The following is a 115,343-nucleotide window of genomic DNA, read 5'->3' on the forward strand; positions in this document are numbered from 1 at the left end:
CCAAACGAAGATACTATTCTTGCGCTTGGTTTGTATTACAAAAGCTTTGAAGGTGGCTTCTCAAACACGTCTCAAACCGAAATTTTTGAAGTTGATGGTGAAGAATTAGAAACCATCGTTACTGCGCCTCAAACTAGCGACGATACCAGCACTATCTATGGTGCTGAAATTACCGCTACACACTCATTTTCATACCTAGATAGCTGGTTAAGTGGTTTTGGTATAAAGCTTAGCTACAACTACGCAGACTCGAATTTTGAATTTCAAGATGAGAGCTTCGGCGAATCAACAGTAATCGACCCTAGCTCGGGTGATTTAATTTCGCGTACGGGCATTGTTGCACCAGCTAACCTGTTCGGTTTTTCAGAGCACGTTATTTCTACGCAGCTCTATTATCAATGGGAAGACTTAAGCGCATCTATTAACTACAAGTACAGAAGCAACTACTTCCAGCAGTTTGTTAATACGCCTGGCGCTATTCGATTCATAGACGATACGGAAGTATTTGAGGCGCGTGTGTCTTATCGCCTGAATAAGAATTGGAAGTTTAGTCTAGAGGCTATCAATATCTTTGATGAGCCCAGACGCCAGTATCGCCCAACCCAAGACAACTTTGCAGAAATTAATGTGTACGGTCAAAGAGTCTTCGCTGGCGTGCAATTCCGCTATTAACCAAGGTTTCACTGTGAGTAATTGGGGCCCGAACATGGGCCCTTTTTTTCTTCAACGCCAGTAAGGAATGCATATGTTTCGCTTATTGCTTGTTTTACTAACGCTTACTTCGCTAAATGGCTGTGGCTCTTCTTCATCGTCCACAACCTCGCAAACGCCTTTACCAGACGATAGCTCTGCGCCAACACCGTCTCCCACTCCTCCAACAAATGAGACGGAAGCATGTAGCGCGTTACCATTAACAGGGTTAAGCGCATCGGCGACAGAAGAAAAAGCGCCTTTTAATGCATCTAAAGCTATCGACGGCGATACCTCTAACGCCTCTCGCTGGCAATCAACAGGCACTAATTCTGCGCTCGTGCTTTCATTTGATAGCGACCAACAACTAGGTGCGCTTCAAATTAAGTGGTATGACAGCGAAGCTCGCGCTTATCGCTTTTCTATTGAAACCTCACTAGATGGTGAAAGCTGGGATACACAGCGATCAAATATCAACTCAAATACACAGCTTGCGGGTTTCGAGCTTTATTCATTACCAGCGCTTGTAACGTCTCGCTATATACGTGTTACCCCGTTTGGAAACTCTGTTAATGACGATAACGCAATAGTTGAGCTTCAGGTATTCAATTGCACTGAAGGCGACGGTGAAATTTCATCTGCACTTACTTCAACTACGGGTATCGATTTACAAGACTGGTATTTAAGCGTTCCAACAGACAATGATGACTCAGGTACGGCTGATAACATAGGCGAAACTAGGCTTCAGCAGGGGTATACCAACTCCGAATATTTCTATGTAGGTAACGATGGCGCGTTAGTGATGCGCTCTCCTACACGCGGTTTTAAAACCTCTGTAAACACCAATTATGTTCGCGTTGAGTTACGTGAAATGTTGCGACGCGGAGATACCAGTATTAAGACCCAAGGCGTTAATAAAAACAACTGGGTACTCTCCTCTGCCTCTCAGGCAAATCAAGATGCTGCAGGCGGCGTGAATGGTCGTTTACGGGTTGAGATGGCGGTAAACGAAGTTACCACTACAGGCGAGAATTTCCAAATAGGCCGCGTGATCATAGGTCAAATACATGCTAACGATGACGAGCCAATACGCCTGTACTACCGCAAGTTGCCTAGTAATAACTTAGGCGCTATTTACTTTGCCCACGAGCGCAGAGCAGTGGCAACAGCGAATGGTGAGAAAGAAGAAATATGGGTAGAAATGATCGGCTCGCGAGACAGTGATGCAAACAACCCCACTGATGGCATAGCACTTAATGAGCGTTTTACCTACGTTATTGACGCTGAAGGTGACACGCTCACCGCAACGATTTCAAGAGAAGGAAAGTCTGACGTCACCCGTTCTTTAAATATTGGAAATAGTGGTTACGATGAAGATGATCAATATCTGTATTTCAAGGTAGGTGTATATCACGTAAACAATTCTGCAAATGAAGCAGAGAGTGCAGTTGCCAGCTTTTATTCAATTGAGAATGAACATGGTAGCTAGCAACCACTGATATGAGGTGGAACGGAGAAGTCCGTTCCCAAATGGCATATTTTGTACGGTAATGGCTTTGTTCGTACGCTAATGGCTTATTTTGTGCGCTGATGGCTCATTTTGCGTGCTAATGGCTCACTTTGCGTGCTAATGGCTTAGTTAGTACGCAAATGGCTTAATGAATAAAGATCGCGAGTTTGACTGCTTTTCTTTCTCACTTCTTCTAGCGCCTGCGCCTCGCTCGCCGCAAACAGCGCGTCGATTAAGCGATTGAAGTGAGCATGCATAGCAGCTCTCGCGGCCTGTGAATTTCTAGCCTTTAAGCTTTCGAAGATTTCATAGTGCTCTTCCAGTCTATCTTGGTCAGACTGACTACAAACCGTGCTGTAAGCTTGAATGATTTGAGGCTGTGAGTCTCGTAACGACCAGAACTTATTTACTGCCAACAGTATGGCTTTATTGCGCGTGGCACGTGAGATAATGATATGAAAATCACGGTCAGCTTCTTCCGCATTTACCCCGGTTTTCATTGCTTCTAATGTCTTCTCAAGGGCAGAAAGCTCTTCATCAGTAATCGACAATGCAGCTAAAGCAGCCGCTTCACCTTCTACAAGTGCTCTTGCTTGAGTCAGCTCGAATGCACTTATTTGTTCTGTGGTAGCGTCTTCTTTGTCTTTTGGCTTATCGAGTACGTAAACGCCAGACCCCGTCTTCACTTCAACATGCTGAAGTACTTCAAGGGCAATAATAGCCTCTCGGATCGTCGGACGGCTTACATCGAATGTCTCAGCTAACTCACGCTCGGCGGGTAAACGCGTTCCTGGTGGGTAAAGACCTGATGCAATTAACGCCTTTATTTTTTCTGCAATTTGCCAGAACATTCGACGACTTTTCATGTTCGAAACCTTTTCAATTAAACGTAGTGCGCCTTACGCGCCCACTGTGCAACTTTCTCTAGCTCTGGCGGTATATTTATTTTTCTGCCGTTGCAGACTACCCGTCGAACTAAATTGCTATTCTTAACTTTATATAGCGTCAATATACACGCAATTGGTAATATTTCAATTCAAGCTCTAAAGCAAACAAAACCAAAACATTAGCATTTATTATCAACAACTTAATTATAATCGCCTTTTGGCGATTGCACAAAATTAAAACAAAAAATCGAAAAAAAAGTGCATCAAACTACAATTTGGTCATACAAGTAGGTTAGTTAATGAGAACAAAGGGCGGATAAACGCCCCTTCTAAGCAACAAATTATGCGTTTGCCTCTTGGCAAGACTGCGTTATTGCTTCCCAATTTTCTTCGCTTACCCACTCATTTTTCGCGATCCACGTTCCACCCACTGCAAATACGTTTGGTAGCGAAAGGTAATCAGTTTTGTTCAATTGATTCACGCCGCCTGTCGGACAAAACTTAACATCGCGAAATACCGATGACACTGCTTTTAAAAAAGGTGCACCACCTGATAGAGATGCTGGAAAAAGCTTTTGTTCAGTGAAACCAGCTTCAAGCGTCGTAAGTATGTCTGCAGTATTCGACACACCAGGCAATACAGGTATCTGACATGCCTCTAACGCATTTAACAGTGAATTAGATACCGCAGGCGTCACGATAAAGTCACTGCCCACTTCAATAGCGGCAGATAATACCTCTTCGTTTATCACTGTGCCTGCCCCCACAATGAGTGAAGGTACTTCTGACTTAATGGCGCTAAGCGCTTCAAGTGAGGCCTCTGTTCTAAGCACAACCTCTACAAGGTTTAAGCCTGCCTTCGACATTGCTTTCGCAATATTCACACCTTGTTCAGGGGAATCTGCCTGAATAATTGGCAACAGGGTTTGGCCTGACATAAGTTCAGAAAAGCGTGTCATAAAATGGTCTCTCTATTTGTTGAATGTTAATAGGCCTTAACCTGAAAGGTGTTCTGCAAACAGTGTGATGGATGTGCCACCGCTTACATCTAACAAAAAATAAGTGTCAATTGTTCAGTAATTATTTAGCGTTGTTCAGCTAATGCCGTTTCAACGATTCCTCGTGGGATGATTGCTCCGCGATGCTGAATCACAGTGCCTGCTGCTTTTGCTGCAAGTTCAACCGAACGAGAAATAGGCACATCATTAAGCCTGCCGCCTAAATACACACCGTTAAATGCATCGCCGGCCGATGTGGTATCGACTACGTTGGCAACTGGCACAATAGTGTGCTCCAAACGCTCACCGTCTAACACGGTGAGCACTGATAAAGGTCCATTCTTGATAACGATTTCACTGACGCCAAATGATTCGCAAAGGGCTAAGGCATCGTTTGCACTTTCAATATCAAAAAGCTCAATAATGTCTTCCACGCCAACGAGTGCTACATCACAAAGCGAAAGTGCCTGCTTGAAGTTCTTACTTGCTTCATCAGGTGTTTCCCAAAGTCGTGCACGATAGTTAGGGTCGAACACAATTTTTACGCCACTCTCTTTTAACGCCTCAATAAAACGGAAGAACGACGGCCGTTCGTCGCGTGGGATAATGGCAATGGAAATACCAGAGAACATAAACATATCGTTTTCAGACAATGTGCTTAACGCTTCTGGTTTAAGGAATGACATGATGGTTTTAGCGGCAGATTGTGATCGCCAATAGGTAAAGCTGCGCTCTCCCGAAGCATCAGTATCAATTAAATAAAGACCTGCAGAGCGATTTTCATTTGAAAACACGAATGAGGTGTCTAGCCCTTCCACTTCAAAGTTGCCCTTCATGCGAGAGCTAAAGGTGTCGTTTCCGACGACAGTAACAAACCCCACCTGTATATCAGAAAAACATCGCTTTAAGTAAACGGCAGAATTGTACACATCGCCTGCGAACGATTGATGTAGCGATGTATCAGAGCCTTCATTTGAGCGCAGTTCAACCATGCATTCGCCCATAAAGCTTAGCTTTTTCATTTGGTACGCCTTGTTTGGTAATTCATAGAGACTGCGGGCTGATAAAATCGAGCCCACAGTAAAAACACTATTGCTTTATTGGTTCGATTTTAGGAATAAGAAGCCACACCGCAGCAGCGGCAATAATGGCAAGCGATGCGCCAATAATAAAAGCAGGAGTATAGTTTCCATCGGCGGTTAACATGGGTACCAATGAAGTTAACCCCACAGCGCCTAATTTCGCGGCCATTCCGGAAAACCCAGACAAGGTTCCCACCGACTTTTTCCCCAGCAAGTCGCTGGGTAGTGTTTGAACATTTCCGATAGCCGTTTGAAAACCAAATAAAATGACAGCCATAATCAACACCGCTGTAATTGCAGACCCCGGATTTGCCATTGCCAGTAGCGAAGGAAGCATAATCACACAACCCAGCGTGATAACGAGTTTTCGGGTTTTATCGGTATTCCAGCCTGCCTTTATGCGGTTCTGCGCGAGTAAGCCGCCGAACCATGCGCCCAGCATGGCGCCAACATACGGAACCCATCCATACAGACCAATAGACTTAACATCCATCCCATACACTTCGTTAAGGTAAATTGGGATCCAGAATACAAATAGCCACCAAATAGGGTCGATAGCAGCGGAAGCGATAATTACGCCCCAACTTTGCTTTTTCGACAGTAGCTCCTTTGTAGAGGGATTGTATTCGCTCTCACAATCAGCGGCGTCATCACTCGAAACCATGCGCTGGCCAGTGAGTATGTACTGCTTTTCTTCATCAGTTATCCACGGGTGTGAGCCAGGCGGAGCTTTAACAAGAACAAGCCACGGCACCAGCCACAAAAAGCCCAAAGACCCCACAACAATAAAAATAAGCTGCCAACTAAAGTAAATGGTCATCATAGCGATAGCTGGGATAGCAATTATTCCACCTATCGCAGCGCCAGAATTAAAAATACCCTGTGCCAACGCACGCTCTTTAGTTGGAAACCACTCGGCATTGCCTTTCGCTGCGCCTGGCCAGTTACCCGCTTCTGCTACACCAAGAATGGCGCGAAAAATAGCAAAACTCAGAAAGCCTTGTGCAAATGCGTGAAGCACGGTAGCAAGAGACCACACGCCTATTGATAATACAAACCCAATACGGGTACCTATCCAATCGAAGATTTTTCCGAAAATAGCTTGCCCAAAGGCGTAAGCGAAAACGAAGACAATAGAAATATTCGCATAAATTTGTTTGCGCTCTAATGCAGATTCGTCGGGAAATAGATCTTCAACAATGTCTGGCCAAAGCACACTGAGTGCCTGTCTATCGATGTAGTTAATTATGGTTGCTAGCGCGATAAGGGCAATTACCCACCATCGCAAGCCATTAATTTTCATTATTATTCTCCCACAAAATCTTCGCGAGCTGGGCTAAAAGTATCTATTAGAATGCCGCCTGTAGGGCAAACTGCACCATGCTCTACGTGAGGTGGGATAAGACAGCTATCCCCTTTCCTCAAAATCTTCATTTCACCACCAATGCTGAAATGAAACTCACCTTCTTCAACATACGTCACCTGAGAATGGCGATGTGCATGGGTATACCCTTCTGCACCTTTATCAAAAAATACCTTTACTGCCATAAGTTCATGATTAAACCCCAGCATTTGACGCTTTAAGCCATTGCCTAAGTCTTCAATCTCTGTCTCGTTGCCAAATAAAAAATGTTCGCTTTGCTTATTCATAACGTAAATCCTAAAAAATTACAGCGCATACACAGCGAAACGGCTTGAAAGCGTGTAACGGTTTTTATCAAAATCAAAAGAAACAGACTCGGTCGACTCGCTACCGTCTGTGGTATTTATGGCTATTAGAAACTGCTGTTCAGCTGCCTTTATTACAAGTAAAAGCAATGTGTCGTTTTTTACTGTCTGAACTGATGTAATAATGCTTTCTGCACCCAAGGTATATTCCTTACTAGGGTTGTATTCACCGTGAGGCTCTAGAACGGAAACGAATTGGTGATGCGCCTTACCTTCTACCCTGCGTATCACGCTGCTCTCGTTGCGAAGATTGAAATTTGGGTCACCGGCTCCTAGCTGGGTAAATAGAAAGGTTTCGTTGCCTTTTGCAACGCTGTGTTGTGAATAGAAACGGCCGTTACTATTTAGCCAAGTAACTCTAGCCATATCAGCTTTCGGAATACCCTTCGCCCTTAGCCACAAGTGCTGATATCCACTTACGCTTCCTAGTGCAGATAACGTATTGGTATAACCCTGATATTCAAAGTTAGTATCAATTAAATGGCCGCTATAATGCAGTGGTAAATCGTAGGTGTGCGGCTTGTCACTAGATACATCAAACACATCAACAACAATGCGCTTATTTAAGGTGGGTAAAGAAAGCAGCGCTATCGTTCTATCAAGTACAACATCGTCATAGGCAGTTTCGATGCTGGCGCGAGCAACTGTACCGTGCTCGTTATTTTCAAAGAAGTGTAGCGTAGGCGCATTCGCATTCGCCTTTTCCAAGTTAAAAGAGAAATGACTTTGCTCATCAACCACTACCGTATTGTGCGCAACGGTTTGTTTGGCATAGCTATTATTTTCTGGAAGGTAACGACCACCAAATTTGGCTTCTACATTTAAGAATCGTGCCGCACCATAGTCGGTTACAATCTCACTGCCTTTATCGTAAAGCTGCCATGTTAGTTTATCGAAATGCCCATGTCCTAAACCTTTGGCTGCAGGTTTAAATAACACTGTTTCACCCTGAGGTTCTTCAGTGCGCATAATTACTAATGCACCTTCATCGCCATCTTTACCGTCGCCCAAGGCCATCGATTCGAAAATATAAGGCGTTGCTTTGTTCTCATCTAGGGCCTTCGCTACGTCAACACCATCGCCAGTGAGTACAATTCGCCCTTGCTGCTTAGCAATATCTAGTAAGCCTGTATCTTTTGTTTGCTGGTACGCCACAGCAACACCATAAACTAACTCAATAGTATCTATGCCTTTGCTTTTAATTGCGTCATTGATTGGGAAGAACAACCCATTGTAGCTAAGTTGAATGGTGGTATTTATCGCCTTAAGCAAAACCTTATTGCGGTAGTCAAAAATATTGCGTTGAGGCTCATTGTTTTCAATTGCTTTAGCAAACGTAACAAACGGCATTAGCGCGTAACGTTGATAGTACGGCCCTTCGTTGTAATAGCCTTGAGGTGAAAACAAGGTATCAAGCTGTTTTAAAAAACCACCTTTGCCTGACTTTTCAAGGTCGTAAAGTGCTTTTTCAACCCATTCTGGTTCGTTTAACACATACCCTGCCATACCTACGCCAGCGGTAGCCCACGTTCCGTGGTTGTGTACTTTATTAAACGTAGACGGTTGACCCTCTGATAAGAACAACGCGACAGGACGCAACAGTTGGTTCTCAATTACGCTTCGATCTTCTTCATCAAGCGTGTTGTATATCAAGTCGTAAGCTTGAATAGTATTCACAAGCCATACGGCTTCGTTTAGGCTTTGCCAGAAGAAAACACCAGGGTTTTGGGCGTTCACTTTACGCTGTGGGTGTAACCCTAATGTAGGATAAAGTGCGGCATAATCTAACAAGAGACTTTTTACATAATCCGCATACTTTTCGTTATCACTAATTTGGTACACCACGCCAGCGTTATACATAAGCTGATAGTTCTTTTTATGACGTTCGTGAGTGTAACCACCGCCGCCGTCTTTTGGCACAGGAACAACGTTTGGCATTGCTAAATGCAAATCTACCTCTTGCTTAACTTGCAAATAAGCATCTTGGAAACGCCCTTCTTGCATTATGGCGTTGCGCATTTTTACAACGTCGTCTTGCGTGATCACCAAGTTAGGGTGAGCGGCTAGAGAAGAAAAAGAAAGCGAACAAAAAATGAAAAGTAAAAGCGCAGATTTTTGTTGTAGGGAACAGAGGTTTTTAATCATTGCCCATTACCTCTTGTTCGCTTTCGTGGAAACATTGTCATTCAAGACCGCAGTATGCGGACCAGGTGCAAACAGCTCTTTAATCATTGGCATAGGTGTATTTAGGAATGTATTGTTTGTTATTGCGGTAATTGGCTCACCAACGGTGTGATTAACCACAACAGGCTCAGACTCATTAAAGTTGTTATTTTTTAGCGTTGAAACTTGCACGCCATGAAGATAAACACTGGCACTTTGCTTGTTGCGTTTACCACTGCCTACGTTAGTTAGCACGTTGCCCTGCATGTCTAAGTGCGGTCCAAAGGTACTTTCATCGGTACCGCCTCGGTAGAGATTTACAACGCTACCACTTATGTTGCTAAACGTGTTGTTGGTTATGCTGACATACTCAGCGTTATAAATACCGTAGTCCTCTATCTCTTTATCAAGACTTAAAACATGGCCCGTAATGCCGTTGAAACTATTTTTCGAGAGTGATATGTCATCGGCAAACGCGCCTTTGCCAGACGTAAAGAAGTTAAAAGAGTGGTTGATATCGAGACGCTCGATATCACAGTTTTCTACATTCAAAACATAGTTGTGAAGCATGCCCCACTTTTTCGTTCTTACAACGCTATTGCCAAAAGCGTCTGGGCTGCCTTTCCCTGAAAGCACCAAACCTTCAAGCTTCAAATTTCCATTGTCATTTATTTCGAACAAGGCGGAGCGTTCGAACGACAGTGTTGTAGCTTTGGGAGTCTGTGCAGTTACCGTTACTGTCTTATCGATAATAAGAACACTGGGCACAACGATAGTGCCAGGTGCGATTGTAATAACATCTCCGTCACTGGCATTTTCAAGTGCTGTCATAAGTTCAGCAGCATCGGCACTTACGCTAATTGTTTTACCTGCAGCGAAGTTCACTTCAGGTACTATTTTGGGGTACCAGCTTACGCCGACGTCACTTTTTGATACGACGTTCATGTTAGAAGCAACACCAACATCTTTTGTTTCTGCACCTTTTACCTCAGGCTCGTTTAGCTTAGCGACGTTAAGCCCATTCTCACCCTTAACAAGGGGTAGCGATGCATTAGTAAAGCCTTCGCTAAGTTCTTTTATCATTTTGGTATTAGCGACATTGTTAGCGAATGTAATGCCGCTCACATCATCAAATAATGTAAAAGGTTGGTTTAGCGAAGCATTGTAAATAAGGTTATTGGCAAACAATGAATTTATAGGTGTCGCGCTTCTCTCTTCATCGCTTCCAGCACCAAGTTGGATATGTGACACGTTAATGAATGAGTTATTTGTGATTTGCGCGTTATTAACCTGATGATAACGATTGATAGGCGAGTCAGGCACACCATTCATAACCGTAAAACCACTACCAAAGCGATAGCCCGTTAGCCCCTCCAAGTAGTTATTGGTTATCACTTGGCCTTCATTGATAACGCGAATTCCGCCGGTATGGTCCACGCCATTGCCTAAAAACACATTATCTTCAACGCGATTATTATTACCGTGTCTAAGGGTTAGGGTGCCTTTGGCGGATAGAAAAACGTTTCCTTTCAGCAGGTTCTCACCAGACTTAACAGAAATAATTTCAACTTCGCCATTAGTTTGTTCGAATATGTTATTGATAACTTGAGTATTCGAATTACTCAGAGAGTAATGACTTGTACCTATCCTTAACGTCTCTCCACCGTTTGAACCGAATACAGGGCGATAACCGAAGTAGTTATGATCGATACTGTGATGGTTCTCTTGATGTGCCTCGCCGTTAAGCCGAACAGCGACAGTAACCCCCTTGTTACGCTTACCCGTCAGGTGGTTATGGTCAAACCGGTTGTGCTTACCATAAAGCGCAACCCAATAATCTGATTCTTGGCGGTCTGGATTACTGTACTCATCAATGACTACTTCACTTACTCGTGAATAATTAGCTGGCGTTTGTGCATCTTTCCTAAACGCGATAACAGCGCTGCTAGGGGTATATCCGTCTTTGAATACCAAACCCGATACTTCTAAATACTGCCCAGCTAACTTTAAGTTAGAACGACCAGACAGAATAACCTTACCTTTAGTTTGCGCAGTCAGCGTGATGGGCTTTTCAGCGCTACCCTGCCCTACTAGTAAAATTTCAAAGTCTTGATAAACACCGTTTTGTAAAATTACGTCGTCACCCGCCTTAAGAGACGATGCTATTGCGTTGTATTCATCTGGTGAGCTAACGGTATATTGTTTAGCGCCCGCGTTTGACGACATAGCGCTAATAACAATAAACACAACTAACCACTTAATAAATTGCACTTGCATAAAATACCTGCCTTTTGATCACTTTAAGGGCGATGACGACGTAGTCGATACGTTACTTAGTCAGCGTTTTAAAGTACTCGAAAATCTCAGGTACATTACCTTGGCTTAAACCCGCATCAACCGCAGCGTTCAAATTAGCAGACGAGCCTTCCGCTATTTTTGATTCGGTACCTAGGTCTTCAACCATCTTCAAAAAGTAGCCCAGGTCTTTGTTAGCGTTAGCAATTGAAAAGCCTAAATCACTAACGTTATCAACCGCATAATTTTTACAGAATTGCATGAAAGGGGAACTTGAAGGCCCTGTAGACATAATGTCGAACAGCTGCTGCTTATCTACGCCTGCCTTCTCTGCTACAGCGAAGGCTTGTGACATGGCACAGACCGTGGTCATACCCATGAAGTTGTTAATTAGCTTAGTTGTGTGGCCGGAACCTAAAGCGCCTAAATAAAAGACATTTTCACCTTGGTCTTCCAGCACACCTTTTACCTTGTTAAAGGTATCGATATCACCTGCTGCCATAATGTTTAACAGGCCATCTTTTGCGTGTGCAGGTGTTCTTCCAAGAGGCGCGTCAATCATACCTACGCCCTTCTTCGCCAAGTCTGCGCCAATTTTCTTAGTAGATGCTGGGATTGATGTACCAAAATCTACTAATACAGACCCCTCCTGCAAACCTTCTAACACGCCATTTTCAGCATAGATAACTTTTTCTACTATTTCTGAGGTGGTTAGACACAACATCACGATGTCTGAAGCTTCAGCAAGTGCCTTACCAGTTTTCGCTGTTTTTGCGCCGCGTTCTACACATTTATCCACAGCAGCTTTATTTAAGTCCATTACGGTAACGGCGTAGCCTTTGTTCTGAAGGTTTTCTACCATATTGCCGCCCATAAGGCCTAAACCGATAAAACCAATGGTTGGTTTGGACATGACTGTCTCCTAATGACGATATTCGTTGCATTGTCCGAAGTTGCTTTTCGAACCAAAAATAAAATGACTAGTGCTTTGTAATGGCATTTCGCTTTCAGATCTTGCCAATTCAAGCCTACCCTTACGTTATTATTAACTTACCAATTTGTCAACCAATTGGCAAAAATAACGAAAACCTGTAATACCAATAAAGATAAGAGTTAAACCGTATAGATTCAGGAAACTTCGCCCACTAATTTGAGCGGTCTGAATGTGGTACATGTGACGACTGTGGTTTACCCAAATAACTTTCAGATTTGACTTAATATCTTGATTGGCAAAACCAAATTGATTGGCCGTGAGAGCATCTGAAAAATTAACGTCCAGACACCTCACCACCATTTTGCGATGTTAGAAGCGATAGTTCGCACCAAGAGTGATTCTTCGGTCAGTCAGACCTTGGAAGCACAGAAGCGCACCTTCGTTAACACAGTACTGCTCTACCTCAGACTCAGTGATGTTTACGGCCTCTACACCAATATTAAGATTTTCGTTAACATCGTAAGTCACACTTGCATTCAACTGACCACGGTCAGCCTGAACCGCTGGAAAGCCCCACGGGAAACTAGAAGTACTTCCGAAGTCATCTGTACGGTAGGCTTCACGCCACGTGTAGCGCATGCGAGCAGATAGACCAAACTTCTCGTAATAAAGCGTAATGTTGTAGGCATTTTCAGAAAGATTTAACAGACCCTGAACCGCACTAACCTCTTGATCGCTTCCTGTGGTTGCTGCGAAAACTTGGCCAGCTCGGCTTGTCGCGATGTTTTCAGCTTCACCACCGTCGAACTCCTGAATAGTGTAGTTAGCAAGCACGCCAAAACCTGAAGCCCAACCTAGCTCGCTTTCAAAACCAGATAGGTCATATTGAACAGCAAATTCAATACCTTTCTGGGTTGTTTCACCTGTATCGTTAATTTTAGTTTCTGTGCCCACACAAACGCCTGTGCCAAGATTTGGACCAAACACGTTGATATCTGCTATTGGATTGAAGATACCACCTCCTTCACAAGGGTCTGTTAGGTCTCGATACCCTGTTACTGGATCTTCTGCTGCACTCACAATTTGATCTACGAATAGATCTTTTCGAGTTTTGTGGAAAATTCCTACACTAATAACGCTGGCTTCAGCAAAGTACCACTCAGCTGCCAGGTCATAAGAAATTACTTCTTCAGGTGTTAGGTTAGGGTTTCCAATAGCCACATTTGGGTTAGGACTTGTGCTGAAGGTTACCGATGTCGAAAGGTCGTTAAAATTAGGGCGACGAATGTCTTTGCCAGCACCAAACCTTAGTACAATGTCATCCGTAACATCTGCAACTAGATTGAAACGAGGAAGGATAAAGTCGTAATCGCCGTTGTTAGTAACGCGTGAAACAAGCTCATCACCATTTTCATCAACCGTTACTGAGTTGCCTACAGAAGTTACGTCTGTTTGTAAGTAGCGAACACCGAAGTTACCGCGGAACATTTCGTATTCAAAATTTGCTTGTGCGTATAAAGCGTGAGTTTCCTCTTCAATATCAAAGAAGCCCGTTGAACTTGATGTTGGTTCATCTAATGTTTCGCCAGAACCATGAGTTTCTAGCGCTTGTTGAAGTGCAGCTAAAACAGCATCGGGATTAGACGATACTTGTTCGGGGTCTATCAGAAGAAAATCAGCTACATAGAGCTCACGCCCATCAGCATCGTTAAAGTTGTCAGGACCAGCGACTAATAGCTCGCTAAATAAACTACCTCTCGGGCTATCTTCCATAGACCGAAGATTTACATTATTTCCTATCTCTTCACGCTTACTACCTGATTTGTTGTAGCGATAACCAAAATCAACGGACGTAATCATAGTGTCGACGTAATACGTGAAATCGACGCGGAAAGCATCTTCGAAGTTTTCAGTAGTGTCACGACCAATGTTTACATCACGCAGCACAACGTTGTTTGGGTCAAGTAATTGCTCTGCCGTTGGCGCGTATTCTGCCCCATCAGCAATACCGAACGTTAATGCACCACCAGATAAGTCATATGCGAAAGGCACTGCATTATCGTTTGCGCCACCAGCATCTAAAGGCGCATTTGGGTTGATAAAGTTAAGCGTTGTGTTAAAACTCGGTGTGGTAGTATCTGATGATGTTGAGGCAACCTCCGCAAACACGCTCCACTTTTCGCCCTGCCACTCTCCCCCTAAGCGGAAAATTTCGCTTTTCGTTACACGAGAGTTAGTATCACTAGAAAAGCGTAAGTTAGGATCGTCATCGTCATTTTCCAGATCAACTGGAATAACTCCGCGAAGCGCCGCTTGAATTGAGCCCAAGTTTGTACCACCCAATGAACCAAAGTTAATGGTTTCAAATTCATCAGGCACTGACACATCGTTAAGCGCACTCACCCCAGACGCTTGCACCCGCGAACTTTCTTGTAAACGCTCTTGGTCGTTAATGATTGCGTCAAAAAAGAACTTAGTATTATCGTTCGGGGCCCACTCTATAGTGCCCACTAGATTTTTAGTTTCGTACTCGAAGTTGTCGTAGTCTTGAACAAAAAACTGAATTGGCAAAAAGTCAAAAGACTGTGCGCTCGCTACGCCACTATCCGACGTAATGATATTATCTCTATCAGCACGAGGTCGAAACGCGGTTACGTCTTGTTCAGCATAGCTTCCGCTTATAACAATACCAATGGTGCCGTGATCGGTATCCCAGTTATCACCAAACGTACCCGAGATACGAGGTTGAAAGTTGCTATCAGTAGTTAAACTACTGTTCTCTCCTTGCACACGAAACGCTGCTAACTGCTCATTAAGCTGTAAAGGACGAATAGTTTTAAGGTTAATCGTACCGCCTACAGAGCCTTCAATCGTTTTCGCGTCTGGCGATTTAGTCACTTCTAAGCCAGCAATAATAGCCGCTGAAACATCTTCAAAATCGATACCGCTTCGACCTGCGCCTGAACCGACAGTTGAAACCCCGTTTATTTCGGTGCGGTTGGCATCAGTACCACGAATCTGCACGCCTGTCCCCACGCCAGCTTCACGGGTAATCTGGATACCAGTAATATTTTCCAGTACTTCCGCTAAGTTTTGGTCAGGTAGCTTACCAATATCTTCAGCTTCGATAACTTCAACAAGATTATTCTTGAAGCGTTTTTCATTCATCGCGCTAGCGAGTGACGCTCGAATACCAGATACCTCAATTACCTCTACATCTTCATTTAACTCTTGCTGAGATTCCTGCGCGTTTGTAGTTGCGGTAAGGCTTAGTGTCGTAGCCGAAAGTACCGCAAGCGTTATTTTAGATAATTTGTGTGCCATGTGTGTTTTCCTCTTAAGGATTGAGGAATGTCTAATCACTCATTCCTTACCGCTTAATTGATCTGCAACTTACCTGCCTTGTAAATTTACCTCACACCTACTTTACAAGGATGTTACAAACAGTAGATCAATTTCACATATTGGTCAACAGCAAAAATAACAATTGGTCTTAACATCACCACAACAACACCTTACCAATATCAAATTATTTTTTAATAATTTGATATTGGCAAGATTAGAAAAATCAAGCAAATCATTATTTAACAAAGACCTAATGATTTAGTACTTATATGGAAATTGGTAATTAAAATTTTTCACCTTCACCTTTACGCATAAAAAAATTGGTAATATAAATCATCATGAAATGAGTAATCGCTAAAGCCTCACACTTGCTAAAAAAAAAGCAATACCAGCTTTTAAAGCGCCTATATGGCACTTATTACCGTTTCTTGATACGGTTATTCAATAATCAAAAATTTGTGCAGATAAGTGATGACAGCAGAGAAACCTTCTTCTCGATCTCAAGCAGGCTTTTTTAGCGAATCGGGAGAGTTAGGCGGAAGCCACCCTCAATTCAATGAAATATGTACTGCTCTGTATGAAAGAGAAATCGTCTCTCTAGCTCATAGCGAGATAAAAAACCTATCGCTGCTAAAGCGTCGAATGGGCGGGCTTCCTTATCACGTGAAAGCTATTGCTCGATATATGATTAGTAATGGCATCGCAAACAATCCATCCCCGCTAAAAACAGATACCCATAATGGAAGTTGGTATGCCAAGCAATCTGCAAAGTGCCCCGGCATTAATCATTTAGACGATGTAGAAAAGCGAGAAGCGTGGTATAGAAAAAACGCTAGGTATGGTCTTGTTGTACCTGTTTTAATTTTAAATATGGAAGGCTCTCACATTGAGCTTGATTCCATTGATATGGTAAACCAAGACAATACCCAGCTCCATCTGAACAAAAATGGATGGTTTGCCAATACAGGGGAGTGCATTTCTTCAACTCCACTACGCGATGAAATGGAAGCGGCCACGGCACTTTCAGTTCAAAACAAAATACTGCTGCGGCCTTCAAAGTCGATAATGACCGCTGCGTGCTGTGGCCACGCATGGAGCTTTAAATCCAAGCGTTCACCACGTGCCTTATCCCTTCGCGAAATGCGCTTATCGACTCAAATCAACTGGAAGAACTTTACGCTGCTTAATAGGTAACAAAGCCCCAAAAAAGAATAAAAACCCAGCATATTCGCATAAAAAACCACAATCTCTTTTGCATCTCCACAGCCAAATTTAGTACAAACATCCTAACCAACATCATATATAGTAAATTAATCCCCTCATAAATGGCTGTAGTTACTGGTCACGTTGCTCTCAGGACAAGATCGTTAGGACAAGTATCCTAAATAATTAAAAGAAAGTATTTATACACGAAAAATATACTCATTATTGTAAACAATGGTTGACCTCTTCATGCCACATGGGTACATTGTCGCTATCAACTTGGTCAGCAAAGAAACAACAACAAATGCGTATTCGTTTCCTTCTTCTATCTCTACTCCTTATGGCAGCCAGACTGCACGGGTAGATTGCGACCAGCGATTTAATTTCACAAAAACCCGTGCCAAGCACGGGTTTTTTTTTAACTATTCAACTGAGAGAGCGTCATGACAAATCAAGTGAAGATCTTTGATACCACATTGCGAGACGGCGAGCAGGCCTTACCTGCAAGCCTAAGTGCCAAAGAGAAATTGCAGATCGCGCTGGCGCTCGAACGGTTAGGCGTTGACATCATTGAGGCAGGCTTTCCTGTCTCTTCACCCGGCGATTTTCGCTCTGTACAAATGATTGCCAAAGAAGTTAAGAACTCCATCGTTTGTGGCCTATCTCGCGCATTGCCGGGTGATATTGATGCATGCGGACAAGCGTTAAGCGTTGCTGAGCAATTCAGAATTCACACCTTCATCGCAACGTCAGAGATTCACGTAGGTGCCAAGCTTCGCAAGTCACAAGATGAAATTGTAGATATGGCCGTAGCCGCGGTGAAACATGCACGTAAGTATACTGACGATGTAGAGTTTTCCTGTGAAGATGCGGGGCGTACTCATATTGATTACCTATGCCGAATGGTTGAATCAGCGATTAGCGCTGGCGCGACGACGGTAAATATTCCGGATACCGTAGGCTATACAACACCTACAGAGTTTGGCGGTATTATTCAGCAATTGTTTAATCGCGTTCCAAATATCGATAAAGCAACCATTTCAGTACATTGTCACAACGACTTGGGCTTAGCGGTAGCAAATTCATTAGCAGCTGTTGAGCAAGGTGCCAGACAGGTTGAATGTACTATAAACGGTATTGGCGAGCGTGCTGGTAATGCTTCACTTGAAGAAATTGCTATGATCTTGCAAACCCGTAAGAACATGTTGGGCTTTGAAACTAACATTAATTCTACCGAAATATCGCGCACATCTAAGCTAGTCAGCCAGCTTTGTAACATGCCAGTTCAATCAAACAAGGCCATTGTTGGCGCGAATGCGTTTAGCCATTCATCCGGTATTCACCAAGACGGTGTCTTAAAAGCGCAAAATACCTATGAAATTATGACCCCAGAAAGTGTGGGCATTAATAAGAACAACCTAAACTTAACGTCACGTTCTGGCCGTCATGTGATTAAGCATCGCTTAACCGAACTTGGCTATAAAACCGAAGACTATGACTTAGAAGCGGTGTATGACGCATTCTTAAAGTTAGCGGATAAAAAAGGCCAAGTATACGATTACGACCTTGAAGCCTTGTTGTTCTTCGATAAGCAAAAGCACGACCAAGCACACTTCCAGTTGCTTTATCTTCAAGCGAATTCAGGGCGTGAAATTATTCCAAGTGCTACCGTTAAAATGAAAGTGGGCACTGAAGAGATTACCCAGTCTAGTATTGGAAACGGCCCGGTAGATGCGGCTTATAAGGCCATCATGTCTATACTAGGTCACGAAGATCTAGAAGTTGTCGACTTTAAACTAGATTCAAAAGGTGAAGGTGCCGACGCTTTGGCGCAAGTGAGCGTTATCGCTACATATAAAGGCCGTCGTTTCCATGGAATCGGCTTGGCTACAGATATTGTGGAAGCCGGCGTTAAAGCCCTTATCTTTGTATTAAACAACACATATTTAGCCGATCAAATTGATCAGCAAAAAAATCAACAAGAACGCGTTGCAGGAGTATAAATGAGCCAGTATTCAATTGCCGTATTAGCCGGAGACGGTATCGGCCCAGAAGTTATGCAGGAAGCCAATAAGGTTTTAGATGCTGTTGAAAAGAAGTTTAACGTCACACTCAACCGTACTGCATATCCTGTAGGTGGCTACGCCATTGATACTGAAGGCGAAGCGCTACCCTCAAAAACGCTTTTGGGCTGTGAGCAAGCCGATGCGATCTTGTTTGGCAGCATCGGTGGCCCTAAGTGGGACACCTTGCCGTTAGAGCAACGTCCTGAGCGTGCCGCATTACTTACCCTTCGCAGTCATTTTGACCTGTTCAGCAACTTGCGCCCAGCTCGCATTTATCCGGGCCTTGAAAGCCTGTCTCCCCTTCGTGAAGACATTGCTAAATCAGGCGTAGATGTTTTGGTAGTGCGCGAGTTAACCAGCGGTATCTACTTTGGTCAGCCGAAGGGCCGAGAAGGTGAAGGCGAAGAAGAATTCGCGTATGACACTATGCGCTACAGTAAACGTGAAATTCGCCGTATTGCTATTGCAGCGTTTGAAGCAGCACAGAAGCGTCGCGGCAAAGTGACGTCGGTGGACAAAGCCAACGTACTGGTAACCAGCCGTTTATGGCGTGAAATTGCTGAAGAAGTAGCAAAAGACTATCCAGATGTAGAGCTTGACCATATCTACATCGACAATGCCACTATGCAAATAATGAAGAATCCGGCGCAGTTCGATGTGATGCTGTGTTCAAACCTTTTTGGCGATATCGTTTCTGATGAATGCGCTATGATGACGGGCTCTATGGGCTTGTTGCCATCGGCAAGCATGAACGAGGAAGGCTTTGGCCTTTATGAGCCAGCAGGCGGTTCGGCCCCAGATATTGCAGGCCAAGGCATTGCTAACCCTATCGCACAAATTTTATCGGCCGCCATGATGCTGCGTTTCAGCATGAACTTGAATGATGCTGCCGACGCAATTGAAAAGGCAGTAGTGGCAACGCTAGAAGCAGGAGTACTTACGGGCGAGTTATTACCTGCAGATAAACGCAGCCAAGCGGCAAGCACGTCGCAAGTAGGCGGTGAAATCGTTAAACAATTAATGGCGCAGGAGTAAAACAACCTCATGGCCAAGACCTTATATGATAAAGTGTGGCAAGCCCACATTATTGACCAAATCGGTGAAGACAGCTTAATTTATATCGACCGTCACTTAATTCATGAAGTAACGTCACCTCAGGCATTCGCTGGCCTTAATGAAAAAGGCCGTAAAGTACGACGCCCTGATCGCACGGTTGGTACTATGGATCACAGCATTTCAACCCGTTCATTGGCAATTGATGCCTGTGGTCCGGCGAATGCGCTTCAGCTACAAACCTTGGCAAAAAACTGTGAAGAACACGGCATTCAGCTATTTCCAGTGGGCCACCAGAAGCAAGGTATTGTGCACGTTATGGGCCCTGAATTAGGTCTAATTCAGCCTGGTATGACGGTGGTGTGTGGTGACTCACACACTGCAACCCACGGTGCATTTGGTGCGCTGGCATTTGGTATTGGTACCTCTCAGGTAGAGCATGTATTGGCCACGCAAACGTTGAAACAAAGCCGCGCGAAAAGCATGCTTATCAACGTAAATGGCAAGCTTCCTGTCGGTATTACGGCAAAAGACATCATTCTTGCCATTATCGGCAAAATTGGCCACGCTGGCGCTACTGGCCATGTTATCGAATACGCAGGTGAAGCTATCCGCGGTTTGAGCATGGAAGAGCGCATGACGGTGTGCAACATGAGTATTGAAGCTGGCGCGAAAGCTGGCCTTGTTGCACCAGACGAGAAAACCTTCGCCTACCTTGAAGGCCGCGAATACGCACCTAAGGGTCAAGACTGGGAAGACGCTGTCGCTTATTGGAAAACCCTTTATACCGAAGAGGGCGCAACCTTTGACACTGTGGTTGAACTTGAAGCGGCAGATATCGCTCCTCAGGTTACGTGGGGCACTAACCCAGGCCAGGTTATTGGCGTAAATACACCGGTACCTGCCCCTGAAGACTTCAGTGACCCGATTGAAAAAGAGAGCGCAGTAAAAGCGCTTGAGTATATGGGGTTAAAACCCGGTGAAAAGCTTGCTGACGTTGCAGTAAACCACGTATTTATCGGCTCATGTACCAACGGTCGTATTGAAGATATGCGCGCAGCGGCACAAATCGCCAAGCGCGGTAAAGTCGCCGATTCAGTGACTGCGATTGTCGTTCCAGGGTCGGGTAACGTTAAACGCCAAGCTGAAGCAGAAGGCTTAGATAAAATCTTTATCGATGCTGGCTTTGAGTGGCGGTTGCCAGGTTGCTCTATGTGCCTTGGTATGAATGACGACAAGCTAGTGGCAGGCGATAGATGTGCCTCTACCAGTAACCGTAACTTTGAAGGCCGTCAAGGCCGTGGTGCGCGCACTCACTTGGTAAGCCCAGCAATGGCTGCCGCTGCTGCAATTACCGGTCGCTTTGCTGACGTTAGAGATTATCAGGAGTAACTTATGTCTGAACAAGGTTTTACACAACACACAGGCATTGCTGCGCCGCTTGATCAGGCCAATGTCGATACCGACCAAATTATTCCAAAACAGTTTCTAACTGGCGTAACACGTGCTGGCTACGGCAAACATTTGTTTCACGACTGGCGTTATTTGGATTTAGAAGAGAAAGAGCCAAACCCAGCGTTCGCGCTGAATAAGCCTGAGCACAAAGGTGCGAGTCTGTTGCTAGCTCGCGAAAACTTTGGTTGTGGATCAAGCCGAGAACACGCGCCGTGGGCACTTGCCGACTTTGGATTTAAAACGGTTATTGCCACCAGCTTTGCTGATATTTTTTACGGCAACTGCATTAATAATCAGCTAGTGCCTGTGGCATTATCAAGCGAGCAAATGGACGCTTTGTTTGCTGCAGTGAAGGCAGACCCAGCAACTAAGATCACCGTTGATCTTCCAGCGCAAACAGTAAGTTTTAACGATACAAGCTTCAGCTTCGATATTGCTGAGCATCACAAAAACAACCTTATTAAAGGCTTAGATGCTATCGGTCAAACGCTTGAACTCACAAGTGCTATAGAAGCCTTCGAAGATAAACAGCCCGCGTGGTTGTAAAAGCGTGGGGCTTTAGCGCTTAACAACGCCCTAGCATGACACATGGGTGCTGTCGAGAGATGGCACCCTGTTTATTTCTCTCATCTATGCCTCTACCTTAACTTCGCATCAAGACGCCTAATACCAATCCGCAATAAAAATATCAGTTCACCTGATTTGAGCCATAAGCAACTTCTCGGCACATTTACACGTCACGCGTTTTCTCACGAATTCGGTAATCCTACATTCGCCGACTCTAGCTATACTAAAGACTAATAAACTCCTCACTTTTTTCACTGGAATATCGTACTATTCGTTTCTATTGTAATTGAAGGCTATGGCAACGTTGTGCCTCACAGGAGAGATAATGCTAGAACAGGTACCCATTGATGATTTGCAGCCAGGAATGTACGTCAATCAAGTACTTGAACAAACAGGTTCACTTAAAATGCGCTCTAAAGGCATTGTGAAAACCCAAGCCATTATTGATAGTCTAAAATCGAAAGGTATTTTAAGCGTCGAAGTAGATCTTGCGAAATCTAAGCTGCCCGAGCCAGCTGTGCCACCCGAGCCAGCTAAAGAAAAAGAGCCTGAAGTGACTAAACCGGTTGTTAAGCCAGTGGGTCGTGATTCAATTAACGAAGCCAACGAGCTTTACAGCAGCGCAATTGCCATTCAAAGCAGCTTTTTAAAGTCGCTTAAAAATGGGGCGGTAAAAGATTTGTCTCCCATGGAGTCGCTGTCGCAAAGCCTGATCGAAAGTGTATTTGATAATAAAGATGCGCTGAGCTGCCTGACTATGATCAAGGATACCGACCAGTACCTTCTTGAGCACAGTATTAATTGCAGTGTACTAAGCGGCATTTTCTGTGAGTTTCTTGGCTATGACAGAGATACCACAGAGCAAGTGAGTTTAGGCGCCCTATTGATGGATATCGGCATGTCTTCCCTGCCAGATGAAATTCGCAATAACACAGGCGAATTTTCCAGTGATGATTGGGAAGTGATGAAAACCCACGTTGAAATTGGTGCAGACCTAGTTGAACAGTGTGGCGATATTTCTGACCTATCACTACGCATTATTGAAGAGCACCACGAGCGCGTTGATGGAAGCGGCTACCCGAGAGGATTGGTTGGTGACGAAATCTCAGAGTTCGCGCGTATTGCTGCCATTGTGGATGCATACGATGCCATGACATCTAATCGTACGCACAAAAACAGTATCACGCCTACTCAGGCGCTAAAGCGACTAACTGCGACAGAGAACTTAGACCAAGAATTGGTAAAACAATTTATCCAGTGTATTGGCGTGCACCCTGTTGGCTCCTTAGTGAGGTTAAAGAGCGGTAAATTAGGTATTGTTAGCAAGATCAACCCTAAAGACCCCGTAAGCCCTCACGTTATGACCTTTTACAGCGTGACGTCGCAGCATTTCAATGAAGTGAAACGCGTTGATTTAAGTCAGTACGACGATGAGATTGTGTCAGGCGTTCGCCCCGAAGAGTTTAGTTTGAACTTACCAAAATTCTTTAAAGACGTTTTCATCAATCAGATGCCGCTGTAGAAAACACAGTTTAACCAGCGAGAGGCCCTTTTTTTAAAGGGCCTTTTTTGTATTTATTGTTAGTGTTTTTTGGAACTAACAGATAGTAATTACCAATCGGTTAATGCTGCCATAGTAAAAATCTCATCTTCGAAAGCAAGCACCACACGTTGCGCTTCAATATTGACGATTTGCACTCTATCAGCAATCCAGTCGCCCTCACCTATTTGACGGCCATTGACTCTCACCCACCTATCGGCAGGACGAGACGCATACATATGCGCGCTAAAGTTCATGGTTGGAAGTCGTGTTAACAAGCGAACGGGTAACTGATCTACACGGGGTAGTTCGTCTTTAACCGTCACCCTTGTTTGCTCTTCAGCGGGTGTATTATCTTGTGCCTTTGAGTCTAGCGCTTCAACGGCAGCATTAAAACGGGCCATGAGTTCTGGTGACACGAATACGTCAGATTGAGACGTAGCTTCATTTAATACTCTCCCTTCATAATTCCCTGAAGTCTCAGTTTGTCTTGTATCCATTGAAGAGCTACGCTCATATCCACTACTTGGCTCGGCGCCAGAACGTTGGGAGACGTCGTTATTGTAGCGATTCTGAGTACCTGTTGTGTTTGGGTTTGTATTTGGAACTGCACCTAAATCAGTATTTTGCGTTGCAGCTAAGTTGCCAACAGACTGGTTATTAACCATAGCGTTCGCTTGCGTGCCTTGCTGAGCTGCAACGCCGTTACTAACGTTGGCATTTACCGCTGTGTTAGCAGTTTCAATTAAACCTGCGCTTTGCCCACTTCCCTGAATGTTAGAAGATACCTGTTCACTTTTGTTGCTTGAAGTGCCTGGTGCTTCATTACTACTTTGCGTGGTCGTAAGCGCTGAAGCGCCTCCGCTTGCTTCAACCTGTGAAACTGAGCTTTCAGAGTCTGCCACCGGTACAGAAGCGGGTGCAGTTAGCATTGGCCACCAGCGTTTTGCCGTAGCGGCGGAAAAGCCAATGCATAAACCACCAAGAATAACGACGGCAAAAAGCGCAACTTGCTTGGTGTAAAGCTTCCATGCTGACGGAAGCCCTTCTACTGTGGGTAAAAACAAGCTTCGATTAAACTGCTCGTTAAGGGATTTATCAAATTTGGCGGTAGTGTCGTGCTCGCCCCGAAGCAAAGCTTGGGTCTGAGTTCTATGATGAACTGTCGGCGCTATTTCCACGGTTTGCTCAGGATCTATTTCTACCTCTTGCACGCCCATTTCAGACAAGCCCTGCACCATAGCATCGCTTGTCACTAAACCCGACTTTCTAATTTTAACTGGCCCATTTTGCTTGGTAATTTGAACAATCACCATACCGGGCACTAAATTTTCAATGGCGACGATATTAGACATACAAACTCCCTAACCCGTAGCCGAATATGATGGCCAAAACAAACGCCGATGCGAGATACCATTTACGCTGGCTTTGCACGCGCTGACTAACAACATCTTCACCTAGAATTTGCTCTGCCGCGGCCAAGAATATAGGCTTTTGCACGACCGCATGCTGCTTAGTAAAAGATAAGGTTAACGCCCGATCGCACAGCAAATTAATTACCCTTGGAATCCCACCAGTAATTTGATGCACCGCGCGCAATGTAGACTTACTGAAAATACTGATATCACCTTCAGCCACGCTTAAGCGGTGTGCTATGTAAGCACTGACTTCTGGCGCAGTTAAGGGTAGCAGATGATAACGAGCGGTAATGCGTTGAGCCAGCTGACGTAATTCATTACGCTTTAACAACTGCTGTAATTCAGGCTGACCTATCAATACCACCTTTAACAGCTTTTCACGATTCGTTTCTAGGTTGGTCAATAAACGAAGTTGTTCTAGTACTTCGGGCAACAGATGCTGCGCTTCATCAACCATTAGTACCGTATTCATGCCTGACTGATGATTCTCTGCTAACTTAGACAAAATCAAATCGGTGAAATACTTAAGGCTTGCTTTTTCAGGTGTATAAGCCAAGCCTAGCTCATCACAAACCGTTGCTAATAGCTCAAGGGCGGATAAGGTTGGATTCAAAATCATGGCTACCTGCGTATTATCGGGTAGCTGCTGCAACAGTTTTCTCGATACCGTTGTTTTTCCCGTGCCCACTTCTCCGGTGAGCATTACAAAACCACCGCTTTCTCTGAGGCCAAAGGTCAAATGGGCCAAAGCCTCTTTGTGCCTTGGACTCATATACAAATAATCGGGGTTAGGCGCAATCGAAAAAGGATTGTCATTTAACCCGAAGTAGTTCAAATACATGGTTGCTGAAGCGCCTATATGTTTTAATTTTTGACGACGATTAAACTACCAGACGCAACCTTGAAGTGAAAGCGCATAACGATGTGGCTACGAATTTTATTTGTAACATTGCTATACTGCGCCTCTGTTACCTTGGGAAGGTTGATTTTCGTTACACGTCAAAAGTCGATGTATTCCCAATCTAAAAAAGTATTACTGACTAAAAAATCGTTGGAAGAGCATGCAAGTATATCTCGTTGGTGGCGCAGTGCGTGACGCACTGTTAAACAGAAAAGTTGTTGAACGCGACTATGTCGTGGTGGGCGCCACGCCAGAAGAAATGCTCAGCCAGGGTTTTACCCAAGTAGGCAAAGACTTCCCTGTTTTTTTACACCCTAAAACACAGGAAGAATACGCACTTGCACGTACAGAACGTAAGTCAGGAAAAGGTTACACCGGTTTTGTATGCGATGCGTCAAGCTCGGTGACGTTAGAAGAAGATTTGTTACGCCGGGACCTTACCGTTAATGCGATAGCGCAAGACAACTATGGAAAACTCATCGACCCCTATGGTGGTAAAAAAGATTTAGAAAACCGCGTACTTCGCCACGTATCTGAAGCCTTTATTGAAGACCCTCTACGCGTATTTCGCGTTGCTCGGTTTGCAACCCGCTATGCTTATTTAGGGTTTACTATCGCCACTGAAACCATGGCTCTTATGCAGTCTATGGCGCAGAGCGGCGAGCTAAGCACGCTAAGTGCAGAGCGGGTATGGCAAGAAACAAAGCGCAGTCTTTTAGAGAAAACACCGCATGTTTTTTTCACTGTACTAAACCAAGCCCATGGCCTCAATGACTGGTTTACTGAGCTTGAAAGAAACTTAGATACTGCTTTGGCGACATTAAAAACGGCGGTAGACCTAGAAAAGGTTGAAAACGAGAGCGTTGTTGAAGACACGGGTTCAAAACACCCAATACCTGAAAGCGGCGCTTTAGAAACCGCTAGGCTGATAACAAGGTTTACTGCTCTGCTCTCTCACCTTGGTGAGGAGGATGCGAAGCACTTATGTAGCCGACTGAAAGTGCAGAACCAAGTTAGTGAGATTGTCATCCTTGCCTGCAAATTCAAAGATTTTCTATTGACTATGCAGAACTCTCCCGCCGACCTCCTCGCCTTATTCAATGGCTGTGATGCATGGAGAAGAGAGGAGCGTTTTACATTATTGCTTAGCGCTTTTGCGCCTTATGCTCATAGCAAAGGCGTAGATTGGCAAGAACAACAAAAGCGCATCGAAAATGCATTAGCTGCCGCCAAACAAGTGAACGTGCAAGACATCATTGCCACCGGCGTTAAAGGCCCCGAAATAAAAGACGCGCTTAACCAAGCAAAGTTATCTGCTATTGCCTCGATTAATAATCAATAGTGGTAAAGCAATGATCGAAAGAAAAACGAACGGATGCTTTCTCTCACCTTTAGCGTCACCACTTTTTTATTTACTTTGCACCGTTCTCCTTGCGCTTTCTGGTTGCACTGAAGAGACGCGCGTATTACCTGTTCACGAGTTTCGCTTTACCCAAGAGCCAGTGAGGAATGCTACGCTTTCAGACGATGCCCGTCTTGCGGCATTCATTTTTGACGATTCCTCTGTTTCTGTTTGGGATGTTGATGAAAAACGAGAGCGCTACAAGTGGCATAGTGACGTGCTTGATGAAGAGTCACTGCACCTAATTACGTTTTCCAAAGACAAGGCATGGTTAGCGCTCACAGGCTATTGGAGCACTACACTGATTAACTTGCAATCAGGTGATGTGGTAGGTAGTTGGCATTTTAGTGGTAAAGATCCCGGCGCCACAGCGTCATCAACTTCCCTATCCCACCATGGTGACAGCGCACTAGTTGGTATGACCGACGGTACCGTATTGCTACTAAATTTTGATAACGGCACTGCATTGCAATACCAGCACAATACAATGAAAGTGCTTCATGTAGGCTATTTCTCTGATGACTATGCGTTTTCTGGAGGAATAGATAAGCGCTGGTTTCTATGGGACTTAGACAAAAACGATGTGTTGCTGGAAAGGCAATATCGCAGTCGAGTTACCGCTTCAGTGCTAGACAATAGAGCTCAGCGAGCTTTTATATCCGATGCGCTGAACAGCCACGAAATTATTGATCTCGCCACCCATGAAGTGATGTCTGAACTACAATTTATGGAACGTTTCCGCTTTTTCCGAAAAGGGTTATTTTTAGAAAACGGTGACTACCTAATGACAACATCACCCAAATCAGTGGTAACGCTATGGCATGCTAACTCTGGCGAAGAGATAGCCTCATGGGAAATTAAACGCTACTCAAGCGAAGCCACCACTCACGCTATAACACTGAACGAGGATGGTGATGTTGTTACCCTCTCCTCTGATGGCGTGCTTCAAAGCTGGGATTACCGCGCACTGGTTACAGCACTGTGATATACCTAATGCCGATACCGTCCCTCACAGCCTTTGTCCCACCTTTTTGCTAACAAGTTTTCGTTTACACAACTTAAGCATGTCGCTATTATCGAGTTTAGATTACAATTGTAATCCTTAACTATATTTGTGCGTTCTTGTGTAACAGTTGCTCGCTAGTTATTCGTTGCTTGTTCGCAGCTCGTTAAATAACAACTTCAAAGCGCGCTTCGCTTTAAACAAACGACTCGCCCTTTTAAATGAAAAAATCTGGCATCGGCTTGGAGATTCTTAAGTGAAAAAAACAATAATAACGTACCTTATAACTTTAGCTTTTACCCTTGTAGTTAGTGGATGTGCAAGCCCCCCAACCGTCTACCTTTATGGCAAATATCTTGAGCCGTCCAAAGTTCAAGCCTTATCTGAACAGTTAACGGATCAAGGCTTGGATGTTGAAGTGAACGACTTTGATTTTCCTACATCCGTGTCTACAAATACGTTGCTCTATTCATTGCTGCTACAATCACCAGAAGCAATCGACAATACCACTAGCATCGCAGAGCATGCGGGTTACTCTATAAACCGTGTCCAATCGCTCACTCAAGGCAATCATTGGTATACTAAAAACTCTTTGGCGCTGTTCGTGTTTCCTGACGGCAATCGCCCCCACGGAACCCTCCTTGCCCAAGATCTTATCCATAGCTATATCGCCAATGGATGTGGTAACGGCGAGCGCCTCACGCTGTATAAAGACGGTACGTATACCCTCACACTTCAAACGCCCAAATCTTCAGAAGATGTAAAGGGTAAATGGAAGTATCGCCAGTTTCCTTACCTAGAGCTTCAAGAACCAAATTCACCGTACGCCAACTACTACTTCGAAATTTCACGGGTTGAAAGTGAGGATAAAGTGAGTAAGCTCGATTTGACGCACTTGCACTTACTCAACGCCAACAGTACCAACCCGTTAGCATCAGAATGTGTATTTACCTACGGTGTGCGAATTTAACGCCAGTTTTTCTCAATGTTTTGGTATAGCAATGCTACAATACGCCCCATTCATTTAGAGCGTTTTTTATACTATGACTTTCGAAGAACTCGAATTAGACGAAGCACTGTGTCACGCAGCTGCCGATATGGGGTTTGAAACTCCAACTAGCATTCAAGAACTGGTTATCCCGCATGCGTTGGATGGACGAGATATCTTGGCCTCTGCTCCTACAGGTACTGGTAAAACAGCCGCTTTCTTATTGCCTGCATGCCAGTTTTTACTTGATTATCCGCGCAGACAGCCTGGTGCTACACGTATTTTGATCCTAACGCCTACCCGCGAGTTAGCGCTACAGGTTTATGAACAAGCCCTGGCCATAACAAAGCATACACAAATTGTGTGCGGGGTAATAACCGGTGGTATTAACTACGGTACCGATAAAGAAACCTTAAGCAAGAATCTCGATATTCTTGTGGCCACGCCAGGTCGTTTGCTTGAGCATATCGAAAAAGAAGCCGCAGATTGCCGTGATATCGAGTGTTTGATCCTTGATGAAGCTGACCGCATGTTGGATATGGGTTTCTCAACGGTAGTTAACCAAATTGCTGCCGAAGCGCGCTGGCGCAAGCAAAACCTATTGTTCTCAGCCACGCTTGAAGGCAAAGGCGTTAAGACTTTCGCTCATGAAATTCTTAACAATCCTGAAGTGATTGAAGCGAACCCATCGCGCAAAGAGAAAAACAAAATTCATCAGTGGTATCACCTTGCTGACGACATGAATCACAAGCAAGCATTGCTGGTGAATATTTTGAAGCAAGAAACAACGACGTCAGCGGTTGTGTTTGTGAAAACCCGCGAACGCCTGCAAATGCTTAAGGACTTCTTAGCCTCGAAAGATATTCCAGTGTGCTGGCTACAGGGTGAAATGCCACAAGACAAACGTATTGCAGCGCTAGCCCGTTTCAAAAGTGGTGAAGTACCTATCTTGCTGGCAACGGATGTTGCTGCCCGCGGTATTGATGTGCCTAACGTGAGCCATGTTATTAACTTCGACATGCCGCGCAAAGCCGACGTTTATGTTCACCGCATTGGCAGAACCGGCCGCGCTGGCGCCAAGGGCACGGCTATATCGTTAGTAGAAGCCCACGATTTTGACATGGTGGCCAAAACCTCGCGTTACATGGGCGAACCACTTAAAGCTCGCGTTATTGACGAGCTACGCCCTAAAAACAAAACGCCTAAAATTGGCCCGAAAAAGAAAAAAGTAAAGGCCAAAGACAAAGCCAAGGCAAAAGCTAAGCCTAAAAAGAAAAAGTAAAACTTGAGCACGTAGAGGGTGAGCGATGCGATGGCCGAAGGTTGGGAGTGGCTTTCGCAAACACGCGGTAAACACATCCATGTGCGCTCCGCTGCCGCATCCCTGCGGCAGCGGGTTTGCTCAAACCACTCCCAACGTTCGTCCTGAATAACCTAAAGTAACCCGATGAATGTGTTTGAGCTTATTTCAGGAGCAAAGAAAAAACGAGGAGTCTGGCACCATGAAATTCCCAGAAAAAATTGTTTTAGCCACAGGTAATCAAGGCAAGGTGCGAGAGTTTGCATCTTTGTTTGCAGATTACGGCGTAGACGTTGTGGCGCAAAAAGAATTAGGTGTATCTGATGTGCCTGAAACAGGCACAACATTCGTTGAAAATGCCATTATTAAAGCGCGTCATGCGGCACAAGTAACAGGCCTCCCTGCTATTGCTGACGACTCAGGCTTAGTAGTCGACGCCCTTGGCGGTGCACCCGGTATTTATTCAGCCCGCTATGCTGGCGCTGATGCAACTGATGACACCAATATTGACAAGCTATTAGCTGCCCTAGATGGCGAAACCCAGCGTAAAGCGCATTTCTTCTGTACATTAGTGTTTATGCGCCATGCTGACGACCCAGTACCATTAGTTAGCCAAGGTAAATGGCAAGGCGAAATTTTAACTGCTCGCTCTGGTAACGACGGTTTTGGTTACGACCCGGTATTTCACGTGCCAACTCATGGCTGCACTGCGGCAGAATTGGAGAAAGCCGAAAAAAACCGTATTAGCCATCGCGGCAACGCCCTAGCGATTTTGCTTGATAATATGAGAGCGACTTTTGCGTAATCCACCGCTTAGCCTTTATATTCACATTCCTTGGTGTGTTCAAAAGTGTCCGTACTGTGACTTTAACTCTCACGGGCTTAAGTCTGATTTACCCGAGAAAGAATATGTGGCGCACCTGCTGGACGATTTAGCCATTGATGCCAAACGCATTGGCGACCGCCCTGTCGAGACAATCTTTATAGGCGGTGGCACGCCCAGTTTGTTTTCAAGCGAAGCCATGGCTGACATCTTAAACGGCGTTAAACAGCGGGTTAACTTAAGCGACACTGCTGAAATAACTATGGAAGCCAATCCAGGTACCGTTGAGGCAGGTAAGTTTGCGGGCTTTTATCAGGCAGGCGTAAACCGAATATCGGTGGGCATTCAGAGTTTCCAGCCTAAGCATTTAAAAGTGCTAGGCCGTATTCACAATGAAAGCCAAGCTGAAAATGCGGTAAAACAAGCACACAGCGCAGGGCTACCCACGTTTAATTTAGATCTCATGCATGGCCTACCCGAGCAAAGCGTAGAGAATGCCATGGCAGATTTGAAGCAAGGCATTGAGCTCACGCCTTACCACTTGTCGTGGTACCAGCTTACCATCGAGCCAAACACGCCTTTCTATTCAAAGCCGCCAGAGCTGCCAGACGACGACATCCTGTGGGAAATACAGGAAAAAGGCCACAGCCTCTTAGAGCGTGCAGGCTATCATCAGTACGAAATTTCAGGCTACGCCAAAGCGGGGCACCAATGCCGCCATAACCTTAATTACTGGCGCTTTGGCGATTACTTAGGTATTGGATGCGGTGCACACGGGAAGATTACCGATGCCGCTAACGGCACAATTCATCGTACCGTTAAAGTGAAGCATCCAAGAGGCTACATGGAAATGAGCCGGCCGTATTTAGATACGCAAACGCGGGTTAGTGCAGACGACCTGCCGTTTGAGTTCTTTATGAACAGGTTTCGTTTAGTTGAGCCTTGCCCGATAAGTGATTTTAATGATTTCACAGGTACTGAATTAACAGATGACGTTAAGCGCTCCCTGTCTGATGCTCATCAACAAGGGCTACTTTCTATTTCAGATAGTCACTGGCAAGTAACCGCAAAAGGCCGTAGATATCTTAACTCTCTGCTGTCGTGCTTCGTTTAACCTTGCCGTTTTGGGTGAAACAAATAGCCAGATCGAAAAAGCCTGCTCACGCAGGCTTTCTATTTTACTCAGTCTGTAATCTACCTTACATCAACCCTTCTTCATCAATACTTAATCATCGCTTTTATCGTGAAGCGTAATAATATTGTAAGGTTCAAAAGCAGGTACATTTGCTCGAAGATTTTCTTCTGCTATGTCTAAACGTTTAAGCTTTTCACAAAACCACTCTGCCTTTTTACGCAAGGTTGTGGCCTTATCGCCCACATCTAGCCCTTCGCCCACATTATTAAGCTGACGAGTAATTTCCGCTACTTTCTCTTGGTTAACCTCGCCGCTTCCGGTGTTGATGCCACTGATCGCCGATAATATGCCGCCAACTGAAGTAGAAATAGCTTCCTCGAGTTGCGCTTCAATTTCACTATCAACGAACTCATCAACACTTTCCAGCGATCCGGGGCCAATGAAGTAGTGATTACTGGCATGCCTGAATTTATCTTTTACGCGGTTTTGTACGCGCTTCATCGCGGCGTTCAAACGCTCGTAGCTGTCGTGGTCACTGCCCACTAGACCTAAGTAAACATGCTCAATGGTATCAATAGCTAAATCTACACCTTCGGTGGCCAAAATAATCATTTTTGGTACTACATAGTGTAACCCTGAAGAATACTCTTCTAGCCACTGCCGTTCTTGCTCATTCAAGGTTTGCCAACGTCCACCTACAAAAAGCTGGTTTTGGTCATTAATCTGAACTACGGTGCGGGTTTTATCCATTACGCGAAGCTGTTCGTTATTAACGGCAATACCGTAAGCAAAATCGATATTACAGGTATATTCAGCCTGCGCCGATGTGCTAAGTCCAGCGAATAAACAAATTGTAAAAAGGGCAGCCTTAAGGCTCGATATCATTTTCATACCAACATTGTGGCTAGCTTACTGGGAAATAAAAAGCCATCATGAGTCTAACGTGCTAAAAATCAGGTTGAACATGTCGATATTATCAATCTACTCAAAACGCAGCTTGATACTAGGTCCTGTAGACTTTTGTTATTCACCAAAGGTCAACAGGCTCTAAGCAAGAGTGTCGATTTTCTTTAAAATTGACGTTCAAACCAAAAAACAAAGCACGCATTATAGAGCGTGCTTTGTTGATAAAAAGTCTAAGGGTCAGATACTAGACGAAAGACTAATACGAAGCGGTGTAGATCTTTATCTACACCTATTCGTTGGTGTAGGTGCGCACCAGTCGTACGTAAATGAAACGGTCTTTCTCTTTAATCGAATGGCTCGCATTAAAGAATGCAACAACCCAGGCTCTGTCTGGATCATCTGCCGAAGGGGTAGAAGTCCAAAAATCATCTGGCGGCGTTGCAGGAAAAAGCGAGCTATTAATCGCCGGGCGTACGCAGTCGCGTTCCGTTAAGGTGGCCAACTCTTTAACGTTGGGCAAGCGCCATCCTAGCAGGTCTTCGTTACTCGCCTGCTGCGCAAGTTGTAGCGCCTGCTGCCACGTATACTTCACCGCTTCACCACTGCAAGTTGAGCCGTCCCAAGTTTGCCCTTCGGAACATCGTCTCCATACTAAATCTGTGGTGGTATCCAACAAAGTACTGGTAGTCACTGCTTCAAAGTTATCGTTGGGCGTGGTTTCTAGTCCATCAGACAAGCACTCTTGAGCGAAAGCTGAAAGCGATGCACTAGCAAGCAACGTCGAGGCCGCAACCATTTTGAGTGTAGTTAGCACTGCGCTTTTCAGTACGCGTTGAGCGGATTTATTAACTTTATTGCTCATGACTATCTCCCTGCTCTTACAAGACGAACACGCGCCGCTGATGACTTATTAAGAAAGTTATCGACACCTGAATCGAAATCCAATGCCCATGCATTTTGTGCATCATCACTGTTTACCCCATCAGCACTTGGCACTGAGGTCCAATACCATAGGGGCTCGGTAGAGACTGCACCGGTGTTAGGGAAGTAATCTTCATCAATGGCCACGTCGTCGGCAATGCCTAAATGCATTAACGAAAAGAGTTCATGGTGAGTAGGTAGCCGCCAGTCGTAAAAACCACACAGCCCTTGTGCGTTAACCGCCTGTACATATGCAGAGGTATTACAGCTGGTTAATAAGCACGTTGCATTCGCGCCTGTCTGGTCGCCCTCAAAACCGCCATTTACCTCTTCGCTGTACCAAGAATAGGTGTAGTCTTTATCTTGAAATGCCCCATCGTCAGTTTTAACTTCCCACACCAATCCTGTCACATTGTCACGAACGCACGACCACGTATCTGCGCTGGCGTCTTGTTCGTCGCCATTGGCATTTAAACGGGTAAAGTCGAAGCCGGCTTTACCACGCCCAGCTTTTTCAATTAAGCCATTCTGTTCAATAATATCAGCTCCGCGTTGTCCGTCTTGGCCAGGAAAATCATTTTGCTGCGCCTCTGTTAACGCATTATTGGTGGCTTGCTGCAAAAATCCCGTGTCGTTCAATAGCGGCGTCGGCATGGGGCGTATTCTAACGTTAATGATGTCTTCAACACTGTTGTTGTTAGCGTCTGTTACAGTAAGTGTATAGGCCACCACAGTCGCGGTGGATACGGAAGGGGCAATAGCAAACGTAGATAGTGCATCGTTGTCATCTACCGGGCGAGCTGCCACTCCCGTGTTTGCCCCATTGTTAGATGTAACGTTGTTACTGCGCTCCCAAGAATAAGTAAGCGGTAAAGCACTGGGAATACTGGTGCTTGCTTCACCATCCAAAATAACCACCTCACCACTGAAAACGCCTTGCGAGAAGCCTGCATCAACCACAGGCAGTGTCTCGGTTTCAGACTGCACTGAGATTGTCACTGTGTCTACGTCTGTTGCACCTTCGCTATCAGTTACTTCAAGTTGAAAAGTGAGTTCCTGAGACTCGTTAGCGATAGGCGTAGTAATTGTTAAGGTAGAAAGGTTCGTTTCCACCCCCGTAATAACGTTAGTGCCGCTGATTTGAGACCAAACATAATCGGCAATTTCGCCATCGGACGTAGATGAGTCAGTATCGCTGCTTCCCGTGCCATCAAAAATAATTTCAACGCCGCCTGGGAAAGTATTCGCTGGCAGACCTTCCCACGCAGGCACATCAATACTTGCTTCCGGCGCTATGTTTACCGGCGCAACAGTAATTACCGTGAAGTCACTAGCCGTATTACCGCTTTGATCGTTTACCGAGACGGTAAGCGTGTATTCAGTGGCGCTATTAACTAACGGCGCAACGAAGCTCGCTGCAGAAGCGCTGGTGTCTTCGTGTGTAATGGTCAGCGATGGAGACGCGCTCCAGTTGTACGTATACGTGCCATCACCACCACTCACTTGTGCACTTAGTGAATAGGTCACGCCTTCCGTTACGGTAGCGTTAGCGCCTGCATTAACAACTAAGTTGCCATTGCCAGATCCCCCACCACTAGAGTCACCATCTCCGCCTCCGCCACCACCGCAGGCTGCTAGAATGAAAGCACCACCAATAACTGCAAGCCCGCGTATTACGGTGCGAGGAAGGTAGCTTGAAAATGAAGACGAACTTGATTGCATACGTACTCCCATCGCACTCTGTGCTGCTGTTCTATGCTCAGTGCGAGTAAAAACTTGATGTAGATAGAACCGCAAGATAAACAATATACTCTCACGGGTTACACGTAGCGGTTATAAGAAGGTTTTCTTTGCTCTATCTGATTGTGAGCTTGCTTCTTGCGCTTCAGACACTGTTACTTGTAGCGCTTCTAGCTGCTTTTTACCTACCGCTACATCAGTCATGTCGTAAATCATCATACTGATAAAATCCACCTTACCCGTCGCAGAAGTAAGAGGAGAAAGTGTGATGTTTTGGTACATGAATGACTCACTACCTGTAATCGGCCGGTAGTTTGGAAACTTGAACAAATAAGGGCGTTGTTCCCATGTCATAAAGGCACGGGTTTTTAGGTCGAAAACGGGCTTAGCTTTCTTAATAAACCAGTCTTGTTTGATTGCGGGAAATAACGAAAATAACGTTTTGTCTCTTACTTCACTCGGCAAAAGCCCACTGTGACTTTCCATAAAACCGTTCCACACTTGCACTGTGAAGTTGCGGTCTAGTACGACAATGCCAACGTCTACCGTTTGTAGCATGTCCATCATCCAGTGAAATTCTTGTAACTCATCTAAATGCTGGCTCATTAAAAATCCTCCAACAAGTGGGCGAGTTTAGAATTCATCATTTTCATAGACTCTTCCGTGAACAACAAAATCAAATCACACTGAACATTGTAGCCTTCCAAGCCATAGCTAAGCTCTATCGCCAAGGTTCGCTTCCACTTTATTTGATTCATGCTAATAATTTCAGTGATAGCACGATGTTGACCAAGTACGATAGGATGGCCTTGGCTGAAGTTAATGTCCATTTGATGGGCCAGTCCTGTTAAACAGGTTCCAATCAAAATACTCGCAGCATCCATAAGCAGCTCTAACTGAAGCTGGTCGTCAACTTCGCCTTCTACATTGAGTATTTTAGCCACGTCGTCAAAGCTTGAGTCGCTCAAAATACACAACGCCTCACCACTAACACCTGGCCCTAAGAAGCCTTGGCATACCGCAGTAACTTGCTCATGGCTCTCAATATCAGAAAGCATCATGTGAAGTTCAGACACTTCAATTAAATTAACGTTGGGAATAGGCAGTTCAACAAACACGTTCATGGTGCGGGCTAAATGATCCCCCGCTTGCCCCATGGCTATGTTAGTGATTTCTTGGTAACAATCGCGAATTTCAGGGTCTAGCGGTGAAACTTCTTCCGGCTCTTCCTCTTCAACATGAAGAATGTTGAATTTATCTAGTACCTCGGCCAGCTTCTTAGGATCCACCGGCTTTCGAATAAAGTCCAAAGCGCCAAGCGATGTCACTCTTTCATGAGCTTCAGGCTGAATATCACCAGACACAACAATAACTTTGGTTTTAAGACCTTGTTTCTGAATTGCTTCTAATGTGCCGTACCCATCTAAAACGGGCATATTGAGGTCGAGCAATAGAAGATCGCCCTTTCCTTCAGCGAGAGCCGATAGAGCATCTTGACCATTCTTCGCAAAATGTACGGCCACTTCCCAATCTTGAGGAAGGCATTTAGCCACTTGCTTGCGCGCAACTAACGAGTCGTCACATACGAGTACAGAAAACATTAAGTTCTTTTACCACCTAGCTTTTGAAACCAGCTACCGCCGGTATTTTCTAGCAATTTCAATTGTATCGGCACAACTACTGTGAACTGAAGTAACGATTTGAGTTAACTTACACTTCGCAGTAACCCGGTTACTTTTTGTTTGAATAGATACCATATATATAGTGATACGAAACACCTCACTAAGAAATAGCACTTTTGGGGAATATTGCCAGCACGTTTTTACTCACAAACATCACGGCGCGTTGATTCTTTGCTACGCGTTTTTACAGCAGCTTGTGCACCTTTTAGTCAAGGCGGGTGATTGCAGGTCTGGTCAGGCTAAATCACAACTAATAGATAGAACGCCAAGTTACGAAAAAAGCTCTCAAACAAAGAAACCAAAAATGACAGGTAGTGCCAACGCAGTAAATATACCATTTACACAAAGGCCTAGAGTCGCCATCGCCGCCACGTCTTCCCCCATTTGAATAGCTTTGGCTGTACCAATTGCGTGGGCCACCGTGCCCATAGCAATACCTTGCGCCTGACGATTTTGTACATTGAGGATCGCAAACACACCAGTAGCCACAATGGCTCCAACTACACCCGTCACAATGACAAAAACGGCAGCCAATGCGGGAATGCCGCCAACCTGCGCACTCGACTCCATAGCAAGGGGCGTGGTGATTGATTTAGCTAACATGGTAATTTGTATTGCACGCGGTGCATCTAGTGCAAACAAAGTAAGCCACGCGGTGAAAGGCGCGAGTATGCCACCAAAAGCAATACTCGCCATTAACCGCCAGCCGTAGTGCTTTAGCTTTTGCCATTGTCTGTAAATGGGTAGTGCTAATGCCACAGTGATAGGCCCTAGCAACCAATGCAACAAAGAAGCCGCCTGTTGATACTCAGTAACCCCTGTTTCAGTTAAATAAAGGCCAGCTGACACAATCAGCGCGGTAACGACAATGGGATGCGCTAGCGGGTGACCTTTGCATTTTTTGTTTACCCAAAGAGCAATAATGTAGCCAATTATTGAAACGCTAAGCCACAATAACCCCGTTAAGCTAAATGCTTGATGTAGAGCCTCCTTCATTCTTGCTTTCCACCCTTGCTTGCCACATCTGAGCCGCTGCCGCTTTTGCTGTTAAACAATTGCTGCGAAAACCAAGCGGTTATCCCTAAACTTATCGAGGTCGTCACAATAATCGCGATAGCAATGGCAAGTGCATTGGACTGAATGTCAGCCCAATAAATAGATACGCCAAGTACGGCTGGAATAAACAGTAAGGACATATGCTTCAAGGGAAAAGTAACAAAGCGCGCCGTGTGAACCTCAAGCTGAGGAAAAAGAAAAAGCATCGCGAGTAAAAGGAATAAGCCCATTAATGGCCCTGGAATAGGAAGGGCACTCACACTAACGACAACTAGCCCAAGATAATAAGCAGCAAATACTAAAACTGCGCCCACTATCATGTTTCTTACATCTCGCACTATCGCTCCTTATTAGGCCTTGCAGGTCCAAGTACTTATTCCCCTAATTCAGTGAGTAAGTGTAACGATAAGCGAGTTAGACCACCAGCAGTACCATGGTCGTATAGTAGAATGTTGCACTGAAATGCGCTTTGACGTTCAGTCTGTCAGCCAAAACTGATAGTAATACTTGTGAGTAATCTTGAACGCTTCGCCACCTTGCATGACAACTCGCTGCTGATTGAGTTTTTGCTCCAGGTGCGCGATATGTTTTGCGTTGACCGCCACAGAGCGGTTACAGCGTTTAAAATTCTGCTCTCCCAAACGCTTAAGTAATTCACACAAGGTGGTGCGGACAACGTAGCTTTCTGAGAGCGTTTGAACACACATGTAGTCACCTGCAGCTTCAATCCATTTAATCTCTGCTGGATTTAAGCAACACCACCCGTTTTCAGCGCGTATCCCAACAACATTTGGCTGAGCACTTTTGTTCAGTTGCTGGCGCAATGTAGCTAGAAGCGCAGGTTCAGACACCCCATATTGTTCACAAAGCCCCTTTACCAGCATATTGAATTGAAAGTCCCGTTCATAAAAATGGTACTTGGTTTTGACATGTTCAATAGCGTTTAATACTTGGGGTTCTTCAAGTGGAGATTTAACAAATCCTGACGCGTTATGAGAAAAGGCTAACAGCGCTTCTTCGTCTTTATTTCCTACTGCAAGCCAATACCGTGATGCAAGGTTTCGACTTGACTGTGAGACTGAATAGAAACCGATGGACTGAGGATATTTCTCTGCTAACGCAAGACAATGGCCTACAGATTGCGCGCCATAAACGTGACTGAATACGTCTAGCTTTTCTAGCATTTCGCAAAGTGAGTTTTGCATAGAAACAGAGTGTAAAAAAACCAGTGCGATCATCTGCGATCCCTTGCAAGTGCAAGCAGTAATAGCTGTCAGCGTTATCTATCCCCGTCTTAATAAGTGATGGGATGTAGACAGCGAAAAGTAAAAATAAGCGAAAAAGGGGCTATAAGCTGCATAGCCCAATCGCCAGGGTAGAAAACTCTTCATTAGCGTTTTGCTGTTAATACACTAGGGCTAGCATTAATGCGACGAGCAATCAGCTGTGCGTTTTTAGATGCATTATGAGTAAGTGCAAAAGTAAGCATGTCTTGCCCGTTGCACACTAACCCTTCATGGATATATCGCATTTTAAAACCCGTCGCTTTCACAGCGCGATGCAATCGCAAACGGCTATCGCTTTTTACCGCTTCACACACTGCAATTAAGTTTTTTTCTACATGCTTGGGATACGGGGCGGCATTCGCTACTGTTGCAGTAAGCGACAAGGTTATTCCTAGTAAAGCAAGTTGGGTAACACGGCGTGACATAAACATAACAAGTTCCTCTGATAATATTCGGCAACGCGGTGACTACCTCTTTTGTCCCCGCACCATTAAATTAGTGAAACTTTGTAAAATTCACGCTATAAAAACGTTAAAGCACCGCTATTTGAGACGTTGCGACAAGTACACAAAAGCTAAGGTTTAATAATCGGTCTAAACTGTTATTAGTCGTACTTAACACACACTTTGCAACATTCTTATAAATGCATACGTTGCAAAGTGGAAAATCATAAGCAAATACTCTTGCCCGCCTAGCGGTGCAGACAATAATCTAATTTCTTAACACGTATTCAAGGAAGAGCCATGTTAGAGCAGCAACAGTACCACCTTATTAGAGAGCATATGCAGCCTGGTGACATCATCGCATTTGGTGGCAATAGCCTATTTTCTCGTTGGACCAAACTCACTACACGCTCTGCGGTAACGCATGTGGCAATAGTTATGCAAACGAAGATGCGCGATGAAGATTCTAATCGATATTTTAATCAAGTCATGGAAGCTACATCGTATAAAGGAAAGCGAGGGGTAATGACCAATAGACTAAGCGAGCGTGTAGCATCTTATGACGGTGATATTTGGTGGCTGCCCTTGTCTAGCGCGTCAAGAAGTATCTTTGAGCAAAATAAGCGAGACTTCTTTAACTTCATGTTTGAACAAGACGGGAAACCTTACGACGTGCTACAGCTATTCGGCTCAGCAGTGGACGCGATTGATGAACATCCCCTGTTCGGCAGCATAAGCTACAATCAAGAAGACTTTAATAGCTGGTTCTGTTCAGAGTTAATTGCTGAGGGGTTGGAGACTGCAGGTGTTGTAAGTGGCGTAAATGCATCGGAAGTCACGCCAGTGGACATCTGCCGGTTTAACATTTTCAAAAAGCGTTACGTACAGCTTAAAGGAAAAGGAAGGGTAATTGGAGGGTTCAATTCACTCAAGGCAGATAACTGGGGCCAGATTGCCTAACCCCATTAATTAAAAACACATCTACCCCAATATGGGGTAAGGTGAGTTTTAGAAAATACTGTCTTGGTGAATCTTAATAAACATGCTCGTCCCAATTTTAGAGTAATCGATTTTATACTCTTTCCCATTTAGGGTTTGTACGAACAATAATGTTTTTTCGTCGCCAAACACATCGCTAGTAGTTACATCTACTAGTTCCATGTCCATCATCTTGGCATCGCGCTTGTTTTCAGGCACTTTGCCTTCGTACTGCTTAATACCTTTATAAGTAACAAGAATTGGCGGATGTTCATCACCATTGATCACCAATAGATCTAATTTTCTTATTTTATGAATGATGGTATTTCGACCACTTGTAATGAAGGGTTTTTCAGTCATTCTCATCTCCGCGACCGCTCACCTGCTTTATAGTTATTAACAAAGAATGTAAGTGATTGAGTTTATCACGATGTTAACAATCAGCACATAAGCATTTGGTTGATATATGTGTGCAAAGTATAAACATAAATTACACAAAATGAGCAATAAATCGCTAATTTTTGCGTGTAGTGTGTGTTTTTACAAATTGCTCGTCGGTTAAACTGCGCAAAAATGCAACCAACGCCGCCTTTTCATCTTCAGAAACCGTAAAGCCTTTTATGAACGGACTGCGGTAAGGGTTAGGGCTTTCAGCCAGATTTCCCCCACGAGCATAAAACTCAATGACTTCATCAAGGGTGGCAATACTGCCATCATGCATGTAGGGCGCAGTAAGGGCTATATTGCGCAAAGTAGGTGCTCTAAACTTCCCCATGTCTTGTTTATTGTGAGTAACGCTGTAAAGCCCCATGTCCGATTCCGGATAACTGCCCTTCCCATCTTCATTATACAGGCCAGTGTTGTGGAAAGGCTGAGCCGCAAAAGGTTGAAAACTATGCTTAGACGATTGAGTAAAATTCAGACCTCCGTGGCAGTGAAAGCACTCAGTGCGCTCTGAAAAAAACAGATTCAAACCTTCAAGCTGCTGGGCGGTTAGTGCATCGTCATCTTGAGCGTAAGCGTAGTTATCAAAAGCACTATTAAACGACACTAAACTTCTTACGTAGCTAGCAAGCGCCTTTACAATATTGTTTAAATTGGGTGTGTCATCACCATAAGCCGCTTCAAAAAGCGCTCGATATTCGCTGCCCTCAAAGCGCTTTAATATACGCTTTTCATTTCCCGTAACGCCCATTTCCACAGGATGTTCATTAAAAAGCGGGATCATCAGCTGTTTTTCTATACTTTCTAAGTTGTTATGCGCCCAAGTGAAGGATGCATTGTAAGCCACGTTTACTAGCGCTAATGCGTTACGGTTTAGCGCGTCTCCATTCGCGCCTACTGAAACCGTCTTAGGTTCAGAGAAAGCATGCTCTGGTTCATGGCAGCTGCTGCATGAAACCGTGTTGTTAGCACTTAAGCCCTTATCAAAGAAAAGCTTCTCTCCCAAAATTACGCTTTCTTCGGTCACAGGATTGTCTGCGGGAACGGGAGGCGGTGGAATATTGTGAGGCAAATTCCAAATGTAAGGCGTGGGCGATTTACTGCACGCTCCTAAAATCATTGTAACAAGAGCGATAATTGCCGCCTTGAAAGCGAGCAGAGCTCGCCTTCTAGTGCAAATTAAAAGTGCCGCTACTGCCACTTAATCCAAGGCCTGTGCACTAAATTCTGAATAAGCTTTTTACAGGGCTCAGTTTCGGGAGACTCGAACATACAACTTGGCGCTTCGTTGATATCAACTTGCGCGACAATGTTGGACACCGATACTTCCAAATCTAAATCAGTATCGAGTTGGGTCATCGGCAGAATAAACTCCACCCGGTTTGTGAAAGCACACGATTTTTCAGGTGGCCTGACTGCTGATTCAGAATCGCAACCCACGCTACCTAAATGATAAGACCATTTGCGTGTTTCCTCTGAGCCTTTAGACACATCCAGTCGCAAAAACTTATGACCGTTTTGCCAGCTCCAAAACATTGTACTGTCATTCAATGGCGAAGGCTGTGTAAGCGGGTTAGCGTGATTATCGTCGAAGGGAAGACCCATAGTGAAGCGCAAGTTTGTGGACAGCTTTAAAAGCTCTTCCGATACATCTAATACAATTTTGCTATTGGCATCATCAGGGTTGTTGCACTTATTGTGAAACTTTAGCAATGCTATATTCGGCGTCTGCCATTGGGTTTGTTTAAACTTAACCCGCTGCCACTTCCCATCAATGCGCACTTCTGGCTTGCTAAGGTAAAAACCGAAGTAGTCTATATTCCATCGCTGTTGTCCAATACTCATGATCATTGGACATGCCCCCGTATCGACTCCCACCAACTTAAACGGGATTTCACCAGGCTCTCTTCCTTTGAGGTTAATGGCATCACAGCCGGTTAACGACACTAGCGCCGCAAAGAGTAACGAAGGCATGACACTCATGCGAAAAGGCATTTTCATTTACGTATGTACTTCCTTTGGATATCTGGTAGTTTTTTATACAAACTACCTTTTTCTAATTACACACTTGCGCGGACGACAAGATGAATGCATTCCCATTAACGCTAATAGTGCTGCTTTTAGCATTTGTGAGTCAAGGTGCACAAGCACACACAGACCATGACAAAGCACGTTTTGTTGCCGAGGACGGCGTGGACGCGGGCAAGTGTGACAACCGTTTCAGGCCCTGTAAAACGTTGAGCTATGCCGCGCGACAGGCCAATAAAGGCGACAAAATTCTCGTTGCTGAAGGCCAATATTATTTCGACAACGCTCAGCATGCACAAGTTCTAAACGACAGTCTTTTACCCGTATTAGGAGGCTTTTCTCGTGAAGATCATTACCAGGCACAGAAGCCTGCCTTGCACAAAACTACACTAGGTAATGTGCCTACCTATTTATCAGAAGCCCTTTATGAAAAAGGGTTCGACAGTATAACTGACGGAAAAGCCGCGTCTTCCCTTCAAGCACAAGCATCTTCGCACATGGTCCTTAGTACCGAAGTCAGTGCAAATGAAGCTTGCACAGATGGAACGGCTGCCGACTTCCCATGCAGCAATATCGATCTACTCTCTAACGTACCTGTTAACGTATTGTCGTCGGTATCAAATAGTACCAACGATATTTGGGGGCACGTCGATTTAAACAACCGTAGAGAATATGCCATTGTTGGCATGCAGGCCAGCATTGCCGTCGTAGATGTAACCGAGCCAACAGCACCGGTAGTAGTAGGTGAAATTACCGGTCAAAGTACGACATGGCGCGACATTAAGGTCTATCAGTATTTCGATAGCGCTGCGGGGCGTTTTAAAGCGTATGCCTATGCCAGTGCCGATAGCGTAACCGAAGGTTTTACCATCATTGACCTTAACGACCTCCCTAATGGTATTAGCTTAACGAAGCGGATTAACGACGATAACCGTGCACACAATATCTACATCTCTAACGTAGATTACACGCTAAACACACCGCTAAATGACGCTGCGCCTCAGCTACATTTGGTTGGCCAGGATAGTAACGGCGGAGCCTTTCGTTCATATACGCTAACCTCACCTCAAACACCAACCGCGTCTTACATACCTAGCGGTCTCACACGTGCCGACTATACGCATGATGCGTCATCTATGCGCGTTACCGACGCAAGAGCGCAAACTGACTGTGTGAATGCTACGGCTGATGGATGTACGGTTATGCTTGACTTCAATGAAGATGCAATGCGCCTTTGGGATCACACGAACACAAATAGTACCTCTGAACTAAGTAGTATTAGTTATAACGAGGTTGCCTACACCCATAGCGGTTGGTTTAGTGAAGACAAGCAATATGCCTTTGTTCACGATGAGTTGGACGAGCGAAACTTCAGCTTAAATACCCGGGTTATGATTTTTGATATTTCATCACTCACAACACCTGTGCTTGCCAGCATTTGGACCAGTGACAACGGCACTATCGATCACAACGGCTACGTAAGAGGCAACCGCTACTATATGTCTAACTATGAGCGTGGCTTAACGGTACTAGACATTTCAGATCCTACCGCGCCTGTAGAAGCTGGCTTTTTCGACACCTACCCTGCTTTTAACAGCACCAACTTTAATGGTGCGTGGGGCGTATACCCGTTTCTACCTAGCGGTAATATTTTGGTTAGTGATATTCAGCGCGGTTTGTTTGTATTAAAAGATAATACGTTAAGCGCAACAACAGTTGCGGCCTTCTCTCAGGCTAATTATGAAACGGATGCTGATACAACCTTAAGCCTTCCTGTTAATAAGACAGGTACCGGGGCTATGACAGTTGCGTATGAAGTAATAGTGGGTTCAGCCACCAGCAGCGATGTAATGTTAGCGTCTGGAGAACTCAGTTGGGGTGCGGATGAATCACAGGCTAAAAATATTACGTTAAGCGTAAGTGCTAATGAAGATAACGAAAGCAATGAGGTATTTTTCGTCAGACTATTTAACCCGCAAGGAGGAGGTATCGCCTCTGGTAGCGGCTATGCTCAAGTCACGATTAACGGTGCTGCCCAACAAGGAAAAATTGAATTAAGCGCTGGCGAACGCGCTGTTTTAGAGACCGACTCTGAATTTGCGTTAAACATTGTTCGCCAAGGCGGAAGTGAAGGCGAAGTAAGTGTGAACTATTCACTGGAAAGCGGTACAGCAGTGAGCGATGAAGACTTTGTCAGTCAAAGCGGCACGCTAACTTGGAGCGACGGCGATACCAGTTCGAAGACTGTAAATATAGCGCTTATTAACGATACTACCGAAGAAGACAACGAACGATTTCGTTTAGTACTTGCTGCACAAGACACAAATCTTCTAGGTGGTGTGGTAGAAACGCTGATTACGATAAAAGACGATGAGAGCAATCAAGCCCCTGTGGTAAACGCAGGAACAGATGTTGAAACCGATGTAAGAGCCAGCGTTGAATTAACGGGAAGCGCCCAAGACCCCGAAGGCGCATTAACAAGCGTAGAATGGACGCAAACCGCCGGCGACACGGTTACCATCAGAAATGCAGAAACATTAACCATGTCTTTTACCGCCCCATCATCTCAAAGCAATTTAACCTTTTCGTTAACTGCAACCGATGAGTTTGGAGTTAGCACCAGCGACACCGTTACTGTTACCGTAAACGAAAGTGTAGTGAGCTTGCCAACGGATACTAATTCAAATAGCTCTGGTGGAGGCGGTTCTACGACTCTGTTTAGCATGTTAGGCTTGGCATTAGCTCTTGGGTGGCGACGTGTAAAATTGCCAAACAAGGCACATAAACTACAGCTTAGTGAACAAAAATAAAGCAAACAAATCACAAAGCCACCAGCGAGGCGTGACAAGGCAAATAAAACTGCTTATACTTGCGCTCGCCTGTGGTTGTTATGCATAGCAATTTGCAATAAAAAACTGCACAGCACATCTCAAAATGGCCCCATAGCTCAGTTGGTTAGAGCATCCGACTCATAATCGGCAGGTCCCCTGTTCAAGTCAGGGTGGGGCCACCATTTTTTACCTCGCTGCACCCACCACAAAGAATTAAGGCCAAACTCAGTTTAGTTTGCTACCCGCTGATAATCTCGATAATCGGGGAGCCATTGCGTCTTTTGAATACTCAAATTAATTTCTTCGTCCGTTCTTGGTAGTGCAACGCCATCTATCACAGCCTGCTTTGCTACTTCGAAAGCAATTTTCAATGACAGTTGCTTGATACTACTTAAAGGCGGTAATAGAGCGCCTACACCATTCACAGCAAGAGGAGATTCAGCTGCTAGTGCTTTGCTCGCTGCCATCAACATATTGTCTGTAACCTTTTTGGCACCACAACTTACTACAGCTAGTCCAATACCGGGGAAGATATAGCTGTTATTGCATTGGCTAATTGGAAACGAATTACCATTAATTTCTACATCCTCAAACGGACTTCCCGTTGCTACAATTGCTTCGCCATTGGTATATCGCAAAATATCTTCGGGTAAGGCTTCAACACAGCGCGAAGGATTACTTAATGGCATTATAATTGGCTTATAAACATTCGCGGCCATCGCGCCTATCACCGCTTCACTAAATAAACCATTACATCCCGACACACCAAGTAGCATGGTAGGCTTAATGTTGTGTATTACGTCTAACAAGCTAGATTGCGTGAGCTTGTCCCATTCGGGAAACAAGCTTGTATCATGAGCGAAACGCTGCTGAAAAGGTAACAGTGCTTTTGACTTCGTGGTAAGTAGGCCATCCCTATCCACCACAAATACGTTCTGACGGGCTTCTTTCTCACTCACCCCTTCGGCCACAGCACAGCGCACCCAATGCTCTGCTATGCCGCACCCAGCAGAACCGCCACCGGCTATTACCAATCTTTGTGAAGACGGCGAAACCTGTTTGGCTTTACACGCAGCCAACATAGTTGCTACCGCAACAGCTGCAGTGCCCTGAATATCATCGTTGAAACAACAGTACTTATCGCGGTAACGCGATAGCAATGGTGTGGCGTTGTGTTGCGCAAAATCTTCGAATTGAATAAGTGCATTAGGCCATCGGCGGCTGACTGCTTGCATGAACTTATCCAAAAATTTGTCGTATTCACTTTGCGAAATTCTAGGGTGACGGCACCCCATATACATAGGGTCTTCCAGCAATGCTGCGTTGTTTGTACCCACATCCAATGTGATAGGTAATGTATTGGCAGGGCTAACGCCACCACAAACGGTATACAGCGACAGTTTTCCAATTGGAATGCCCATACCACCAACACCTTGATCGCCTAAGCCAAGGATCCGCTCTCCGTCGGTCACCACTATCACTTTAATGTTGCGCTTGGTGGCGTTGTGCAAAATGGCGTCAATTCGGTCTTGTTGATGATGAGCGATAAATAGGCCGCGGGCGCTGCGATAAATATCAGAGAATTTCTCACACGCCTCTCCTACCGTTGGCGTGTAGATAATAGGCATCATCTCCTCAAGATGTTCGCTGATTAAACGGTAAAACAAGGTTTCATTTTTATCTTGAATGTCACGTAAGAAAATGTGCTTACTCATTGCAGTGGAGCAATCCTGATACTGCAAATAAGCGCGTTCCCTTTGCTGTTCTATCGTTTCGTAACGAGGAGGTAGTAAGCCGTCTAAATTAAATTCAATTCTCTCTCTTTCACTAAACGCACTGCTTTTATTTAGCAAGGGCATATCTAGAAGCTTAGGGCCAGCGTGAGATAAATATAGGGGTTTATTGTTTTGATAAGTCATAGTGGTACTTGCCGATGCCCAGAGAATGACTGGGCATCTTAAGAAAATTAAAAGATAAGAGGCGCTAGCCAAACAGCAATAGCACTGACTAAAAGGATGCTGACAATGTTCAGCACGAAACCTGCCCGTGCCATCTGGGATATGCTGATATAACCCGACGAGAACACAATGGCATTTGGTGGTGTTGCCACAGGCAACATAAATGCGCAGCTTGCTGCAAGGGTTACAGGCAATATTAATGACATTGGTTCGAAGCCCATTTCGATAGCAATTACTGCAACTACCGGCAAGAAAGTGGCTGCCGTTGCCAAATTACTTGTTAGCTCTGTAAGGAAAATCACCAGTGTTGTTGCGGCTAGCACTAACAGGAGCAGACCAAAGACATTTATGTTTACAAGCCCCTCGCCAAGCCACTGTGCCAACCCGGTATTCGACACTGCTGCGGCTAAACTCAATCCGCCACCGAATAACACCAGAATTCCCCAAGGAATATCTTTCATGTCATCCCAAGCAAGTAATGCAGGCCGATTTTCACTTTTTTCTCTGCCATTAGGTATAACAAAAAGTAGTACCGCAGCAGTCATTGCAATACCAGCATCAGAAAGGCCATCAAGGGAAAACCACTTCGCAAGGAATGGCCGCGTCATCCACGCAAAGGCAACACATAAAAAGAGAACACCGACTCTCCACTCTTCTTTGCGAATAGGGCCAAGTGCTTTTCGTTGAGCCGCTAGCTTAGACTGTGCACTATCTGGCGTCTTAAAGTTAACCGGGTATACCCACCTTGTCAGCGAGATCCACGCTAAGGGAAGTAAAACCACGCTAAGTGGGATCCCAATCAGCATCCATTTTGCGAAATCTAACTGTACGTTATACGTGTCGTTCATAAAGCCGACTAAGAACGCATTTGGCGGTGTACCTACTAAGGTCGACATACCACCAATGGTTGCGGCATAAGCGATGCCAAGCAGCAAAGATAGCTGAAAGTTCTTTCTCTCGCTTTCTGTGAAGTTTAAATCCTCGCTTTCCATTGTCGATAAAATCGATAACGCAATAGGAAGTAACATCATGGTAGTAGACGTGTTCGTCATCCACATACTCAATATGGCACTTACCAGCATAAACCCTAAAACAATAGAGCGAGCTGAACTGCTTACGTAACTCAATATGAAATACGCAATGCGTTTATGAAGATTCGCCTTCTGAAGTGCCAAAGCAAGCATAAACCCACCTAGAAAAAGGTAGATAGTGGGGTTGGCATAAGGTGCCGAGGCCGCTTTTATATCTAAAATACCTAGCTGAGGAAATAACACAAAAGGCAATAACGCTGTGACCGAAACATGTACCGCTTCGCACGACCACCAAAGCGCCATCCAAACACCTACAGCAGCTGTCGACCATGCTATTGGGCTTAACCCTTCGGGAGCAGGCAATAGATTCATCACGAGAAAAGCTAATGGCCCTAGAATTGTACCTACCCTTCTATAAAGGTTTCCTTTAGGTTCATCACTCGTTGTCGAAGAAGACATTGATAACGAATTAGTTTCCACCTACTTCTCCTCATTTCCTTTATTGAATTCAGGAAACAGGTATTTGAATGCGTAAGGCACAATCTTCGTACTACTGTGACCAACACCTCGCACAACCTCGAGTTGCCAATGTGGAGAGACGTCTCTTTCCACTGCAACATTCATTGCATGAGCGTAGAATGACAGTCCTCTTGAGAACACGTTTCGTCCTTGCTGATTTGCTTTGTTGCTATTGCTAATGGCTTTGGTTCGAGGCCCCATGTCTTGGTCACCTAACATAAACACTAGCGGTCGTGTTAACCAATCATCAATTCGCGACTCATTGTATGGGCTATTTAACAAACCAAATGGGTAGTCTTGCTGAGTATCTGGGAAGGTGAAAAATGCGGCATTGGCAGCAACCGCTTGAGATACTGGTGCGTCAGGCTTAGCTAACATGTAAGTGTGAACAAATCCGCCTCCAGCAGAGTGACCATACAAAGCGAACTCACGCTGCTCAGACCCAAAGCGCGCAACAAAATCATTAAAGACTTTTTCAGGCACATTATAGAACTGAACCGATTCCGGACGCTTGGCCCCTAATGGCGTGGTAATGCCACCTAAATTGTATTGATATTCATCTTCACACACTGCTAGGCTGCACCCAATCGCAAGCACAATGAAGTTGTGCTTTTTCGCCAAACCTAGCCACTGGTCTCGATAATCATCGGCATTGCGACGAGCTCCGGGTACAACCAGCAGTATCTTTGTTTGTGCGTCTGCGTTTTGGGGAACAATATAGTGTACATCTATTTTGCCCCCTGCCCACTTGTTAAAGCTGTAATGACCAACATCTTTTTCTTGCCAAGGTTGTGTGCTAGCACACGCTGCCTGCAGTAGCGCAACCGAGCAAAGCCAAAAAGTAAAAACTATTTTTCTAAACATAATAACCGTCTTAAGAAATGGCGGCGGTGTGCCGCCAAGTTAGCAGGATCAGAAGCTTGCGCTTACGTCCATGTAAAAATAACGACCGTAGTCACGATGTGCGTCATTGAAGAATCCGAAGCTTTCCGCAGCTAATGGCGCGCGTTTATCTGTAAGGTTCTTCACCCCAAGACGGAAGCGTGTATCAACTTCTTGTATTTGGGTTTTATAGTCGAACGTTGCGTCAAACGTAGTCATTGCTGGGATCACAAATCGCGTTCCGTCATCTAAGGTCAACTCACTTTGATAGAAACTGCCGATACGATAGCCAGATAGCGAAGCGCCGAATACTTCACCTCGCCACATTAAGCGTAAGCTGTGTTTATCTTCCTGATTGCCATTACGACCAACTAAATCAGCAAAGCCATCGACAGGGAAACTTGCTGGAAGCAAACCACTCTCACTAGCTTCAACTAATTGGGTAGCTAGGCCGCCAGCTTCCTGCTCAAACTTCTCAAGGAACGATCCGTTATAATCGATTTTAAATCGGCCATAGTCAGTTTTAATGTTGTAGTAAATTCCTACGTCGTAACCACTAACCGTACGCTTATCTAAGTTTGCATAACGGTCGTCTATGTAGTTAATCTGACCCGCTGGGCAAATGCCAGCAGCCGTATAATACGCGGCTTCATCAGGTTCTATTTCTCCGCGATTTACGCTGGCGTTAAAGGTTGCGGCATCACAATTACCGTTGCCCTGCTCTAGGCGATATAGCAAATCAAGCAAGGAGTGGTTTTCTTCACCAAACAAACCAATCGTGTTTTCTTTCTCAATAGACCAGTAATCAAAGGTAATTGCTAAGCCGTCTAGGGGCTCAACTACAATTCCAACCGATATATTGTCAGACTCTTCTGGCTCTAGTTCCTGGCTACCTTGCGCAATACGTTGCAGAGAATAAGAGCAATCCAATGTGTCCTGATTAGGATCGCCTCCATTTTCTGCGGCGTATAAACAAGCGTAGTCAGTACGCGTTTGAGTACGCGCAACAATTTCTTCATTGATAGTAACTAGATTCGGCGCTCTGAACGCCTGAGACCACGAGCCTCTTAAAAGCACAGGTTCAAATGGACGGTAACCGAAGGCCACTTTACCCACCGTTGTGTCACCTACGTCAGAAAAGTCTTCGTAACGGGCAGCTAACTGAATATCAAAGTTATCAAACACGGGGATCTGCAGTTCGGCAAAAGCAGAAGCTACCGCTCGGTGCCCTGAATTGTCCGGTGTTGGACTAGAGTTCACCACATCAGATACAAAGGGGTAGGTGTCACCGTCTGCGTCGATAAACTGAATAGTGCCATCAAGGCGAGGGTCACGGTCATCTTTAAATGATTCGTGACGGTATTCAAGCCCCGCAACGAACCCTACGTACCCTGCTGGTAACTCATAAATTCCTGGGTTAGAAAACTTAATATCAAAGGTTTTAAGCTCAGACTCACTCTTTCGATAAACATCGATGAGAGCGCGTTCAATATTAGAGTCTACACCTGCAGAAAACGGGTTATAAGCTGCTTCTGTGGTGTCGTTTAGCGCTTCCTGCATTAAGGTATTAGATACACGGTTATGAGTTACGTCATCTTTAGTGTCTTTTGACCAAGACACCGCAGTTTCCCAGTCCCATTCACCCCAATATCCTCTTAACCCTTGCAGGAGTCGGAAAGTTTCGCCCGTATTCTCTACAATTCTTGGGTACTCAGCGAAGCGATAGTTATCTATCGTCAATGCCGCGCCATCACAAGAAACGCCAGCGGCAACTGCCGCATCGTCTAAGCGATTGGGCGATCCACATGGACCAAACGGATTATAGTAATTGTCGGCGGCAACAATAAGTTTTGATGACGAAAATGATGCGGTAGGATGTCTTCGCAAATTTGTATTTGAGCGATAGCCCAAAAACTCTGAAAAGGCCTCCCACCCATTTTCAAATGTGTGGTTTAAATTGATGAAAATATTTGTGCGATCGAGCTTGGATGTAAGGTCGCGGTCTTGATTCATATTAAAGCGCACAGTACCTTGTCCATCTGGCGCAGCACATAAGCCGTTACCTAATTCCCACGCACATCTCTCATCTCCGCTAGGGTAGGTTTCAAACTCACCACTCCCATCAACATAACCTTCCGTTCGCAATGGATTACTTGACGTAACTCTATCGACAAAATCGAACTGACCGTATAAAGAGTTGGCACTTGTTGAATCAAATTCAGGATGTCCATACCAAGGGGAATCCTCGGGCAATCGATCGGTCAGATCGGCATTCGTCCATCGTGGATCATCCTGAGAGTTTACCCTGTCGCGTTGGTAATAGTTTGCGATGACGCCAATATTGGTTTTACCACCATTGAAGGTTTTCCCCCAGTGCATGGATAGTGTCTGATCGTTTCGAGGTAAGTGCTCATATTCCTGCCACTTAACTCGCACATCAAAGCCTTCAAAGTTTGTCGGCGTTACCGTATTAACCACACCTGCAACGGCGTCTGCACCGTAGATTGCAGATGCTCCATCACGCAAAACTTCTACGCGCTTTGCGCCATAAACAGGGATTAACTGTGAGTTGACCGAACTTACTGGAACGAAACTTCCCCCCACTTCTTCAGTCTGATATGACGCTGAATTTACCATTCGACGGCCATTAATTAGTACTAGGGTGTTTCCTGTACCAATATTTCTTAAATTGAACGCGCCAACGTCACCGCGGGCAGCATTTACGCCACCACTAATGTTGCCTGCTTCATTGAAGAAATTCTGCCCATTTTCTGGAATAAGCTGTAACAGGTCATCACCAGAGTCGACGCCCATAACTTCTATGTCTTCAGCATCAAGTTGCGATACTGCTAGGGCTTCACTAATTTCAGCACCTTTAATTTGTGAGCCGACTACGGCTATTTTTTCGATTTGACTTTCGTCTTTGGGCTCGGTTTGAGCATGGGCGTAGGGTGAAAGAGATGTGGCTAATGCCACCATGCATACAGGCGAAAGTAGGCGTCGCCGCGTACGGATCACTTGGGTAATTTTATTAATCATTGTTTTACCTTAAAAGTGTTGAATGTGTCCTCAGCACAAATGATACACAATTGTTAAAAGACATAATTGCGCAACATTTGTTACATCGATTCAACATAAGGCAAGGACCTTGCCACACTTACAAAGATAATAAAATCACATATATTTCAAAAGGATAATAAAGCTCATTATTGAGATCCACGCAATTCCAGGCTTAAAGGGGTGGAATGCCACACGTGAAAAATTTGTAAACGGGTGGAAATCCACCCGTTTAAAATCAAGGTGAGGACTAAGAAAGTTTAAAGTCGTCTTTAACAAGACCGTACTTTCTCATTTTGTCGTACAGTGTCTTACGAGGTAAGCCTAACTCCTGCTGAACTTCAACCAACCTCCCGTCGTGCTCACGCAGTGTCGCCTCTAATACGCCTTTTTCATACTGTGCGACCTTGTCTGCCAAGGTTAATGCGTCACTGCTATCCTCACTATTTGGCTCGTCAAAAATTGTTTGCCCCCCCATAAGAACAAAACGTTCAGCCGCATTGCGCAACTCTCTAATATTACCGGGCCAGTTATGTTGCTGAAGCCTTGAAAGCTGGTCATTTGTGAGACGAGGCGCATCAGTGTTAAAACGAGAACTCGCCAGTGCGGCATAGTGTTGGAATAAAAGAGAAATATCCTCTTTGCGTTCACGCAAGGGCGGAATTTCAACATTAATCACATTTAGTCGATAGAAAAGATCCTCTCTGAACTCCCCCTTATCGACCAATTCAAGTAAGTCAATTTTCGCTGCGGCGATAACTCGAATATCTAAGTCTACGCTGCGGTTGCTACCAAGTGGCTCTATAACGCGATCTTCCAAAACACGCAGCAACTTAATCTGTAAAGCCATTGGCATGCTTTCAATTTCGTCCAGAAAGAACGTTCCGCCGTTTGCGTGTTCTATTTTTCCAATACGTTTCTTTTGTGCACTTGTGAATGCGCCAGCTTCAAAACCAAACAGTTCGCTTTCAATCATGGTCTCTGGGATAGCGCCGCAGTTTATCGCAACAAAATTCTCATTTCTTCGATGGCTGTTGTAGTGAAGAAATCTTGCAACCAAGTCTTTACCAGAGCCCGTTTCTCCTCGAATAAGTACGTCGGCGGGTATATCTTTTATTTGCATCAACAACCGTCGTAACGCTTTAATTTTATGAGTATTCCCTAGCAGACGAGGCCCGGCACCGGTTTGTGCATCAAGTTCATCTTTCAGTGCACGGTTTTCTAAAACCAAAGCTCGCTTTTCTCCCGCTCGCTTTAGCACATCTAAAATATATTCGTTGGAAAAGGGCTTTTCGATAAAATCATAAGCGCCCAATCGCATAGATTCCACCGCCGTGGAAATATCACCATGCCCCGTTAGCATCACCACCGTAAATTCAGCGTCAATCGACAGCGCATTCTTTAGAAAAGTGACTCCATCCATGTTGGGCATATTGATATCTGACAAAATAACACCGGGCCAATCCCTATCAAGTTTGATTAGTGCATCGGCAGCGTTATCAAATACCTCTACTTCGTACCCCTCTATTACAAGAAGCTGCTTTAAGGCATTCAATATAGTGGGTTCATCATCAATAATATAAATTGGAATGCTCATGCTACAAACTCTTGGCTATTGGAATTGTGAGTGTGAATATTGCGCCACCGTCTGGGTGGTTGTCGGCTGATATAGTACCGCTAAAAGTTGACATTATACGCTGAGAAATAGTTAGACCTAATCCTAACCCTTTGCTTTTAGTGGTATAAAAGGGCTCAAATACAGTTTGAAGCTGCGCTTCAGATAATCCGCTTCCGTAATCCCTCACTGTGATAAAAGCGTATTCAAGGTCGTTGTTTACAGCAATATCTACTTTTGCCGTTTCTGCGTATTCTTGGCTTTGAAGAGCGTTGTTCAACAAATTAACCAGCACTTGTTCTAACGGAACAGCTTCCGCTAAGACAGAAACATCCTGGTCTTGGAATTGCACCAATATTTCCGCTCCCATTTTGCTGATTTTACTTTCTAAAATGGATAAGGACGCAGAAATGGTATCGGCGACAATCACAGGCCCAATTTTGCCCGCTGACTTTCGCGCAAAAAGCTTATACTGAGCAACCATTGTTGCCATTTTCTGCACCAGCTTAATTATTTCGTCAGTAGTCTGCGCGATACCTTCCGTCTTATTTCTAACAATCATTAGCTTTAATGTTTCACTGTACGTAAGCAAAGCTGTAAGTGGTTGGTTAAGCTCATGATTAATGCTTGCCGACATTTCGCCCAGCAAAGCCAGCTTTCCTGCTTGAATCAGCTCATTTTGTGTTTGCTTTAACCTAGACTCGGTCTGTTTTTGGATATCTATGGTTTCAAGCAATGTGCTATTAATATCTTGAAGCTGGGCAGTCCTTTGCTCTACACGGTGTTCTAATTGCTCATTCGCTGAAGCGAGCTGTCGTTGAGCAATGTTGTTTCTTCGCCAAATCATGCTGAGCAATGCTATTAAGACGAAAAGAACTAGAGCACCAAAACATATCGCCCCAACAAGCTTATAGGCTTTTGTAATTGGAGTAAGAACAATCAGGTGCCAACCTACTTGCGGTAATGTTTTTGCTGCCAATAAATAAGTGCGAGGTTTTTCTTTATAACTAAGCACTAATGTCTCTGAACTTAAAACCTGATGTAAGCTCGAAAAGTCAGTTAGTTGTGCTAATGATCCAGTGCCGTATTGTCTCTGGCGTTTTATTTCAGCTTTGACTTCGCTAGGCAATTCAACAAGCGAAGTATAATTCCAGTCGGAGTGTGAACTATAGAAAACCGCACCATGATCATCGGTTACCATGAAGGGGGAGTCGTTATCGGCGCTATACTCTTCAATAACAGATAGCGCAACTTTTACAACCAATACCCCTATAATTTTTTCGCCATCCCTGACCGGAAAGGAAAAGTAGTATCCTCGTTTGCGAGAAACAGTACCCAGCGCAAAGTAACTACCTTCACTTCCATTCATTGCCTGCTGAAAGTAAGGCCTAAACCCGTAGTTACTATTTACGAAACTGTCTTCTTGCTGCCAATTGCTTGAAGCAAGGGTCACTCCGTCGCGAGACATCAGGTATACAGCATCGCTTGAAATCGATTCGTTGTAGGTACTCAACAAGCGGTTAACTTTGAGGACATTTTCGTTTGTCGGGGCTTGAAGTATTTCCTCAATTGCAGGATGAATGACGAGTACGCGAGGTAATGTACGATATTTATCGAGCTGAATTTCTAAACGGCTAGCTACATCTTGAATATTATTTTCAGCTTCAACTTTTAGCTTTTCTACAACGTGGTTGTAAGACAATCCCCCCACCGCGAATAGATAGATAAAGCAAAGTAATGCTGTAACGATACGGTACACACGCCCCCCAAACCAGGCCAACTTCGGCACTTCAACAACTCAATAACAAAAAGCTGACAATTGTTTAATGCAAAGCAATATAACTGAACTAACAACAATTTTATATGCTGAAATGGCATGACCCGGATAATGAAAAATTCACCTAGTCGAAAATCACGACAATGCATTTGATTTCTAAAATCCATCCCCATAATGATGAGGCTCCCGAAGTGGTTGGGGGTAATTATTGTTAAAAGGATATTAGAAACAATGAAACGTACTTTTCTCGCCAGTATCTTTGGCGCGCTTTCTTTAAATGCTTTCGCAGCTTCGCCTTCATATGACTTCGTTAAAGCTGGATACGTACAAGCAGATATTGAAGACGCAGGCGACTTCGAGCCAACCGGTTTTCAAATTCAAGGCTTCAAATCACTTAACGAAAATGTATACCTGACAGGTCGTTATGGTCAGTTAAGTGAAGACGAATATGGTGTTGACGGTGAACTTGACTATATCTCTGCAGGGGTTGGTTACCGCTATGGTTTAACTACAACAACCGACTTTTTTGGTGAGTTGACGTATGAGTATGTGGATGTTGACCTAGACTCAAGCTTCGCTTCTGCTGAAGCTGACGACAATGGCTATGGCATTACTGCCGGTATTCGTTCAATGCTGTCAGAGCAATTTGAGCTTCGCGGTGCTATCCGCTATATCGACATTGAAGATGACGAAACAGCTTTTGAAATTGGCGCAGACTATTTCTTTACACCACAATTCTCTTTCGGCGCAACTTACGTTATAGCTGATGATGTTGACCTACTAGGCGTATCTGCACGTTACACCTTCTAACACCTTTGATGGGTTAACGTACTCACAACAAAGCCACGTTACACAACGTGGCTTTTTTATTGAGTTAAATAAACTCTCACCGAGAGTCACCTAAAAAGGTTCAGAACAAGCGCAACCGACTTAATCTAAATACACCTCAAACTCTGCAATTTGTGGTCGTTGTGTTGCAGAATCGATGACAAAGTTGATTTTATCTAAATTGGTATTTGAAAACGAAATCGTACTTGGAATTGAGTTTCCTGATGCCAATACGCTGCCTGTGTCATTGTTCACAAGTTGCCATGAAGTTACCGCACCTTGAGTAGAAGAGGTCTCAATTACCCGTACAGTATTTACTGTCGTATTCAAGCGTTTGATGCTAATTCTTCCCGTCGTTCCGCTCGGAGACCAGTAAGTAGATACATCCCCATCCCTTACGTTCCCGTAACTTGTTCCACTGTACTTAGAGCTACCGTCAGATTGTGCATTTAACGCTAAGTTGGTGCCGCTTGGCGGGTTACCTCCTGAGTTATCATCGCCGCCACCATTATCACCTCCTCCTGTGTCGCCACCTCCTGTATCACCACCTCCGGTATCGCCACCGCCACCAGTTGAACCGCAGCTACCGTCTGATACTGCAAGATTCTTGTTGGCACCAGCGGTGTCCTCAAGAATATCTCGTATACAAGATGCCCCATCTAGCGAGTAACTATAGGGGATAGATATTGATGCTGTAGATTGAACGTTTGGCCCTGCAGGTTCATAGTCACTGTCTGAGTCGCTCCACGTTACGCCACTTCCGAAAGTGTTTCCCGCAACCTGCCAATAACCGTCAGTTGTTGTATAAAATGTACCCAGTGGATCTTTACTATTTTCGAAATAGTTGTTTTCTACTTTGACTTCGGCTCCTGCGCGGGAATTAATCCCTGAAGAGCGAACGCCGTCATAGTAGTTATTGTAAATGTGAGCTGTTGCCCCCCTTACAAGGGGAACGCGCGAGTTCAAATTGTCAAAGATATTGTGGTGATAGGTGATCGGACCGTTATTGACTTGTGATTCGCTTGAACCTACCAAACCACCTCGATCTGAGTTACGTAAAATGCTGTAAGATAAGGTGACGTATTTCGAGTTATCCTTTACATCGAACAAGCCGTCATAACCATCACTTTCACCACCACTAGCTTCTAAGGTTACGTGGTCAACCCATACGTTGCGAACGTCTTTTTCTATCCCTATCGCGTCTCCGCCATTTGACGTGGGTGAGCCCGATTTTTTGACGTTTTTAACATGAACGTTTCTTATAATGATGTTTTGGGAATTCCTTATGTGTATACCTAGCTGGTCAAATGTAGCGCCACCGCCTACACCAATAAGTGTCACATTCGCGATGTCTTTTAACTCAATTTTGTCTTCTGCGGTATTACAGCTGTCTCCAGACACTTTTTCAGTATTACCATGATTGATTGTACCCGAGACTTGAATAATGATTGGCGTTTCTGAGGTGTTTCTATTACACAATGCTTCGTGAATTTGTTTACCCGTAGAAGCTTGTACTACTTGTCCACCTTGACCGCCTGTCGTGCCTCCGTTCTGTGTGTGAAAACCTGAAGCAACTGCAGACGTAGAGACGGCAAAGGCAATTGATGATGCAATTATCGTCGATTGAAATATAGGTAAGTTCTTTTTCATTTTTTGTCCTTAGATTAATAATTAGAAGGGCGTACTGCTTCAATTACTCAACAAGACAACATCAATTAGTTCTTCTTTACACGCGAACTAAAGAAACTCAATTACCGCCCATTTGCCACCGGTAGCAAAAAGATAGTAGCAGGCAAAAGAAAATAATTAACAATCGCATTAATAACAAATTATTAATAAATATAACAAAAAACATACAACAAGCGGTATAACCTTGAAAAACTTAAAGTTAATTTCCTTTATAGAAAAGAGAAATACAACCCAAATTGCCACCGGTATCTTTTAAGAACTCAAAAATCACTCGGTGAAAATCAACGGTGTATAGAAAAAAGAGCGATAAGGATAAACGCATGTTGACTATTTTTGGCGAAAACTCCCCGTCAGAAGTCTGAGACATCATTTACTCAAGTCATATTTGGCGAGATTTTTAAGCTTTGGGCGTTAAATTCTCTGTGGATTGAGCTGCACCTTCCTGCTCTAGGTTAAGCGCAGTAATTGGAAATGGAATGACAATCCCTTCTTCATCAAAACGCTTTTTAAGCATTTTTATAAAGGCGCTCTTTATGAAGAAGCGGTTAAAGTATTCACGGGTTCTCAGCATCACTGTTAAGTTGATACTAGAATTGTCGAAAGTGTGAAACAGAACAAAAGGTTGATAAGTTTCAACACCAAACTCGTGCTGCTCTAGAATAGTATTGGCAACCTCTAAACATACGTTTTCAACATGCTCTAAATCAGAGCTATAATGCACGCCAACTTCAACAGGCACCGACAGTTCGCGTTCAGGGTAGTAGTAGTTAATCAACTTTGAATTAGACAACTTACTGTTAGGCATGATCACGATGTTGTTAGGTAGCATTCTAACCCACGTGGAGCGCCATCCTATTTTCTCTACAAAACCTTGTTCTCCGGAATCCAGCTCTATGAAGTCGCCTATACGAATGGGCTTATCCATTACCAACTGAATACCCGAGAAGAAGTTTTCAAGCGTTGGCTGTAGCGCTAGTGCTACTGCGAGCGAAGTAATGCCTAACGATGCAACAATGGGTGTTACCGACACCCCCATGGTGCTTAATATAATCAAAATTGCTAATACAGCGAAAAGCGCTCTAACTGCTCCACCGGCAATTGCGCTGGTATTTTTAACTATGGTTGACTGGTCGCGATAACGACTCAACGAGTAAGTGACAAAACGCTCGAAGAAGAGAAATAAAGTAATGATGAGGCCAGCTTCGATAACGATGGTTAGCGCTTTAATCGCCCCTTCATCTTCTATCTGAAATACTGAAACAATACTTTTAACCAACAGCAGGAAAATAACCCAGATAAGCAAATTAAGTGGGGCATTTAACGACAGCACAAGCACGCGATAGATATCAGACATACTGCTGTTTTCTGAACGCGCTTTAGCTTTCAAACGCACCAAAATAAGTCGTTTAACAATGAAGAGCACAATAACAACGCCTACTAATCCGGCTATTGCTATTGCCTGCTGGTTTTCAAGAAGTTGAGTGCTGTCCACGGCTGACGGGGCTCCTGCATATATGAGTAGGCACTTTTTATTTTTAGCTACACCTTAGTACGTGTAAGAAGAGGCAAAAGGTGCACCAGTTATACCAATCCGCATAGATAATTGCCCACTCAGAAGGCGCAGGCAAGTTTCCTAGCGAAGCGTGGGAATGAACGAAGCTTGGATACCTGCCAGACCCTCCCGGAGGGTGAGTTTAATAAAAAAGCCCCATGCAGTTTTCACAACATGGGGCTTTGGTTTGTTTTATAGGCCTATAGAAAGGCAGTTGTTGGTAGGTGACCTTTCTTCTAGTTAGCCTAGATTCTTCGTGTTTTCACGGGCGACTAATTAAGTAAGTTCAAAGGCATTACTTTCCCTGTTACGGGATTAAACTCAAACGTTACTGTTCCCGTTGTCGCATTACCATTTTGATCAACGTTTGCGTCGTTAATATCACTTACAAACTGATCAATAACAACCCGGTATGACGTCGGGCCGTTAGCCCAACCATTCACGCGAACCCGATAGGTTTCTCCGGGGACAATGCCACCGCCAACTTGCTCATTAGAGCCCAAGTTGCCGGAGCTCGCCATAATATTGCCTTCGGCATCTAGCAGTTCAAAGTCAAGATCTGGCACCGCTACTACCTCAACATCAGCGCTCAGCGTTGCAACTACACTTGATGCACTTGGCAGCGCTGTAAACGGGATATCAACATAGTCAACGCCATCAACCAACGCTTCATCCGCTGCTCCAATTAAGACAACACCCGAGTGCTCCTCAATATTATGGTAAACCACAGACTGTTCTTTTGGCTCAGACGTATCAAAGGTAGGCGTTTCTCCTCTACCGGTTGACGAAGCGCCAGCTTCGTAACCGCTGATCCGCGCTTGGAACGTAAAGAGTTTTCCATTTGGGTTATCAAACTTTAGATAACGCAGTGCAGATGTTCTGTCTACATCTAGCGATTGATCGAAACGGAACCTTGCTATGTCGCCGTTTTGACCTGTGCCACCATTATCTGCATTCAATACGGTAATACTGCCATTGCTAATATGAGTAATATCGAAATCAACTGGACCGTAAATTCTCTCGTCGCCAGTATTTATCAACGCAATATCAAAGGCAAAGATGCCGTTATTGTAGTTTACATTACCCACTTTGTAGTCAACTTGGTCACTCACATCCACCGTGTTTAAGCCGGTTGAAGCAATCCCTGACATATTAGAAAAACCAACTTGCTGATTAGGGTTAAGGCTGATTGCACGCACTACGTATTCATAGTCAAACGAGTCTATGCCTTGACCTGCACCACGCCCTAAACCTTGCCCTTTGTCTATGTAGCGATTATCGCCCACAATAAATTCAACATGGGTGAAGCCAGAGAATGTGAGGTCGCCGTCAAAGTATTCTCGGGTTGGTACACCCGTAAACAAACGCGCACTCGACCCTTTTTTGCGTTTTAGCAATTGATAAGCAAAAGCGTCAGGTACGGTTTCCCACGTAATTTCAATCGCGTCATCAGAAATGATATGCGCGTCTATAGCGTCTGGTGTCGATGGCTTAGCCTGGGTAGCCGTAAACTCGCTCACTGCCGTTGATATAGTCTGTCGACCGCCTAACGGTGCTTTCGCGTTTGCACCTAGCTCTCTGGCAGCAAAAACACGCTCAATTAATGCATGATGACGACCCGGTGAAGTTAAATCTAAAGGATCGGTAGGATATAAGGCTGCATCGGCAATTAACACTGCATCCCGTGCGCGCACGAAGGTATCTGGCGCAGATATCCCTAGCACGTACATTGAGCCTAAGAAGATACGTTCCCACGTTTCTTTGCCCAAGCTAGTTTCTTGGGTAGGATCGCCGGTAACTGGATCGGGGCGAACGAAATCTTGTCTAGGCTGCAGCGCCACCATAAGCTCTCTTAAGTCCCACATTGCACCCGCGTAAATTTCTCCATCACGATGCACTTCAAATGCGTTGTCTCTTGTGCCTAACTGCGAATAACGAATTTGGCTCTGTGCAGAACGAATAAACTCAAATGAGTCGGGATTAACCCCCTGCTCTCTTAAGAATTTTCGTAAATCGCACGAATTAACGGGGTAAGTACCTAAATCTGGTGTTTCGCCTACCGTGTATGCCCATAGGTCGGCTTGTCCTTCGTTAAGCGCGCCACCTTCTGGTTCGCCTTCAAAACCTGCGATAGGGGTAATTGTCGCATGGGTGCCTTCATGAATGGGAACCGAGAAATCCATTGCTAGGTTGTTGAATAAGTAACCATGGCCGTAAGCTGTCGGGTTAACCACGACCTCTTCACCTGCAATTTCCTGTGATAACGGCACTGCGAATGCGTTGTCCAAGCCCAATAGCTTAGCCATAAACTCAGGATCTGCTGGATTATCTGGTGGGTCGAGCACATTCGGAATATGTACCACACCAGTTAACGGTACCGCTTCGTTAGGGTAGCTATTTGGAAACGAGCCATCGCCCACGCCACGACTATGCACAGCATCGCCGTCTTTATGAAGGTAATCTAAATATTCGAGCAATGTGGTGATGTAAATAAACTGGCTGATGCCGTCAATGTGATGTGCCGTAGAAGGCGTTACATGATCATCTTCGACAGGTCTTGCCTCTATGGCAGCATCCTCGCTGAAGTGATACGTACCCGTTGCCGCTTGTGGAAAAGGCCCTTTTGTCAGCATCGCGCTTTCTATAAGCGCGTGCTTACCTGTAAGCAAACCTTCAACACCCGTCACTAAGTTAGAATCGTCAAACTTACGTAGATTAATGCGTTCCATCCCTTTCGGTTTGCCGGTGTAGCCACCTGCATCGTCCTCTATCAAACATTCGCTTTGCATCGATGGCGTAATGGGTGGAAATGTTGGGAAATAATCCGCAGTCTGCTGAACTAAGCCAACCTGCCCCGTTTGCGTAACTTCATTTTCACCTGAAGGAAGAATGGTTTTGACCCGATCATTACGCGCCAGAATGTCTCCAGACTGGGCATCGATGACGTACTCAAACACACCAAAGGGATTTGAAGAGTAATAGAAGAACTTCCATGCGAGTTTCAGTTTATTGTTATCTTGTACCACCACTTTCTGTGGTACTGGCTTGGCGAAAATGCCAAGGCTTTTTTCTATTTGAGAAAAAGCGGGGTTCAGTACATCAAGAGCTTCTATTGGCAATGCTCGCTTGTAAGACGCTAAATCGGCGGTTGCCACGCTGATCGCGCTATTAGCAGAAAGAACTTGAGAGTTAGCAATAGGCGTATTTATAGCTGTATCGGCAAACAGCGCTCTCACCACCTGAGACTCATCGATTAAGAGGCCGACACCTCTATCTTTGATTTTTACACCATCAATGACTTGGTCAAACCTCACTAAATGACCACCCAATGCTGCTTTGCTGCGGTGAGGGTTAAAAACAAAATCCCCGTCACTTAATCCACCTAAAAGGGCAGAATGTCGACTAATAAAGTCATACCCCATCTGTTCGGGCGACGTTCCTGAAACATCAATGGCAATACCAAAAACACTATCTAAATGACCATTAGCTGTTCGTAATGTAGATGATGGGAATGTGGTTTGCAGTTGGTCTAACGCCATTTGAAACAAGCTGTTTGCTGGCGGGTTAACAACATTGTCAGTCAGATTTATTTCAGCAATGCGGTGCGATGAAGTATCTAAGGGTGCGTGTACTTTGGAGGCGCTTGCTACGAAAGGTAAAGCCGCTGCTACCGCAGCATATATAAGGGTTCTTTTTTTCATTATTCAATCCTTAAAATTTGGAGCTATCAATGCGTTCAGCGTTAATACTGAGCAACGACTAGATAGCGTTAACCAAATTAGGATCGAGCAAAAAACGCCCATCCACCATAGGGGTTAACCACTAGAGTTAACTGCACCAACCAGATGTGGGAAATGAGATAGTTAATTGCGCTATTAACTTATTACAGGCTAATTAGGAATCAGAGAGCAGAGATAGTTTGCGTTCATATTCGCGAGACAACCACGAAGAAGCTTCGTCAATATCTGTGAAAAAAAGATAATCCATACTTTTGAGCTCGGGGATCCTCTGAAACATTATTCCGCGTATAACAGGTCCTTTATAAACATAAGCTTTCGCGACTAATCCCATATCTGGGAGCCGTTTTATAATACGCTTGAGTATGTCGAAGGCCTCAGGAGTTGCACCTTCAACTTGGCTAATATCTGCCAGAAGGGAAAAGGGTCGTTGATTCAGTCCTATGACTAGTTTAAAAAGACGAGCGCTGTAGTCTTCCGCACTTTTTTCATTAAACGCGCCATAGAGTCGAGTGGTGACTACTCCGTTCTCGTACGAAATTGTTGATGAGCTCAGTATTTTTGGCATAGCCTACTTTCACAATTACTTCCTAGGTTAATAGTAGACGATAAGTTTTCGTAAATGCGAATACTCTTAAAGTTTAGGTTTATTTCTCAGCCAATGTTAACAGCGGTTCGTTATTGGGAAAGCGTTCTAGCCCCTGTTTTAGAATTGTATTTGCCTTCTCGGGCATGTTGTTTTCGCGCAAAGCTAATACGTAGTTGTGAACATAAACATGTTGGTGCTGCCCCACTTCATAGCCTTTCTCAAACCAAACCACTGCTTGGTTGTCGTTTTGCTCTAAGTAATAATTGGCAATCAGGAAATAACTTAACCAGTACGTTGGCCATGTATGCGACGCGGTTTCCAAAAACGCCAATGAACGCGCTTTATCTCCCACTTTAAGCATGTCGTAAGCCGCACTTACATAAGTGAACGGTGTCATCTCAGGCGAGGTTACATTAGGAGGAACTGGTGCCAAATACCAGTAATTTCCTCTTCCCCACGTTCTTTCAAAAAGCTCAAGCGACATTTCGTGATTAGGCGTAAGGCCGGTGTGTAAAGTAACCGTCCCCTTATCACTATCGAACCCAATAACAACAGCGTAGTGCCATTGGGGTAATAACTGGATGGACAAATTTTGAAAAACAATCACTGGGATATCGTCTTTAACTAACGACATAATTGACGATAAAGTCCCTCGGTCAGAATATGGCAAAAAACCGAATTGTCGGGTAGCGCTCACCATTTCTAGTTGTAAACTCCCTTCTTTACTGGGAATGAACAACTTAGGCGCAATATCATTTGGAGAGGTGCTTTCACCATAATAACCAAACACTTCAGATAGTGTGGTAGGCCCGCAATAAAACTGTTCTTGGGGGAAAAACGGAACAGATTGAATAGTGTGAGATTCAGGTAAAGAGGCAAGTCCCTCTTGCCGCAGCTTGTCAGCTTGAGGTGTGGACTGACAGCCTGAAAGCAAAAATAGAAGCGAAAGGCCTGCTAACGCGCAGGCCTTTTTAACTGAATTGATCATTCAATTAGCTGTTCACTGGACGAATAAATGGGTAAACGTCAGTTACACCAATTAGGTCCAAAATTGCGATAATAGCAAGTACGGTAAGCACTGCGCCCACAACGCCACCCGCTGGCGCTTGATTAATTTCATCATTTAATTGGGCAATTTCGCTGTCGGTCATGCCGTTGATTCTGGCGATAGCTTGGTTGCTATCTACACCTAAGCTAACCAATTTACTCTGCACGTCTGCACGATTAACCATGTCAATTAGCTGCTGCTTATTGTAGTGAGCGGCTTGAGTTTGCATTACGGAATCTGAGCTAATTGCTTCTGCATGCACGCTGCCTGACATTAAAACCGTTGCCGAAAAGCAACCAATCGCAATTTTTTTCAAAAATTTCATGATGTTTCCCTCTTTAAAATGCCCAGTTTTATTCTTCTTTTGCGTTACCTAACTCACGATAAACTAGAGTGAAATAAAACTTCGCACTGATTCAGCAGACGCATTTGCGCTCTGCGGTTTATTTTCAGTGGATAAGCACAGCAAGATTAAGACCAACTAAAAATGCCTTTTTTTCATAATAGACAAGATTCCATTTTTTCCCTTTAAAATAACGATTTAAGTAACCTTTATACTAAAAATGCTGAGCAAAGCCTTGTTCGTTAATTCTGCATTGATGCATCACCGCGCGCTGACTTTTATGTAATATTTTCTTTATGCTGGAATTATTTGCTTGCCACTAATATAAAAGAAGCAACAAACCATAAGGGGCAATCTGTAGAGTGAGCGGGTGTTTTGAAACGCTTGTTTCACGCCTCATACCGTACGGAGTTAAGTTTGAGGTGCAATTTTTGACAAAAACACGCTATAAAAGGTTAATACTTTTTTTAGCGTTTGGGTGAAATGCGCATCAAGCAGAATCTCATTTATTGGGTATTGGTAGCGACTGTCTGCTGTATTAGTGCATGCAGTTCAGATAAGTTTATGCGTAAAAAAGTATCCCCTTTGTCTTTGGTCGGTGCATACGGATATGGCTATTTGCCCGACTTAAGCCACTTCGACAACATACAACTGGCTGCTCGGTGCACGTCGTACGAGCAAAGTACTACATTAGATATCGCGCTTGCGCTCGATTGCTACATTACCTTGTTAAAAAGAGACAGTCTTTCCGATGCGCATCGTGCTATAGGGATCGACGGGTATAACCTCGCAGTAAACAAGTTATTCCGTCTTAGACATACAACTGACAACTTAATTCAGGTTAACTACTCGGGCCCAAGCGAGCTCGTTTTAGTTTCAGAAATAGAAGCCTTAGACGCTCGCCTCTCTCCTAAGGTATTTGGTGAACTTGGCGGTGCTGCAGTGGCTCGAATTAGCAACCAAGCACAGAATGGCCGTAGCCTTGACCTAAACTATCCACTAGAAGGTATCTACTCGCCTTACTCCCTTCAAGTTGAGTCGGTTGCATTGAAAGGGCTTAGAATTCACATATCCTTGCAAGCCCAACACGTCGATGTGCCTACCGAAATACTGGTTGGAAACAACACATACACGCAACGGTACTCACCTGCTGCCGCTTACCTTTCCCTATTACAAAATGCCGACATCCATAATTTCAGCTGGCTAGGATTTATTAATGCACAAGACGCTGAAAAGAGAATGGGAGTCTTTAGTATTGGAGAGCTTTCTTCAGTCAAAACCCCGATTATTATGATTCATGGCCTCAATTCAGACCCGCTAATTTGGCGGTATCTCACAATGGCTATTTTCAATGACGAAGAATTATCTCAACACTATCAGATATTGCACGTGTACTACCCATCAGGCCCTCCTCCTTTCTATAACGCCATGCGAGTTCGCAATTTACTGTACAAGCTAAACCAGCGGATAGCGTCATCGGAAGGCGCTTCTTCATCTGCGGTATTGATAGGGCATAGTATGGGCGGCGTAATCGCAAAGCTGATTTCAACGCATTCAGATAACACGTTATGGGATACTACTTTCACAGAGCCTCCAGAAGCGCTACTTGCTGAAGGCGATGAAATGTTGCGAGATATATTTATATTTAGTCCTGTGTATAAAGAGAATACGGTGTTTTTTCTCGACACTCCACACCGAGGCTCAGAAATAGCTAATAGCCTTATAGGATCGTTAGGCTCTTCACTCATCACACTCCCTTTTAGTTTTAAAGCGCTATTTAAAAACTTTATCGAAAAAGTAGGCGTGAGCAGATTAACCGCTGCTATGCTTCCTTTCTTGCAAAACTACGGGCCAGATAGCGTCCAAGTGTTGCGCCCCAATCACCCGCTGATGACAGCGTTAGCCGACATTTCTGTAGAAGGCGAGAGCTATTCTATTATTGGCTCAATCAGCACCTTGTATTGCCAGTCAGAAACAGAATGCGCTGCTATAACTGATTCTGTCGTCAGTTATAGCAGCGCATATTTGCCTGACGCAAAAGACACAACAATTGTTAACTCGTCACATAACTCATTCAAAAGCACTCAGGCAATCGAGTTTATACTTGATAAGCTTCGCCAAAAGCACATCAGCGCAAAAACTGTTCAAAATTCCCTCGACATGTAGCCCTCAATTCCTTATAGTGCGCGCGCTTTTATATATTAGTGAAGTGACAACCGCTTTCACTACTATCTCTTCTCATCGTTTTACCCCTGGATACCTGTTTTGATTACCACCGCAAATATCACAATGCAGTTTGGCTCTAAGCCATTATTTGAAAATATTTCCGCAAAATTCGGCAACGGCAACCGATACGGCCTAATTGGCGCAAACGGTTGTGGCAAGTCTACCTTTATGAAAATTCTAAACGGTAAACTTACTCCATCGTCGGGCAACGTTTCTATGGCGCCAGGCACAAAGCTAGGTATCTTGAGTCAGGACCAGTTTGCGTTTGAAGAGTTTAGCGTAGTCGATACCGTTATCATGGGTGACCGTGAACTATGGGAAGTTAAGCAAGAGCGCGACGCCATTTACAGCAAGGCTGAAATGAGCGAAGAAGATGGCATGCGCGTAGCGGACTTGGAAACCCAATTCGCCGAGATGGATGGTTACACCGCCGAAGCACGCGCTGGCGATATCTTAAACTCTGCTGGCATCGACGAAAGCTATCATTTTGGTCTAATGAAAGAAGTTGCACCCGGTAAAAAAGTACGTGTGCTTTTGGCGCAGGCATTATTTGCCGAGCCTGACATTCTGCTTCTAGACGAACCAACCAACAACTTGGATATCTACACCATCAGTTGGCTTGCTGAAGAGCTTAACAAGCGTAAGTCGACCATGCTTATTATTTCGCACGACAGACACTTTCTAAACTCTGTATGCACGCACATGGCCGATATCGACTACGGTGAACTGCGCGTTTATCCGGGTAACTACGACGACTACATTCAAGCTGCCATGCTCGTTCAAGAACAGCTTCATGCAGAGAATGCTAAGAAGTCAGCGGAAATCGAAGAGCTACAGAGCTTCGTAGCGCGATTCTCTGCCAACGCATCGAAAGCGAAACAAGCCACCTCGCGTGCCCGCCGTCTTGAGAAAATTGAATTAGCTGAGGTAAAAGCGTCTAGCCGTCGTAAGCCTTATATTGTGTTTAACCAACATAAGAAACTTCACCGACTTGCTATTACTCTTGAAGAGCTAGGCCATAGCTACCCAGATCTTCCGTTATTCGATAACGCGAACTTGCTATTAGAAGCTGGTCAGCGCTTGGCGATTATTGGTGAGAACGGGGCCGGCAAAACCACGCTTTTGAAGTGTTTGGTTAATGACATTGAACCTACCGCAGGTAGCTATAAGTGGGCTGAAAACGCTGCGATTGGTTACATTCCGCAGGATAACGCTAAATACTTTGCCGAAGATATCACTATGTTTGAGTGGATGAGCCAATGGCGTAGCCCCAAACACGATGACCTGCAAATAAAAGGTATGTTAGGACGTTTGCTATTTACGTCTGACGACTTCAACAAACGTGTGCAGGTATGTTCTGGTGGTGAGAAAAACCGTTTGCTGTTCGGAAAGCTAATGCTTCAAGACATCAACGTTTTAGTAATGGATGAACCCACTAACCACATGGACATGGAGTCGATTGAAGCCTTGAACAATGCGCTATACAAGTTTGATGGCACTGTTATTTTTGTTAGTCACGACCGTGAATTCGTTTCGTCACTGGCGACGCAAATCATCGAAATTAAAGACAAGAAACTGAATCACTTCGATGGAAACTACGAAGAGTTTTTGGCGCATAAAGAAAACGCGTAATTATATATCGATGCCTTCATCAATAGATGAAGTGAGCCACATAACAAAACGGGCACTTATTTAAGTGCCCGTTTTTTGTTTCAGTATATTAAAAGCTTACTGACCAGATAAATACTTGCCAACCGCTGTCGCTAAGCGGTCGAAGTAGTTAACAATCGTATTTTTAATTGGCGCTAACTCTTGTTCCGTTATTTCATCAAAGTTATCTGGCGGTGTGAAATCTTCAACACGCTCATTTTTTAGCGCATCATCTTGAAATTCGGTAAACACTGGCAGCATTAAGATATCAACTGGCTTGTCTAAACGCTCAATACTAACGTTAAAGCTTGCCGAAGCAATATAGTGATCGGTACCCAAAAAACTACGCGTAAACAGTCCGAACCCTTTGCTTTGATGCTCTGAACATCCATAAGTACCGCACTCGGTAATAGCCACCGTCGGCGCTTCTTCAACGATAATCACAGTGGCAATGCCTTTGTCTAACAACGATTTTCTTAATGTGTTTTGTTTATCATTGAATGCCCCGTTATTTCCTTCACCCATCACAAAATCTAGGGCGCCTGCATCGTCAACCATAGAAGAGATATCCACCGCAGTGAAACGACTGTTTTGCTCAATGGCTTTTTTGAATGTGCTATACAGCGTGTTGTTCAATTGCCAGTCGTAGCTATATTCTTTCGTAAAATTGTTAAATTTAGTGGTACCGATATGCGTGTGAGTGGGAAACTTTTTAGCGCTAACCCATACCCCAACTTTTTGTTTTGGTGGCGCTACTGGCTTGCTATCTGGCTCTTTAGTCGATTCGCCTTTCGTGGTTCCATCATTTACGCTGTCGCCATCTTGCACCACATCTTTTCGCTCTGTGCTTTCAGTTGGCGTGGCTTCCTCGCTATTAGGTTGAGAAGGAACGCTTTCGCCAGAATCCATACCTCGTTGCGTAACACACCCTGCAGCCAACATTAATACGGCTAACAGAACAGTAAACTTTGTCACAAACTTCATAACACTTCCTTATTTCAAAGCCATTTAAGTTAATACTAAATTTCTACCTAAAAGACCATTCTCATATTACTGAAAACGTGGGTCAGTGCATTGGCGGAATTTAGCAGTAAAAAGTCTGCGCGCTGACCTTCGGTAATGCTGCCTATGTCACTCTCTAGCCCCATAAATTGAGCCGGCGTGGCACTCGCCATTTTGCTCGCATCTTCTAACGTTACACCGCAATCATTGTGCGTATTCAAAACTGCACTATGCATATCTAAGCACGAGCCAGCCAGTGTTTTGCCATCTGGCGTAGTAAGTTTATCGCCATGCCTAACGATCTCGGTATTAAAAAAGTGAAGACGCTCAATATCACTGCCCACATGCGCCATGGCATCGGTAACCAACATGGCGCGGTTGGCAGTTTTCACGTTTAATGCCAACTCAGCACTTTTTCGGTGTAAGTGGTGATGATCGATAATAAAACCACAATATACTCTGTCATTAAGCAACGCTGCGCCAACGGCTCCTGGCTCCCGGGAGGTTAATGCAGACATGGCGTTGTACAAATGCGTAAAGCCTGTAGCTCCCGCGTCGATAGCCGCCTGAACTTGCTCATAGCTGGCATTGGTGTGCCCAATTGCAACCACTACTCCTTCAGCAACCATTTCTTTTATGAAGCTAGTACTCACCGTTTCTGGTGCGACAGTAAGCAAGACTTTACCAATATCTTTGCGACATAAGGTTGCAAGCTCTGCGTCAGAAGGCGTTCTTATAAATTGTGCTTCGTGCACGCCCTTTTTTGCTTTACTCAAAAAAGGCCCCTCAAAGTGAATCCCTTTTATTAACGCTTTAATGCACTCTGGGCCGCCCGCCATTACTTCCGCAATGGCATCCGCCGCCTGAGCCATTTTTGAAGTATTATCGGTAATGATAGTTGGCAACATGGACGTTGTGCCGAAACGAAGATGAGCCAGCGCCATGGTTTCTACTATAGCGGCAGAAGGGCTATGGTTAAAAAGCACACCACCACCGCCGTTCACTTGCGTGTCGAAATAACCGGGAATGAGCTTTCCGTTGTAAATACTACTGAGCTCTGCTGAGGTCGCATCGCTAATACTGACTATCTTGCCGCTATCAGCTGTGATTGTCTGGTTTTCAAGCCAACCTTTTGGTGTTAAAACCAGCTCGACAGTAATCGATTCTTTCATTCGCTTTTTACTCTTTTGGCAAAGCTGATAGCGCCATATTCAGCACTTTTTAGCGGCGCTGTTAAATTAGAAGAGATAGAAGGCGAAAGTAAAGGCGTGTAAACATCAGCAAGGCCACCAACTAAACATAGCGGCAATGTAGAAGCCTGATTAATCAATGCTTCACCCAACTGATTGAGGTAATTTGCTCCCTTTCGAATAAGAGAGGTCGCGGCGGCACACTGGTCTCGATAAGCCTGTATAACCACTGGGGCAATATCACCAAAATCTGCAGCGTTGTAATTTGCCACCAAGGTCACTAATTGCTGAGGTGACGCTAAATTAAGGTGCTCACAAATTCGGTTCTTTAGTTCACTAACGGGCTCTACGCCGTCATAAGAAAGCAGTACATGCTTTATAGCTGATAAGCCCAACCACGCACCACTTGCATCATCGCCAACTTGCAGGCCGTAACCACCTTTGTCAGTAAATACACCCTTGTCGTAACGGGTTGCCGCTGAACCAGTACCGCAAATAATAAGGGCTCCAGACTGATTTTCGTGCGCGCCCAAACAAGCGGCGTGTAAATCACTTATTACCACGGTATCGGCAAATGGGTTGTCTAACGCCAAAAAAGACTGCTTTGCTTGCGGAATATTCGCCCCTGCCAATCCAGCAGCTAGCAACACTTCTTCGCATGTAATCGGCAACGCAGTACTTTCTATTGCGTCTAACGTTGCGTCTATTACCGACCCCATTGCTTGTTCGGGGTTGGTCATTATATTTGCAGGGCCTGCCGCCCCTTCACCTAATGTATTGCCATCAATATCTTGCAACAATGCACGGCACCGGGTGCCACCACCGTCAATACCCACTACATATTTGTAACTCACGGGTTACCTGCTTCTCTAAACTATTCAATACAACTTGTTGTATGCACTTTACCACACCGATTTCACAGAATAACTTGCTTTCTTGCCAGTAACGCAGCCTTTCACGTTACCCGAAGGCCCTTATACCAATCCGCATAGTTAATTGCCCACTCAGAAGCCGCTGCAAAAATGTACAGCTTAGCTCAATAGGCACAAGCGAATATGATCGAAGAACACAGCAGAGCAGTGTCTTGATTAAAAAGGAAATTTACCTATGAATTTAAAAACCGTTATTGGCGCAATAGCTCTGGCTTGTGTAGGTGTTAGTTCTACTCCTGCTTTTGCACAACAAGCTGGCGCTCAACAGCCTCAGGGTTGGATGTGGGGTTTTGGCGTCGCAGCATCGCAAGATGTATATACCGACTTTGATAATCGCGTTGTTCCTATCCTATTATCGGCTACACCGGTGAAAAGTTACGCGTTTACGGACCATTTATTGGCTATGAACTTTTTCGCGAAAGTGGCTTTACTCTTGACGCTCAGCTTGTCCCGATATTTGCAGGTTATGAAAAAGATGACAGTGCCGTATTTACAGGTATGGACGACAGAGATTTTAGCTACGCGGCCGGAGTTGGGCTTAACTACAACCCGGGTAGCTGGGTTTATTCATTGTCAACCAATGCCGATATTCTTGGTAAGTTTGATGGCTACCAAGCGTCCGCCCGTATCGGGAAAAGGTTTAGAATAAATAACGTCATGATCGAGCCGTCTATAGGCGTAAACTACCAAGACAGCAATTACGTCGACTATTACTACGGCGTGCGCCCTGAAGAAGCCACAGCATTTCGAAGTGCATATAACGGCGATAGCGCGCTCAATACGGAAGTACGCGTTGCCATCACGACCCGACAGTTTCTGGGCGGCATGACCCGTTTGGAAGTTGGCGCCACCTTCTTTGACGATAGCATCAGCGATAGCCCGCTGACAGACGATGATACCGCGCTTAACGCCATGCTGGTTTATACACGTTTTTTCTAGACTATTGCTAATAGCCTACTCTACAACCGCGTGGATAGATTAAATACAAGGTGCTAGCATCAAAAAGCCCTCATGTAAGAGGGCTTTTTAATATTGAGTTGATGCGTGTCGCTACGCGGGCTTTTTAAACGCTAGCGTTTCCCACAGTGGTACCGTAGACAAACTATGTTTATAGCTGCCAGATGTCTCTTTGGTGCTGTAAGACAAGTAAATCAGCGTTTTTGAGTCGGCATCGTAAATTCTTCGAAGCTTCATGTTTTTGAAAAACACGCTCTTAGATTTTTTAAAAATTACTTCACCTGAATCTGACTTATCAATGGCGTTTAACATCTCAGCCGTAATAGGGCCGGTTTGTCTGCACGCGATTGAACTGTCTGATGGGTCCGACAAATCAAGGTTCGCTTCAATACTTGAAATATGGCAGGTTACACCTGTCACGATGGGGTCTTGAAGCGCATCAATTTTAATGTCTTTTGTGGTAAAAAGACCAAGAGACACATCGCCCACCTCGCTGTCGCTACAGCCTGCCAACGTAAACACCGACGCGGCGAGCAAACCCAACACAGTGCTTTTCACAAAAGAGCCGCTCTTAAAAGTGCCTTTCATAGAAGTACGAGCCTCGTATGAACTTAACCAACGTCCATTTGTTTTCATATCATTCCCACCTCTACTCTATTTATGATCTGTAATTGTTTACTCGAAATACCGAGCCTGTGATCATTTTAGCCTAACAGGTTTAACTGTGTCTTATCCATAAGGTCGTGCTGCTTAATAAGTTGCTTTGCCTTTTCAATGTCTGGCGCAAAATAACGGTCTTTGTCGTAAAACGGCACTTGGTCTCTTAGTAGCTGCATCAACACTTGGAGCTTTTCGCTGGTTTTAAACGGCTTCCTAAAATCTAACCCTTGGCAGGCCGCTAACCACTCAATGGCCAATATACCTGCCACGTTATCGAAAATATCTCGTAAACGCCTCGCGGCGAAGGTAGCCATAGACACGTGGTCTTCTTGGTTCGCAGACGTAGGCAACGAATCGATAGATGCGGGGTGCGCCAGGGTTTTGTTTTCACTAGCAAGCGCCGCACAGGTAACCTGCGCAATCATGAAGCCCGAGTTTACCCCTCCATTTTCAACTAGGAACGGTGGCAAACCACTTAAATGCGTATCAATCATTAGCGACATTCTGCGCTCCGACAGTGCGCCAATTTCAGATAGTGCAATAGCCAGCATATCTGCCGCCATTGCCACGGTTTCCGCATGAAAGTTTCCGCCAGATAGAATATCGCCAGTTGGCGTATCAGCGTCATCATTATTTTCAACAAAAACCAACGGGTTGTCGCTTACCCCGTTAGCTTCCACCACCAAAATCTCTTGGGCATAGCGCATTTGCTGTAAACACGCTCCCATCACCTGTGGCTGGCAACGCAGAGAGTACGGGTCTTGTACTTTTTCACACCGTTGGTGTGAATGACCAATCTCTGAGGTGTCTAGCAATGTTCTAAACGCAGTCGCCACATCGCTCTGGCTTTTATGGCCACGCACTTCGTGGATCCGCGCGTCGAACGGCACGCGGGAACCTAACGCGGCTTCAACAGTAAGCGCACCAATACCTATAGCACTATGAAGCGCATTTTCAGTATAAAACAACCCCTGAAGTGCAAAAGCAGTTGATGCTTGCGTGCCGTTTAACAGCGCTAAGCCTTCTTTGGGTGCCAGCGCAATGGGCTGCATACCGGCTATTTCAAGGGCTTGGGCCGCACTAATTCTCTCTCCTTTATAAAACGCTTCCCCTTCCCCTAACAGCACCACGCTCATGTGTGCTAAAGGAGCTAAGTCGCCGCTGGCGCCTACCGAACCTTTTTCGGGAATGGCGGGGTAAACTTGTGCATTAAACAAGGTAATGAGCGCTTCTATTACGCTTAGACGAATGCCAGAATAACCTCGGGCCAAGGAGTTGATTTTTAACAACATGAGCAGGCGCACAGTATCTTCCTGCATAAAGTCGCCCGTACCGGCCGCGTGCGATAACACAATACTGCGCTGCAATAACTCTAACTCATCAACGTTAATACGGGTATTAGCCAACAAACCAAAGCCAGTATTGATACCATAGACCGTACGGTTCTCTTTAATGACATTAAGCACTACTTGCTCGGCGGCGTTTATAGCGGGTACTGCGCTTTCATCTAACGATAAATGAACGTGGCTTCTATGCACTTCACGCAATTGATCTAACGTTAACGTGCCTGGCACAAGGTTAAGCTGCTTAACACCACTGCTTTCAGTGAAAGATGATTGCAACATGACTATTTCTCCCCGCCTAAGCCCTTGTTCGAGCTTGAATGTGTGCTTGTTCCATCGGGGCTTTGATTATTAGCCGCGCTATTGACCATGGGAAGATCCAAGTTGTGCTTGGCAGCACAGTCTTTTGCAATGTCGTAGCCTGCATCTGCATGACGCATTACGCCCGTGGCAGGGTCGTTATGAAGAACCCGAGCAATACGCTCAGCCGCTTCGTCCGTACCGTCACAAACAATCACTACACCCGAGTGTTGGCTAAAACCCATTCCTACACCGCCACCATGATGAAGGCTTACCCAAGTTGCACCACCCGCTGTATTTAATAGGGCATTCAGCAGCGGCCAATCTGATACGGCATCTGAACCATCGAGCATAGCCTCTGTTTCTCTATTGGGTGAAGCTACCGAACCAGAGTCGAGATGATCCCGTCCAATCACAACTGGCGCGCTTAACTCGCCACTGCGAACCATTTCATTAAAGGCAAGCCCCAGCTTTTGTCTTTCACCCAGCCCCACCCAGCAAATACGCGCGGGCAGGCCTTGGAACTGAATACGTTCTTTAGCCATATCTAGCCAGTTATGTAGATGGGGGTTGTCGGGTATAAGCTCTTTAACTTTAGCGTCCGTTTTATAGATATCTTCAGGATCGCCTGACAGCGCAGCCCATCTGAAAGGCCCTATGCCCTGACAAAAAAGCGGTCGAATATAAGCAGGAACGAAACCTGGGAAATCGAACGCATGCTCAATACCCTCTTCTAGCGCCATTTGTCTAATGTTGTTGCCATAATCAAGAGTAGCAGCGCCAGCTTGTTGGAAACCAAGCATTGCTTTAACTTGCAGCGCCATCGACTGTTTTGCACTTTTCACAACACCCGCTTCGTCTTTTTTACGCTGCGCCTCAGCTTGATCTAGCGTCCACCCCACTGGTAGATAGCCATTCAACGGATCGTGCGCACTGGTTTGATCGGTTACTACGTCAGGGATAATCCCTTTTGCCAGCATATCGGGAAATACTTCAGCAGCATTGCCGAGCAAGCCAATTGATACTGGTTTACCTTCTTGCTTGGCTTCCCCAAGTAGTTGCATGGCTTCTTCTAACGAATGCGCTTTTTTGTCCAAATAGCCTGTGCGAATTCTGAAATCTATGCGAGTTTCATCTACCTCTACAGCTACCATTGAAAAGCCAGCCATGGTTGCAGCTAAAGGCTGTGCTCCGCCCATACCGCCCAAGCCACCAGTCAAAATCCAGCGTCCTTCAGCGCTTCCTTCAAAATGCGTTTTGGCCACGCTCACAAACGTTTCATAAGTCCCTTGGACAATGCCTTGCGAGCCTATGTATATCCATGACCCTGCGGTCATTTGCCCGTACATCATCAAACCTTCTTTATCCAGAGCGTTAAAGTGCTCCCAGTTTGCCCAATGCGGTACAAGGTTAGAATTAGCAATTAACACACGAGGTGCGTTTTCGTGAGTGGGAAATACCCCAACAGGTTTGCCTGATTGAACCAGCAACGTCTCATCAGTATTTAAACGCTTGAGTACTTCTACAATTTTGTCGTAAGACGCCCAGTCACGGGCCGCACGCCCAATACCGCCGTAAACCACCAGATTTTGCGGATGCTCCGCAACGTCTGGATCCAGGTTATTCATTAACATGCGAAGCGGCGCTTCCGTTTGCCAGCTCTTCGCATTTAGCGTACTGCCTCTTGGGGCACGTACTTCTCTTGTAGGGTCGAGGCGTTTCATAAACTTCTCCTAGGCATATTCTTACGTTTGCCGATTTGTTTTTTATTAGGAAGTGTCATCTTTTTAGAAAGCAATGAGTTGCTAGCGCCTTTGGCGCAACGACACTTAGAACTCCAAGTGTCCTCCCAAGCGGTATCGACTACCTGGGTGATACAGCACCGCGTGGCTAACCACTGCGCTTGAACTCGCTTTGGATCTATTATTTAAGGATGAATCTGACGTCGCCTTTAAACCGTTCTTTATCTGAGCATTCGCCGTTGACGACTGGCCAATATTGCTCTCATCGCTGGCTATTGTGCTGGGCACTCGAGAGAAGGTTCGTCGCGTAATTTTCAGGCACGGCTCTTTAGGCTTAATCAATAGTGCTTGTGCAATATCTTTTTCAACAACCACAGCTTCTACGCTGTGATCGGCTTGTGAAAGGGGCGCGACCTGATTCAAATAAAAGTTTGCAGTTTGAGCTTTAAAATCTTTATCTAAATAGTCGTTAATCCACGCTGGGTTAACCCACCTGTCTTCATACTGCACAGGTAGATTGTTCTCGCAGTGTACGATAATGCTATGAAATACTGGCTCTCCCACATCGATACCCAGTCGTTGAGCAATAGCATCACTGGCTGGCGAGGTTTCCAACACTAATATCTCGTTAGTGTATCTATGCCCCCGCTGCTCTATTTCATCGCGAATGCTTTTGATCTCAAGCATTGAGCTCATAGGGCGACTATCTGACACAAACGTGCCTATCCCCTGGCTGCGCATTAAAATGCCCTCGTCCACCATTTCACTTAACGCTCTTCGCGCAGTCATCCGGCTTACACCATGCTGCTGGGCAAGTTGGTTTTCTGAAGGCACTTGGCTACCCGGCTTCATCTCACCACTTTCGATGGCATCCAAAATTGCTGTCTTAATTACTCTGTACCGAGGTTGCATATCGTGGCCATTCACAACTAAATTGTTAATAATATGCTAACAGCATACTTGTATATACAAGTATGCACAAGTACACTGAACTCAAAATTTACACTGCGTTTCAGTAAAGATTCTGGTCAAAGCCAGACAAAGAACAAGACAACCAGTTAGACGAGAAAACCAGACAAGAGGTGGCTTAGAGTGGAGCACGATATGGGTTATCAGTACGACACGCTTATTTACAATGTTCGCATTGCGTCTATGCAAGACAACAAGTTGCCCTATGGCGAATTACCGCCACACGCCATTGCCATAAAAGACGGCAAAATTGCTGCGTTACTTCCTTGCGATGACTCATTAGACAACGTGTTTGAGCAGGCCAAAAGCGTAATAGATGCCACTACCCTAATTCCCCAAAATGAAGGTTCAACGCCCAAACACCCGTGGCTATTGCCTGGCTTCATCGATTGTCATACGCATCTAGTGTATGGCGGCAATCGCGCCGAAGAATTCGAAATGCGATTGCAAGGCGCAAGTTATGTAGACATTGCGCAGCGCGGCGGTGGTATTAAAGGGACGGTTGAAAAAACTCGACGCTCTGACGAAAACACCCTGCTTCACACTGCGATAAAACGCGCAAAGCGACTGTGCGAAGAAGGTGTTACCACCATTGAAGTCAAATCAGGTTACGGGCTGGATTTAGACACTGAAGTGCGCATGTTACGCGTGGCTAAATCCCTTGAGCAGCATCTTCCTGTGAGTATTAAAACTACCTATTTAGGCGCTCACGCCCTGCCCAATGAATTTGCTGACGACTCAGAAGGATATATCGATTTCATTTGCAACGAGGCACTTCCTCACATTGCTTCGCAAAACTTGGCTGACGCCGTTGATGTATTTTGTGAAACTATCGGTTTTTCAACTTCACAAACAGAACGGGTGTTTAGCTGCGCACAGCAGCACGGTTTACCCATTAAAGCTCATGTAGAGCAGCTTAGCGACAGTAAAGGCGCAGTGCTAGCAGCTAAGTACGGCGCACTATCGGTAGATCACATTGAATATTTAGCTGACAGCGATATTCCCTTACTTGCCCAAAGTGGCACCGTTGCCGTGCTTTTACCAGGCGCTTTTTATTACCTAAGTGAAGTTCAAAAGCCGCCGGTAGACGCCCTAAGGGCGCACAATGTGCCCATGGCCTTAGCCACTGACTTTAATCCAGGTAGTTCGCCGTTAGCCTCAATCCTTACAGCGATAAATATGGGGTGTGTGCTGTTTCAACTTACGCCAGAAGAAGCGCTACGAGGCGCCACTGCACACGCGGCTAGCGCACTTGGGCTGCACGACCGAGGTGTTATTGAATCAGGTAAGCTTGCTGACTTAACACTGTGGGATATCGAAACGCCGGCAGAGCTCGCTTATTGTATTAATGGCCACCGCCCCGTTGCGGTGTTTAAGGAAGGTAAACATGTTTAAGTGGCAAGGCAGAATAGACAGTGAAGACGGCATTGAGGGCCTACGTTGGCATCAAAAAGTTAACGAACTTGAAGTCGGCAAAGATAATTCATTAGCCAACGCCGTTACCCTTGTTGGTTTTGAAAGTGATTTAGGTGTGGCATTTAACAAAGGCCGCGTAGGTGCAGCGGCTGGTCCAAACGCTATTCGCCAGGCACTGGCAAACTTACCCTGGCACTGGCCAAGCGCAGCATTGGCTGATTTAGGGAATGTTACCGCTAAAGAGAACTTAGCCCAGGCACAAACCCAATATGCTGACGCCATTTGCTATGCGCTCAAGCAAAATGATGGTTTGGTCATCGGTCTGGGAGGGGGACATGAAATTGCATGGGGTAGCTATCAAGGGGTTTTCAATGCTAAGCCCGAAAGCGCCCGCATTGGAATTATTAATTTCGACGCCCATTTTGATTTAAGAAAGCCTTCACCAAACACCAGTTCAGGTACGCCGTTCAGGCAAGTGTATGATCACTGCCAGCTACACGATACACCGTTTCATTACGCTTGTTTGGGCGTATCGAAAGCAGCCAATACACCAGCGCTGTTTAACTTTGCCAATACGTCCAACACGCGCTATTTAACCGATGTGGCGTTAAATGATGAATCACTGTGTATGCAGCGAATAGATGAGCTACTATCTCCGATGCTAAAAGACATCGATGAGCTTTACGTCACTGTATGTTTAGATGCATTTCCAGCAGCACAAGCACCTGGGGTTAGCGCGCCCAGTGCGTTGGGGATTTCCCCCACACTTGTTATCAACACACTGCACTTTTTAGCACAGCACCAAAATACTTATGGGTATCAATGGAGACTGTGTGACATTGCGGAAATGAACCCCAATTATGATATTGATAGCCGCACAGCAAAGCTGGCTGCACGGCTAATTTTTGAAGCAGTAGATGCAATAAGCTCGCACACTTAACGAGTTAACGCTTTAACGTTTGACACTTTTATGTTTACTGGCCGCCTGCCCTTTCACACGCAGCGGCGGTAAACAAGACATCGGTGGAGCTATTTAATGCTGTTTCAGCAGAGTCTTGCAGTACGCCAACAATAAAGCCCACTGCAACCACCTGCATAGCCACTTCATTGGGTATATTAAACAGGCTACAGGCAAGCGGAATAAGCAGTAGCGAACCACCTGCAACACCTGAACTTCCACATGCTGATACCGCAGCGATAACGCTTAACAATACAGCAGTAGGGAAATCTACAGAAATTCCCAAGGTATTAACCGCAGCTAGCGTCAACACGGTTATTGTGATTGCAGCCCCAGCCATATTAATCGTGGCGCCTAACGGAATAGATACCGAATAGGTGTCTTCATCAAGCTTTAAGCGTTTACACAGCGCCATGTTTACCGGAATATTCGCCGCCGAACTACGGGTGAAAAACGCCGTAATACCGCTTTCTTTCAGGCATTTGAACACCAAAGGATAGGGATTCTTTTTGGTTGCCAGAAATACTAACAAGGGGTTGGTCACAAGTGCGATAAATAGCATCGCGCCAATCAGTACCGTTAGTAAATGAGAGTAACCAAGCAATGCTTCAAAGCCCGTTGTAGCAATGGTATTAGCTACCAAGCCGAAAATACCGAAGGGCGCGAGTTTAATAACAAAACCCACCACGGTTGTTACGCTATCTGCCATATTTTGAAGTAGCGCTTTCGTTGCCTCGCTAGCATGACGTAGACCTAAACCTAGGCCTACAGCCCACGTGAGAATACCAATGTAATTTCCATTTACTAATGCATTTACCGGATTATCTACCATGTTATAAAGCAAAGTAGTAAGGACTTCCGACACACCTTTCGGCGCAGCTTGGCTAACCTCTGAAGTCACTAAGCTTAAGCTTGTAGGAAAAGCAAAGCTTGCCAACACGGCGGTGAGCGCGGCCAGTAGTGTGCCCATCAAATAAAGCACAAGCACGGGTTTGATAAAGGTTTGCTCGTTTTGCTTATGGTTGGCGATGGACGCCATGACCAAAACAAAAACCAATAAAGGAGCAATTGCTTTTAGGGCTTTTACAAATAAGTTACCCAATAGCCCTGCTGATTGAGCAGCTGAAGGTGAAAAACTCGCTATCGCAATACCGCATACGATACCAATGATAATTTGCAGTACCAAACTGCCATTCATGTAGCGCTGAAACAGGCTGGGGCGTGACGTTGAATCCATAAATGTTGGTCCATTATTATTTTGACGACGCACCATAAAGGATAACGTTACACAAATGAACCTGTTTGGTCTTAGTTACTCGCAAATAACCGTATGCTTGCCGTTTATAAGGGTTTACGTATTAGGGTGGCTGTAAGGAAGTTAGGTAAAGGTTATGATTGCGCGGCAACCTCTCGATTCATGGGGCTGTAGTGAAAATTGCCATCCATAGCGCCGACATAAATCGTCAACAATCAGTAACCCTAGCCCATGGCCACTTTTGCTGCTTTCACTGGACAGGCCCGCTCCATCATCGATTACTTCTATTGCATTGTCGTTAACTAAAATGTCAACTTCCCCTTTCTGGGATGCAGCACATGCGTTTCTCAGTATATTTCCCACAACCATGCTTAATATTGCCTGCGAAGCTTTGATTTTGGGACTGCTTCTGAAATCCACATTGATTCGAATTTGCTTATCCACGGCATGAAGATTATTAGCTTCGACAATTCTGATTATTTCGCTTTTGTCTACATCTCGCACCTCAATATCGCCCGAGTTCCGCTCGTACCTTACAATGGAAAGCAACGCATCAACCATTTTTATCATTTCTGATACCGCATCATTAATGCGAGCTACTTGTCGTTCTTGCCCCTCTGTTAATTCACTCCGTGACAATAGGTTATTAGCGCCCTTAACAATGGTTAAAGGCGTACGAAGTTCGTGGCTAGCATAGCGGGCAAACGCTTGCTCTCTCTTTAAAACAAGGCGTAACTCTTTGCGATATTGATTGAGCCTGGTAGTTAGTAATTGAAACTCACCCACTGCGCCTTTGCCAATCTTAAACGCACGCGTCGCATCACCTGAAGAGTCGTTGAGTTGATGAGCAAGCTCATTGACTGGCTCAATCAGTTTTTTGGAAACTTTAAACAGGAAAGCACCGAACACAAACATGAGCAGTGCGATAAAAATGATAACAACGATAGCAACAAACGCCATCTCTTCACGACTGAACTCAACTTTATCCACAAAACTTAAAACAACAATATCCTTTTGCTGACCATTTTGGGTGTAAACGCCCTTAAATACCATGTGGCCTGAAGGTGAATCTAATGTGTCCACTTCGCCTAGATAAGTATTTTTATTTTTTAAAAAAGACTTGAATGGCTCTGGCACTTGCGCTTCGTCGTTGTAGGCCGTCGTCAGAGTATCGAGCTTTATGACGCCATGCTCTCCATTTGTAAATCTCTCAACGGCACTGTCGCGATCAATAAGAATGCGTCGCTCACCAACTCTGTCTTCTGACCATTGAAGGGCATAATAAAAAAGTAAAAACGTTAAAACACCGATGACGCATGACATCACTGTAAAAAACAATGCCAACTTACCAGTAAGTGTGCGTGCGTTTGAAAATATGCCGAACAATTTACACTTCCTCCAGCCTGAAACCTATTTTAGGAACGGTAATTAGCATTGGTGAGTGAAACGGCTTGTCAAGCTGGTTACGTAGCTGATAGATGTGGCTGCGCAACACATCATTTTGCGGTTCATGTTCTTGCCATAGCTTCTCAGCTATTTCTTGACGAGACACTATCTCTGGTGCCTTTTGACACAGTAATTCTAAAATAGTGTAGGTGGTAGGGTTGAGCACCAATAACTTGTCATCCCGATATGCTTTGCGAGATTTTTGTATGATTTTAAGCGTGCCAAACTGCAAAATTGATGTTGCTACTTGTCCCTTGTAGCGTTTAATCAATGCACTGGCACGAGCGTCAAGGAGGTCAAAATCAAATGGTTTTGTTAAGTAATCATCTGCACCATGCTTAAAGCCATTTAACATATCTTCCCTGTTATCGAGCGCCGTTAACATCAGTATGGGCGTTGTAATACCTTCATCCCTAAGCTTATTGCATAGCGTCAACCCGTCCATTCGCGGCAGCATTAAATCGAGTAAAATCAAATCGAAACTCTCAGCTTTTGCAAGCTCAAAGCCTAATTCGCCATTATCAGCATAATCTAGCTCAACGCCTTTACTTTCGTAATACTCAAATAAAATCCCTGCGACTTCTCGACTATCTTCTATCAACAAAATTTTCTGCATTCAGCTCTCTTCTTCTCGTTCTTATTTTCCGCTTACTGGCGTGAAAAAAATGTGAACAACAATCTTTTCACATCTAGCTTGTTAAGCTCCTCAACTCTGACAGCAGTTTGCTTCTGTAGTTTTAAATTTTTAGAGGTTTGGTAAGTGTTATGGGAAAAATCTCATCTGTTCAAAGTCGCATTAGCCCGCCTACTACATTGAGTGTAGTCGTTCCGTACTTTAATGAAGAAAGTGTGCTTTGTGAGTTTCATGCTCGGTTGACACGAGTATTGGATACCCTTTCAGATACTAGCGAAATTGTTTATGTCAACGATGGAAGCACGGATAACAGCCAATCGTTAGTTGAAAGCTTCTCTTCTCATACCTCCTTAATAAAGAGCATTGCGTTAAGCAGAAATTTCGGAAAAGAGAGCGCTTTAAGCGCGGGGCTCGCTCATAGTTCGGGGCTTGCCGTTATCGCAATTGATGCTGACCTACAAGATCCTCCGGAGCTCATTCCTGCTATGTTAACCAAGTGGCGAGAGGGTTTCGATGTGGTAAATATGCAGCGCTCTGAACGACTTGGAGAAAGTTGGCTTAAAAAGAAGTCTGCAGCAGTCTTCTACAGTTTACTAAACATAATGTCCCAAACCGATATACCTGAAAATGTTGGAGATTTCAGGCTGATTGCCCGGGAAGTCGTCGACCATATCAATGCGTTGCCGGAGCGAAACAGATATATGAAGGGAATTTTTTCTTGGCCAGGGTTCAAGCAAGCAACACTTCCATTCACTCGCGATCCACGTTTTTGTGGTGAGTCTAAATGGAATTATTTCAAACTAGTGGGTCTGGCGATTGACGGCATTACATCATTTAGTATTCGTCCACTCAGAGCTGCAACTGTGCTTGGCTTAATTATCGCTAGCAGCGCCTTTCTATATGGACTTTTTGTAGTGTCTAAAACTCTTCTATTTGGTGAACCGGTCTCTGGCTACCCATCACTTATGGTTGTGCAACTTGCTCTTGGCGGAATTCAACTTATCACAATAGGTTTGCTAGGCGAGTATATAGGAAGAATTTTCATCGAAACGAAACAAAGACCACTCTACCTCATTCAGTCTTACTCTGAGAAAGGCGCTGTTCATAAACAAACCCTTAGCGAGAAACGCGCATGACACTAAGTAGGAAAACGCTATTTTGGACGCTCACTGCAGTGCTATCAATTCGTTTGCTATCACTTAGTAGTTACCCGCTTATGGATACTACCGAAGCAAGGTATGGCGAAATGGCGAGGCTGATGTTCGAAACAGGCAACTGGATAACGCCACAGTTCGACTACGGTGTACCGTTTTGGGGCAAGCCTCCGCTCTTTACTTGGATGAGTGCTGCAGGGGTGACACTGTTTGGCATTAATGAGTTTGCACTCAGATTCCCTCATTGGTTAGCAGGTGTATTTGTTATTCTTATTTTGTTCAGCTTCGCTAAACGCCTGGGTATCAGTGGGGTTGTCGCAGCAATAGTAGTGGCGTCATCGGGCATGTTTTTGATTGCTGCCGGAGCGGTAATGACGGATATGGCATTGACCCTAGGTATTACCATTGCAATGTGGGGCTTTTACCTATGCTGGGAAAGTTATGATCAGGACGTTCCAACATTACGCTGGGCATTTGTCGGATTTTCGGGACTCGGCGTAGGACTCCTAGCAAAAGGTCCAATTGTTATATTACTAGTTGGGTTAGCAATTTTCCCTTGGCTAGTAATTAACTATGGACTTGGTACGGGCATTGTAACTTTTTGGCGTCGCATTCCTATCATTCGTGGGCTGGTACTAATGACGGCCATTGCACTGCCGTGGTATGTTCTTGCTGAGCAAGCTACTCCGGGTTTTCTCGACTATTTTTTTGTAGGGGAACATTTTAAGCGTTTTGTCGTTTCCGGATGGGAAGGCGACTTATATGGTACTGCTCACACAGAAACGAGAGGTACCATTTGGCTTTTTTGGGTTTATGCGGCGGCACCTTGGTCAATCATTCTTCCGCTTGTGATTTTCACGCGAATTGGTGACGTTAAAAAGATTATTTCTAACAATAAAAAGCTATTTAGTTTTTTAGCTTGTTGGATGGCATCACCTTTAGTATTTTTTTCATTTGCAGGCAATATTCTGCCCGCCTATGTGCTACCAGCTATTCCCCCGCTCGGGCTTATTTTTTCATTGATTCTCGCGAACCGCATTTGGCAAAATTTATGGTTCCCAGTTGCTGCTAGTATTGCGCCGCTTTTACTTATTGTTACCAGTATTTATATACACGTACACTTGGGTGAAAAACGCAGCGATAAAGCGCTACTAGCGCATAGTAACCCTAGTCTCCCCATCTACTATATCGGAAAACGTCCTTTTTCAGGACAGTTTTACAGCCACGGGCAAGCTAAAGAAATTGATATGAAAGCGACTCTTCCTGAGCTGAGAAGCGCACAGTTCATCGTTACCCAAGAATCGCTACCCAAAATTACCGACTCACCATTCTTTGACTGCAAATTAATTTTTAAAGCACATAGCGGGCGCTCACTTTATGAATGCCAAACTAAACTATGAAGAAAGAGGTCTTTCGATTTATCGGCGTGGGAGTATTAGGTTTTTCTGTTGATGCTGCTACATTTTCTATATTTGTATACACATCACATTTAAGCCTAATTCAAGCACGCATAATTGCTTTTTTGTGCGCGGCAACGGCTACTTGGCTTGGCAATCGACACATTACTTTTCAGAGAGATGACGCTCCTGTTTTGCAACAATGGTTTCGATTTATGACGGTCGCCACAGTTTCTGCACTGCCTAATTTTATCTGCTTCTCCATTGCGAATGTGAAGCTTGGGCAAACTGGAATCATGCCATTGCTCTCCTTATCAATTGGCATCATTGCTGGCGCAGCTTGTAACTATACGCTGTGCAAGTACTGGGTATTTAATGGAAATAGTACTACGAGGTAACGAGAGTTCTTGCTCTTCTCGAGTTCATTTCCATTACATGCCTTCAAGTACCTTTTGCGTATAAGACGTCCACTGGTAAAGAGGAAGTTCTCCATCAATATAATAGTCTGGCTGAATGCCTACCCCATCAATGGCCATGTGGGGAATACGCAAACTTTTGGTTAAACTGTAATGCAGGGTAAAAGTACCGCTCGGCGAATCAGTTTGATACATGTTTGAGATGTCGAGTACACCTGCGGTGGTTTGCCCAAACAACTTTACTTTTTTGCTTTGTTTAGCCGCCAGTAAGAACTGCTCAGCGGTGCTGCCATTACTTGAATCAACAAGTACGCCAATACTTTTTGGCAGAGGCTCGATTTTATCGAATGTCTCCACCGTTATATCGTCATCAATGTTGATGTAGCTGCCGATGTGTTGCTGAAGAATGTCGTACCCGTCTTTTGCCCATTGCTTTTCTTCTTCACTAAAATGAGGGTTTTGCAAAAAGCCAAGCATTCTAGAGTTGTTAAGCTCCGTAGATAAGTATTCCATGCCTACAGTGCGAATAGGGTTGGTGTATAAAATAGGGAGTAAAGACGCATAGCTTACGTCACTACCACCACCGTTTCCTCGGATGTCGATAATGAGGTTTTCAGTTTTTAAAATCGTGTCTAGGTGCCTAGCGATAACCGCGTCGATGTCTTTTTTGAAGGCATGATCGAAAGCCGGTATGCGAACTAACACAGTGTTCTCTGAAACTTTCTCGAATAGCGGAGCCTTTGTACTTAGTAGGCGAACATAGCGTGTTATTTCAGGCGACGATTCTTGTCGCGGTTCCTCTCGCGACATAACGATAAAGCTATTGCCCAACACCACTTCATTGTTACCCAAGTACGTAATGGTATCTATTTGTCGGGCGGAGTGATCACCCATAAAAAACGTCACTTTTGCAGTATTGTTGTCAGCAGGGTCGTTAACGATGAACTTTACTTGTCCCGCCTTCCATGAAGGGTTGGTACTTTTAACGATATAAGCTTTATGGACATTGCCCTCTTTTTTTAAGGCAACCGTATAGCTTGAGAATTGCCAAATCCCCTCAAGAGTTTCGTCACGTTGGCTTTTCAAATGTTGTTTAAATGCCGATAAATCGAAATCATGCACTACCGATTCGCGTACCGCTTCCTCTGAGCCATTCGTATTTAGCGCAAGACCAATGTGCCCCTTGCGAAAAAATGTAAGCCAGTCGCTAAGCATTGTGTGGCATTGCGCTTCGCTTTTCGCGCTTTGTACTCGTGCCAAAATCGCACTATTGTGGGCGGAATAAAGGTCCAGCCCTTTATTCTCTACGGTATATTGAAAACCTGCATCGTTGTTTTCAAACGTGCTTTTTAGCCATGCAAACTCACTTTCACACTGAAAGGTACTACCAAACGAACAGAAAGAGGCAAAAAGAGGGAATATCGCAAATCGTTTCACTAAATATGATGTCCATATCTACTTTTAATAACGATAAAGTATCATAAAACCATGATCTTGCGAGCATTTACCAAGCACATACTTGTAAGCAAACATTTTAACTACTAATTCCTAAAGCGGTGAGTTCACCCCACCGCATAAGGTTTTTCTAGTGCACTTAACCCCACACCGTTACGTTTAATCACTTTAAGCTGAGTAGGAATACGCTCTTTCATGGCTTCAATATGGCTTATCACACCAATCATTTTTCCGCTGGCATTTAAGTTGTCTAGTGCATCAAGGGCCACATCCAAAGTTTCAGCATCAAGAGTGCCAAAGCCTTCATCTAAAAACAGCGAGTCGATACTGGTCTTGTGACTGACCAAGTCAGATAAAGCTAATGCCAGTGCAAGGCTCACCAAGAAGCTTTCTCCGCCAGACAGGGTTTTGGTGTCTCGCACCACGTCACCTTGCCAGGTGTCTAATACACTTAAACCCAACCCTTCGTTTTCTTTTCGAATTAACTGATAGCGACCGTGTAATTTATCAAGCTGCTGATTTGCAAGCTGCACTAAGTTGTCCAGAGTAAGCCCTTGTGCAAAACGTCTGAATTTGTCGCCGCTGGCCGAGCCAATTAACGAGTGTAGGTAAGTAATATCGTCGTAATAGGCCTCAAACGCAGCCATCTCATCCACAAGCTGTTGCTGCCTTTCGCGGGCTTGATTGTTAGCGCTTAGCTGCTGTTCAATTTGCCCTAAAGAAGATAACAGCGTGTCACGCTGCTGAGCTTGCTGGGTAATTTTCGTATCGAGCCACTGTGCACCGTGCTCTTCTAACTCGCTCTGCCACAATGCTGCGTTAGCATGGGCTTTTAGCGATTGTTGGGTAGCTAGCGCGTTTTCTAGCTTTAAGTCCGCTTGTTGTTTTTGCTGAGTTAATCGCTTTTGCAGTTCAAGCAAGGTGTTGCGGGTATCTTCGTCTAAAAGGGCATTGCTAAACGCGTGCTCATCGGCAAATGGGCTGCTCGCCAACTGACGGCTAAAGTGCTCTGCTGCCTCTGAAAGTGCCTGCTCTTTTTCGCGCATTTGCTCATTAAGCTGGGCAATTTCGGCTTCTAAACGAGACAAAATAGTGTCCGTTTGTTGCAAACGAGATTTACATTCACTCACGTTTCGCTCAGCCATTTCTTGGGCAGCGTTTGCCTTATTCCTTGTTTCAGCAATATTCCCTTCAGGGAATACGGTTGTGCGCGAGTCTCGCAGCGCCTTTAGGCTATTATCTAGCTGCACAAGCTCTTCGCATACGCCCTTAAGCTGATTTTCGGCGATCTCGATATCACGACTGACCACAAGCAAGGTGCTACTTACCCCTTGCAACTCATCTTTAAGTTTGGCGTGTAGCTGATGATTGTGTTTATAAGTTTTTAGCGCTTCGGCTTTTTCATTTAACCACGTGGTAATTCCATCAATAGACAGGTTGTGAATGTCAGCACCGTGCGACGTCATAGTTTCGCTAAGCGCTAAAATACCATCGTTAACCCTTTTTGTTTTATTCTCTAACTCTGCACTACGTTCGTTAAATTGCTTTTCCAAGGTTTCGCGCTGCTGCAGAGAAACTGCAAGTTCTGACTGTTTGGCTTGTAGCAACTGTTGCGCTTCATTTTTAGCCTGTTGTGCAACATTTAGAGCTTGCTCGCACTCATCTAAACGGGTTAATTGAGCACTAATATCATCAAGACGAGTTTTAAACTGCTGGGTAAATTGAGCGACGCTTTGCGAAGTATTAATGTCGACCTTTTCAAAGCTCGGTATATCAGCGCTAAGTACGCTTGAAATCTGCTGCCACTTTTCTAGCAGCGTATCTCGTTGCCCGCTTGCCTGTTCTAGCTGCTTATTAACCTGAGCAAGAGTGAATTCAGTTTGTGTAACACTTTCTTTTGCCCGCGCCCCTTGCTGCTCAATATCATCTAACTGCTGCTTTAAGCTATCTCGCTTTTGGATAGTTTCAGGTACATCAATAACCACGCTAGACGTGGTGTGCTCGTTTGCCCCACAAACAGGGCATGGCTCGCCACTTTTTAACTGTGCGCGAAGGTGCGCCACTTCAGCATCCAGGGCAATAAGCGCCTCTATGTCTTTTAAATTACTACGAATTTGCCTGTAAGCATCAACCAAGGCTTGGCGGTCAGATTGCTGCTGTGCTAGTTTCTTCGCTAAGTCTTCCTTTTGCGCACCCAGCGATACTTTCTCTTGTTCTAGTGTCAAATATTGCTGCTGAATATGCCCTATCTGTAACACGTTATCCCAATGATGGAGCTTGGTATCGCGCTCTTGCTGAAGGCTTGCTTTGCTGGCTGCATTAGCACTATTAGTATCACTTGGTTTGCCAGATAGCGCGGCCTGAAGTGCCTTTTCGCACTTTGCAACTTGTGCGTTTTTGTCATCGAAGGTCTGCGTTAACGCGCTTAACGACTCATTTGTTTTTGCAATAGCGTCATCTAGGGATGAAAGCGCCTGACGATCATTCTTTACGCTTTGTGTCAGTCTCTCTAACTGCTTTTTATCATGTTCAATATGGCGCGCCGTTTCACTCCAGCCACTTATAAATTCCGCTATACCGCTAAGTGATTGATGTTCACGTAAGTAGGTTTCCAGTTCACCAAGCTTGGTCTTGTTATCTGCCGAAGCGTTTTCGATTTCTGTGCGCTTTAGCGTTAACGCGTTTATTGACTGCCTTAAACGTGCCGCGTTTTCGTTTGCTTTTTGCTGTTCAGTAGTGAGCTGCGCTATTTGGTTATCTAGCGGAACTACCTGCTCATTTATGCGCTTTTCAAGCTCACTGCATTGTTGCTTTGTAAGCGCTAGCGCTTGTTCAGCGTTGGTCACTTCCAAACTGAGCTGTGCCTTTTGCGTTTTTAAGTCTGGCAACTGGGCAGCTTTCTCTTCAAGCCTTTCTTTATAACGGGTTACGTCTTGCTGAAGCCCGTTTTTTTGCAAAAATGGCAGGCGAAGCTTTTCAGCTGGCTCACTTTGGGTTAAAAGATCAAGTTCTTGTCTCGCCTCATTGATGGCGTTATTCGCGGTCTGCTGCGCTTCACTGGCTTCTTTTATGGTTAGCTCATTGGCGTTAAACGCTTGTTGCCACTGCTGTTGCTTTTGTAACTGAACAAGTGTTTGGTTAGACGTTGCAACTTGGCTCTTGGTTTGTGCTTGCTCTTCTTCAAGCTGGGCGATTTGCTCGTCGCTAAGCAAGGTTACGCCTTCCAGCTTTATCGCAAACTCTTTTTTCTTTTGTTTAGCGTCACTAAATTGCTGATGTACTGCCTGTGATATCTGCCCGTAAATTTCGGTGCCAGTTAACTCTTCAAGCAGTTCGGCTCGGTCGGCCTCGTTAGCATTTAAAAACGCAGCAAAATCCCCTTGCGACAACATCATAGACTTGGTGAAACGGGCAAAATTAAGGCCAGTCAGCTTTTCAATCTCTTCGCTTTTCGGCCTAACTTGGGTAGCCAATACCTTACCGCTTTCAACTTCGGCCAGCTCAACATCAGCACTTTGCAGGTTACCGTCAACTTTCCCTCTGGCCCGACGCATACTCCAAAACGCACGGTATGCTTTCCCCTTAATATCAAACTCAACCTCCGCCAAACACTCCGCCGTGCCGCGAGTCATGATGTCGTTGTTAGACGTTGAAATTGGCCCCAAGCGAGGGGTTTGGTGATAAAGCGCTAAACAAATGGCATCAAGTAGCGTGGTTTTACCTGCCCCTGTTGGGCCAGTTATGGCAAATAGGCCATTGTCGATAAACGGCGACTGGGTGAAATCTATCTTCCACTCCCCTTTTAGGGCGTTTAAGTTTTTAAGGCGTAAGGTCAATATTCTCATTGTATTACTCGCCTTTGTTGTCTGTCGTGTTTGCCAATGGTGCCTTTACTGATACTTCAGCATCTTCATCATTGGTATGCACCCGCTCTAGCGCTTCATTAAACAGCTGCCTTATCCGGTTTATGCGTGAAGCGCTTTTTTCTGAACCGGCTTGTTTCATTGCTCGAGGGCTTTGGTCGTCATCTAGCAGGGTTCCTTGTGCCGACTCAGTTGGTGCCGACTCACTTGTTGGATTATCTTTTATGCTCTCCAATGCCAAACGCGCTTCAAATACATCGTTTACCGATAGTTCACTAAGCTGAACGTTTTGCTTTTCCGTTAAGCTATTTACCGTGCGCTTACGCTTGCGTTTCAACTGTAAAATCTCAGCGTTTTTCCCCTCTAACAAACCCTGAATACGCTGCTGCAAATCAGTCAGGTAGTCTTCTGTTTCAACTTCAATGCATAGCCACACGGGGTCTTTAGGTCTAATGGCGTTATCCATTGCGCTATCGGCTTTCTGATTAGCCACAGGGGCCGAGTTCGTATTGCTGTCATCATGTGTTTGAGAAGCTAACGCGATGGCCTCGCTTTTATTAATGGCCGCCTCTATAGCTTTTAAGTCGCCTTTTATTACTTCCATGGCCTGAAAGCGCGGTACCGGAAGCGTTGAGATAGTTGGCGTTGTGCTTTCAGATTCAAACGTTACCAACACCACTTGCTTTTGCGTGTTTAGTTCATCAAAACTTAGCGGTATGGGCGAGCCTGAATAGCGAATGTGTTCTGTTTTAGCGACTTTCTGTGGCCTGTGAATATGCCCAAGTGCAATGTAATCGGCAGGCGGAAACCCTTTGGCGTCAAAGCCTTCAAGGGTACCAATGTAAATATCACGTACACTTTCTGACTGACTCACGCCTAAAGCGGTTAAGTGCCCTGTAGCAATAATAGGAATGGCAGCGCTGTTTTCACTGCCCTCCTCTCCTTGTTTTTCTTCAATTGAAGCGCGCAGTGATAAGGCTTCATTATAAAGCGCCCCATAATGCTGCTTTATCGCATCGCCAAGCGCTTGACGCTTGTCAGTGCCGCTTTGCCCTGCCTCACTGACAAGCACATCACGTGGGCGAATAAAGGGTACGGCACACAGTACGGCACTGGGCTGTCCCTTGCGATCGTTAAGCGTAATGACTTGTTCACTCAATTCGCCGTATGTACTGGCAATTACGTGGCTATTCAAGTATTTCAGTAGCGCCTTACTTTCGTTCAATACCGATACTGAATCGTGATTTCCCCCCAGCACCACCAATGTACACTGCATCCCCTGAAGTTCACCGATAAACGCATGGTAGAGCTCTCTGGCGTAGCTAGGCGGCGTGCCCGTGTCGAACACATCGCCCGCGACAATAATCGCATCTATTTGATGCACTTCTACTTGTTGAAGAAGCCATTTAAGGAAAGCGGCATGTTCATTTTTGCGACTTTTCGTAAAAAAACTCTGACCTAAATGCCAGTCAGACGTATGCAATATTTTCATGTAGAAGTGAACCAGGCTTGTTGCATTGGAGATAGAGAAACGCATTCGGCGCAATGGCGCTGCTGCTATGGAGTGTCGATGTTGATCAACGCACCGTACAGCAACTATAGAGATTTTGTGGTTTTATGACAATGGTTTGTCTGTGATGCATGTTCACAGGGAGCAGGTAAAAAAAGAGGCACCACACGCTTTAATAAACGTCTGGTGCTCAGGATATTATTTTGATGAAAACAACCCAAAGCTAAAAGCTGGCACAGTAATCTGTGTTTCACCGTTGTCAGAAGCGGAAATTTTAGCGGCTCCTGAAACAACTAAGTAGCTTTCATACTGCTGAGAAACCGTTACCGTTTGCTGCTCGGCTGACACGTTAAACACAACTAAAAGTGCTTCGCCATTTTGTTGCGCCACGCCCCCGTTTGGCATTGTGTCATTCGCTACGCGGGCGAAGGCAAACACCTGCTTATTATCATCAAAGAACTTATTTTCTTGCACTCCATATTGAAGTAACGCCTGCTGCTTGCGAATGGCAGCGTACTCTGCAATTGATTTGTACAGCGGGTGCTGAGGGTTGAAGTTGTCATTTTTGGTGGTTTGCTCAGTACCTAACAACGTATTGTCGTTATAGCTAGCTACCTTAGATGGCATCATATCTTCTCTGGCATCCACATCGTTACCATCACCGGTAAAGCCTTGCTCATCGCCATAGTAAACGACGGGTACGCCGCGAGAGAAAAACATCATGGCATGTGCCAGCATACTGCGCTGCAGCTTTTCTTCGTTAGACGCATTGGGTAAATGCTTATTTAAGAAGAAGCCCGGGCGACCCATATCGTGATTGCCTAAAAAAGTAAGCAGTTGATTAACGTTGCTGTCTTCGTCATTGTAAAGGTGATCTTGTGCTATCAGAGTTTCAATGGTCGACACTGGCTTGTCTTCAAAGAACACGCCTCCCACCGCACTTTGAAATCCAAAATCAAGCACGGCAGGAAGTTTACCCTCGGTAGTGAATGAACTTAGCGCTTCAGGGTTTGGGTCATACACTTCACCAAATACATGAAAGTTCTCAATTCCCTCAGCTTTAGCGTGCGCCATAATTGCCGGTGAGAATGCTTGCCAAAATGGCAGCTGAACGTGCCTTACCGTATCAATTCTAAAGCCGTCTGGTTTAAATTCACTGATAAGCTTGGTGTAAATATCAATCATCCCTTTAACCACTTCAGGGTCTTCAGTATTGATATCATCTAACCCATTAAAATCGCCATATAAACTATTTTCACCTTCAAAAGTTGTATCACCTTGATTGTGGTAAAAGCGCGGATCGTTTAGCCATTCTGGAAATTTCTCACCCTGCTCTTTTTCTGGAACAAAAGCACGGTAAGTCCCTTGCTCTTTCACTTCCTGCAAGCTGCGATACGTGCACCGGTCTAGTCCACTTTTAAACGAACCGTCGGCGTTGTGGCACTCTTCATACTTAATCACATCTGCCGTATGGTTAGTAATGATATCGAAAAATACTTTAATATCTTTTTTATGCGCAGTGTCAATCAAGCGCTTTAAATCGGCGTTACTGCCAAAGTGAGGGTCAATTTCGGTGAAGTCGACTATCCAATATCCATGGTGGGCAAAACCGCCTTTCTGCACCGCTTTATTACGCAAAATAGGTGTCATCCAGATAGCGGTGATCCCCATAGATTTCAGGTAATCCAGTTTTTGTTCGATGCCCGCCATGTCGCCACCATGAAACGCCCATTTAGACGTTGTGTCGAGACCTCCGTGAGAGATCGATCCTTTTGGTGCCCCGCTGTCGTTACTTACATCGCCATTGTTAAATCTGTCTGGCATAACGAAGTAGAAGACGTCTTCGCGCACGTCGCGCTTTAGATAACTACTTTGTGGCTGTGCCGCATTGTTGCTCTCGCCACTGTTCGTCACACCGCTGTTAGGGTCTCTATTGTTAAGAGATGGGCTGCAAGCAGTTAACGCAAGCAATATTGCGGTAAAGGCCATTGTCATTTTAGATGTTTTTTGAATCATTAACCTGTTCCTTAGTAGGTTAAAACTGAGCAATAATATTTTGAGCTAGCGCTTCGTCATCAAACTCGGCCATACCGCTAATTCCTATTGCACCCACTACTTTGCCTGCCTTATCTTTTACAGGTACACCACCCGCCATACCTGTGATGCGAGGGTCGGTCCAAAAGTTAATGGTTTTGCTCGTTTCTTTTGCCCACGCAGCAAGCTGACTGGTTTTTTGCCTGTCTCTGGCTGCCGTATAAGCCTTGTTCTGCGCTAGTAGACAGGTTTGCGGGCTAGTTTCATCCATACGAGAGAACGCGATAAGTTCACCCACACTGTCTACAACAGCAACGGCAATGTGTTGATTGTTTTCTTGCGCCCAATGAATGCTATCTGTAATCATTGATTGAGCTTGCGCTAAAGAAATAGAACCCATCATGGTAACTCCATCCCTTTTGCACTTACGTACAATGCGTACCAGTCTTCCCGAGTAAGCGTCACTGTAACGGCTTCTGCACTTGCTTTAATACGCTTGGGGTTTGCCGAACCAACAATTGGCTGAATGTTGCTGGGGTGGCGCATTAACCAAGCCAACACGATTGCGTCGGGCGATACACCATATTTTTGCGCTAAGGTCGCAACGAGTTTTTTAGTCGCTTCTTCTTGCGCAGTTAGCGTGGCGAGTGCTCCGGTATATTTACCCTGGCTTGCTGGCCCCCACGACTGCATTTGAATGTTGTTTTGCTTTGCGTATTGAAGTGTGCCCGCTGTAAAGTTCACATGCTGCCCATCTGGGTTACCGACATAAATACCTTCATCCACAAAGCCTAAGTTAGTAAGACTCATCTCAACCTGATTCGCAATAAGCGGCTGATTAATATAGTGATTAAGATGCTGCATTTGTACGCCGCTCATATTCGACACGCCAAAGTGCTTAACCTTACCGCTATCAAACAAGGCATCAAATGCAGCGGCAACCTCCTCTTCTTCCATCAATGGGTCTGGGCGGTGCAGCAAAAGCAGGTCGAGATATTCCGTATTTAATCGCGAAAGCGTGTTTTCAACAGAAGTGACAATCCAGTCTTTCGAAAAATCGTAACGTTTGGGCCCGTGTTCATCTTCAAAACGAATCCCACATTTAGACTGAAGCACTATCTCTTCCCGTAAGTTAGGGCGTGCTTTTAACACTTCACCAAATGCTTGTTCTGCTTTATCCATTCGGTATATATCAGCATGATCGAACACGGTAATACCGGCTTCTAGCGCAGCATCGACCGCCGCAAACGCATGCTGGGTTTGATCTTTGGTTAATGGGTTAAAGTCCCACTCTCCACCAATAGCCATACAGCCGTAAACCAGCTGACTGGCGTGTGAAATGTACTGATTTAGAGGAAGGTTTTTCATATACACCGCTCGCAAAAAAGAATTAATAAAGGCCTTTCGGATAGCTCAAGTTTACGCTTGCAGTTACCACCTTTCAGCGCACAATAGCGAAATCATTATTCTTTATAGCGAATAGCTGTATTCCATATATAATCACTAACTCTACATTTTCTGATGTGACGTTGCTCAAGACGCAGTTTTTCGAGCATATTGTGAATATTTATCTCCGATGTAATCTCGTGTAAAAAGTAACTAGCCAATGAAACCACATAAAAAAGTCGAGCGATTGATGCTGTTTAGTGCGGTAGCAGAAACCTTAAGCTTTGGTGCTGCGGCAGAGAAAATGCAGATATCGAGGGGCTACCTGTCGGAGCAAATAAGGGAGCTTGAACTTGCGTTAGGCGTAAAGTTGCTGCAGCGCTCAACACGCCAAGTAAGTCTTACCAACGAAGGTAAACAAGTGTACGCCGATACACAGAAGATTAATCGCAGCGTGGTAGAGCTAGAGCAAAATTTAGTACGTGAGCAAACGCAGCTAGAAGGAATTATCGCCATTACGGCGCCGAATATGTTTGCGCACTACTTGTTAAGCGAACTGTGTTTTTCCTTCTCGCAGCAGCATCCTGATGTTTCGTTCCATTTAGATACCAGCTATCAAAGGCACGACTTAAACCGAGGTCATTTCGACTTGGCGTTTCGCTCTACTAACAACCCGCCGCAAGATATGGTGGCCAAGCCATTATTTACTTATAGCCACACAATAGTTGCAGCACCGCAATACCTTAAGCAAGCCGGCACACCCAAAGTGTTGAGCGATTTACATGCGCACCAGTGCTTTTGCGGCCCCGACCAAGATAACTGGCTCATAAACGGTAAGCGCACAGCGGTTAAAGGCTGGTTAAAACTTAATGATAATCTGGCGCTCATTCAGCATGTGCTGGAAGGCCGCGGCATTGCAAGACTGCCAAGCTATGTGGCGAAAAAGCATAGTAAGGCGGGTGAACTGGTCGCACTTTTTGAAGAAATTAAGCAGGGGTCGACACCGAGTGAGCCTCCAATAAAAAGCACCAGTCAGCTGTTTGTTGTGCACCCACAGCGCCCCCATCAATCGCTAAGAATAAAAGCCTTTTTAGACACAGTTAAACAAGCACAACACGAAGGTTATTTTAGTGGATAAGTACTCAAACTGTCAGCGCTTACCTTCCGCTATTCACGTGCGTAATGAGTAGCAATAAGGTTTGAAAGCTTCGCTTAGGCTTTATTATTCCTTGGCGTACTATTATCGACGTTAAAGGGTCAATCAAACAGGCTGATAAATATTATCCCAGTAGTCATCAAGTATCTTCACAGCATCGTTAAGCGCCCGCGCCACAAAAATATCGCCGTATTGTTCGACTAGTTCCATGTCCACCAGCTTATTAATAGCGTCAGTAACGTCGAAATCGAGCGCACAATCAAGCTCTTCTGAAAAGTAACTTTCTATTACACTATCGAGCGTTGCTAATGTCATTCCACCAGCGGCAATCTCGCGCTCTGCACGCACCGCGCAGAATGCAGCAAAACCTTCTACAGACACTTCACTACATTTCAGCAAAAATGTATAAGCCAACAAAGCTTCTTTGCAGTCCTCTTCCTCTGCTGCATCAATTAACGTATGAAACACGCCTGCATTATTGTCTAAATTTTTAAAATAGAGATTGTCAGACAAGGCTTTCATAAACCTGATTTTTCTGTTTTTAAACTTTGTCCATTCCTTAAAGATAAAGCTGCCGAATACACCCATGCCAATACCAAAAGTTATTAGGCTTTGCTTAGTCAATTCCACTTCATCGTCTTTAAAGCCAAGCCAAAAGGCCAGAAAAGATGCCATGAGAAGTAGCGAGGCGCCTAACTTAGTCACTAGCACCACGGTGCCACCTATTGCCGCCGATGCACTAATGATCAACTTATCTAGCGGACGCATTTTGACTTCGCTATTGGGAAACAGCATCTCCAAGTCTGCTTTAGGTACGTTTTGGAAAAGCTTTACTATGGTGGAACCAGGTTTAAAGGTAACTGGCGTTTGCCCTTTCTCTTTGAAGTAGGCTTCATCTTTAAAAGTGATATAAACAGCCACTTTGTCGTAGTTGGTAAATGACACCTGCTTTTTTCGCAACCCGAAAAAAGTACGCAGCGTTTCAGTTTTTACCGACTCGCCCCGTCGATAAAACACCACATCTTCAAAGTCTTCGAAGCTAACCGCAAGGCGCACTTTAAACAGCGACTCTTCGTTTAATGCTGCTTCTAAATCTTCGTTTGTGACTTTTTCAAAATTGGCTGCGTTTAATAGATTGGCAAACGCACTCGAAAACGCCTTTTGGCTTTGCTTTCTCGTAGCTTCACTTGAAGGTGTAAGATCGCGGGTGTCTTTGTTTGGGTCAAAATCGTTATAGCTATCTTTCAGACCCTCAAGTTGCTCATGATATTGATAGTGTATGCGATTAACGAGCAATGTTGAGAACGTACGAAAAAGAGTCCTCTCTTGCACAATTATGTTTTCACACAATTTACTAACATCATGTTTGCGAAATGGGATAAAGCGTTCTAATGGCATCGAGTGGTCTTATTAGTTCGAATGTTTCTTGTTAGATAAAAATAGTTACCGTACTGTAACAATGAAAACAACCACTTATAAATAAATTAAGCTTAATTGATAATGCCTTAAACATAGGCTTCGCCTAATGTCTAAACGACATAAATGTTAAATATAGTTAACATAGACTACACTAATTCTTAATTATACTTGTAATTTTCGGAGACGTTATGTTCGTATCAAGTTCTCGATACAATAATGACATTTCGGCTCTTAGGGACGAGAGCCAAGGCTTGCTTGGTACGCTGGATGCGTTCAAAAACACAATGGCCTATGCCATTTATAGTACCGATGGACAGTGCACATTTGCCTCTCCCGTATTACTTTCCATTTTGGATTACCCAAATTCAACCGCAACGTCGTTTTCACATGCGGCAATGCGCGTTGAAGGTGTTGAACCTGAGTCACAGTACAAATCGTTTTGGCAACACTTGGTCAATGGCGGCAGCTTTAGTGACACGGTTGCAAGAAAATCGGCGTTAGGTGAAACGAAGTGGCTTAAGGCAAGCTACGTAGCGGTGAATAAGCATGGCGTTACAGAAATTCATGCCATTTACCACGATATCACTGAACATGAAAACGCCTATTTTGCTGGTAAAGCAGTGACTGACGCACTAAACAAGTCGATGGCGGTGATTGAGTTTCATCCTGATGGAACAATTATCACAGCAAATGAGAATTTTACTGCAACAGTGAAATACAGTTTGGCCGACATTCAAGGTAAACACCATCGCATGTTCTGTCGCGATAAGTTTTATCAAGAAAATCCTAATTTTTGGGATAACCTTGCCCGCGGTAATTTCTCTTCAGGCCAGTTTGAGCGCGTAGATGCGCACGGTAACGCATTGTGGTTGGAAGCAACGTACAACCCCGTGTTTGACGCTTCGGGCCGAGTAGTAAAAGTTATTAAATTTGCATCTAACATTACCGATGCAATTAACGAAAAGAATGCAATCGCACAGGCGGCGGAACTCGCAGTATCAACGGCAGAAGAGACGTCTCAAATTGCCCATGAAGGAGCCTCGTCACTTCAACGAAGCGTTGAGATTTTCAATACAGCCATGTTAGAAGTTGAGCAAACCAATCAACTTATGCACGAACTGAGTGAGCAATCGCTAAAAATTGAAACCATTGTGACAACGATTAGTGGCATTGCTGAGCAAACCAACCTTTTAGCACTAAATGCCGCTATTGAAGCTGCACGTGCAGGCGATCAAGGTAGAGGATTTGCTGTAGTAGCAGATGAAGTGAGGCAGCTAGCGCAACGTACCAGCGATTCGACTGTGGAGATTGAAAGTGTAGTGGCAGAGAACAGAAAGCTTGCTGACAAATCCACGAAGAAAATGGCAGGCGTTAAAGACAGTGTTGACCAAAATAGTCAACAGATTGCGCAAGTGCAAAGCATTATTGATGAAATTCAAAAAGGCGCATTGAATGTATCTGAAACTGTATCAGGTATTCTACGCTAGCAGTCATGTTAAATTAGTAAAAAGGGCTGTTGTATCATCAACAGCCCTTTTTTAATCCGCTTTTTCACACAAACGATTTTTCGCGTACGCATACGTACAAGCCTAGCACCGTTTAATTGTGGGGGTTATTTTGCGTGCACCACGCTAGCAATCTGCTGCTGTTGAATATTCAGGTACTTCTTGATGCTTTCCCCGTTCTTGCCATATTGATCAACAAACGCAGCGACAGATAGTCCGTTACACGTCATGTCCTGTGCTACATACTTTTTATCTAGTGCAGATTCTTTAATTTGTTCATGAAGCTTCCACTTGTTCCCGGTAGCGGCAGCAACGCAAAGGTTAGAGGTGACCGAATCGTCGGTAGGCTTAAATTCTACAGAAGCTAAAGCACTTCCGGTGAACACAGAGGTAAGAGCAACAATAGCGATAGCAGTAATACGTGATTTCATAGCATGATTTCCTTATTGGGACGAAGTTACGTTGTTGTGGCGTTACGCCTTGGCCACACTCATATTCACTATTACAATCACTGCGCCAACTTTATAAAAACATTTAAATTCAGATGCTTAACTTTAAATACAGAAATAAGGACTCGCTAGAACGGTAAACGAAATACGACCTTTCAAGATAATTCGCCAAATAGTAGTATTTTTGACCACTGCGTTCTATCTGAGCCTATCGTCGTCTAAAATTTCGTTTTATTAAGCGATAAAACACACTGCTTACCTTATTTGGCTTAAATAAAAAATTGTCTTAGCTTACAATGCGCTGATGACTTATCCCGTTCCAGCTAAACAGGTTGAAACCCTGTACGAAATTAAGAAAAGCAAATTCATTGCTTGTGCCGGCTTTGCAAATTCTCGTGAAAGTGCAATGGCGCTTTTAGATAGTGTGAAACAACGGTATCCCGACGCCAGACACCATTGCTGGGCTTATGTTTTTGGCAACCCTAACTCGCCAAGTAGCGCGGCGATGGCTGATGACGGCGAGCCTAGCGGCACTGCCGGTAAACCCATATTAAATGTACTTCAGCACAAAGATATCGGCGACATCATGATTATTGTCACGCGTTATTTTGGCGGAATTAAATTAGGTGCGGGGGGATTGGTAAGGGCTTACTCGGCTGCAGCACAGCAAGCCGTAGATGCTCTTGAGGTAAGACAAGAGATAAAGCTGGAACCGCTTAGCGTAGACATCGATTTCAAACACGAGCAGTTTGTACGTCACTTGGTAGAGCAAGCTCAAGGTAAAATTGCGAACTGTAACTATGGAAGCAGTGTGGTAATAAATGTTGAGCTACCTTTAGATGCACTGGAAGACTTTAAAAAGCAGATGGCCCCCATTGCTTTTTCAGTGTCAGTTGAAAACGAGTAAGCCCTAGAAAACAATAAGCAAGCGATAAAATTAGGGCTAGCTTTTGATGGTTTCTATATGTAAATAAAAAAGGCTCTGAAAACCACCAGAGCCTTACCTTTTTATCTCACATAACTAGGGCCTGTTGACCTTATCCTTTAAAGGTGCCTCGAATGGGGTAGTTGTTATCTGGGTTACGTATAAACTCCAAGCCTGATACGAGTTGCTCTAAGTCAGGGCGCACAAACGGCGCGTTTGCTATTTCAGCAATATGAATGTCGTTTTTTTCATTCACTACAAATAGCGCAGGTTCAGCAAAATTGTGGTCGGTTTCTTTATCTGAGCGCGGCTTGGAGATGTATAGCCCAAGTTTTTCCATATCTTCTTGCGAGAGACCGTAAGCGATAGGGAACGTAATCGACAGGTCGTCTAGATGCTCATCGAGCTGTGCTTTGCTGTCACCACTTACAGCCACCAAATCAATATTGAGCTCGCGTAGACGACCTTTATAATCTTCTAATTTGTTCAGGAATTTAGTACATATTGGGCAGTGTTTACCGCGATAAACAACCACCATTTTCCAATCACATCCCTCTTCTTTATTGGTAAGCGACACCGTTTCCCCTGTGGATAGGGTTGCTGAGACATCGGGAAATGTCGTTGCTGGATGCATTTTTTGCGTATACATAAAAACTCCTTAAAGTCGGTTTAATCCTTCAAAGTACAAGCGAGATCGCGATAAACTGCTTTGTACAGATACACATCAAAGTAAAATTCTATACGTTGTACCCAACTTTCAGATCGTTTATTTGAACAATTGTTCAAATTTTTATTATTTTTCCTCTCGCGTTTTCTATACCAGTGACAGACACAAAAAAAGCAGCTCAATTGAGCTGCTTTTATTTTTTAGCCAAGTAACGGAAACCTACAAACGTAGACCTTTACTGTCGTTATCACAAAAACGAAGGTCTTCTTATCGAGACCGGTTCGCATGAGTCTAATAAAGTCTTAGTTCACATAGCCTTCATTAGCTTTCACTGTAAGTGGGTGATAGCCCGGTTTCGCTTCTTCAAATGCGCGTTTAGCAAACGCCTTGCCTTCAGGTGTTTTTGATAGCTCGCGATAAAGGGGCTTAACAAGCTTATTGCGCCCTATCGACACCAAGTAGCTATACAAACGATCATAGGCAGGCTGATAGTTATTCTCTACTGCGATCATCAACCAGCTATGAGCAATTTCGTTGTTTTTAGTCGATGTGAGTGAAAACGCTGAATCTAGCTCAGCCAGCTGTGCGCTGCTTAGCGATTCGGGCATGTTGTTTAGAAAATATAGCCACTCGTGTACAGTCCACTGCGCGGTTTCAATATCCGCCGCTTTCACGTCGCCAGAAAGCCAAGCGCTTCGTGTGTCATCGATTTTAGTGAACGCATCAGATTCTGGCTGTGGCGCTCCCTCGGGAATGCCTGGTTCAAAAATCCACGTTTGGATGCGCTCCGCGTCTAGCTTATCTGGATACTGCTTTAACAAGGTATCATCTAAATAAGCAATAAACGTGTCGGTAGTAATGCTCTTAAAAGCAAAGTCTTTAAAGTACTGCATTAAGAAAGCATCAAAGTTTTCTCGGCCAATCTTTTGTTCAATTTCACGTAAAAACAGTGCGCCTTTTTCATAGGGAATATTTGAGAAAACATCGTCCGGATTGCGACCACGAAGGTCGATAGCCAGGATCTCATCATTTTCCTCTAATGCAGCAACATCATTCTCCAGGTCTTGATAACCGAGCACCGCTTCTTTTTTAAAACGATCGTGACCGTAGATCATTTCCATAATTCGGTAAGTTAAGTAGGTTGTGAAGCCCTCGTTTAGCCACAGATCACGCCATGTAGCGTTTGTTACCGTGTTACCAGACCAGCTGTGCGCCAATTCATGAGCAATCAATGAAACCAAGCTTTTATCACCAGCAATGACCGTTGGGGTGATAAACGACAAACGAGGGTTCTCCATACCGCCAAACGGGAATGACGGTGGTAGAATTAGCAGATCGTAACGGTCCCATTGGTAAGGTCCATAGGTTTCTTCTGTTACTTCTAACATCGCCTCTGTATCTTCAAATTCTTTCGCTGCACTTTCAAGTAGCGCAGGCTCAGCATACACACCGGTACGCTCACCCATGGCTTTAAATTCTAAATCACCTATAGCCAACGCAATAAGATACGAAGGGATAGGCTGTGGCATGGTGAACTCATATTCACCATCGCGCTCGGTGGTAGGATCGTTTGACGCACTCATCACCGCCAACAGCGCTTCAGGTGTCTTAATGGTCGCGTCATAGGTTACGCGTACTTGCGGTGAGTCTTGAAGCGGAATGAAGCTTCGCGCGTGAACCGCTTGCGCTTGGGTAAACAGAAACGGGTGCTTTTTACCTGCAGTTTGCGCTGGCGTTAACCATTGTACGCCAGACGCATCAGGTGAAGTTGAATACGCAACCGTTACTGCGTTTGCGGAACTAGGTAACGTAATCGTAAGAGGTGTACCTAAATCAGGGTCAACCTCTCCCATTTCAAAAGGAACACTTTCACCGTCTACGGTAACACTCTGAATGTCTAATGCTCGCGTATCTAACACCAATGTGTTGTTGTCGGGCTTTTCACGCTTTACATCAAGCGTTACGTCGCCAACAAGCTGCTTGGTCTCAAAGTTTGCAGTTAGGTTTAGGCTGAGATGGGTAACCCGAATCTCATTAGGGTTCGCGAAGGAGTGATAATCTACCCCAGAGGCAATAGCCGCGTCAGCTTGGCTTGCTACTGCAACATTTTGTGCTTCAGTGTCTGAAGTCGAGCCTACGCTGACGGCTTGATCTTTGTCTGTCTTGGCTGCGTCTACATTGCTGTTGTCGCTGCATGCGAACAAAACAGGCGCGCATACGAATGTAGCCAGTAATCCGTATTTTTTCATATAACTTCCTAAAGGATGATTGATACGATCTCAGTGTATCAATCTGTTATATGACTGGCGACTCTAATTCGAAGAGCTGCGTTGTAACTGCGCTATATTTCGAAAAGCAGTAAGGGTTGACGTGAATAAGTGCAGGATAGCTACGCCATCTGACGAAGGCGCAGCTATCTGACGAGGGCATTAACTATTTGCGTTAACCTCTGACTCGTTTGCCGTTTAATTAAGCAAGGCTAATATCTACTTCAATGTTACCGCGGGTCGCATTTGAGTATGGGCATACTTGATGCGCAGTTTCCACCAAGCCTTGCGCTTGTGCTTTGTCCATATCGCCCAAATCTACCGTCAGTTTTACTGCAATAGCAAAGCCTTGTTCAATAGGTCCAATTGCAACGTTGCCAGTTACACTAATGTCATCGGCCAGCTTAATTTTTTGCGATGCAGCCACATGCTTAAGTGCACCGATAAAGCACGCCGAATAGCCCGCTGCGAACATTTGTTCAGGGTTCGTCCCTTCTCCACCTGCACCGCCCAATTCTTTAGGTGTAGAGAGTTTAAGGTCTAGCTTACCATCACTTGATTTCGCTGTTCCTTCACGACCACCCGTTGCTGTTGCACTTCCGGTATAAACGACTTGTTGAAGTTTATGCATAGTTACTCTCCTCATAGGTTTATTTAAACAACTACTTTGCATGCAAAATAAATTATCACCAAACCAACTTGCAGATCAAGTGTTTTGTATGCAAAATATTATTGTTAAGAAAAAGCCTTACCGATAAGGGTTAAGCGTCATGTCAGAATTATTGAAGTTGGAAAATCAGCTTTGCCACCGTTTTTATACGCTGTCGAATGCATTCACTCGTGCTTACCGCACCCTTCTTAAAGCGCTGGATATCACCTATCCTCAATATGTGACGTTAATGGCGCTATGGGAAAACGATGGCATTACTATTGCCGAGCTTCTGGAGAGAACGGCCATAGACGGTGGTGCTATGTCGCTGATTCTCAAAAAGCTACAAGACAAAGGCTTTTTAGTTGTCACTAAAGATAAAGCCGACAAACGCGTTAAGCGCGTTCAACTCACTGAAACGGGCAAGAAGAAGAAAGCCATAGCAGAAGACGTGCCTGCGCAAATGCTCTGCAAGCTCAATGGCATGACTGCAGATGAAAGCCGTACGTTAAAAGTCCTACTAGACAAATTAGGCGGCTGTTTCGAGAATGCAGATTTAAACCAGTCCGGATAGATAATCACCACTCAGCCCTACATGCCCACGCTTTGCTAGGAAACTTGCCAGCGCCTTGTGAGTGGGCAATTATCTATGCGTATTGGTATTTTAACCTCTTTTTGTAATCTGATTGTCATCAGATTTTTGACGTTTTCTGTTATTATTTTCGCATTGAGCGAACAAGTGTGCGCTATAATTGTCCTAATGGACGTAGTAGGGAAAATGCTGAACTGCGCGCATCAATTGAAAGCGCTAGTCGCTGAAATGATCGCATGTCTTATCGAGAAAGTGCGACAAGAGGCTTTAAGGGCATTTACTACCCATTATTCTTAGAAATAAAAAAACAGGAGCTGTGATGATCCAAGAACAGATTCAGACACAGGCTGTGCCGCAATCAAAAAGCATTCCTGCAAAAGCCTACTCTGTACTGGAAGAGTGGCTGAACAGTATTAGTCATGGGGTTGGCTTTATTGCTGCTATCGTGGGTTTAGTATTTATGTTGTATCGAGCGGAAGATACGCTCGCGTTAACTACTGCAGCTATCTATGGCTCTACACTCATTCTGGTGTTTTTAAGCTCAACCCTTTATCACGCCATTTCCCATCAAAAGGCAAAGGGATGGCTTAAGCTATTTGACCACAGCGCAATATACTTATTGATAGCAGGTACTTACACACCATTGTTACTGGTTTCGATTGGTGGCGTGTTGGGTATTACTATGACCGCGATTATCTGGAGCTTGGCAATTGGCGGCGTGGCGTTTAAGCTCGTCGCGCAGCATCGTTTCCCAAAGGTATCCGTGATGACTTATTTGCTGATGGGATGGATTGCACTGGGTCTTATCTACCCTCTTTATGTCGCCCTTCCCGGTGCTGGCCTATGGTTATTGGTAGCAGGCGGGCTGTGTTTCAGTGTAGGCGTGTGCTTTTACGTGGCAAAAAAGGTAAAGTACACCCATGCAATTTGGCACATGTTCGTGATTGGCGGATGTAGCTGCCACTACTTTTCAATTTATTATTTTGTCGTTTAACAAAAGGCCCAAATTAAGCTGCTATGCCAAAACCATGTAAAAACTTATGCTAACAAACAAGCAAGACGCCGAGAAAAAGGAAAACAGCACTACGTTGACACCAGGTATTGCGTGGTTTTCACTACACGCAGGACAAATATGCTTGGGTAAAAAGCCCGTTGAAAGTGACTTTGAACGCCTTAAGTCACTGGGTGTTACCCATATTGCAACGGTACAAACCAGTGAAGAGAACGCACCGGTTATTCGTGATCGTTCAATAGCAGCTGGGTTAGAGTGGCTTTGGGTTCCTTTTTTACACCCGTCGTCAGAGTCCCCCACCGAAGACGTACACCTTCACCAATACCTTCATGAACTATCTCAAATGTTGACCGAAGGAGCGAAGATATACTTACATTGCGATGGCTCACAGCACCGCTGTAGCCTTTTGTTCTATGCACTTTGCCACTATTGCCGTGTTCCATCTAATAGCGCTTACAATGCGCTGCACAGCTTTGGCGCTAGTGCGGCAAATAACCTTAAGAGATCCGAACTCACTTGGGCAGCAGAATTAGGGCATATTGCACCTAAAATGTAGGCCAATAAAAAGCGCGCCTTCGTTATCAACGTTCATTAACGAAGGCACGCGTGCTGTTTTAACAAAGCAAAGCGTTCATAAGTGCGCCGAGCTTATTTATTTAAAACTGATAAATATTAGCGTTGGTGAGAAGTTTATTCGCGTCTATTTTTTCTTGAACACAGCGCACTATATCAGCACGAGTAAATACATAAATTCGGTCTTTGCGCTCGCGGCTCTCGTCCATCTCAAAATCTTTCAGCACCATGCTGATATGTTCATTTTCCGGCAGACCGCGTAAGCCTGACCCAAATCTGCATAAGGTCTCGCTCATGCCCGACTCAAAACCGGCCAGAAACGTTTTGTAAGCTTGCTGCTGCTGCGCTTTACGCGCCTCCATTTGTTTAGTCTGCTCTTTTTCAATTGCTTTAAGCTCATCCTTCATGCTTTTTTCTTTCGCTTCTAATTGCTTAAGCTGCTCTCCAGACTGCTCTTTTTGCGCGAGTAATACTTTTTTTCGCGCCTCGTCAGCGTGACGCAATTCAAAGGTAATATCTCGCAGTTCACGCTCTACTTCTCTTGCTTCCCAGGCAAGTTCACGCTGCATGTTGCGCAAGTCGCGTAAGCGACTATTGTTGTCAGCAAACGCCTGAGAAAAACGATGGCTGGTTTCTTCTGCGTAAGCTTCCCACTCTCTGGCTGCTTCAAACACAATGTCATCAACATCACTAAACGAATTTGCAGACGGAACTGGTGGTGCAGGCGGTGCAGGTGGTACGGTGGCAACTAATCCTTCTACCAGCGTTTCTATCTCTCGTACCCAGTTACCGCTTTGGCCTCTTACTGAAAAAGTAAATACCGCCCCCTGCCCAGCAAGATAGCTGGTTTCAATTTGACTCACTCTCCAAGAATCAGTTGCGGCATTTTGTCGTAAGGACGTTTTGAGTACCCCAGACATTATTTCTAATTCATTCGATAGCGTGTCATATTTTTGCGCACTTTGTGCGTTCGCAAGACCACCAGCAGCAGAGCAAAGTAGTAAAGCAGTTAATAAACGTTTCATAATTTCACCTAATTACATTAATCATCTAGCGACGACTGTGGATTGTTTGTTTCATACGGCATGGTTAATGGCACTTCAGAACGGCTGTTAGGTAAATTTACCGCGCTGTACCCTATTTCAATGTCATCAATTTCATCCTGTAGACGCGTAAATTGGCGTGCATAGAATCTTTGATCATCAATACGCTGCTCGTTGATAAATTTAATAAGCTCGGCAAAGTCGTGTTTGCGTTCTTCCCTACTCGACGCTAACAAGTACTTAGTAAGCTCTGCACTGCTTTGTTGCTGCTGTGTAGATAGCGCCTGAGCGTATTCTTTGAATAGTGTTTGGTTTGCTTGTTGATAGAAATCACGTTGCTCACCTAAAGCTTTGGCGACTTCTTGTGTAACGCGCTGCTCAACCATTTCATCCACTCTGTTGGCGCTTTTGTTTGAAAACGTAAGCGCTATACCGTTATCGCTATACGACAGCTTTGCGCCGGTGAGTACGGCTAACAGCGCACACGCCGACATGGCCATGGCACACGCTGGCAAGCTAAACCAAGACGAAAGCGAACGTGGTTTATCTTTCTTAAAAAAGGTCTGTTCTTTGTCCCACTGGGGAAGTGCCGGAGCAACGAAGCTTGCACTTGCGCTGTTCAAACGGGCGCTATTTTCTACCGCCTGCGCGAACTCAGCATCTGAATCGCACAACGCGTTAAACTGCTTTTCCTGCTCGCTATTAAGCGAGTTGTCCAGATAAGCTGAGAATAAGGCTTCTTTGTCATATAAGGTCATTATTCCAACTCCAACTTCAACTTTGCCAAGGCTGCGTAAAGTCGCGACTTAGCGGTATTTACTGAGATATCCATTTGCTGTGCAATTTCTTCGAACGTGAAGTGGCCGAAGAATTTCAATTCCACCACCGCCTTTTGGTCCAAAGGTAGGGTCTGCATAGCCTGCGTTAATGCTCTACTCTCTCTGTCGCTATAAAGCTGCATTTCAGGGCATGGCGCACCGCAAAGTGGCGCCTGTATATCGTCAATGTCAGAATGCGGCTTTCGCTTGCGATACAGTTCAACGCAGCGACAGTGGGCAATGCGATAGAGCCAACTTTTAAAACTGCCCTCACCTTTAAAACAGGCAAGACTGCGAAACACAGAGATAAAAATCTCCTGCATTAAATCTGCTGCATCATGGCTGTTCCCTGTCATTCGAATACCGTATTGATACATAGCGGTTTCGTAGCGAGATATAAGCGTAAACCACGCTTTTTTATTACCCTTTAATGCCTGTTCCACGAGTTTTTCATCTCGTTTATTAAACACGCCGTTCCCCGTTTTTACGCTCTGTTTTTTTACTTAACCATTAAGTCGATAAGCTTTGCAAAAAAGTTTATTTAATTGATAAATAAATTGTCATTTAGGGAATAACGCCAATGAAACTGTGCTTTAAGCGATGGATGAAGAACTTCTTTGGGGTTGGTGCACAAGACAATAATTGATGTCAGCAAAAAAAAGCGGCTGAACCTATAGGCTTAACCGCTTTAGATAAATATGAAAGGTAGCGCGCTCAGCGCCAAGGTTATTTTAGTGTAGGAATAGGCAACAGTGGCGAGATAATTTCACCGATACGACGAAACAGCTGCATACGCGTAGTGCCTGAACGCCATACTAAGCCAATCTCGCGAAACCCCTGCTCTTCAGCGGGGAAGCTCTTAAGACCTGTGTGCTCAAGAATAGACTGGTTTATCGCAAGTTCAGGTAAAAAGGTGTAGCCCATTTTGCTATTCGCTAATTGCACCAAGGTATACAAGCTGCTAGCCGCTACGCTGCTAATTTGGTCGCTGTGCTGAAGATTGCACGCACTTACCGCATGCCCGGTCATACAGTGCTCTTGCTGTAGTAAGAAAATACTCTTTTTCGGCAAGGTTGAAATGTCGACAGGATTAGGTAGTTGCTCAGCCATATCTTTGTGCGCAATAAGATGGAACGGGTCATGCCCTAAGACCATCTGTTTACACCCTGGTGTTTCCATTGGCAACGCTAGAATAAGTAAGTCTAATCTGCCGTCGGTCAATTGCTGTAGCAACTTCTCCGTCGTGTCTTCCTGCATTTCCAAGTTGATCTCGGGTAAAAATGCAGAAAACGCCCCCATCATGCCTTCAAAAAGAAACGGCGCAATGGTTGGAATAACACCTAGTTTTAAGGTGCCTCGCTGCCAATTGCCCGCGTTTTGCGCATATTCAACCAGCTCTCCCGCTTCCTGAAGTAGCACTTTACTGCGTTCAACAATATCTAGTCCCAACGATGTAAACACAAAGGTTTTATGTTCACGCTCAAGAAGTTGGCTTCCGAAGTGCTCTTCAAGGTTCTGAATGGCCGTACTCAATGTTGACTGACTTACGTTACAGCGCTGTGCAGCACGGTGAAAATGTTGCTCTTGATGTAGCGTCACCAAATAGTGCAGGTGCTTAAGATTAGGCCATTTCATGGGCATCTCACAATTATTTAAAAAGGGATTAAAAAATATTGGATTAATCTAACATAAAGATTAAATAGCGCCTAGGGTTGATACCCATGGTTAACGAGAGCGATCTTCTATTATTCACAGCTGTACGTATACAACATCCTAAAAAAGAGGTAGATAATTCTGTTTATTGTGCAATCTATAAGAAGCTTTTGAGAATTTGACATTTCCCGCTGGAAAGCCCCAATAAGTAGCGTTAGGATTAAATTAAAGCGTTATACGCAACATATTTTTACAGCGAAGTAAGACCCGCTCTTGTATCATTCAGTCAATAGAGCGATTAACTATTGAGGGCAGTATGAAAGGACATTATAAGAACATTTTATGTGTATTAAGCGACTCTCATCGTCAAGATGATACGGTAGCCCAAGCACTGCATATCGCCAAAGCGCACCAAGCCTCGCTTACCATTATGCTTTCGTTAGAATCTTTGCCGCCCAACGCCAGTATGGTCATGGAGTCTTTCTCTTATGTTGATTCTCAGCAAACCATGGAAACCCAAGCCCAGCATTGGTTAAAAGAACAAGCGGAAAGCTGGGGACAACACTATCCTGTGTCTACTGCGGTAACGGTAGGTCAGCCGCTTATTGACGTTGTGCGTTATGTAAAAAAGAACAATATCGATCTAGTAATTAAACGGGCAGAAGAGAGCTTTCTAGATAAGCTATTCGGAAGCTTAGATATGCGTTTATTCCGCAAATGCCCTTGCCCGGTTTGGATCATTAACCACAAGCCTCGCAGTCAGTACAAAAACGTAGTTGCAGCACTGGATTTGAACTATCACTATCCACAGCATGAAGTGTCTATTAGGCGCGATCTTAATCGCGACATTTTGCGTCACGCAAGCCAAATAGCCTTGTTAGAGTTTGCACAGCTACACATTGTTCACGTTTTTGATGCGGTTCCTGAGAACATAGCAAGAGACGGTTTCATATCGGTTGATAACGATAGAATGGAAACCGATCTTGCAAAAATCCATGCCGAGCGTGAATCGGAACTAGACAAATTGCTTGAAGAACTAGGCAATGAATTGGATGACAATGTATTAGAGTATTTGAAACCTCAGAAGCACATTGTTCACGGTTACCCTCGAAGAGAAATTGCAGCCACAACCACATCCCTTGATACCGACATTATTGTTATGGGCACAGTGGCACGTTTAGGTGTGCCTGGCTACATCATGGGCGACACCGCAGAAGAAACTATCCATCAGCTTAAGTGTGCCGTTGTGGGCGTTAAACCCCGTGGCTTTGAAACGCCTATCTCTATTGATTAA

General features: G+C 44.8%; 92 protein-coding genes, 1 tRNA gene and 1 pseudogene (1 of these 94 only partly in view). 34 read left to right on the forward strand and 60 right to left on the reverse strand.

The annotated features are described in order from the left end of the window. A protein-coding gene (locus BZA03_RS07185) for a TonB-dependent receptor (RefSeq protein ID WP_014948499.1) crosses the window boundary here: on the forward strand, positions 1-672 show its final stretch. 2,433 nt of this gene lie to the left of the window's left edge; the window shows 672 of its 3,105 coding nt (coding positions 2,434-3,105); its start codon lies beyond the left edge, outside the window; it ends in the stop codon at positions 670-672. Between the two features lie 73 nt (positions 673-745). After that, positions 746-2,179 carry a polysaccharide lyase family 7 protein gene (locus BZA03_RS07190; RefSeq protein WP_110288389.1) on the forward strand — a complete coding sequence of 478 codons (1,434 nt, stop codon included), beginning with the start codon at positions 746-748 and terminating at the stop codon, positions 2,177-2,179. A 146-nt stretch (positions 2,180-2,325) separates the two neighbouring features. Here BZA03_RS07190 and BZA03_RS07195 read toward each other — a convergent pair whose 3' ends face one another. The 9 genes from BZA03_RS07195 to BZA03_RS07235 all read right to left on the reverse strand — a co-directional run bounded on the left by BZA03_RS07195 (position 2,326) and on the right by BZA03_RS07235 (position 15,611). After that, on the reverse strand, positions 2,326-3,066 hold the full coding sequence (locus tag BZA03_RS07195) for a FadR/GntR family transcriptional regulator (RefSeq protein ID WP_014948497.1): 741 nt from the start codon (positions 3,064-3,066) through the stop codon (positions 2,326-2,328). A 362-nt stretch (positions 3,067-3,428) separates the two neighbouring features. After that, positions 3,429-4,046 (reverse strand): bifunctional 4-hydroxy-2-oxoglutarate aldolase/2-dehydro-3-deoxy-phosphogluconate aldolase, encoded by a 618-nt coding sequence (gene eda / locus BZA03_RS07200; protein WP_110288390.1) that lies wholly within the window; start codon positions 4,044-4,046, stop codon positions 3,429-3,431. Between the two features lie 125 nt (positions 4,047-4,171). Next, positions 4,172-5,107, reverse strand: coding sequence for a sugar kinase (locus BZA03_RS07205; RefSeq protein ID WP_110288391.1), 936 nt, complete (start codon positions 5,105-5,107; stop codon positions 4,172-4,174). Between the two features lie 67 nt (positions 5,108-5,174). Beyond that, complete coding sequence (locus BZA03_RS07210) at positions 5,175-6,470, reverse strand: MFS transporter (RefSeq protein ID WP_014948494.1); 1,296 nt, start codon at positions 6,468-6,470, stop codon at positions 5,175-5,177. A 2-nt stretch (positions 6,471-6,472) separates the two neighbouring features. After that, entirely contained in the window at positions 6,473-6,817 is a 345-nt protein-coding gene (locus BZA03_RS07215) for a cupin domain-containing protein (protein ID WP_014948493.1), read from the reverse strand. Positions 6,818-6,835: 18 nt separating this feature from the next. Further along, positions 6,836-9,040, reverse strand: coding sequence for a heparinase II/III family protein (locus BZA03_RS07220; protein ID WP_110288392.1), 2,205 nt, complete (start codon positions 9,038-9,040; stop codon positions 6,836-6,838). 6 nt (positions 9,041-9,046) lie between these two features. Next, a complete protein-coding gene (locus BZA03_RS07225) occupies positions 9,047-11,335 on the reverse strand; it encodes a polysaccharide lyase 6 family protein (RefSeq protein WP_110288393.1) in 2,289 nt (762 codons plus the stop codon). Between the two features lie 52 nt (positions 11,336-11,387). Beyond that, complete coding sequence (locus BZA03_RS07230; RefSeq protein ID WP_039224712.1) at positions 11,388-12,266, reverse strand: NAD(P)-dependent oxidoreductase; 879 nt, start codon at positions 12,264-12,266, stop codon at positions 11,388-11,390. Positions 12,267-12,656: 390 nt separating this feature from the next. Continuing rightward, entirely contained in the window at positions 12,657-15,611 is a 2,955-nt protein-coding gene (locus tag BZA03_RS07235; RefSeq protein ID WP_101563588.1) for a TonB-dependent receptor, read from the reverse strand. 492 nt (positions 15,612-16,103) lie between these two features. Between BZA03_RS07235 and BZA03_RS07240 the strand changes: the two genes are divergently transcribed. From BZA03_RS07240 to BZA03_RS07265, 6 genes are all read left to right on the forward strand, one after another. Next, positions 16,104-16,826, forward strand: coding sequence for a hypothetical protein (locus BZA03_RS07240; protein WP_110288394.1), 723 nt, complete (start codon positions 16,104-16,106; stop codon positions 16,824-16,826). A 452-nt stretch (positions 16,827-17,278) separates the two neighbouring features. Then, positions 17,279-18,838: a 2-isopropylmalate synthase gene (gene leuA / locus BZA03_RS07245; RefSeq protein ID WP_075176065.1), complete on the forward strand. Its 1,560-nt coding sequence runs from the start codon at positions 17,279-17,281 to the stop codon at positions 18,836-18,838. Then, positions 18,839-19,936, forward strand: coding sequence for a 3-isopropylmalate dehydrogenase (gene leuB / locus BZA03_RS07250; RefSeq protein WP_110288395.1), 1,098 nt, complete (start codon positions 18,839-18,841; stop codon positions 19,934-19,936). A 9-nt stretch (positions 19,937-19,945) separates the two neighbouring features. Then, positions 19,946-21,346, forward strand: coding sequence for a 3-isopropylmalate dehydratase large subunit (gene leuC / locus BZA03_RS07255; protein WP_061094370.1), 1,401 nt, complete (start codon positions 19,946-19,948; stop codon positions 21,344-21,346). A 3-nt stretch (positions 21,347-21,349) separates the two neighbouring features. Further along, on the forward strand, positions 21,350-21,955 hold the full coding sequence (gene leuD / locus BZA03_RS07260; protein WP_014948483.1) for a 3-isopropylmalate dehydratase small subunit: 606 nt from the start codon (positions 21,350-21,352) through the stop codon (positions 21,953-21,955). 346 nt (positions 21,956-22,301) lie between these two features. Beyond that, entirely contained in the window at positions 22,302-23,498 is a 1,197-nt protein-coding gene (locus tag BZA03_RS07265) for an HD-GYP domain-containing protein (protein ID WP_014975819.1), read from the forward strand. An 89-nt stretch (positions 23,499-23,587) separates the two neighbouring features. Here BZA03_RS07265 and BZA03_RS07270 read toward each other — a convergent pair whose 3' ends face one another. Both BZA03_RS07270 and BZA03_RS07275 read right to left on the reverse strand, forming a co-directional pair. Beyond that, on the reverse strand, positions 23,588-24,871 hold the full coding sequence (locus BZA03_RS07270) for a general secretion pathway protein GspB (RefSeq protein ID WP_110288396.1): 1,284 nt from the start codon (positions 24,869-24,871) through the stop codon (positions 23,588-23,590). After that, on the reverse strand, positions 24,864-25,775 hold the full coding sequence (locus BZA03_RS07275; protein WP_014948480.1) for an ExeA family protein: 912 nt from the start codon (positions 25,773-25,775) through the stop codon (positions 24,864-24,866). Before BZA03_RS07275 ends, BZA03_RS07270 begins: the two co-directional genes overlap by 8 nt. Positions 25,776-25,995: 220 nt before the next feature. Here BZA03_RS07275 and BZA03_RS07280 point away from each other — a divergent pair, with 220 nt between their 5' ends. From BZA03_RS07280 to hemW, 6 genes are all read left to right on the forward strand, one after another. Beyond that, positions 25,996-27,177 carry a CCA tRNA nucleotidyltransferase gene (locus BZA03_RS07280; RefSeq protein WP_110288397.1) on the forward strand — a complete coding sequence of 394 codons (1,182 nt, stop codon included), beginning with the start codon at positions 25,996-25,998 and terminating at the stop codon, positions 27,175-27,177. Between the two features lie 10 nt (positions 27,178-27,187). Beyond that, a complete protein-coding gene (locus BZA03_RS07285) occupies positions 27,188-28,222 on the forward strand; it encodes a WD40 repeat domain-containing protein (protein ID WP_110288398.1) in 1,035 nt (344 codons plus the stop codon). A 274-nt stretch (positions 28,223-28,496) separates the two neighbouring features. Then, positions 28,497-29,210 carry a hypothetical protein gene (locus BZA03_RS07290; protein ID WP_110288399.1) on the forward strand — a complete coding sequence of 238 codons (714 nt, stop codon included), beginning with the start codon at positions 28,497-28,499 and terminating at the stop codon, positions 29,208-29,210. 73 nt (positions 29,211-29,283) lie between these two features. Further along, entirely contained in the window at positions 29,284-30,510 is a 1,227-nt protein-coding gene (gene srmB / locus BZA03_RS07295; protein ID WP_110288400.1) for an ATP-dependent RNA helicase SrmB, read from the forward strand. 220 nt (positions 30,511-30,730) lie between these two features. After that, positions 30,731-31,333, forward strand: a complete 603-nt coding sequence (locus BZA03_RS07300; protein WP_014948475.1) for an XTP/dITP diphosphatase — start codon at positions 30,731-30,733, stop codon at positions 31,331-31,333. Beyond that, entirely contained in the window at positions 31,326-32,465 is a 1,140-nt protein-coding gene (gene hemW, locus BZA03_RS07305) for a radical SAM family heme chaperone HemW (RefSeq protein WP_110288401.1), read from the forward strand. The genes BZA03_RS07300 and hemW overlap by 8 nt, the downstream gene beginning before the upstream one ends. 111 nt (positions 32,466-32,576) lie before the next feature. Here hemW and BZA03_RS07310 read toward each other — a convergent pair whose 3' ends face one another. From BZA03_RS07310 to BZA03_RS07350, 9 genes are all read right to left on the reverse strand, one after another. Continuing rightward, entirely contained in the window at positions 32,577-33,371 is a 795-nt protein-coding gene (locus BZA03_RS07310) for a DUF2884 family protein (protein ID WP_110288402.1), read from the reverse strand. A 310-nt stretch (positions 33,372-33,681) separates the two neighbouring features. Continuing rightward, complete coding sequence (locus BZA03_RS07315) at positions 33,682-34,254, reverse strand: DUF1566 domain-containing protein (protein ID WP_014948472.1); 573 nt, start codon at positions 34,252-34,254, stop codon at positions 33,682-33,684. Between the two features lie 2 nt (positions 34,255-34,256). Then, complete coding sequence (locus BZA03_RS07320) at positions 34,257-36,035, reverse strand: DUF1566 domain-containing protein (RefSeq protein WP_110288403.1); 1,779 nt, start codon at positions 36,033-36,035, stop codon at positions 34,257-34,259. A gap of 111 nt (positions 36,036-36,146) precedes the next feature. Further along, positions 36,147-36,659, reverse strand: coding sequence for a PAS domain-containing protein (locus BZA03_RS07325; protein WP_014948470.1), 513 nt, complete (start codon positions 36,657-36,659; stop codon positions 36,147-36,149). Next, positions 36,659-37,654 carry a response regulator gene (locus tag BZA03_RS07330; protein WP_014975809.1) on the reverse strand — a complete coding sequence of 332 codons (996 nt, stop codon included), beginning with the start codon at positions 37,652-37,654 and terminating at the stop codon, positions 36,659-36,661. Before BZA03_RS07330 ends, BZA03_RS07325 begins: the two co-directional genes overlap by 1 nt. Before the next feature lie 366 nt (positions 37,655-38,020). Then, the gene (locus tag BZA03_RS07335; protein ID WP_110288404.1) at positions 38,021-38,731 is read right to left on the reverse strand and encodes an LrgB family protein; all 711 of its coding nucleotides are present in this window, start codon (positions 38,729-38,731) and stop codon (positions 38,021-38,023) included. After that, on the reverse strand, positions 38,728-39,129 hold the full coding sequence (locus tag BZA03_RS07340) for a CidA/LrgA family protein (protein ID WP_049585941.1): 402 nt from the start codon (positions 39,127-39,129) through the stop codon (positions 38,728-38,730). Before BZA03_RS07340 ends, BZA03_RS07335 begins: the two co-directional genes overlap by 4 nt. A 138-nt stretch (positions 39,130-39,267) precedes the next feature. Continuing rightward, positions 39,268-40,029: a LytTR family DNA-binding domain-containing protein gene (locus BZA03_RS07345; RefSeq protein ID WP_110288405.1), complete on the reverse strand. Its 762-nt coding sequence runs from the start codon at positions 40,027-40,029 to the stop codon at positions 39,268-39,270. Between the two features lie 152 nt (positions 40,030-40,181). Next, positions 40,182-40,508, reverse strand: a complete 327-nt coding sequence (locus BZA03_RS07350) for a DUF3718 domain-containing protein (RefSeq protein ID WP_014948465.1) — start codon at positions 40,506-40,508, stop codon at positions 40,182-40,184. 312 nt (positions 40,509-40,820) lie between these two features. Between BZA03_RS07350 and BZA03_RS07355 the strand changes: the two genes are divergently transcribed. After that, the gene (locus tag BZA03_RS07355; RefSeq protein ID WP_014975806.1) at positions 40,821-41,480 is read left to right on the forward strand and encodes a hypothetical protein; all 660 of its coding nucleotides are present in this window, start codon (positions 40,821-40,823) and stop codon (positions 41,478-41,480) included. Between the two features lie 48 nt (positions 41,481-41,528). On the opposite strand, the gene BZA03_RS07360 is transcribed toward BZA03_RS07355, so the two are convergent. From BZA03_RS07360 to BZA03_RS07370, 3 genes are all read right to left on the reverse strand, one after another. Continuing rightward, positions 41,529-41,858, reverse strand: a complete 330-nt coding sequence (locus BZA03_RS07360) for a hypothetical protein (RefSeq protein WP_014948463.1) — start codon at positions 41,856-41,858, stop codon at positions 41,529-41,531. A 154-nt stretch (positions 41,859-42,012) separates the two neighbouring features. Then, the gene (locus tag BZA03_RS07365; RefSeq protein ID WP_110288406.1) at positions 42,013-43,062 is read right to left on the reverse strand and encodes an MbnH family di-heme enzyme; all 1,050 of its coding nucleotides are present in this window, start codon (positions 43,060-43,062) and stop codon (positions 42,013-42,015) included. 71 nt (positions 43,063-43,133) lie between these two features. After that, on the reverse strand, positions 43,134-43,943 hold the full coding sequence (locus tag BZA03_RS07370) for an MbnP family copper-binding protein (protein WP_014975805.1): 810 nt from the start codon (positions 43,941-43,943) through the stop codon (positions 43,134-43,136). A gap of 83 nt (positions 43,944-44,026) precedes the next feature. Between BZA03_RS07370 and BZA03_RS07375 the strand changes: the two genes are divergently transcribed. Further along, a complete protein-coding gene (locus BZA03_RS07375; RefSeq protein ID WP_110288407.1) occupies positions 44,027-46,780 on the forward strand; it encodes a choice-of-anchor B family protein in 2,754 nt (917 codons plus the stop codon). A gap of 126 nt (positions 46,781-46,906) precedes the next feature. Then, positions 46,907-46,983 (forward strand) — tRNA-Ile (locus tag BZA03_RS07380). A gap of 48 nt (positions 46,984-47,031) precedes the next feature. Here BZA03_RS07380 and BZA03_RS07385 read toward each other — a convergent pair. The 6 genes from BZA03_RS07385 to BZA03_RS07410 form a co-directional block, all read right to left on the reverse strand. Next, entirely contained in the window at positions 47,032-48,720 is a 1,689-nt protein-coding gene (locus BZA03_RS07385) for an NAD-dependent malic enzyme (RefSeq protein WP_110288408.1), read from the reverse strand. Between the two features lie 47 nt (positions 48,721-48,767). Further along, entirely contained in the window at positions 48,768-50,249 is a 1,482-nt protein-coding gene (locus BZA03_RS07390) for a DASS family sodium-coupled anion symporter (protein WP_110288559.1), read from the reverse strand. Positions 50,250-50,270: 21 nt separating this feature from the next. Continuing rightward, positions 50,271-51,173, reverse strand: coding sequence for an alpha/beta hydrolase (locus BZA03_RS07395; protein ID WP_075176054.1), 903 nt, complete (start codon positions 51,171-51,173; stop codon positions 50,271-50,273). 48 nt (positions 51,174-51,221) lie between these two features. Then, entirely contained in the window at positions 51,222-54,230 is a 3,009-nt protein-coding gene (locus BZA03_RS07400) for a TonB-dependent receptor domain-containing protein (protein WP_110288409.1), read from the reverse strand. Between the two features lie 268 nt (positions 54,231-54,498). After that, complete coding sequence (locus tag BZA03_RS07405) at positions 54,499-55,845, reverse strand: sigma-54 dependent transcriptional regulator (RefSeq protein ID WP_110288410.1); 1,347 nt, start codon at positions 55,843-55,845, stop codon at positions 54,499-54,501. 1 nt (position 55,846) lies between these two features. Then, the gene (locus BZA03_RS07410) at positions 55,847-57,622 is read right to left on the reverse strand and encodes an ATP-binding protein (RefSeq protein ID WP_110288411.1); all 1,776 of its coding nucleotides are present in this window, start codon (positions 57,620-57,622) and stop codon (positions 55,847-55,849) included. Positions 57,623-57,871: 249 nt separating this feature from the next. Between BZA03_RS07410 and BZA03_RS07415 the strand changes: the two genes are divergently transcribed. After that, a complete protein-coding gene (locus BZA03_RS07415; RefSeq protein ID WP_110288412.1) occupies positions 57,872-58,450 on the forward strand; it encodes a porin family protein in 579 nt (192 codons plus the stop codon). A gap of 120 nt (positions 58,451-58,570) precedes the next feature. On the opposite strand, the gene BZA03_RS07420 is transcribed toward BZA03_RS07415, so the two are convergent. The 6 genes from BZA03_RS07420 to BZA03_RS07445 form a co-directional block, all read right to left on the reverse strand. After that, complete coding sequence (locus tag BZA03_RS07420; RefSeq protein WP_110288413.1) at positions 58,571-60,118, reverse strand: polysaccharide lyase family 1 protein; 1,548 nt, start codon at positions 60,116-60,118, stop codon at positions 58,571-58,573. A 436-nt stretch (positions 60,119-60,554) separates the two neighbouring features. Continuing rightward, a complete protein-coding gene (locus tag BZA03_RS07425) occupies positions 60,555-61,649 on the reverse strand; it encodes a mechanosensitive ion channel family protein (protein ID WP_014948442.1) in 1,095 nt (364 codons plus the stop codon). A gap of 332 nt (positions 61,650-61,981) precedes the next feature. Further along, positions 61,982-65,410: a M36 family metallopeptidase gene (locus BZA03_RS07430; RefSeq protein ID WP_110288414.1), complete on the reverse strand. Its 3,429-nt coding sequence runs from the start codon at positions 65,408-65,410 to the stop codon at positions 61,982-61,984. Between the two features lie 193 nt (positions 65,411-65,603). Next, positions 65,604-66,014: a hypothetical protein gene (locus tag BZA03_RS07435; RefSeq protein ID WP_110288415.1), complete on the reverse strand. Its 411-nt coding sequence runs from the start codon at positions 66,012-66,014 to the stop codon at positions 65,604-65,606. Between the two features lie 79 nt (positions 66,015-66,093). Next, positions 66,094-67,023 carry a PA2778 family cysteine peptidase gene (locus BZA03_RS07440; protein ID WP_110288416.1) on the reverse strand — a complete coding sequence of 310 codons (930 nt, stop codon included), beginning with the start codon at positions 67,021-67,023 and terminating at the stop codon, positions 66,094-66,096. Between the two features lie 4 nt (positions 67,024-67,027). Next, positions 67,028-67,408 carry a PA2779 family protein gene (locus BZA03_RS07445; protein ID WP_014951406.1) on the reverse strand — a complete coding sequence of 127 codons (381 nt, stop codon included), beginning with the start codon at positions 67,406-67,408 and terminating at the stop codon, positions 67,028-67,030. 582 nt (positions 67,409-67,990) lie between these two features. Between BZA03_RS07445 and BZA03_RS07450 the strand changes: the two genes are divergently transcribed. Both BZA03_RS07450 and BZA03_RS07455 read left to right on the forward strand, forming a co-directional pair. Beyond that, positions 67,991-69,592, forward strand: a complete 1,602-nt coding sequence (locus BZA03_RS07450; protein WP_258364606.1) for a triacylglycerol lipase — start codon at positions 67,991-67,993, stop codon at positions 69,590-69,592. A 99-nt stretch (positions 69,593-69,691) separates the two neighbouring features. Next, positions 69,692-71,284, forward strand: coding sequence for an ABC-F family ATPase (locus tag BZA03_RS07455; RefSeq protein ID WP_110288418.1), 1,593 nt, complete (start codon positions 69,692-69,694; stop codon positions 71,282-71,284). Between the two features lie 96 nt (positions 71,285-71,380). Here BZA03_RS07455 and BZA03_RS07460 read toward each other — a convergent pair whose 3' ends face one another. Genes BZA03_RS07460 through BZA03_RS07470 form a run of 3 tightly spaced genes read right to left on the reverse strand, consistent with a single transcriptional unit; the run spans position 71,381 to position 74,348 of the window. After that, positions 71,381-72,286, reverse strand: coding sequence for a hypothetical protein (locus BZA03_RS07460; protein WP_110288419.1), 906 nt, complete (start codon positions 72,284-72,286; stop codon positions 71,381-71,383). 47 nt (positions 72,287-72,333) lie between these two features. Beyond that, on the reverse strand, positions 72,334-73,476 hold the full coding sequence (nagA, locus tag BZA03_RS07465) for an N-acetylglucosamine-6-phosphate deacetylase (protein ID WP_110288420.1): 1,143 nt from the start codon (positions 73,474-73,476) through the stop codon (positions 72,334-72,336). Continuing rightward, positions 73,473-74,348 carry a BadF/BadG/BcrA/BcrD ATPase family protein gene (locus tag BZA03_RS07470; RefSeq protein WP_110288421.1) on the reverse strand — a complete coding sequence of 292 codons (876 nt, stop codon included), beginning with the start codon at positions 74,346-74,348 and terminating at the stop codon, positions 73,473-73,475. The genes nagA and BZA03_RS07470 overlap by 4 nt, the downstream gene beginning before the upstream one ends. 474 nt (positions 74,349-74,822) lie before the next feature. Between BZA03_RS07470 and BZA03_RS07475 the strand changes: the two genes are divergently transcribed. Beyond that, a complete protein-coding gene (locus tag BZA03_RS07475; protein ID WP_258364615.1) occupies positions 74,823-75,365 on the forward strand; it encodes a MipA/OmpV family protein in 543 nt (180 codons plus the stop codon). 111 nt (positions 75,366-75,476) lie between these two features. Here the strand turns inward: BZA03_RS07475 and BZA03_RS07480 are convergent, their stop codons facing one another. The 4 genes from BZA03_RS07480 to BZA03_RS07495 form a co-directional block, all read right to left on the reverse strand. Continuing rightward, entirely contained in the window at positions 75,477-76,019 is a 543-nt protein-coding gene (locus tag BZA03_RS07480; protein WP_014948438.1) for a CreA family protein, read from the reverse strand. Between the two features lie 68 nt (positions 76,020-76,087). Next, positions 76,088-77,668 carry a histidine ammonia-lyase gene (gene hutH, locus BZA03_RS07485; protein ID WP_110288422.1) on the reverse strand — a complete coding sequence of 527 codons (1,581 nt, stop codon included), beginning with the start codon at positions 77,666-77,668 and terminating at the stop codon, positions 76,088-76,090. A 2-nt stretch (positions 77,669-77,670) separates the two neighbouring features. Further along, positions 77,671-79,410 carry a urocanate hydratase gene (gene hutU / locus BZA03_RS07490; protein ID WP_110288423.1) on the reverse strand — a complete coding sequence of 580 codons (1,740 nt, stop codon included), beginning with the start codon at positions 79,408-79,410 and terminating at the stop codon, positions 77,671-77,673. Positions 79,411-79,515: 105 nt separating this feature from the next. After that, positions 79,516-80,340, reverse strand: a complete 825-nt coding sequence (locus tag BZA03_RS07495; RefSeq protein ID WP_110288561.1) for a UTRA domain-containing protein — start codon at positions 80,338-80,340, stop codon at positions 79,516-79,518. A 192-nt stretch (positions 80,341-80,532) separates the two neighbouring features. Here BZA03_RS07495 and hutI point away from each other — a divergent pair, with 192 nt between their 5' ends. Beyond that, complete coding sequence (gene hutI / locus BZA03_RS07500) at positions 80,533-81,792, forward strand: imidazolonepropionase (protein ID WP_181417285.1); 1,260 nt, start codon at positions 80,533-80,535, stop codon at positions 81,790-81,792. Next, on the forward strand, positions 81,785-82,753 hold the full coding sequence (gene hutG, locus BZA03_RS07505; protein ID WP_110288425.1) for a formimidoylglutamase: 969 nt from the start codon (positions 81,785-81,787) through the stop codon (positions 82,751-82,753). The genes hutI and hutG overlap by 8 nt, the downstream gene beginning before the upstream one ends. Before the next feature lie 34 nt (positions 82,754-82,787). On the opposite strand, the gene sstT is transcribed toward hutG, so the two are convergent. The 3 genes from sstT to BZA03_RS07520 all read right to left on the reverse strand — a co-directional run bounded on the left by sstT (position 82,788) and on the right by BZA03_RS07520 (position 86,088). Continuing rightward, a complete protein-coding gene (sstT, locus tag BZA03_RS07510) occupies positions 82,788-84,008 on the reverse strand; it encodes a serine/threonine transporter SstT (RefSeq protein WP_101563563.1) in 1,221 nt (406 codons plus the stop codon). Positions 84,009-84,149: 141 nt separating this feature from the next. Then, on the reverse strand, positions 84,150-85,412 hold the full coding sequence (locus BZA03_RS07515) for a HAMP domain-containing sensor histidine kinase (RefSeq protein WP_039224632.1): 1,263 nt from the start codon (positions 85,410-85,412) through the stop codon (positions 84,150-84,152). A gap of 1 nt (position 85,413) precedes the next feature. Beyond that, on the reverse strand, positions 85,414-86,088 hold the full coding sequence (locus BZA03_RS07520; protein ID WP_110288426.1) for a response regulator transcription factor: 675 nt from the start codon (positions 86,086-86,088) through the stop codon (positions 85,414-85,416). Between the two features lie 149 nt (positions 86,089-86,237). On the opposite strand from BZA03_RS07520, the gene BZA03_RS07525 reads away from it, so the two are divergent. From BZA03_RS07525 to BZA03_RS07535, 3 genes are read left to right on the forward strand one after another with little or no spacing between them, the layout of a single operon-like run. Further along, positions 86,238-87,242 carry a glycosyltransferase family 2 protein gene (locus BZA03_RS07525; RefSeq protein ID WP_110288427.1) on the forward strand — a complete coding sequence of 335 codons (1,005 nt, stop codon included), beginning with the start codon at positions 86,238-86,240 and terminating at the stop codon, positions 87,240-87,242. Beyond that, positions 87,239-88,660 carry a glycosyltransferase family 39 protein gene (locus tag BZA03_RS07530; protein WP_110288428.1) on the forward strand — a complete coding sequence of 474 codons (1,422 nt, stop codon included), beginning with the start codon at positions 87,239-87,241 and terminating at the stop codon, positions 88,658-88,660. The genes BZA03_RS07525 and BZA03_RS07530 overlap by 4 nt, the downstream gene beginning before the upstream one ends. Beyond that, positions 88,657-89,055, forward strand: a complete 399-nt coding sequence (locus tag BZA03_RS07535; protein WP_110288429.1) for a GtrA family protein — start codon at positions 88,657-88,659, stop codon at positions 89,053-89,055. The genes BZA03_RS07530 and BZA03_RS07535 overlap by 4 nt, the downstream gene beginning before the upstream one ends. 33 nt (positions 89,056-89,088) lie before the next feature. Here BZA03_RS07535 and BZA03_RS07540 read toward each other — a convergent pair whose 3' ends face one another. The 6 genes from BZA03_RS07540 to BZA03_RS07565 form a co-directional block, all read right to left on the reverse strand. Beyond that, positions 89,089-90,510, reverse strand: coding sequence for a S41 family peptidase (locus BZA03_RS07540; protein ID WP_110288430.1), 1,422 nt, complete (start codon positions 90,508-90,510; stop codon positions 89,089-89,091). A 125-nt stretch (positions 90,511-90,635) separates the two neighbouring features. Next, positions 90,636-94,373, reverse strand: a complete 3,738-nt coding sequence (locus tag BZA03_RS07545) for an AAA family ATPase (protein WP_110288431.1) — start codon at positions 94,371-94,373, stop codon at positions 90,636-90,638. A 4-nt stretch (positions 94,374-94,377) separates the two neighbouring features. Continuing rightward, positions 94,378-95,883, reverse strand: coding sequence for an exonuclease subunit SbcD (gene sbcD, locus BZA03_RS07550; protein WP_101566546.1), 1,506 nt, complete (start codon positions 95,881-95,883; stop codon positions 94,378-94,380). A gap of 216 nt (positions 95,884-96,099) precedes the next feature. Further along, positions 96,100-97,917 (reverse strand): alpha-amylase family glycosyl hydrolase, encoded by a 1,818-nt coding sequence (locus BZA03_RS07555; protein ID WP_110288432.1) that lies wholly within the window; start codon positions 97,915-97,917, stop codon positions 96,100-96,102. A gap of 19 nt (positions 97,918-97,936) precedes the next feature. Further along, on the reverse strand, positions 97,937-98,338 hold the full coding sequence (locus tag BZA03_RS07560; RefSeq protein ID WP_230598743.1) for a heme-binding protein: 402 nt from the start codon (positions 98,336-98,338) through the stop codon (positions 97,937-97,939). Beyond that, entirely contained in the window at positions 98,335-99,303 is a 969-nt protein-coding gene (locus tag BZA03_RS07565; RefSeq protein WP_110288433.1) for an aldo/keto reductase family oxidoreductase, read from the reverse strand. The genes BZA03_RS07560 and BZA03_RS07565 overlap by 4 nt, the downstream gene beginning before the upstream one ends. Positions 99,304-99,541: 238 nt before the next feature. Between BZA03_RS07565 and BZA03_RS07570 the strand changes: the two genes are divergently transcribed. Continuing rightward, positions 99,542-100,459, forward strand: coding sequence for a LysR family transcriptional regulator (locus tag BZA03_RS07570; protein WP_110288434.1), 918 nt, complete (start codon positions 99,542-99,544; stop codon positions 100,457-100,459). A gap of 123 nt (positions 100,460-100,582) precedes the next feature. Here BZA03_RS07570 and BZA03_RS07575 read toward each other — a convergent pair whose 3' ends face one another. Further along, positions 100,583-101,875 carry a TMEM143 family protein gene (locus BZA03_RS07575; protein ID WP_110288435.1) on the reverse strand — a complete coding sequence of 431 codons (1,293 nt, stop codon included), beginning with the start codon at positions 101,873-101,875 and terminating at the stop codon, positions 100,583-100,585. A 665-nt stretch (positions 101,876-102,540) separates the two neighbouring features. On the opposite strand from BZA03_RS07575, the pseudogene BZA03_RS20690 reads away from it, so the two are divergent. Together BZA03_RS20690 and BZA03_RS20695 are read left to right on the forward strand one after the other, a co-directional pair. Next, positions 102,541-102,852, forward strand: a pseudogene (locus BZA03_RS20690) (PAS domain-containing protein); the annotation flags it as partial. Between the two features lie 123 nt (positions 102,853-102,975). Next, positions 102,976-103,383, forward strand: a complete 408-nt coding sequence (locus tag BZA03_RS20695; RefSeq protein WP_321825600.1) for a methyl-accepting chemotaxis protein — start codon at positions 102,976-102,978, stop codon at positions 103,381-103,383. 125 nt (positions 103,384-103,508) lie between these two features. Here BZA03_RS20695 and BZA03_RS07585 read toward each other — a convergent pair whose 3' ends face one another. Continuing rightward, entirely contained in the window at positions 103,509-103,832 is a 324-nt protein-coding gene (locus BZA03_RS07585) for a DUF3718 domain-containing protein (protein WP_110288436.1), read from the reverse strand. Positions 103,833-104,154: 322 nt separating this feature from the next. Here BZA03_RS07585 and BZA03_RS07590 point away from each other — a divergent pair, with 322 nt between their 5' ends. Further along, positions 104,155-104,757 carry a YigZ family protein gene (locus tag BZA03_RS07590; RefSeq protein WP_110288437.1) on the forward strand — a complete coding sequence of 201 codons (603 nt, stop codon included), beginning with the start codon at positions 104,155-104,157 and terminating at the stop codon, positions 104,755-104,757. A 130-nt stretch (positions 104,758-104,887) separates the two neighbouring features. Here the strand turns inward: BZA03_RS07590 and BZA03_RS07595 are convergent, their stop codons facing one another. The 3 genes from BZA03_RS07595 to BZA03_RS07605 all read right to left on the reverse strand — a co-directional run bounded on the left by BZA03_RS07595 (position 104,888) and on the right by BZA03_RS07605 (position 108,340). Further along, positions 104,888-105,424 (reverse strand): redoxin domain-containing protein, encoded by a 537-nt coding sequence (locus BZA03_RS07595; RefSeq protein WP_014975770.1) that lies wholly within the window; start codon positions 105,422-105,424, stop codon positions 104,888-104,890. 320 nt (positions 105,425-105,744) lie between these two features. Then, positions 105,745-107,691: a M1 family metallopeptidase gene (locus BZA03_RS07600; protein WP_110288438.1), complete on the reverse strand. Its 1,947-nt coding sequence runs from the start codon at positions 107,689-107,691 to the stop codon at positions 105,745-105,747. A 220-nt stretch (positions 107,692-107,911) separates the two neighbouring features. Next, positions 107,912-108,340 (reverse strand): organic hydroperoxide resistance protein, encoded by a 429-nt coding sequence (locus BZA03_RS07605; protein WP_014948414.1) that lies wholly within the window; start codon positions 108,338-108,340, stop codon positions 107,912-107,914. A 139-nt stretch (positions 108,341-108,479) separates the two neighbouring features. Here BZA03_RS07605 and BZA03_RS07610 point away from each other — a divergent pair, with 139 nt between their 5' ends. The 3 genes from BZA03_RS07610 to BZA03_RS07625 all read left to right on the forward strand — a co-directional run bounded on the left by BZA03_RS07610 (position 108,480) and on the right by BZA03_RS07625 (position 110,518). Next, a complete protein-coding gene (locus tag BZA03_RS07610) occupies positions 108,480-108,932 on the forward strand; it encodes a MarR family winged helix-turn-helix transcriptional regulator (RefSeq protein WP_110288439.1) in 453 nt (150 codons plus the stop codon). A gap of 337 nt (positions 108,933-109,269) precedes the next feature. Continuing rightward, positions 109,270-109,944, forward strand: a complete 675-nt coding sequence (locus BZA03_RS07620) for a hemolysin III family protein (RefSeq protein ID WP_014948411.1) — start codon at positions 109,270-109,272, stop codon at positions 109,942-109,944. Positions 109,945-109,990: 46 nt separating this feature from the next. Then, positions 109,991-110,518, forward strand: a complete 528-nt coding sequence (locus BZA03_RS07625) for a hypothetical protein (RefSeq protein ID WP_061484801.1) — start codon at positions 109,991-109,993, stop codon at positions 110,516-110,518. A 100-nt stretch (positions 110,519-110,618) separates the two neighbouring features. On the opposite strand, the gene BZA03_RS07630 is transcribed toward BZA03_RS07625, so the two are convergent. From BZA03_RS07630 to BZA03_RS07645, 4 genes are all read right to left on the reverse strand, one after another. Continuing rightward, the gene (locus BZA03_RS07630) at positions 110,619-111,560 is read right to left on the reverse strand and encodes a hypothetical protein (RefSeq protein WP_110288440.1); all 942 of its coding nucleotides are present in this window, start codon (positions 111,558-111,560) and stop codon (positions 110,619-110,621) included. Between the two features lie 17 nt (positions 111,561-111,577). Next, a complete protein-coding gene (locus BZA03_RS07635; RefSeq protein WP_110288441.1) occupies positions 111,578-112,336 on the reverse strand; it encodes a hypothetical protein in 759 nt (252 codons plus the stop codon). Continuing rightward, entirely contained in the window at positions 112,336-112,866 is a 531-nt protein-coding gene (locus tag BZA03_RS07640) for an RNA polymerase sigma factor (protein WP_110288442.1), read from the reverse strand. Before BZA03_RS07640 ends, BZA03_RS07635 begins: the two co-directional genes overlap by 1 nt. 256 nt (positions 112,867-113,122) lie before the next feature. Then, a complete protein-coding gene (locus tag BZA03_RS07645) occupies positions 113,123-114,031 on the reverse strand; it encodes a hydrogen peroxide-inducible genes activator (protein WP_014948406.1) in 909 nt (302 codons plus the stop codon). 334 nt (positions 114,032-114,365) lie between these two features. On the opposite strand from BZA03_RS07645, the gene BZA03_RS07650 reads away from it, so the two are divergent. Then, the gene (locus BZA03_RS07650) at positions 114,366-115,343 is read left to right on the forward strand and encodes a universal stress protein (RefSeq protein ID WP_110288443.1); all 978 of its coding nucleotides are present in this window, start codon (positions 114,366-114,368) and stop codon (positions 115,341-115,343) included.

It is taken from the genome of Alteromonas sp. I10, assembly GCF_003201515.1.
Taxonomy (GTDB): domain Bacteria; phylum Pseudomonadota; class Gammaproteobacteria; order Enterobacterales; family Alteromonadaceae; genus Alteromonas; species Alteromonas macleodii.

Excerpts from the sequence above, each read along its gene's own strand:
- BZA03_RS07365 (WP_110288406.1), bottom strand. The coding sequence starts at position 43,062 with ATGATTTTAGGAGCGTGCAGTAAATCGCCCACGCCTTACATTTGGAAT.
- BZA03_RS07570 (WP_110288434.1), top strand. The coding sequence starts at position 99,542 with ATGAAACCACATAAAAAAGTCGAGCGATTGATGCTGTTTAGTGCGGTA.
- hutU (WP_110288423.1), bottom strand. The coding sequence starts at position 79,410 with ATGAAACGCCTCGACCCTACAAGAGAAGTACGTGCCCCAAGAGGCAGT.
- BZA03_RS07650 (WP_110288443.1), top strand. The coding sequence starts at position 114,366 with ATGAAAGGACATTATAAGAACATTTTATGTGTATTAAGCGACTCTCAT.
- BZA03_RS07595 (WP_014975770.1), bottom strand. The coding sequence starts at position 105,424 with ATGTATACGCAAAAAATGCATCCAGCAACGACATTTCCCGATGTCTCA.
- BZA03_RS20695 (WP_321825600.1), top strand. The coding sequence starts at position 102,976 with ATGTTAGAAGTTGAGCAAACCAATCAACTTATGCACGAACTGAGTGAG.
- BZA03_RS07635 (WP_110288441.1), bottom strand. The coding sequence starts at position 112,336 with ATGACCTTATATGACAAAGAAGCCTTATTCTCAGCTTATCTGGACAAC.
- BZA03_RS07360 (WP_014948463.1), bottom strand. The coding sequence starts at position 41,858 with ATGACTGAAAAACCCTTCATTACAAGTGGTCGAAATACCATCATTCAT.
- BZA03_RS07375 (WP_110288407.1), top strand. The coding sequence starts at position 44,027 with ATGAATGCATTCCCATTAACGCTAATAGTGCTGCTTTTAGCATTTGTG.
- BZA03_RS07240 (WP_110288394.1), top strand. The coding sequence starts at position 16,104 with ATGACAGCAGAGAAACCTTCTTCTCGATCTCAAGCAGGCTTTTTTAGC.
- BZA03_RS07460 (WP_110288419.1), bottom strand. The coding sequence starts at position 72,286 with ATGAAGTTTGTGACAAAGTTTACTGTTCTGTTAGCCGTATTAATGTTG.
- BZA03_RS07285 (WP_110288398.1), top strand. The coding sequence starts at position 27,188 with ATGATCGAAAGAAAAACGAACGGATGCTTTCTCTCACCTTTAGCGTCA.
- sstT (WP_101563563.1), bottom strand. The coding sequence starts at position 84,008 with ATGGATTCAACGTCACGCCCCAGCCTGTTTCAGCGCTACATGAATGGC.
- BZA03_RS07480 (WP_014948438.1), bottom strand. The coding sequence starts at position 76,019 with ATGAAAACAAATGGACGTTGGTTAAGTTCATACGAGGCTCGTACTTCT.
- BZA03_RS07445 (WP_014951406.1), bottom strand. The coding sequence starts at position 67,408 with ATGAAATTTTTGAAAAAAATTGCGATTGGTTGCTTTTCGGCAACGGTT.
- BZA03_RS07235 (WP_101563588.1), bottom strand. The coding sequence starts at position 15,611 with ATGGCACACAAATTATCTAAAATAACGCTTGCGGTACTTTCGGCTACG.
- nagA (WP_110288420.1), bottom strand. The coding sequence starts at position 73,476 with ATGAAAGAATCGATTACTGTCGAGCTGGTTTTAACACCAAAAGGTTGG.
- BZA03_RS07210 (WP_014948494.1), bottom strand. The coding sequence starts at position 6,470 with ATGAAAATTAATGGCTTGCGATGGTGGGTAATTGCCCTTATCGCGCTA.
- BZA03_RS07605 (WP_014948414.1), bottom strand. The coding sequence starts at position 108,340 with ATGCATAAACTTCAACAAGTCGTTTATACCGGAAGTGCAACAGCAACG.
- BZA03_RS07495 (WP_110288561.1), bottom strand. The coding sequence starts at position 80,340 with ATGCAACCTCGGTACAGAGTAATTAAGACAGCAATTTTGGATGCCATC.
- BZA03_RS07435 (WP_110288415.1), bottom strand. The coding sequence starts at position 66,014 with ATGCCAAAAATACTGAGCTCATCAACAATTTCGTACGAGAACGGAGTA.
- BZA03_RS07450 (WP_258364606.1), top strand. The coding sequence starts at position 67,991 with ATGCGTAAAAAAGTATCCCCTTTGTCTTTGGTCGGTGCATACGGATAT.
- BZA03_RS07400 (WP_110288409.1), bottom strand. The coding sequence starts at position 54,230 with ATGATTAATAAAATTACCCAAGTGATCCGTACGCGGCGACGCCTACTT.
- BZA03_RS07610 (WP_110288439.1), top strand. The coding sequence starts at position 108,480 with ATGTCAGAATTATTGAAGTTGGAAAATCAGCTTTGCCACCGTTTTTAT.
- leuD (WP_014948483.1), top strand. The coding sequence starts at position 21,350 with ATGTCTGAACAAGGTTTTACACAACACACAGGCATTGCTGCGCCGCTT.
- hutH (WP_110288422.1), bottom strand. The coding sequence starts at position 77,668 with ATGTTGCAATCATCTTTCACTGAAAGCAGTGGTGTTAAGCAGCTTAAC.
- BZA03_RS07565 (WP_110288433.1), bottom strand. The coding sequence starts at position 99,303 with ATGAAAAACCTTCCTCTAAATCAGTACATTTCACACGCCAGTCAGCTG.
- BZA03_RS07300 (WP_014948475.1), top strand. The coding sequence starts at position 30,731 with ATGAAATTCCCAGAAAAAATTGTTTTAGCCACAGGTAATCAAGGCAAG.
- BZA03_RS07205 (WP_110288391.1), bottom strand. The coding sequence starts at position 5,107 with ATGAAAAAGCTAAGCTTTATGGGCGAATGCATGGTTGAACTGCGCTCA.
- BZA03_RS07270 (WP_110288396.1), bottom strand. The coding sequence starts at position 24,871 with ATGTCTAATATCGTCGCCATTGAAAATTTAGTGCCCGGTATGGTGATT.
- BZA03_RS07215 (WP_014948493.1), bottom strand. The coding sequence starts at position 6,817 with ATGAATAAGCAAAGCGAACATTTTTTATTTGGCAACGAGACAGAGATT.
- BZA03_RS07415 (WP_110288412.1), top strand. The coding sequence starts at position 57,872 with ATGAAACGTACTTTTCTCGCCAGTATCTTTGGCGCGCTTTCTTTAAAT.
- BZA03_RS07395 (WP_075176054.1), bottom strand. The coding sequence starts at position 51,173 with ATGTTTAGAAAAATAGTTTTTACTTTTTGGCTTTGCTCGGTTGCGCTA.
- eda (WP_110288390.1), bottom strand. The coding sequence starts at position 4,046 with ATGACACGCTTTTCTGAACTTATGTCAGGCCAAACCCTGTTGCCAATT.
- BZA03_RS07600 (WP_110288438.1), bottom strand. The coding sequence starts at position 107,691 with ATGAAAAAATACGGATTACTGGCTACATTCGTATGCGCGCCTGTTTTG.
- BZA03_RS07560 (WP_230598743.1), bottom strand. The coding sequence starts at position 98,338 with ATGATGGGTTCTATTTCTTTAGCGCAAGCTCAATCAATGATTACAGAT.
- BZA03_RS07190 (WP_110288389.1), top strand. The coding sequence starts at position 746 with ATGTTTCGCTTATTGCTTGTTTTACTAACGCTTACTTCGCTAAATGGC.
- BZA03_RS07625 (WP_061484801.1), top strand. The coding sequence starts at position 109,991 with ATGCTAACAAACAAGCAAGACGCCGAGAAAAAGGAAAACAGCACTACG.
- BZA03_RS07345 (WP_110288405.1), bottom strand. The coding sequence starts at position 40,029 with ATGATCGCACTGGTTTTTTTACACTCTGTTTCTATGCAAAACTCACTT.
- sbcD (WP_101566546.1), bottom strand. The coding sequence starts at position 95,883 with ATGAAAATATTGCATACGTCTGACTGGCATTTAGGTCAGAGTTTTTTT.
- BZA03_RS07230 (WP_039224712.1), bottom strand. The coding sequence starts at position 12,266 with ATGTCCAAACCAACCATTGGTTTTATCGGTTTAGGCCTTATGGGCGGC.
- BZA03_RS07350 (WP_014948465.1), bottom strand. The coding sequence starts at position 40,508 with ATGTTTATGTCACGCCGTGTTACCCAACTTGCTTTACTAGGAATAACC.
- BZA03_RS07440 (WP_110288416.1), bottom strand. The coding sequence starts at position 67,023 with ATGATCAATTCAGTTAAAAAGGCCTGCGCGTTAGCAGGCCTTTCGCTT.
- BZA03_RS07225 (WP_110288393.1), bottom strand. The coding sequence starts at position 11,335 with ATGCAAGTGCAATTTATTAAGTGGTTAGTTGTGTTTATTGTTATTAGC.
- hutI (WP_181417285.1), top strand. The coding sequence starts at position 80,533 with ATGGGTTATCAGTACGACACGCTTATTTACAATGTTCGCATTGCGTCT.
- leuB (WP_110288395.1), top strand. The coding sequence starts at position 18,839 with ATGAGCCAGTATTCAATTGCCGTATTAGCCGGAGACGGTATCGGCCCA.
- BZA03_RS07310 (WP_110288402.1), bottom strand. The coding sequence starts at position 33,371 with ATGATATCGAGCCTTAAGGCTGCCCTTTTTACAATTTGTTTATTCGCT.
- BZA03_RS07315 (WP_014948472.1), bottom strand. The coding sequence starts at position 34,254 with ATGAGCAATAAAGTTAATAAATCCGCTCAACGCGTACTGAAAAGCGCA.
- BZA03_RS07265 (WP_014975819.1), top strand. The coding sequence starts at position 22,302 with ATGCTAGAACAGGTACCCATTGATGATTTGCAGCCAGGAATGTACGTC.
- BZA03_RS07585 (WP_110288436.1), bottom strand. The coding sequence starts at position 103,832 with ATGAAATCACGTATTACTGCTATCGCTATTGTTGCTCTTACCTCTGTG.
- BZA03_RS07220 (WP_110288392.1), bottom strand. The coding sequence starts at position 9,040 with ATGATTAAAAACCTCTGTTCCCTACAACAAAAATCTGCGCTTTTACTT.
- BZA03_RS07370 (WP_014975805.1), bottom strand. The coding sequence starts at position 43,943 with ATGAAAATGCCTTTTCGCATGAGTGTCATGCCTTCGTTACTCTTTGCG.
- leuC (WP_061094370.1), top strand. The coding sequence starts at position 19,946 with ATGGCCAAGACCTTATATGATAAAGTGTGGCAAGCCCACATTATTGAC.
- BZA03_RS07630 (WP_110288440.1), bottom strand. The coding sequence starts at position 111,560 with ATGAAACGTTTATTAACTGCTTTACTACTTTGCTCTGCTGCTGGTGGT.
- BZA03_RS07390 (WP_110288559.1), bottom strand. The coding sequence starts at position 50,249 with ATGTCTTCTTCGACAACGAGTGATGAACCTAAAGGAAACCTTTATAGA.
- BZA03_RS07275 (WP_014948480.1), bottom strand. The coding sequence starts at position 25,775 with ATGTATTTGAACTACTTCGGGTTAAATGACAATCCTTTTTCGATTGCG.
- BZA03_RS07555 (WP_110288432.1), bottom strand. The coding sequence starts at position 97,917 with ATGATTCAAAAAACATCTAAAATGACAATGGCCTTTACCGCAATATTG.
- BZA03_RS07575 (WP_110288435.1), bottom strand. The coding sequence starts at position 101,875 with ATGCCATTAGAACGCTTTATCCCATTTCGCAAACATGATGTTAGTAAA.
- srmB (WP_110288400.1), top strand. The coding sequence starts at position 29,284 with ATGACTTTCGAAGAACTCGAATTAGACGAAGCACTGTGTCACGCAGCT.
- BZA03_RS07320 (WP_110288403.1), bottom strand. The coding sequence starts at position 36,035 with ATGCAATCAAGTTCGTCTTCATTTTCAAGCTACCTTCCTCGCACCGTA.
- BZA03_RS07620 (WP_014948411.1), top strand. The coding sequence starts at position 109,270 with ATGATCCAAGAACAGATTCAGACACAGGCTGTGCCGCAATCAAAAAGC.
- leuA (WP_075176065.1), top strand. The coding sequence starts at position 17,279 with ATGACAAATCAAGTGAAGATCTTTGATACCACATTGCGAGACGGCGAG.
- BZA03_RS07195 (WP_014948497.1), bottom strand. The coding sequence starts at position 3,066 with ATGAAAAGTCGTCGAATGTTCTGGCAAATTGCAGAAAAAATAAAGGCG.
- BZA03_RS07520 (WP_110288426.1), bottom strand. The coding sequence starts at position 86,088 with ATGCAGAAAATTTTGTTGATAGAAGATAGTCGAGAAGTCGCAGGGATT.
- BZA03_RS07405 (WP_110288410.1), bottom strand. The coding sequence starts at position 55,845 with ATGAGCATTCCAATTTATATTATTGATGATGAACCCACTATATTGAAT.
- BZA03_RS07530 (WP_110288428.1), top strand. The coding sequence starts at position 87,239 with ATGACACTAAGTAGGAAAACGCTATTTTGGACGCTCACTGCAGTGCTA.
- BZA03_RS07535 (WP_110288429.1), top strand. The coding sequence starts at position 88,657 with ATGAAGAAAGAGGTCTTTCGATTTATCGGCGTGGGAGTATTAGGTTTT.
- BZA03_RS07545 (WP_110288431.1), bottom strand. The coding sequence starts at position 94,373 with ATGAGAATATTGACCTTACGCCTTAAAAACTTAAACGCCCTAAAAGGG.
- BZA03_RS07385 (WP_110288408.1), bottom strand. The coding sequence starts at position 48,720 with ATGACTTATCAAAACAATAAACCCCTATATTTATCTCACGCTGGCCCT.
- BZA03_RS07430 (WP_110288414.1), bottom strand. The coding sequence starts at position 65,410 with ATGAAAAAAAGAACCCTTATATATGCTGCGGTAGCAGCGGCTTTACCT.
- BZA03_RS07420 (WP_110288413.1), bottom strand. The coding sequence starts at position 60,118 with ATGAAAAAGAACTTACCTATATTTCAATCGACGATAATTGCATCATCA.
- BZA03_RS07355 (WP_014975806.1), top strand. The coding sequence starts at position 40,821 with ATGTTAGAGCAGCAACAGTACCACCTTATTAGAGAGCATATGCAGCCT.
- BZA03_RS07325 (WP_014948470.1), bottom strand. The coding sequence starts at position 36,659 with ATGAGCCAGCATTTAGATGAGTTACAAGAATTTCACTGGATGATGGAC.
- BZA03_RS07280 (WP_110288397.1), top strand. The coding sequence starts at position 25,996 with ATGCAAGTATATCTCGTTGGTGGCGCAGTGCGTGACGCACTGTTAAAC.
- BZA03_RS07645 (WP_014948406.1), bottom strand. The coding sequence starts at position 114,031 with ATGAAATGGCCTAATCTTAAGCACCTGCACTATTTGGTGACGCTACAT.
- hutG (WP_110288425.1), top strand. The coding sequence starts at position 81,785 with ATGTTTAAGTGGCAAGGCAGAATAGACAGTGAAGACGGCATTGAGGGC.
- BZA03_RS07590 (WP_110288437.1), top strand. The coding sequence starts at position 104,155 with ATGACTTATCCCGTTCCAGCTAAACAGGTTGAAACCCTGTACGAAATT.
- BZA03_RS07330 (WP_014975809.1), bottom strand. The coding sequence starts at position 37,654 with ATGTTTTCTGTACTCGTATGTGACGACTCGTTAGTTGCGCGCAAGCAA.
- BZA03_RS07335 (WP_110288404.1), bottom strand. The coding sequence starts at position 38,731 with ATGAAGGAGGCTCTACATCAAGCATTTAGCTTAACGGGGTTATTGTGG.
- BZA03_RS07525 (WP_110288427.1), top strand. The coding sequence starts at position 86,238 with ATGGGAAAAATCTCATCTGTTCAAAGTCGCATTAGCCCGCCTACTACA.